This window comes from Shewanella marina JCM 15074 (genome assembly GCF_000614975.1).
Lineage (GTDB): Bacteria > Pseudomonadota > Gammaproteobacteria > Enterobacterales > Shewanellaceae > Shewanella > Shewanella marina.
In genome coordinates this window covers 1-115,343 of record NZ_BALM01000014.1, presented here as the reverse complement: position 1 = coordinate 115,343, position 115,343 = coordinate 1, and the positions used below count along the sequence as shown (strand labels likewise).

Sequence of the window (115,343 nt, the reverse complement as noted above, 5' to 3'; positions counted from 1 at the left end):
TCTGAAGCTGTAACACTCGCATGAATATTGTCATTTTTTGCAGAAACTAAGGTCGCACCATCCACTAATGTCGACCAAGTCAGATCTGAATTGACGGTTGCTTTACCTAGATAATTATCGTCCACTGTCAGATGAACAATATCGCCGACTTTAACATCTTTACCAACCGTACCAGAAACGGCTACTTGGCCTTTGGCTTCGGCCGCGTTAATTACATCATCTTCAGCGATATTGGTAATGGTTATAGCGGCATTGATATCAGTATCAATACTATAGGTATGATTAGTTTCAGCAGTGGCTGAGTTACCCGCTTTATCGGTGGCGGTTACCGACGCATGTACACTATCTTTAGCTGCATTTTCTAAGGTCGAACCATCCACTAGTGTCGACCAAGTAAGATCTGATTTGACGGTTGCTTTACCTAGATAATTACCGTCCACTGTCAGATGAACAATATCACCCGCTTTTACATCAGCGCCGACGGTACCTGAAACGGCTACTTGGCCTTTGGCTTCGGTTGCATTAATCACATCGTCTTCGGCAATCTTGGTAATGGTGATAGCGGCATTGATGTCAGTATCAATGCTATAGATATGATCGGTTTCAGCAGTGGCTGCGTTACCCGCCTTATCTGTCGTAGTTACCGACGCATGAACACTATCTTTAGTTGCACTCTCTAAAGTTGCACCATCAACTTGAGCTGTCCAAGTCAAATCAGCATTAACTATAGCCGTACCTAAGACTTTGCCATCTACTGTCAGGTGAACAATATCACCTGCTTTAACATCAGCACCAACCATTCCAGATACAGCAACTTTCCCTTTGGCTTCGGTTGCATTGATTACATCATCATCAGCGATATTGGTAATCGTGATAGCAGCATTGATGTCAGTATCAACCTTATAAGCGTGATCGGCATCTGCAGTTATAGAGTGGCCATATTGATTCGACGTTGTGACACTTGCATGGACACTAAGCGAAGGGTTATCAACTAAGATATGACCCGCAACATTAACGCTCCAAATTAATCCTTGTTCAACATGTGTTTTATATTGATGGTTATCGATTGTTACCGTAACAATATCACCAACTTTAACATCAGCACCTACAAGGCCATGTACAGCAATATCCGTTTTAGCTTCTACAGCATTAATCACATCATCAGATGTTATATTATTAATGGTTATTACTGCGTTGATTTTAAAACTGTTTGGATTAACCTCTTGATAAGGTTCATCATCACTCCCTACAAACTGATGATAAACGGTTTTCCAAATCTCAGGTTGATATTCAGTATCATGACCCGCATTAGCAATTACTTGATCAAAAACATGATTAAAATCATTAGTTATACTTGTATTATCATGTTTTAAAACAATTGGCTCAATATTCAAGTCATTATGTGTAAGTTGAAATATTCCATTATCATTATCTATATTTATACTAGGGTACTCAGATAATAATTTTACTACATTAGGATTATTTAATTCTTGTTCATTAATTACACTAGCATCACTACTAACAATACTGTATAACTTATCACCCAAAAGGTATGTTAACTTACTATGTTCATTAACAATTAAAAGTTGGCCTTTAGTTATTAGCTCGCCTTGTTTTAATTGTTGTAATCTACCATCATCAGACAATACAAATGCATTTCCATTGATAGACTGAATAGAAAAAGAATAATTTACTTGAATAACTTTCATGACAAGCCTTTTTGAAAGGGGGTAAAGAGGCCTTAGACTTAAAATTCTAATACGCTAATTAAATTTTACTAATAATTTGATAATAGTCAATTTTAAGTCGGAGTATGATTAAAATTTAAGGTTAATTATGATTAATTTTACAAACCAAAAACAAACAACATCAAAAGCACATCCACTTACCACCCAGTTATTTAACCATTATCACAGTTAAATAAACTCCACAGTAATAGTGGCCAAAGAGAAATATAAACATTCATTTTAAATAAACCATTTAATAACGAAATTTCATAAAAGGCTACTTAAAAATATATTAGTAGCCTTAAGTTAAATATATATTTAAGAATGTTAATCTATATTAAATACATTATGTTCGAATAGACTTGTAACAATATCACTTGTTGAATTACCTAAATTACTATAAATATCAACAACGTTTTTCAGTTCTACTTGATGAGTCACATTATTATCATTTATTGTCAATATAACATCTTTATCATCAATGGTGGCTAAACTAATATGCTTTAAAATATTATCTATGGATTTATCATCATCCAAAATAGAAGATAAATCTATTTTATCTTGACTCCCTAAATCATTTATTATTGTAACTGACTTTTCTTCAACATTTAGTACATCAAGTTTAAATATATCTATACCATCTCCTCCCCACAAGATGTCTGATCCAACATCTGAGACGAGAATATCATCACCATTTAAACCAAATAATAGATCATTTCCAAATCCCCCTGTCAAAGTATCATTCCCACCAGAGCCGAAAATGACATCATTGCCACCATCTCCAAATAATTTATCAACACCACTATTAATATCATTAGTGGCATCAATCACTAAATGTTGTTGATTATCCTGCATATACTGATACACATTCTCAGTCGTTAACTGCTTGACTTCAACTCCATTAGCTTTTGCAACTACATCATAAAGAATATCTTTTATGCTGGTACCACTATCAATTTTATCTTGAAGGTGTGAAATATCTGAACCATATTGTTGCATTAACCACTCATTATTAAGAGTATCACCAACAATAATATCGTTACCGTTACTACCATGAATAGTATCGTTTCCAGATATTATATTATCGAAAGAATTATTTAGCTCTCCACCTAATTTCGTAATATCTTTCACAATAATGACTTTGCTATCCCCATCATTATTTGAAGTATAACCATCTCCCAAAGAAGCTAGATCTTTAACTTCTTGTGGAATAATATCACTTACATCAGAACCAATAAGTGTTGGAATAATAATAGGATCGAATTTTGTTAAATTATCTCCAACAAGATGTTTAATGGTATTAAGATTAGTACTACCATCAAGTCCATCAGATACAAAGTAAATAACATTTTGGCTATGACTATCACTGAAACTATTAATACCCGCGGCTAATGCCGTATTAAAATCATTAGTTGCTCCCCATGCTATAACTTTATCAAGAACAGTATCTAATGAATTTCCAGAGTTATTAATAAAAGCTTTTCTATCAAAATCCCAGTGAAATTGGACATTATTATCAACTTTAACTGCAAATGTAATTAACGAAAACTTCATGTCTGATAACTGCTGATGATCAAGCACTTCACCATAATGATGAGCGATTTCTAAAATTGATTGTTTAGCTTGTTCAATCCTAGATGATGTATGTAAATCATCGTATGTTAATTGTTGCAGCGAGCCATCGGGTAATCTTATCAATCCATAATATTGTATAACTTTCTTTAAAAAAGTTGTTGAACCAGTCCCCTCATAATAATGAGCCAACTGTTCCATATTGCTAAATTGTAAATAGCTTTCATATTGACCTGAAGCATTTAAAGTAACAATTTCACCTGATGTAAAGCCTTTATTTAAATGGATCATATTGCATCAATAACAGGATTTGCCATAGACCCAGACGTATCTAGAACCAAATTGACATCAATTTTAGGCTGAACAACTAATGAATCACCAACGAGAACATCGTTATAGCCACTACCATAGATAATATTCGAACTCGGTGTATCGACAATGACAACCCCATCTGCACTATAATTTTTGTCAGCATGAGCAGATGCAATATTTTGATATTCATCATGAATAGTAATACTTGCTTCAACATTACCTGTAAAACCATTATTACTATTTGGCACAAAATAACCCGCAGGAACTTTTGCAGAATATCCTAATTGATTACCTGCAATTTCAATCACTTTTGTCTCAAACGTTTTATTGCCAAAATGTAAAGTAACGACATCACCAATTTTAGCATTACCAGAAACATGTCCATTAACATCAATAACTGTATTATTGTCATGTTCAATACCAGTTATTGGTTTACCATTATTAATCGCATCTATGGTCACAACCACATCTAAAACGGCTACCTTATAAACATGCTCTGAATGGGCTGTTATACTATTACCAACTTTATCTGTAGCTGTGACTAAAGCAGTAATATTATCAATAGCGGCATGTGCTAATAAACTTCCTGCAACTGTCAGTTCCCAACTAAGCTTACCCGCTTTATCAATCACTTTAGTCGTTAAGTTTTGCCCAGCAACATTTACAGTAACAATATCACCTAACTTAACATCCCCACCAACCGAACCAGATAATTGAATTTGTTGTGTCGCTTCAGACTCATTAATCACGTTATCTGATGTTACATTATCAATAGTAATACTAGCTGCAATAGTGGTATCGACCGTATAAGCATGATCGGCATTGGCCGTAGCTGAGTTACCAGCGTTGTCAGTTGTCGATACACTTGCATGCACATTGTGTGAACCATTATCGACTAACACTTGACCCGGAACGTCTACGGTCCAGGTATTACCAGCTTGTACTGTCGTGGTATAAGACTTATCACCCACATTAACAGTCACCGTATCACCGACTTTTGCATCGTCACCAACGGTGCCATGTACGGGAATATTGGTTTTAGCTTCAACGGCGTTAATCACATCATCACTGGTGATATTATCAATGGTAATACTTGCCGCAATGGTGGTATCAACGGTGTAAGCATGATCGGCATTAGCCGTAGCTGAGTTACCAGCGTTGTCAGTTGTCGATACACTTGCATGCACATTGTGTGAACCATTATCGACTAACACTTGACCCGGAACGTCTACGGTCCATGTATTACCTGCTTGCACTGTCGTGGTATAAGTTTTATCTCCAACATGGACAGTCACCGTATCACCGTCTTTTACATCGTCACCAACGCTGCCATGTAGGGGAATATTGATTTTAGCTTCAGCAGCATTAATCACATCATCGCTGGTGATATTATCAATAACAATACTGGCTGCAATGCTGGTATCGACAGTATAAGCATGATCGGCATTGGCCATAGCTGAGTTACCAGCGGTGTCAGTTGTCGATACACTTGCATGCACATTATGCGAACCATTATCGACTAACACTTGACCCGGTACTGCTATGGACCAGGTATTACCAGCTTGTACTGTCGTGGTATAAGAGTTATCACCCACATTGACGGTCACCGTATCACCGACTGTTGCATCGTCACCAACGGTGCCATGTACGGGAATATTAGTTTTAGCTTCTGCGGCGTTAATCACATCATCACTGGTGATATTATCAATGGTAATACTTGCCGCAATGCTGGTATCAACGGTGTAAGCATGATCGGCATTGGCCGTAGCTGAGTTACCAGCGGTGTCAGTTGTCGATACACTTGCATGCACATTGTGTGAACCATTATCGACTAACACTTGACCCGGAACATCTACGGTCCATGTATTACCAGCTTGTACTGCCGTGGTATAAGACTTATCACCCACATTAACAGTCACCGTATCACCGACTTTTGCATCGTCACCAACGGTGCCATTTACGGGAATATTGGTTTTAGCTTCTGCGGCGTTAATCACATCATCGCTGGTAATACTTTCTATCGTGATACTTGCCGCAATGGTGGTATCAACGGTGTAAGCATGATCGGCATTGGCCGTAGCTGAGTTACCCGCAATATCTGTTGCAGTAACACTTGCATGCACATTGTGTGAACCATTATCGACTAACACTTTACCCGGTACATCCACAGTCCATGTCTTACCTATCTGCACTGTCGTGGTATAAGTTTTATCTCCAACATGGACAGTCACCGTATCACCGACTTTTACATCGTCACCAACGCTGCCATGTACGGGAATATTGGTTTTAGCTTCAGCAGCATTAATCACATCATCGCTGGTGATATGATCAATGGTAATACTTGCCGCAATGGTGGTATCAACCATGTAAGCATGTTCAGCATTAGCTGTCGCACTATGACCAAAACTGTCTTTTGTTACTACACTTGCTTTAATTTTATGATCTACATTATCAACGAGCAGTTGACCTGCAACATCTATTGACCAACGATCCCCCTCAGCAACCTTGGTCACATATTGAATTGAATCTATTGTAATAATGACAGTGTCACCAAGTTTAACATCATCACCAACAGTACCTTGTACCGTTATGTTTCCTTTAGCTTCATTCGCATTAATAATATTATCAGCAGTTATATTATCTATGTTGATACAGGCATTAATGCTTGAAGATGGATCATTATTGACGGTTGTCGTAAATAGATATTCATAAACTTGTTTCCATGCCGTAGTTTGATATTCAGTATCGTGACCAGCACTTGCAATAACTTGTGAAAATACATTAACAAACTCAGTATTTACTTGAGTTTGATCTTGCTTTACAGCAGTACTCCCATCATTTTCACTATTTAATGCATCAATAATATCAAAGTGATTAGTATGACTAACCTGTAACTCCAAGTTTGGTTGTTCTAATAGAAGATGAATTATTCTGGGTTGTGACAATTGTTCATCAAAATTTAATGATTGGTTAGAGCTAAGCAGTTGATGATTATGACCGTTGAAATCAACAGTAATCTGACAATTATTGTCTGTGATGAGTATTTGACCAAGCTTAACAGTATCCCCTTTAGTGAGCTGTTGTTGTCCATCAGTAGTCAATGCAAAAGCATTGCCGTCTATGGCGTTAATTATAAATGGAGCTTTTACTTGGATTACTTTCATTTTGAGCCTTTTTTAAAATAATTGTTGGCCCAGATTTATATTTAATTTGCTAGCGTAATCTAAACAAATCGAGATTTAGAGTCAATTTATTGACTACAAATGTTTACTCTATTTATCATTAATTTTAATTAATACCACAAAAAGAACATTTACACACATTTATTAACTTTTCCGTCAGATATAGCGTGTTTGCGGATACGATTAGGATAATCGATGGTATTTAATTTATTTAATTTGATCATTTTAAAATTAAATAATAGGATACTCGACCTTAGCACCAGATTGATTAATTTGCCCATTTGTCAACGCAGCAAACATTATTTAAACAAATTAAATACATTAACAAAAACAACGCATAACAATATCGCGTTTCGTATTAAGGCGTGTCATGAAATTAAGTTATAACTTATTGGCCTCTAGTATTTTTCTTTCAATGTTCAATTATGCCCAAGCACAATCATTAGAAGATGCTGTAGCGCAAACCATTAGTTCTAATCCTAATATTAGATCTGAATATCATAATTTTATGATAAAAAAATCTGAAATAGGTGTTAGCCAAGGTCAGTACTTACCCTCTTTGAACTTAGATGGTAAATTTGGTCATAACTTTACTAAAGTTCCAGATTCAAATAACTATGAAGCAAAACAAATAGGATTAACACTTACTCAGTTAATTTGGGATGGCAATAATAGTTATAATAATATTCAAAGAACGAAACAAGAAGCTGAAGCAGAACGTTATCAACTTGGTGTTAAAGTTAACGATATGGCATTAGCAACTGCCGACCAATATTTAAAAGTTATTCGTGCTCAACAAAAAGTTAAATTAAGTGAAAAGAATTATCAAATTCACAAACAATTACAGAGCGATATCGAGAAAAGAACTAATGCAGGTTTAGGTTCGACTTCAGATTTATATCAAGCAAATGCTAGATTAGCCAAATCGCAGAGTTTGTTATTAAGTAGTGAGCAACAATTAGCAGATGTGAAATCTCTGTTTATTCAGCAAGTTGGTTATGCTCCATTAAACTTAGTGATGCCTGAAGTCGACCAACGATTTATGCCTTTGACGCTTAAGGACGCACAACAAACTGCGTTAGAATTTAATCCCGTGATGAAGCTAGCCCTGCACGACGTTCAAGCAGCTGAGTATCGAAAAGATCAAACCCATGGAAATTACTTGCCTAAATTTACAGTTGAAGCAAAACAAACATGGGGTGATGACGTATATGGGCCACAAACAACCGAGAATGATGCAAGTATTTCATTAAATATGCATTACAACTTATTCAATGGTGGTCAGGATTACGCGACAAATAAAAAAGCTGCCTATGATCTTTTGAAAACAAAAGACATAAAAAATAACGCACAATTACAATTAAAGACAGGTACTGATTTAGCTTGGACAGCATTAAACGCCAATCAATCACAATTAAGCTTTATTCAACAACACGTTGAAGCTTCAAGCAAAACGGTATACGCCTATCGCGAACAGTTTAAATTGGGTCAACGTTCATTATTAGATGTTTTAAATACTGAAAATGAATTATACCAAGCAAAAGTTGACTATATTGATACTGAATATCAACGCACGCTTGCTGAATATAGATTGTTAAATGCAACAGGTAAATTATTGCCTGAATTACGAATTACATTAGCTCCAGATTGGCAAAAAGCGATCGATTAAGGATTTTAAATAACAATGAAAAAACTACTTATTATTTCATTACTGCCAATTGTTTTATCTGGATGTGTGTCTTATTCAGAATCAGGACCAGTTAAGCAACAATTTAATTTACAAGATGATGATAGTGATGGCGTGATTAACGCGAGAGATTTATGCCCAGATACAGGCAGTGTTGCGGTAGTAAACAATGATGGCTGCCCATTGCAATTAACCACTCAAGCCAAAGGTGAACTGCATATTCTGTTTGCCAATGATTCGACATATATTAATCCGAGCTATAATAAACAAATTGAAACTATGGTTATGCTGATGCAAAAGCATCCACAGTTAACTCTCATTATTAATGGTTATGCAAGTAAAATTGGTCAATCAGCATATAACCAAAACTTATCATTAAGACGAGCAAAACAAGTCGAACAACTTTTTGAAGTACATAATATTGCAGCATCTCGCTTAAAAATTGTTGGTTTTGGTGACACTAAACCCATACTCGCTCAGGATGTTGACGAAAGTTATAAACTCAGTCGACGTGTAACCGCCAAGCTAGTAACTAACGAACACATTCAGATAGATAAATGGAATGTATTTAGTAAATAATAGCAAGGGCTCCTAGGAGCCCTTTTTGATCGAGTCTACAAATGAACAAAAAATCCGGTATCTCATCTGCTCATATCGATTATATCGATAACAGAACAGCGGCTCTATTAATCAAAACGCCAAAATATACTCGTATCACCATCTATTTGATTATGGCATTAATGCTTATACTCGTTATTTGGGCGAGTTTTGCCAAAATTGACAAAACAACTTCTGGCACCGGCCAAGTCATCCCCTCAACCCAGCGCCAAATTGTACAAAACCTTGAAGGCGGTATTATCAAGCAAATGTATGTGCATGAGGGTGAAAAAGTTAAAAAATCTCAAAAATTAGTCTTAATTGATGATACCCGTTTTCTGTCTGACTTCAGAGGCAGACAACAGCAAGTGCTGTCCTTAAAAGCAGATATTCTTCGTTTAGAAAGCTTATTGACTACCATCACGATTAATCAAGATGATATTGGTGAACACTGGCAACAAAGCGTTATTGTTTCTGAAAAACCACTTAATTTCGATGATAACCAATGGTTACAAGACACAGATCTAATCACTAGACAACAAGCACAATACCATGATGCGTTAGCGAATATTGAAAACCAATTAAGCTTAGTCGCCAAACAAGTTAAGCAAAAAAACCAACAGTTAGCAGAAGCTAAAGAACGATTAAAAACACTAGCATCCAACTTACATTTAAGTAAAAAACAATATCAAATGTCTAAGCCATTGGCTAAGCAAGGTATTGTATCTGAAGTTGAATTAATCAAACTTCAAAGACAGATTAATGATAATCAAAAAGATTACACCACTACTGAGCTACAGTTGCCGCAGTTAAAAGAATCAATTCAAGAGAACATATTAAAACGAATCGATATCGCCTTAAAATTTAGAGACAGTGTTCAAGAAAAACTTAACACTAATAACGATAAACTCGCCGATCTTAGTGAGCAACAAGTATCTATAAAAGATAAGGTTAATCGTACTATGGTTACCTCACCGGTGAATGGTATTGTCCAAAAAATCTATGTCAGCACTATCGGTGGTGTTATACAACCTGGAATGCCACTTATTGAAATTGTACCATCAGGCGACTCACTTGAAATTGAGGTTAAAATTAGTCCGAGTAATATTGCATTTCTACGGCCAGGCTCGATGCGATGGTCAAATTAACGGCATATGATTTTGCAACATTTGGCGGCTTACACGGCAAGGTTACAAGCATTAGTGCCGACACGACGCAAGACAAAAAAGGCAACGATTTTTATCTCGTCAGAATAAAAACTGACACAAATTATATCTTAAGCCAAACCGGAGCTAAATTACCCATCATTCCGGGTATGACAGCTAACGTAGATATTATTACAGGTAAAAGAACGATATTAAGTTACCTACTCAATCCACTACTAAGACTTCAACAAACTGCATTAACAGAATAAGGGATAGTGATGAAAGATCAGTTATTGGCTTCTTTAATATATATTTGTCGTCACTATAATAATCATCTGCCAGCGCAGGCATTGGTATATGACTTACCCCTAATAAATGGGCAACTTACGCCTCATTTACTCGCTACAGCTGCAGAGAAGGCAAAGTTAGTATGTGAACCAGCTTCACTCGATTTAGGTAATTTAGATAATTTACTATTACCTGTAATCGCTAGATTAACCAATGGTGGCTATGCCGTCATTACCGAAATATCTGTGCAACAAAGAAAGGTACTGGTACATAGCGCCGCAACCGAATTAACCCAATGGCAAAACTTTGAACACTTTAACGAAATTTATTCAGGCGAGTGCTATTTATTTAAACCAGAATATCAATTTGATCAAAGAACCCCGCCTGTGCTTGAAAATGAAAAACAGCGCTGGTTTTGGGATACATTACGAAAATCATCTGCAATTTATAAAGATGTATTATTAGTCTCTATTTTTATTAACTTGTTTGCCATTGCTAGCCCGCTATTTTCTCGAATAGTTTATGACAAAGTCGTACCTAACCTCGCTTTTGATACCTTATGGGTACTATCTTCTGGGGTGCTCATTGTTATCTTATTTGATTTTATTTTTAAATCAGTAAGAAGCTATTTTATTGATATTGCAGGTAAAAAATCAGACCTACTCATTTCATCAGCCATATTTTCAAAAGTATTATCGCTAAAAATGGCCTCTAGGCCCAACTCTATCGGCGTGCTTGCCAAACACATGCAGGAATTTGAGTCTATAAGAGAGTTTTTTACTTCAGCCTCAATCGCATCACTGATTGATCTCCCCTTTGCGCTATTTTTTCTACTGATCATTTGGATTATTGGTGGGCCAATTGCTATCGTGCCGGTCGTAGGCATGCTGCTTTTACTTGCTTATAGTCTGCTAAAGCAGAAAAAACTAAAGCAATCCATTGAAGCGGGTTCACGTTTATCATCACAAAAAAACGCGACCCTAATTGATGCCCTGATTGGTTTAGAGTCAATCAAATTATTCAATCTGCAAAATCGGTTTCAATATCGATGGGAAGAATCCGTTGCTAATGCGGGTAATTGGAGTATTAAAACTCGAAAAATAACTGACTCAATAAGCCATGTAGCATCATTTATACAGCAGTCAGTCAATGTGGTGATGATTATTGTCGGTGTTTACCTTATCTCCAAAGGTCAACTCACCATGGGTACGTTAATTGCGTCAACCATGTTATGTAGCCGCGCTATTGGACCATTAGTTCAGATTTCAATGCTATTAACTCGTTATAGTCAGGCTAAATCCTCGCTTACTATTCTAGAAAACTTAATGCAACTAACCTCCGAGGTAACCCCAGACAAACAGTACCTCAACCGCAGTCACTTAGCAGGAAATGTAACACTTGATAAGGTGAGTTTTAGTTACCCAGAAGCTGAGGCCGTAACGTTAGATAATCTAAGCCTTTCAATTAAAGCAGGGGAAAAAGTGGCTATATTAGGCCGAGTGGGCTCGGGCAAAACAAGCTTATTAAGATTAATGAGTGGATTGTATCAACCGCAATCAGGTGCGGTCTTAATCGACGGCACAGATATCAATCAGATCCATCCGGCTAACTTACGTCAGCAAATGGCATGTGTACCACAAGAAACTAATCTCTTTTTCGGTAGCGTTAAAGATAATATTACCTTAGGCCGTAATGTCTCTGATGAACAGATTATTGCCATCAGTCAAGCAGTAGGCATAGATCAATTTACTGCTCGACACCCGAGTGGACTCGATCGCCAAGTTGGTGAAAATGGTCATAATTTGTCTGGGGGTCAAAGGCAGGCAATCGCTATTGCACGCGCCTTGATTACACCAACTAATTTAGTCGTACTTGATGAACCTACCAGCCATCAAGATAACCGCAGCGAAGCTATAATTAAACAACATCTTGCCAGCCTGCCAGCCTCAACAACCTTGATACTCATCACCCATAAGTCGAGCATGCTAGACCTCTGTGATCGGATAATTATTTTAGAGCAAGGTAAAGTAGTTGCTGATGGCAACAAACAAGAAATTTTAAGTAAATTCAATAAATAACCTTCCTTAGCCATCATTTTGAAACTCATTCAGAGCAAAATGATGGCTAAAAAATCTTGCAAACTTCCCATTTTTCTTGTGAATATAAGACAAACATCTAGAAATCCATTACACTAGCGCCCTTTTGTTTTAAGCAACTAGCCTTTTGCGCTACGTGTTAGCATCAAATTAAAATAGGAGCGCCTATTTAAATGCGCCTTAAACTTTGTGTTATTTTGGGAAGTGTTGCTTTACTTTCTGGTTGTCAAAATTTTACCGCAGCTGAAAAAACAGTTGTAAAACCGGCTCCAGCAGTGATTAACCAACCAAAAGTTGAGCCTAAAATTGTCATTGAGCAGCCTGTTGTCATCACAGATGTATGGCAACGTATTCGTGATCAGCTTTCTTTTAATGTACCGGATGAAAAACTCGTTAACCAATATCGAGACTGGTATATCAAACACCCGCAACATCTAGAGCAAATTTCAGAACGCGCGCAACCTTTTATGTTCCTTATCGTAGAGGAAATAGAAAAGCGTAACCTGCCTATCGAGTTAGCATTACTGCCAATTATTGAAAGCGCATTTGATCCATTTGCCTATTCACACGGTGCAGCATCTGGGCTATGGCAATTTACATCGCCAATGGCAACCCATTTTGGCTTAAAGATGAACTGGTGGTATGACGGCCGTCGTGATGTACCAGCAGCTACAGTTGCCGCCTTAGATATGCTTGAATATCTATATAACAAAACAGGTCACAACTGGTTATATGCTATCGCCGCTTATAATACTGGTGAAGGTCGAGTCATCAATGCTGTAAAGCGCAATAAAGCAAGAGGCATCAGTACTGACTTCTTTAGCTTAAAACTGCCGACAGAAACCCAGCGTTATGTTCCGCAATTATTAGCCTTATCAGAAGTACTCAGTGACCCTAAAAAGTACGGCATAGATTTAAAGCCAATACCCAATAAGCCGCAAATTAAGGTCATCGATTTAGATAGCCAAATTGACCTTGCCTTAGCGGCTAAATTGGCAGGGTTAACCACCAATGAATTACATCGCTTAAACCCAGGCTATAATCGTTGGGCAACCTCGCCTGATGGCCCATATAATTTAGTCTTACCCGTAGATAAAGTTGCCCATTTTGAAACTATGTTGGCTCAAACCCCAGCAAATAAACGTTTAAATTGGTTACGCTACAAAATTAAATCAGGTGATAATTTAGGCCAGCTAGCCATCAACTACCACACCAGTATTGATGTGATCCGCAAGGTCAACAAAATCAAAAACAATAATATTGTCGTTGGCAAATATCTACTGATCCCGGTTGCTGCACAAGATTCCGATCTTTATGCACTATCAATGGATCAACGCCATGCCAATAACAGTAATAAAAAACGTTCAGACTACAAATTAACCCATACGGTTATAACTGGCGATTCACTTTGGAAAATTGCCAAAAACTATAAAGTTAAAATTAGCCAGCTAGCAAGTTGGAACAATATGGCTCCAAAAACGCCATTACAACTTGGTCAAAAGTTAGTGATTTGGTCACAAAATAATGATGGTAACGCGATTATGCGAACCATTAGCTATAAGGTCAGGAGTGGTGACTCATTAGCGCGTATCGCTAATAAATTTGATGTAAAACTTGCTGACTTAATTAAGTGGAACGACTTAAACAGTAAAAAGTATTTGCAGCCAGGACAAACACTTAAGCTACATATTGATGTAACCAAAGCATCATAATCAAAAAATCTCATAAAAAACGCCTCCTAATTTGGAGGCGTTTTTATATCTATCAATATAATGATTAAAACTTATATTTAACAGGTGTCATCATGTCAGCTTTTTCACCTACGATTGGCATACTATTTAAGGTAGCAACTAAATAGTCTCCCTGACTGATGTGCTGATAAATATCATCAGGTATGGTGAATTTAATAGTGGTAGAATGCCCCACATTTAACTCAACTTCAGCTAAAGCTTGAGTAAACATTTTACCCGTAGACCAGCGCCATATTTGCTGACCTTGGCTATTAAACAACGCGATATCACCACGTTTCCCCGAACGGAAAATTAAGTTGATATCTTCAACTGACGCATTAGTTGCCGTCAGTGTAAAGTCATGACCATCTTGTATTAAAGCCCCTTGTAAAAGTGACTTTTGCAACACTAACTCTGGTTTAACTGACTTGTCAGACATAATGGTAAACTTCGGTTTTTGATTGACAGGTTTAGTCGTCTCTGGCGTCTGAGCCACCGAATTTTGGCTACAACCAGAAACAACCGCTAACATCGAAATCACTATATATGTCTTCATCATAATCACCAGTTACCAAGTCCTTTCAGTAATTTATCTTTAAGTTTGTCTTTCGCTTTATCAAGCTCTTGATCAATCTTACCTTTAAACATTGCTTCTGTATCTAATGCATATTTAGGTTCAGAGAACGTACCAGAGATGACCAATGGAATTTTAATTCCTTTAAGATCTTCATCACCGCCCTGACCTTTAAATGAGCCAACGATTACAGTCGTTAATTTGTAATTCAAACTTTGATCAATAATATTGGCGTCACCTGCGCCATCGAGGCGAATAAGCGGTGATTGCATGGCAAGATCTGGATTATTAACCACACCTTTAGCCATATTAAAGCTACCAGTTAAACTGGTAAAATCAGTTTTCTTCTCTTCTGACTTAGCAGCTTCAAAATTACCTTTTAATTTCTCTTTTGCTTCACGGATCATCTGTGGAATATTAACGCCATATAACGAACCATCCGTTACCGCAAAATCACCTTTCGCGATTAGATTTTGCTTTAGCTTAGATGGAATTAAGCTACGGCCATTACCAGAGACATCAAATTCAACTGCACCAGATAATATGTCAATATCAGCTGCGTCTTTTAATAGCTGACGCACCTGAACACCTGATAGTTTTTCATTAAAACGATAACTAGCGACTTTATTACGGCCATCTAAACTTGCTGAAGCAACAAGCTTACCTTGGTATAAATCAGCAGTTAACGATTTCATATCTAACACGCCATTATGCAGATTTAGCTGCATTGCCCAGTTTTCGGTTTTTAACTTATCTATATTGATTGATTTAACGGTAAGGTTAAACTTGGCATTTACTGCTTTCATACCTGAAAGATCAGGCTCAACTTCAGGTGCATTGCTTGCCGTATTTTGTGGTGTTGTAGTTGCAGATTCTGTAGTTGAAGCTTTAGGCATAAACTCATTTAAATTGATATCACCTAATGCCAACTTGGCGTTAATCGAAGGTACTTTTGCACCATAATCAATATCAACATTACCATCACCAGTAATAGATCCAACGGCCAATGAAGCTAAGTTCATCGATAGCTGCTGCTTCTTTAAGTTAATAGCAATATTGGTTGTTATTGAAGTAGCCAGTTGTTGGTTAGGAATCGATGCACCAGCAACATCATTGTTTAATACAATATCCTTTAATGTCAGTAAGCCAAAATCAGCAGCTAATTTAACTTGGCCTTTACCATTACCACTAATTTTCATGTCTGGTAAGGTTGCAGTATATTGATATTGTAAATCAGCGAACTTACCTAAACTAAAACGGCCTAATGTCAGACTGTTTAAATCGAACTCTTGTTTCGTATTAGTCTGTTGGTTGATCACATTGACCTGAGCATTGGTCACCGAAATACCACCAATATCTAACTGATCTAATGCAGGCTGAGTTGAAACATCAGAACTGTTAGCTGCAGGCTCTGTTGTTGTAGGTTTTGAATCGGTTTTAGAAAGGCCTGTGAAACTCGTTTGTCCCTGCTTATCGGTTACTAAATTAACCGTCAAACCATCTAGACTGAGTTTTTCAATTTTAACTTGTTTGCTAAACAATGGCATTAAGGCAACTTCAGCCACCACATCTTTTACCATTAGCATTTGCGCAGGTTTCATACCGGCAGGGTTAGAGAAACTAACATCAGCAATATTAATTCCTAACGTAGGGAAAAAGCTCCAACTTAAATCTTTATTAATTTGTAACTCTCGTCCTGTTTGCTCTTTTACTACTTTAACAATCTCTGGTTTAAAATCATTAGGGTTAAATATTAAAGTGATATAAACAACCACACCTATAATTGTTAGCAAAACTGCAGCTAATAGCCACTTAATTATTTTCATGTTATATCCTTGTTTAAATAAACAGTATAAAAGTCATAATTTCAGAATTGGAGCTTGTGATATTGCTATACCGTTAGCATCTGCATAAATAATACTACCAGGTATAATCTTAACGCCAGCGATAGTAACAACTTGATTGATTTCACCTTGTCCAAGCTTAACTGTTTTTAATGGATGTGCACCAAGAGCCATGACCCCAAGGTCAATGGTTGCTAAAGTTCCCACATCACGAACACAGCCATTTATAATGACGCCTTGCCAACCATTGGTTTGAGCACTATCAGCAATCAGGTCTCCAAGTAACGCATGGTCCAATAATCCACCACCATCAACCACTAACACCTTGCCTTGACCACTTTGTGCCAGTGTTTGCTTCACCATAGAGTTATCTCGATGACACCTAACGGTTATCACTTCACCATAAAAAATTTGGCGACCACCAAAATGCTTGGCAGGCAAAGGAATAAAGGTGAGTTTATCTTGATGTAAGTCAAATAAATCTGGCAACAAATCAAGCATGTTAATTCCTTAGACAAAATATTGTATTAAGAGTAACTGCTCATACATCAAGTCTCAAGCAGTGCTATTTCGATTTATTTAATTATGACCTGAACTAATCTGCATATAAGCAGTCAATATTAGCGATTATTTTAGGATATATTCTGTTATCTTTTAAATTATCAAGCTATACTACGTAAGAAATCTGCCATTTTTAATGTCAGCAAAGATCCATTTCATTTTGACTTCATTTATATTAAGTCTCTCAACTGCGGTAATGACTATGAATAGTAATTTAGATCTACAGAGCGCTATCGATGCGTTGGACCTGTATGGCTATGAAAAGAAACACTCAACAGATTTAGAACAAGCCCGTAATAAACAGCAAATGGCTAAATACATTGGTTCTTTAGATTATAGCCTGCGTCGTTTACAAATTTTACAAGAAACGGTGAATGAATTAGTAGAAGAAAAGAAGTACGAATTAACCCGCCAAGAAAACATCCAAACGTTTAAAACTAAAATAATTAATATTTCACGTGAATTTAATATGTCATATGCTGACGTATTAGATGTTATGGCTGTGCTTGAACAAAAATAATTTATTGAAGGTGCCATCGCACCTCCAATAAACTTTGCTTACAATTGCATACGGCGTAATGCTACAAATTTATGCAGTTTATTACTTCGCTCCACTAATAACATGAGTAAAAGTAAACTATATATAATGGCAGCGATTGAAACCGTTTTCTCAGACCATATGTAGTGCAAAGGTACGAGTAACATAACGGCGTATATCCAATTATGGATTTTTTGCCAATAGCGCCCTATTCTTCTTTTTATACGATTTATTGATGTTATGGCTAAAACACTTAATATCAAATAAGCTGTCGCACCTACGTATATATAAGGGCGCTTTAATAGTTCATTAATAAATAGTTGTGTATCAAACAACAAATCTAAACCAAAATAACTCAAAATATGTAATGTTGCATATAAATAGCAATAAAGACCTAATGTCTTTCTTAATTGCACTAATTGTCCTAACTTAAAACGTGTCGCTATGGGTGAGATCAACATAGTCAGAATCAGTAAAATTACAGCAACTTCACCATTAAAGTGAATAATATACTGCACAGGATCACCGCCCAAAGTACCTAGCAGCAGACATGCTAAAAGCCACAACATGGGTATAACTGCACCAATGTGCAACAAATACTTCACCCACTTAAACTGCTTTGCACTCAATCGCATTAAAAGTTCCTCGTAAGATCGATATTCTGATAAAGATCTGCCACCCACTCCCCATAACCATTAAACATTTGAGTTGGGATCCGCTTAGTTGAAAATAGTCCTCCAGGACCAATTCGACGCTCACTTGCCTGCGACCAACGAGGATGATCAACTTGCGGATTTACATTGGCATAAAAACCGTACTCATGCGGCGCTAATTGATTCCAACTTGTTGGCGGTTGCTTATCAACAAGACGAATATGTGCGATCGACTTAATACTTTTAAAGCCATACTTCCAAGGCACAACTAATCTAATTGGGGCGCCATTTTGACCGAGTAATTTATTACCATACAAACCAACAGCCATAAAAGTTAGGGGATTCATCGCCTCTTCAATCGTTAGGCCTTCCACATAAGGGTAATGAATCCCTCCACCCAATAATTTATTTTTTTGGCCGGGAAAAATTTCAGGATCATAGCGAGTTTCAAATGCAACATATTTGGCTTTATTATTTACGCCAACATAACTCAGTAAAGTTGCTAAGCTAAAGCCATCCCATGGAATCACCATCGACCATGCTTCTACGCAACGTAGTCGATAATTACGTTGCTCAAGGGCGAATATTTTATATAGATCGTCATAGCCAAGTGTTATAGGTTTATCCACTAGACCAGAAACGGTCAGCGTCCAAGGATCACCATTAAAGTTTTTAGCATTTTCACTGGGATCTGTTTTAGCCGTACCAAACTCATAAAAATTATTATGTGTCGTCACTTTAGCTAACGGAGTTAAGACGTCCTTGCCATTAAATTGAGTATTAATTGAAGTGTTCAAATTAGCCACGACAGGCACTTTCTCATCATCAAATAAATCAAATATTCCAGCTTGAACCGCACCGGGTAAACTCGTACTAACCGCAGTAAGGCCTAATAAAGAGAGTATATTACGACGCTGTTTAAATACAGCTTCCGAGGTCAATTGCTTATCCGCTTCATTCCAAGACTGAGGAATAACGACTTGTTTACTTTTTTTATTCATTTAACCATCCCCACTCAATCTTAATACCCAACAACTAACAAATCGTGACACTTCATGGCTTAATTTTTAGCAAAAAATAGCTAAATTAAACAGCTTTATCATTGGCATACATATAAGACAGGCTAAGCTCATAATTTATTACAAAATATTGCAAATTGAATAAGGAATAATCAGTTAAATAAGAATACCTTGCTCGGTTTGGCTGCGCATGAGAATCTTAGTTATTACTCCATTATGACTGTTAAATATGCCTCACGAACTTACTTTTTCTGTCGCCCATTTCGTTGTTGTGTGTGCTGTTGGTTTCCTTTGCCTACTGATAGGTGCTTTGCTCAATCAAAAATTAACTAAGCAACGCTGGCAACATATTCATGACCACCTGAGTAATGAATATGATGCGCGTATCCAAATGTTACAAGCCCAATTAGAAGATCGTGATGAACAGCTAGGGCAAAGCCACGAGAAAGTGGAATTTTATGTCAACCAAATGGGTAAATTCCAAGCAGAAGCTGAACGGGTAAAATACCTACTCCAGCAAGTCGAAATATTACAAGCACAGCATGCTGAAGATGCAGCCAGCTTAGCAACCTTGCGCGAACAATATGTCACACTCGAACTAAAACGTTAACTGAACAAACCGCCTTACAAGATAAAATCACGCTTTTAGAATCAACAGAAAGTCGCTTAAATCAGCAGTTTGAAAACCTCGCCAATAAGATTTTTGATGACAGAAGTAGCAAACTTAATCAACAAAATAACCAACAAATTTCAGGTATTCTTGCCCCACTTCAACAACAACTAGATGGTTTTAGAAAACAGATTGCAGAAACATATCGTCATGAACAAGATGAACGTGGCGCGTTGAAACATCAACTCAGTCAATTAAATGCACTCAATATACAGATGAGCCAAGATGCGATTAACCTGACTAAAGCCCTTAAAGGTGACAATAAACAGGCAGGCAATTGGGGTGAGGTTATTTTAGACCGCGTACTACAAGAAAGTGGCTTACGTGAAGGCCATGAATATGACACCCAAACTGATTTGAAGAATGACCAAGGTCAACGCTTTAAACCTGATGTCATCGTACATTTACCTGATAATAAAGATGTGGTCATTGATGCAAAATTGTCGCTCGTCGCTTATGAGCGCTATTTTAATAGCGAAGATGAATTAATTCAGGCTCAAGCAGTCAAACAACACATACAATCGTTAAAACAACATATTAAAGGCTTGAGCCAAAAAGATTATCAGCGCTTACATGGCATCACTAGCCTAGACTATATATTAATGTTTATCCCAATTGAGCCTGCATTTATGCTCGCAGTTGAACATGAGCCAAGCTTAATTGATTATGCACTTGAACATAATATTATGCTGGTAAGCCCGACTAACCTGCTGGTTGCACTCAGAACCATTAACAATATTTGGCGTTATGAATATCAACACCAGAATGCACAGGTTATCGCCAAACATGCTAGCAAGATATATGACAAACTGTGTGGTTATCTTGAGGATATGGATAAGCTTGGTCGGGCCATTGAAAATGCCGAACGCAGCTATAATAATGCAATGAACAAATTAACATCTGGTAAAGGTAACCTGATTCGACAGGCTCACCAAATGCAGCAACTAGGTGTCGAAACAAGTAAAAAGATAGATAAACAACTAATCTCTCAAGCCCTATCTGAGCATGATACTGAATAACAACAGTATTAGTTAATCACAAGAGTCAGGGACGACTAATGAAGTATTGTAACCATTCTATGATGAATAAATTAACTTTTGCACTAATTGGCACCTTAATTTCTGGCCCAGCATTAGCGCTAACAACACAACAGCAGAATTACTTAGATGCGCGCCAAGCACTTAAAGATAATGATCTTAAGGTCTACCAACAGTTAAGACCTAAACTAGATCATTACCCTTTAACTGTGTATCTAGACTACCATGCGAATAAAGATGCCATCCTTGCTATGTCAGGCACACAAGCAAAAAAGGCCATGTTAGCTTATAAGGGGACTCCCCTTTATCAAAGTGCTCGTCATCAATATTTGAGTTACACAGGTAAAAATAAGCAGTGGCAAGATTTTCTAGCCAATACCCCTAAAGCGCCTAAAAGCCCTGCACTACAGTGCTACTACTATCGAGCTAAACTTGCTCAAGGTTACAAAGTTGCGGCCTATAAAGGTGCTGATTTACTTTGGAACTATGGTAAATCAAGACCTAAAGCCTGTGACCCACTATTTAAAGCATGGCAAGATGCAGGCCAAATGACCCAATCTAAAATTTGGTCACGTACATGGTTAGCTTTTAGCCGTAATCAATTTGGCTTAGTCAAATACCTGACTAAACAGCTAAAAGAGCAATCTAAACAAGGACAATTGGTCCTTGATGTTTATCGTAACCCCAGCCTGCTATCTGACATCAAAAAATTTGATGGCAAATCTAGTTTTTACTCAAAATTAGTCCAGCACGGTTTGATACGCCTCAGTAAAAAAGAGTTAAACCAAGCAATCAAATTATTTGCCAAATATCAGGCTGCAGATAGATTTAGTGATCAACAAGGGCGTGAAATTAACCATTATCTTGTCAGAAGAGCACTTATCAAACGAGAACAAGGGTTAACCTCCTATATCGATAAGATGTTACCTATATTAAAAGATGACCAGCTTTATGAATTACGTATCCGCTGGGCACTTGCTGAGAATGATAAACAAACAATTAATCACTATTTAACCTTGTTGAGTCCAGAAGCTGCAGAGGATCCTCGTTGGCAATATTGGTTAGCAGAATCATTATTAACATCTGCCCCTAAACGCGCTGATGCTATCTTACTCAATCTAAGTAAAGAGCGTAATTTTTATGGCTTTGCCGCAGCAGAAGCAATGAATGTCGCCCCCAATTTAAAACATAAAGCGACACCACTAACAGCTGAAGATGTAAAATACCTCAAAAAAGATCCTGGTTTAGCGCGAGTACAGCAACTAATCGAACTGGATAAACTGATCGATGCTCGTGCAGAGTGGCATATGCTGTTAGGGCGACATGATAAAAATATCAGAGCGCAATATGGCGCTTATGCGTTATCAAAAGATTGGTTTGATCTTGCTGTGGCAGCAAGTATTAAAGCCAAATTGTGGAATGACATGAATATGCGCTTTCCCTACCCTGCGACAACCGATTTACAAGCAGCAAGCCAGCATTACAATGTTAATATTAATGAAATAAGAGCCATTGCGAGGCGTGAAAGTGCCTTTTATCCATATGCTCGTTCAGGTGTAGGTGCAAGAGGCTTAATGCAGATTATGCCAGCCACCGCGAAGCACACCGCAAAAATTGCTAAAATACCATACAAACACCGCAAGCAACTTTATGACCCGCAAGTTAATATTGAGCTAGGCAGTGCCTATTATTCTATGTTAATGAAGCAGTTTGACCAAAATCGAATTTTAGCTACTGCAGCCTATAATGCAGGTCCTCATAGGGTAAAACGCTGGTTAGACAAATCAGATCAACAATTGGACTATATGGCGTTTATTGAGACCATTCCATTTACAGAAACGAGAGAATACGTGCAAGCAGTATTCAGCTATCGATTAATCTATGAAATTAAGCAGAAACAACAACCAGAGCTGTTTAATAAACAAGAATTAACATTTAAATATTAAGTTTAGCTGCCCAAACATGGGCAGTTAGTTTTACCCGCATGGATGCAGTATAAAATAGCCTAATCACAGCACCAGATTAGGCTTCGTAATAATAGGTTACTAATGAGTCTTTTAGCAGAACTACAACTAAGCTGTGAATATCAACCATTAATTGATGCTCAGCACTTTACTATCTTTGGTTATGAAGCCCTAAGCAGATTTAAACAATGCTCAACGCCAATCTCAACCAGTGAATTATTTAAGGTCTTACACGACCAGCCAGCACAGTTACAACAGCTTGAATATTGCACTAAACAATTTCAAATAAATCATGCACCCAAAGAACAACGATTGTTCGTTAATATTGATCCACATGCGATTCCAACCGAACATTTAACAGTTTGGGCAGATTTATTGCAAAGTCATCCTAAGCTAACCATAGAGATCATTGAAAACGATTCCAGCGAAGATGCTACGCTAGCGATTGAACTAGTAAAGTACTTTAGCCCATTAGGCATTGATATCGCGCTAGATGATGTTGGCGCACCAGACTCAATGTTATCAACACTGTTACTGACACAGGTTAATTTACTTAAGTTTGATCGACATTGGCTGAGCTTATCAAATGATCTTCATTCGATGAATTTACTACGCCATTTAATCCAATTTGCCCATGCAACAGGCAAAAAAACCGTATTAGAGGGAATTGAGACTCAAGCACATTTATTGCTCGCTCAATCAATGGGAATCGACTTAGTGCAAGGATTTCTATTTAAACCCCAATTTATTCATGCCTCAGAATACCAAGCATTTAAACAAGTCAATTTTGATGCGCTTAATACTTGTTGCGGGTGTTATATCTAATCAATTTATAGGCTGTTAACTTGATGGGTTAACAGCCGCCCCGCTATCATACCGTCATGCTTATTCAGACCGAGTATATAGCTCATCATCTTCATAAATATCTATAGATTTGAGATACAAAAAAAATCGTCTAATGTCGAGGCTTTCTTATCATATAAGAATATATGGTACCCGAGGCCAGACTTGTGTCTTGTCATACCGACACGCTTATTCAGATATAATCATAATTTTCGGATACAATAAAGCCCCAACTAATGTCGAGGCTTTCTCATCATATAAGAATATATGGTACCCGAGGCCAGACTTGTGTCTTGTCATACCGACACGCTTATTCAGATATAACCTTAATTTTCGGATACAAAAAAGCCCCAACTAATGTTGAGGCTTTCTTATCATATAAATATATATGGTACCCGAGGCCAGACTTGAACTGGCACGCTTATTCAGCGAGGGATTTTAAATCCCTTGTGTCTACCGATTCCACCACTCGGGCAAATGAGTGCGTTTCACTGAAAAAATCAATCAAACTAAATGTGGAGCGACATATCGGGTTCGAACCGATGACCTATACCTTGGCAAGGTATCGCTCTACCAACTGAGCTAATGTCGCATATCTTTGTTACTTGCAAAGTCACTCGTTGCATATATAAAGGTATCGTCTATTCAACCTTTCAACTGAGCTAATGTCGCATATCTTTGTTACTTGCGAAGTTCTCGTTGTATAAATAAAGGTATCGTCTATTCAACCTTCCAACTGAGCTAATGTCGCATTTTTTGTTTCAATATCACTACCATTTTAATAAATGGTACCCGAGGCCAGACTTGAACTGGCACGCTTATTCAGCGAGGGATTTTAAATCCCTTGTGTCTACCGATTCCACCACTCGGGCATAGTGTGCTTAACGTATTGTTAAACATATAGTGGAGGCGCGACCCGGAGTCGAACCGAGATCGGCGGATTTGCAATCCGCAGCATAGCCATTCTGCCATCGCGCCACTTTGTTGCTTAATCTCACTTAAAGAGAGATTGGAGCGACATATCGGGTTCGAACCGATGACCTATACCTTGGCAAGGTATCGCTCTACCAACTGAGCTAATGTCGCATATTGTGTTGCCTATTTTGTTGTATTTGATACAACTTAACTTCACTACCATTTTAAGAAATGGTACCCGAGGCCAGACTTGAACTGGCACGCTTATTCAGCGAGGGATTTTAAATCCCTTGTGTCTACCGATTCCACCACTCGGGCATAGTGTGCTTAACTATTGTTAAACATATAGTGGAGGCGCGACCCGGAGTCGAACCGAGATCGGCGGATTTGCAATCCGCAGCATAGCCATTCTGCCATCGCGCCACTTTGTTGCTATTCCACTTAAACTTCTAAGTGAAATTGGAGCGACATATCGGGTTCGAACCGATGACCTATACCTTGGCAAGGTATCGCTCTACCAACTGAGCTAATGTCGCCTTCTTCTTAAGATTTACTACAAGTTTGAATCCTATTGCTAGAACTCATTCATCAAAACTTATTACTCATAAGAGCGACTTCGTCCTGACTACGAGACGCATTCTACCGATTTGCTTGTTGGAGTCAATCAAGTTTTTCGTAAAATAACGTTATTCGCGATCAACCGACCGTTTTTAAAACAATTTCTTTAATATTGCTGACGAAATAGCCTAAGTCACAGATTATAAAACAATTTATTGTTTGAAATATAGGCATCGAAAACTCATCAACATTTCTTATATACTCAAACTATTTGAAGTTACAAAATTAACCAGCTTTAGATAAGATATCGGTTGCCGTTAGTTAATAGTGATTCCCCTACCAATATTAATACGCAATATAAAGCACGTTAAAACCTATCAAAGAAAACCTTAAACAAGTTCAAACCGTTTTTGAGCTAACTTAAAGTGCTTTTGAAAATAGCAACTTCAAATTGTTTGGGTATCTGCACAACAAAAACGCCCCTTCTAATGAAGAGGCGTTAATTTAATCAATCATCACCGTTTAGCTAACAGGCAAGCTTAAATAGTTAAGGCCTAGCATCTTTTGCATTACGCCAACAACCTGACAGCTATAACCAAACTCATTGTCATACCACACATATAAAATAGCGCGGTTACCATCAGCAATCGTAGCTTGTGAATCTAAGATACCCGCAAAACGAGAACCTACTAAATCACTCGATACCATTTCAGTTGATTCACTAAAATCAATTTGATTTTGTAACTCTGAATGTAATGAAATAAAACGAAGATGCTCGTTAATATCATCCTTAGAGGTTTCAGCTTTAAGGTTAAGGCTAATAATCGCCATTGATACGTTTGGTGTAGGAACACGAATCGCATTACCTGTTAATTTACCCGCAAGTACTGGTAATGCTTTAGCTACTGCTTTAGCTGCACCGGTTTCAGTAATAACCATGTTTAACGGTGCACTACGACCACGGCGATCGGCTTTATGATAGTTATCAATTAAGTTCTGATCATTGGTGTATGAATGAATGGTTTCAACATGACCATTCTCAATACCATATTTATCATTGACCGCTTTTAACACAGGTGTAATTGCATTAGTCGTACAGCTCGCTGCAGAAACAATCATATCAGTTGCTAAAATATCATCTTCGTTAACGCCGTAAACGATGTTTTTAATCTCACCTTTAGCTGGTGCAGTTAACAATACTTTTGCAGCACCTGGACATGCTAGATGTTGGCCAAGACCAGCTTCATCTTTCCAAATACCCGTGTTATCAACAACTAATGCGTTGTTGATACCATACTTGGTGTAATCAACTTCAGCAGGTGAGTTAGCGTAAATGACTTGAATATAAGTACCATTTGCAATAATGGCATTATTCTCTTCATCAATAGACACAGAACCATTGAACGGGCCGTGCACAGAATCACGACGTAATAAACTAGCGCGCTTCTCTAAATCGCCTGGGCGACCACCACGTAAAACAATGGCTTTTAAGCGAAGCTTATTACTCTGGCCAGTCTTTTCAATCAATAAACGAGCAAGTAGACGACCGATACGACCAAAGCCGTACAATACAACATCTCTTGGTTCAATCTCATCAGCACGGTCTATAGCACTTGCTAACTCTTGTGCCATATAAGCTTCAATTGAATCAGCATTATCATGTTCAGCCCAGTATTTTACTGCAAGCTTGCCGATATCAACGCGGCACTGCTTAACGTTTAGATTACTCAGTGCTTTAATAAATGGGAAACTTTCACGTAAACGTAATTTCTCACCCACGTGACGACGTACGATACGATGCGCTTTAATAATATCGATAGTCGGCGTATTAATTAACGGACGACCATAAACTAATACCTCAACTCCTTGATTACGGTATAGCTTACCTAATAATGGCTGCATCGCTTCAGCCATTTCAAAACGTTCTTGCCAACTTCGTAGGTGTTTATCAGCGCTCATGTACAAATCCTTTATTCCACTTTTACATTTGATAAAAGGGTTTATGTCGAAATATGGAGGTGTTATTCGCTAAACATTAACGAGTCACCTTTCTTAGTCGGCGCTATTGTAATGAATCGCAGGCAGGGTTTCCAGTAACAAAATTTCGCTAACCATGTAATTTTATTATAAAAAATAGATGATTTTGGTTATAGTTTTCTGCGGTTTTGTAATTATTACATCATTTGCTGTTATATGAGCCGATTTCAAATCGTTAATCATTGATTCTCAAGAAATGACTAAAACTTTTGTAAGAATAATCCTTAAAAATATTTTAATTTTTATCACAACTCGCGATATACCATGTTTATGCTATACCTAGCCATGTAATTACGCTTATTTCATAAGCTCGGCAAAAAACCTGCCATGTTGTAAATTAATGACACAAAATTTCACAATAAAATTGTAAAAGGCGATCTACCTAACTAATTTGGGCTAATTCAAGCCAAATTCACACATTTTTGATAGATATAGCTTGACGATAGATGTCAATTTGGTAATTTTACTACCAGAAGATTTAATTATCATTGAGGGATAAGAAATGACTATCCGTGTTGCAATTAACGGCTATGGCCGTATCGGCCGTAACATTCTTCGTGCGCTTTATGAAAGCGAAAAGAATTACCCAATCGAAATCGTTGCGATTAACGATTTAGGTGACTCTTCAATTAATGCCCACCTAACCAAATACGATACAGTTCACGGCCGCTTTAACGCTAAAGTTGAAAACGACAACGAAGCAATTTATGTAAACGGCGACAAAATTCTAACCTTCCAAGAGCGTAACCCAGCTAACTTGCCTTGGGCAGAGTTAAATGTTGATGTGGTTTACGAATGTACTGGTATCTTCACTTCTAAAGAAGCTGTACAGCCGCATTTAGATGCTGGCGCTAAGAAAGTTATTATTTCTGCACCAGGTAAAAATGTAGATGCAACAGTAGTTTACGGTGTTAACAACGACATCTTAACCGCTGATATGACAGTGATCTCAAACGCTTCTTGTACTACTAACTGTTTAGCGCCTTTTGCTAAGCCGTTAAATGACAAGTTAGGCATTGAGTCTGGTTTAATGACCACTATTCACTCATACACTAACGATCAACGTCTATCTGATGTTTACCACACAGATTTACACCGTGCTCGTGCAGCAGCACTTAACATGATCCCGACTAAGACTGGTGCAGCTGCTGCTGTAGGTCTAGTTGTTCCAGAACTTCAAGGTAAGTTTGACGGTCTAGCGGTTCGTGTTCCTACTGCAAACGTATCATTAGTTGACTTATCGTTTATCGCATCACGTGATACTACAATCGAAGAAGTTAACCAAATTATTGAAGAAGCAGCTAAATTAGCACCAATGAGCGAAGTACTTCATGTTAACCATGAACCTTTAGTTTCTATGGACTTCAACCATAACGCATTCTCTTCAAACTTTGATGCAACTCAAACTCGCGTAAGCGGCCGTTTGGTTAAAGTGATGTCTTGGTATGATAACGAATGGGGCTTCAGCAACCGTATGCTAGACAATACCGTTGCCCTAATGAACGCTAAGTAATCGACTCGATTATCTATTTGAAAGCCTGCAGCGATGCGGGCTTTTTTGTGTTTATTCATTTGCCTCTGCTCACCGTTTCTGCAAACAATCACATATTACAATGTTAACGTCGTAAATCCCCTCTTCAATATTGCTACCCTTTAGAAAAAACCTTTAGAATGTTGCATCTTGCTCATTAGCTTATAGCAGAAGGTTGCATGCTTTATCTTATTCAATCGAATCAAATGGAACGCTTAAGTTCGGTATTAGCAGGACTATTATCATCACCTCTTGAAAATATGAGTATGTTGGAAAATGAACATATCTTGGTACAAAGCCCTGGTATGTCAACTTGGTTAAGGCTTGAGATAGCCAAACATAATCAAGTGGCGGCAGCACTGTCATTTCCACTACCATCCAGCTTTACTTGGCAACTGTGCCATACCTTATTAGCTAATGTGCCGAAAGAGAACGCATTTACCAAACCATTAATGACTTGGAAGTTAATGGGACTGCTGCCCTCTTTACTTGAACAAACAGAATTTAGTTCGCTTAAAAATTATCTAGCAGATAGCCAGCCACTCAAGCTGTATCAGCTATGTGGCCGTATTGCCGATATTTTTGACCAATATTTAGTGTACCGTCCAGATTGGATAACAGCTTGGGAACATAATGAAAATCCCATTAGCCTAAATGAAGAACAAGCATGGCAACCGATTCTTTGGCGCGCGTTAATCAACTATAACGCCAATGAGCTTCATCAAAGCCATTATCACCGTGCTAATTTGCACCAAGCACTAGCAGATGCCCTAGCCGATCCTAATACTGATATCAGCAAACTGCCGAAACGCTTATTTGTATTCGGAATATCATCAATGGCACCGCAAACTCTGCAAATCTTGCATTACTTATCTAGCCGTATCGATGTCTATATGCTTAATCTCAGCCCTTGCCAGCATTATTGGGGCGATATTATTGATCCCAAACAACGGGCAAGAATGGCGCTAGCTTACGGCGAACGTAAACAGCTTACAGAAGACTGGCAAGACAAGCTCGAAGTCGGAAACCCCATTTTAGCCAACAATGGAAAAATGGGACGTGAGTTATTAGATCTATTATTAGAACTGCCAGAAAACAGCTGTCAATTAGGCTTTGATAGCTATCACGACTTAGCTGCTGATAACCTATTACACGGGGTGCAGTATGACATTTTGCAACTCGAAACCCGTGGCCGCAGCTTAGGGCCAGACGCCGCCCTTTATTTATCTACTGATGATCGCCGCATACTCAAAGCTGATGATAGCTCGATTACCCTGCGCAGTTGTCATAGCCCATTACGTGAAATTGAAACCCTGCATGATCACCTTTTAAATTTATTAAGTGAGCAACCGCAGCTACAGGCAAAAGATATTGTTGTGATGCTGCCAGATGTTGCCAGTTATGCGCCCTACATTGATGCCGTATTTAGCAGTAAACAAGGTCAACACTATATCCCTTATGCCATTGCAGACCGCGGCGCGGCGCAAGAATCACCTTTAATCAATAGTTTTTTAAGTCTATTAAATCTTAATCAAAGCCGTTTTGCTCTCACTGAAATCCTCAGCATTTTGGAGGTGCCAGCAGTATTAAGACGTTTTGATTTAATTGATGAAGATCTCGCTCAAATTAGACGTTGGCTTGAGCAAGCCGCTGTGCGTTGGGGCCGTGATGAGCAAAGCCGTATAAAACAAGATGTGCCCGCATTTAGTCAAAACTCATGGGCATTTGGTATTAAACGCTTAATTTTAGGTTATGCGCTTACAGATAACTCACCACTTTATCATGATGTATTAGCCGTTGATGGTATTGAAGGACAATCAGCGCAAGCTTTAGGAAAGCTACTCGACTTTATTAGCAGCCTTGATCAACTCATGGCCCAATTGAGCCAAGAAGCCAATATCGGTGAGCGTATTGAACAGTTACAACAATTGCTCAACGACTTTTATGATACTGATGACGATGAACGGCAACAGTTACAAGAGATCCGCGATGCTCAACTTAAACTGAGCCAAGAGTTTACCCATGCAGGTATCGCTTATCCTGTCGCCAGCGATATTATTCAAAACTGGTTTAAACAAGCGTTATCAGAGTCAAGAGTGGGTCAACGTTATCTCGCAGGTAGCGTTAACTTTTGTACGCTCATGCCGATGCGTTCTATCCCATTTAAAGTGGTTTGCTTACTGGGGATGAATGATGGTGTGTATCCACGTGTTCAACATCCAATTGGCTTTGATTTAGTGGCACATATGGGGCCACGTAAAGGAGATCGTTCTCGTCGTTTAGACGATAGATATCTATTTTTAGAAGCCTTGTTATCTGCCCGTGACCAGCTATATATCAGCTATATCGGTCACAGTGAACGCGATAATAGTGAAAGAATTCCATCAATGTTAGTCTCTGAATTAGTTGAATATTGTCAACTGAGCTATCAGCCAGAAACACTAATGGATAGTGATGACATCGAAAAAATTGAAAACAATATTGCCGAGCAAATGATTGTTGAAATGCCACTGCAACCCTTTGATGGCAAACTCTATGACTCCACAAAACCTGAGCAGCAGAGCTATGCTAATCAGTGGTGTCCGAGCAGTCATATTGAGCAAGCCAAGTTTGTTGACCCGCAAACCAGCCTTGAGCAATTTGTGGAACTTGAACAGCAGATTGAACTATCGGCATTAATTCGTTTTTATCGTAATCCGAGTCAGTACTTTTTTAACCGTACTCTCAAGCTTGATCTGGCTTTAGATATTCAAGCAGATGATAATGATGAGCCCTTTTCTCTCAATGCATTAGCGCGTTATAAACTGCAATTTGAGATGGTTAATGATGGCATTGAACATCAATCAGAAATCGTATCGCATGATCTGATTGGTAAGTATAAAGCCAGTGGTAATTTACCTATGGCACCATTTGATCAACTGTTAATCAACCAATATCAACACGATATAAAACCCTTGATTGGTCGCACCCTTTATTTAACCGGTGAGTCACTTAAACAGGTCAATGTTGAACTCAGCTTTGCTCATCCACTACATGAATTACAAACCATTCAATTAGTGGGTCGTATTGATGATGTTGGCACTAAAGGTCTAGTCAACTACCGCCCAGGCGGTGCAAATGGTAACGATTTGGTGAGAGTCTATTTACGTCATCTGTGCTTAAATGCCATGGGTTATAACAAACCAAGTTATCTGCTTGATATTGGCCATTTCCACAGCTTTGCGCCGCTCACGCCAATGCAAGCCAAAAATCAATTGAGTGTCTGGTTAGCCTATTTCTTACAAGGGCAAGCACGGCCGTTACCTTTTATGGCAAAAACCTCACTTGCTTATACAGAAGCGGATGGAGAACACTCAGAAAAGCTATTACAAGCAAGAGCAGTCTGGCTTGACGAAAACACCGATATTGGTGAAGGTCAAAACCCACATTATCGCCGTCTATTTAGTTTCCCTGATGATTTTGATAAAGATAGCTTTGGCGCCGTCGCTGGCAACTTATTACACCCCTTACTCAGTCTGTACCATAAAGATAAACTGAGTCAGCTCAGTACCTATGTCGAATCAGCCCAGTTTGAGGAACAGCATTAATGACCACTCAAGCATTAGCACCACTTTCACTTGAATTTACCGGTAATCGCTTAATTGAAGCCAGTGCAGGAACGGGCAAAACATACACTATTTCTGGTCTTTACCTTAGGTTACTACTAGGTCATCAACACGCAACGCCTCTCACCTGTGAGCAAATATTGGTGGTGACCTTTACCAATGCAGCCACCGAAGAGTTACGCGATCGTATCCGTAAGCGGGTGCAGCTTGCCTATAAGCGCTTTATTGGTATTGAATCAATCAATGATGATTTTATTGAACAGTTATACCAACAAATTGATGCCAGTGAGCGCGACAATGCCCTGCGCCGTTTAGACCTTGCCTTAAAGTCGTTAGATGAAGGGGCAATTTTTACTATTCATGGTTTTTGTCAGCGTATTTTGTCTGATATGGCATTTGAATCATCAATTTTATTTGAATCTGAATTCACCCTTGATGACAGCGAATATCTGCATCATGCCGTGCGCGATTTTTGGCGTGAAGCCTGTTACCCACTGCCAGTCAATTTAGCCCAATCCATTGCAGCAAAATATTCAGATCCCGATCAGCTCGCTCGTGATTTACGGCCATTACTCGGCGCAACGGTGGCTAAGGCTCAGCCAACACCACAGGCTTTTGATAAACATGCTGAGCAATTAGCAGATTCAGTTAATCGCTTAATGAAACGTTGGCCAACTGAACGTGCCGCAACTGAAGAGCTACTACACAGTTTGCCACTCAATGGTGTGCGCTTTGGTAAAAAAACGGATGGTTACCCTAAATTAGCGGTATTTTTAGATGCTATGGATAACTGGTGTAACAGCGGTGACGGTTTACCACCAGCAAAAGCACTTGAAGTGCTGGCGCTTTCAGAGTTAAAGCTCAATAAAGGCGGCCAAATTCCAACGCCACAACAAGCGCCCGTATTAGATCATATCGAGCAGCTTAATCAGTTGATGTCAGGGTTTATTAGCGCATTTGTTTATTTTGCCCAGCAAGGGATTAAAAGGCGTTTTAATTTACAAAAACACCAAAAAAACTTATTAACACCCGATGATCTACTGCAAACCTTAAGCGATGCACTCGAAGTGAACCCAGTATTAGCGGAGCGCATTGCTGAGCGTTTTCCCGTCGCGCTAATCGATGAGTTCCAAGATACTGACCCGCTGCAATTTAATATTTTCTCGTCAATTTATCCGGTTGATAAACCCGAAAATGGTTTATTGATGATTGGTGATCCGAAACAGGCTATTTACGCTTTCCGTGGTGCGGATATTTATACCTATATTAATGCCCGTAAACGCACCGAACATCATTACAACCTCACCACCAACTATCGCTCCAGTCAAGCTATGGTGCATGGTGTTAATGAGCTATTTAGTCATAGTAATGATCCCTTTATCAGCGATGCGATTCCCTTTGACTCAGTGCTTGCAGCCGATGAAGGTAAAGCGCCACGCTTTATTGATAAGAACAATGACAGTGCAGCGCTTAGATTAAGACTGGTGGCTGAAGATCCTGAAAAAGGCCTTAACAAAACCAGCGCCCGTCAATATTTGGCTGATGACGTCGCCAACGAAATTGCGATGTTACTCAACCAAGCAGCTAATGGTGAATGTAGCTATAAAAACAAGCCACTCAAAGCGCAAGATATTGCGGTGTTAGTGCGTGATAGAAACGAAGCCAGTTTTATCAAAAAAGCGCTAACAAAGCGTGATATTGGCGCAGTATTTTTAAGTCGAGACAATGTATTTTCGACCATTGAAGCGACAGAAATGGCATTAATCTTAACCGCCATTTTAAAAGCGAAAGATGAACGCGCCATCCGCAGTGCCATGGCGACTTCACTACTCGGCTACAGTGCATTTGATATTATGCAATTTAACCAAGATGAAGAGCACCGCCAGCAGCAATTGACACTGTTTTTCCAGCTTAACCAACTTTGGCAACAGCGCGGTATCATGCCCGCATTAATGATGTTAGCGCAGCAAACCTCGCTCATAGAACGCTTGCTTAGTCATGATAACGGTGAACGTAAGCTGACCGATTTTAGGCATCTAGCAGAGCTGCTACAACAGCAAGCCACAGAATTAGACGGCCCAAGTGCATTGGTTAACTGGTTTGAACAAAGCTTGATTAATCCAAGTCAAAATGAAGCACAGCAACTGCGTTTAGAAAGTGAACAGAATCTAGTGAAGATCGTCACTATCCACAAGAGTAAAGGCTTGGAATACCCAGTCTGTTTTGCGCCATTCACCTCATTAGCCCGTGATGATAGACGTAAGCCCTCGCCTATGCTCTACCATACCGATGAAGAGTTAATCTGGGATATTGACCAATCAGAGCAAGGTTGGGATAAACACAAACAAGAAGTACTCGCTGAAGATTTACGCTTGCTATATGTAGCATTAACACGTGCTGCGGGGATCTGTTATCTCTATATTGCTAACCATAGCCGCTTTACTAAATCTAAAGGTATCAGCAGCTTGTTACCTAATACGGCGATTGGTTATCTATTAGGTATTACAACGCCTGCTTGTGAGTTTGAGCAACTGTCACAAGCTGCAGCAACACTCGCTTCAGCGGCAATTAGTGTTAATCAAGTTGATATCGAACAACAACTTATCAGCCTTGAAGCTGAGCAAAATATTTGTGCAGAGTATCAAGTTAAGCCTCTATTACGTCAATTAGGGACGCCGTGGCGTGTCGGTAGCTATTCTGGTCTAGTAAAACACCTACCTCATGAACGCATATTGCCCGGTGATGGCGATGAAGTAGAAGATGAAACCGTGCTGATTGAGCAGGAGGTCGAACTCGCGCCAAGCCGCTTCACCTTTGAACGTGGCGCTAACGCGGGTAGCTTTATGCATGAAGTGCTCGAAGTGATTGAGTTTAATAATGCCGAAGCAACGTTAATCGAACAACTGCCCTTCGTCATGGACAAGTTCGCTATCGATAATGACTGGCAACAAGTGCTACTTGATTGGTATCAGCAAATTTTAGCGGCGCCGCTGACTACAGAATTTAGCCTAAATCAACTTCATGCCTCACAAATGCTGGTTGAAATGGAATTTTACCTGCCTATAGGTAAGTTAACAGACAGCGCGCTAACCGCACTATTACAACAGTATGGTTATCACGGCCAATTCAGTTTTGATGCACTGCAAGGCATGTTAAAGCTTTATCGATTTAACCTTTGAATACAATGGTCAATTCTATATTGCTGACTACAAGTCTAATCACCTTGGCAATGACTATGATGATTATCATCAAGATGCGCTGCAAGCGGCCATCAGTGATCACCGTTATGATCTGCAATATATTATCTACACCTTGGCGCTACATCGTTATCTATCAAAACGTTTAAGCATTATGATTATGATCAACACATTGGTGGCTGCTATTACTTGTTCTTGCGTGGGATGAATAGCCAAGGCCAACAAGGCATATTTTTTGATAAACCTGCCAAAGCGCTTATTGAAGCTTTAGATACGCTGGTTTCTGTTAAGGAGCAACAAGATGCTTAGCCTAAGCGTACCACTAGATGTGCTATTAAAAAATTTAACAGAAGAAAGGCTTATTACCCCATTAGATCGCCATTTTGCATTAGAGCTTGCCGCATTAGAGCAAGAAAACAGCGAGATTTTTGTGATTATTGCGGCCTTATTAAGCCATCAACTTTCTTCACAACATACCTGTTTACCATTAGCACAAATCGATTTTAACAATCCATTTAAGCAGCAAGTCAGTCAAATAAAGATGACTCTTGATGCCGAACAACTAACGGCACAGCTACAACAATTTAATGCCATTGGCAGTGCTGATGAACACAAACCATTAATCTTGGATAATGGCCGTCTGTACCTGCAACGCTATTTTCACTTTGAGCGCAGTATTGCCGATAAGTTAAATCGCCTTAGTCAGCAAAAAAACAGTATCGATAACACTGAGCTAAGCACCATGCTAGCCGAGCTATACCCACAGCAACAAGGGACTATTGATTGGCAAAAAGTAGCAACAGCGACGGCGGCTTGTCAAAATCTAGCGGTGATTACTGGCGGACCGGGTACAGGTAAAACCACTACGGTAACTAAGCTGCTATTGTTGTTATGCCAGCAGCAAACACCTGTAATTAAATTAGTCGCACCAACAGGTAAAGCGGCAGCCCGCTTAAGTGAATCCATTAAAGCCTCTAAACAACGGCTACAACAAGATCTTGTCGGTCAGGTGAGTAGTTTAGATCTCAATGCGCTAAAACTGGTGCCAGAAGAAGCTTCTACCCTGCATCGCTTGTTAGGTGTTATTCCTAATTCACATAAATTTAGGCATGACAGTCACAACCCGCTGCGCTTAGATCTATTAGTCGTTGATGAAGCGTCAATGGTCGACTTGCCTATGATGTATAAACTGCTCGATGCACTGCCGCCTCATGCCAAACTGATTTTATTAGGTGACCAAGATCAGCTGGCCTCAGTAGAAGCTGGCGCAGTATTGGCCGATATCTGTCAGGGTTTATACCATCCACAAAATAAGTCATGGCAGATGCGCTATAGCCCTCAACAATCACAGCAGTTAAGCCAATTAAGCGGTTATGACCTCAGCCAATACGCACAAAGTCATTCAGGTTTGGGTGACAGTCTCTGCATGTTAATGCACAGTCATCGATTCCAAGGCGATGCAGGTATTGGTCAGCTGGCTAATGCGGTTAATAAAGCTTCAGCCAGTGATATTAAACAGGTCTGGCAACAGGGGTATCAAGAACTGAGTTGGTTTAACCACCATGGTAAAGGGTTACAAAATCGAGGCTTAAAGAGTCTACTTAATCAGGCAGTTGAGCAATACAGTCTTTATTTAACTCAAATTCATAACGATGATATTGAGCCACAAACCATTATTAATAGTTATAACCAATATCGTATTTTAGCGGCAATGCGCGCTGGTGATTATGGTGTTGATGGTATAAACCAAAGTGTGACTAACGCCTTAAAACAAGCCAAGCTGATCCAACCAAATCAAGAGTTTTACTTAGGTAGACCCATTATTATTCAAAGTAATGACTATAATCTTGGCCTATTTAACGGTGACATTGGCATTATTTTGGCTGATAAAGCCGCCAATAATCGCCTTATGGCTTATTTTATTCAGGCTGATGGCCAGATTTTAAAGGTGCTGCCGGCGCGTTTGCCAAGTCATGAAACTTGCTATGCCATGACGGTACATAAAAGCCAAGGCAGTGAATTTGCGACTGTTGCCTTAGTCTTGCCGCCATTCCCAAGTTTGTCGCAATGGCAACTGTTAACTAAAGAGTTGATATACACTGCAATTACTCGTGCAAAAAGTCACTTTAGCTGCCTCGGTAACAAGAAAGTATTTGAAACTGCTAGCCTACAAATCACCAAGCGGGCATCAGGCTTGGCCAAAGATTATGGCAAACAACTGATGTTGAATAGTAAGTAATCATTTGAATAAGCAACGCTTGAGTAATCCAGCGTTGCTCTTTAACATATCCAATTAATGTCGACATTCGCTCTTTAAGGAAACCCAATGAGCCAAATTAACCTGCTTTTGCTGTGCGGTGGTGGTGGTGCTGAACATGATATTTCACTTTTATCAGCCAACTATTTTGAAACATCATTGGCAAAAGATAGCCGTTTTAATGTGCTGCGTGTCGAATTAGATGCTCAAGGTCAATACCGCACGGCTAATGGACAAGCTTGTGAATTAACCAACCAAAAGCAAATTCGCTTTACTGATCGCACAGAAACTGATTGGTCAGTGGATTATGTGATCCCTTGTATACATGGCTATCCGGGTGAAACAGGCGATATTCAAAGCTATTTCAATTTAATTAACCTACCTTTCTTTGGGTGTAATGCCGAAGCAAGTATCAACTGCTTTAACAAAATTACAGCCAAAATGTGGTTTAGTGCGCTAGGTATCCCCAATACGCCATACATTATTTTGGCTGAACTAAATGATGATGCAATTGCACAAGCAACAGCAGCATTAGCTGACTGGGGGTCAATTTTTATCAAAGCCGCCAGCCAAGGTTCATCTGTGGGCTGCTACAAAGTAGATAATGTTGAAGAATTGCCAGCAAAATTAACCGAAGCCTTTAGTTACGCACCTTATGTCATTATTGAAAAAACCATTAAAGCACGTGAGTTAGAAGTTGCCGTGTATCAATATAATGACCAAATTATCGCCACTAAACCCGGTGAAATTGTATGTGCTTCAGATAAGTTCTATACCTTTGAAGAAAAGTACGACACCAATAGTCAAGCGGTGACTCATGTAGAGGCTAAAAACCTTTCAGATGAGTTATCAGATAAAATTCGCCAATATGCAATTACGGCGTTTAAAGGCATGAAGCTCAGCCACCTATCGCGCATTGATTTCTTTTTAACTGAAGACGGTGAAATCTTACTCAATGAAATTAATACCTTCCCAGGATTAACGCCTATTTCAATGTTCCCTAAGATGCTTAGCCATCATGGTGAAGACTTTACCGAGTTTTTAACTCAGAACATTTTAAAACAGTTAGCTTAACTGTTACTGTAAATTATAAAACGCGCTTTATGCGCGTTTTTTTGTTATCCATCACAACATCACACTTCATTCTAATAACCGCTTACGCTACCATCATTAACATTGAGTTTTAATAAATGGCATTAATAAAGGGAAATTATAATGAGAATGACGCTCGCACTGCATCAAGAGTTGTTTTGCATTCATAGTCTTGAACGGCAAGCTGCTATCCCCTCTCAAGTGTTCGAACAAGCCATCTACTTTATAAGTAAAACGAAAGAAGAGTTATCGATTGTTGTGCCTTCTACACTGAAATTCGATAGCTTAGAAAGCGAAGATAATTGGCGTTGTCTAGAAGTATTGGGCCCGCTTGGCTTTTCAATGACAGGTATAATGGCACGTATTTCAACCACTCTAGCACAAGCAGATATCAGTATTTTTGCTATATCAACCTTTGATACTGATTATATTCTCGTTAAAAACGACAAAATAGATGCCGCAATAAATGCCTTAAAATCCCAGTCTTATATGGTAATAAATTATCAGCAAGGATTAGCTTAATAATGACCAATAGCCATCAGCAACAAGTGACCATCCACAGTGAATATGGTTTGCATACTCGCCCTGCCGCCCAATTTGTTAAGCTTGCCAAACAATTTACCGCAGACATTAATATTAGTGCAGAACAACAAACTGTAAATGCGAAAAGCCTATTTAAACTGCAAACATTAGGACTTGCCAAAGAGAGTCAAATTACCATAAGTGCCCAAGGCGATGACGCCCTCAAGGCGGTTGAATCATTGGTTAATTTCATCAACCAACTCGAGGATTAAATTAACCATGAATATTGACGGGGTCGCAGTTTCACAGGGCATTGCCATGGGCCATGCTCATCTACTCAATAAACAGATAATCAAAGCCGATTATCTGTCCATATGTACAGACGTCACAGCCGAAGTCGCCATATTTCACCAAACACGTCTTAAACTTATTAGCCATCTACAACAACTGAGAGACTCAAGTGATATAAATGATACAGCCACTGAACTGATAGAAGCAGATATCTTATTGTTAGAAGACGATGAGTTTATTAGCGAAGTTGAACAACTCATCAGCCAATGGCAATTTTCAACTACCGCAGCCGTTGAACGCTGTTTACGTCTACATGCTTATCAAATCAGTCAACTCGCAAATCAATACCTTGCCAGTAGAGCCAATGATATTGAATCCCTTAGCCAACGACTTATTGCGCTATTTTTAAATATTGAAACAGCTTTCGGTCAACAAATTAGCCATGAGGTAGTGTTATTTGCAGATGACATCACCCCTGCCGAATTTAGCCAACTACCACTGCAGCATATAAAGGCATTAGTATTAAAAAGTACGGGAGTCACTAGTCACACCGCCATTTTAGCGCGTGCTCACGGTATTCCAGCACTGTTTTTATGTGATTACCATCATCAAGTCATTGAAGCGATGCCGTCGTAGTTGATGCTTTAGCAGGTAAGCTCTATATCAATCCTGATAATAATCGCCAACAACAATTAGCAGACAGCGGCAAAGCCGCCCAATTAGCTCAACAAAAACTGAGACAATTTATCAATCTGCCCGCGCAAACATTGGATGGACATTCCGTCAAACTGCTGAGCAATATTGGTCAACTCAACCAACTCGACCAAATTGAGCAGTTAGGTATTGATGGCATAGGTTTATTACGTACAGAATTGCTATTTATGGGACTAAAACAAGCCCCAACCGAAGAACAGCAATATCAGATGTACAAGCAAACAGTAGAAGCTGTCACGCCAAAGGTCGTCACCATCCGCACACTCGATGTAGGTGCAGATAAACAACTTGATTATATCCATTTAGATAAACAAGAAAATCCAGCCTTAGGTGAGCGCGGCGTGCGTTATAGCCTACATAACCCTGAACAGTTTATGGTGCAATTACGTGCCATATTACGTGCCAGTACATTGGGTTGTATCAGAGTCATGTTTCCCATGATCAACCAAGTTGAAGAACTGATTGATATTTTGGATCTATTAGCACAATCGAAAAAACAGCTTAAACAGCAACAACTAGACTATGGCAAAATTGAACTCGGAATCGTAGTTGAAACACCAGCTGCAATCATTAACTTACCGAGTATGTTGCCCTATTTAGATTTTATCAGTATAGGCAGTAATGACCTAAGCCAGTACACATTAGCCGTTGATCGAACTAATCCCGTGTTAAGCCAACAATTTAGTGCCTTTTCGCCTGCGATTATTCAATCCATAGCAACAGTGATTAACTTAGCAAAACAGCAGCAGATATCTGTTTCACTTTGTGGCGAGTTAGCCAGCGATCCACGTATCGCCCCCATACTCATCGGACTAGGTTTAGACGAATTAAGTATTAATATTGGTACGTTTCTGCCCGTAAAAGCGGCTATTTGTTCGGGTCAATATAATCACTTTACTCAACAAGCAGCTGCATGCTTAAAAAGTACAAAAATCTCTCAGTTGGCTCAGTATTTATGAGAATAGAATATTGTGACTTTACTCTGATAGGTAATAACCAATATGATGAGCCAACAAATTGATAAGGGGCTAACAATTATGGATTTTTTTAGTCGAATAAGACGTATGATTTCGGGTCAGGAACGCGTTGTTGGTGCCATTGATATCTTAGCACCTGTGTCAGGTAAAATTGTCGATTTAGAACAAGTACCGGATGCCGTATTTGCCGATAAAATTGTCGGTGATGGCATCGCCATTCAACCAGAAGGTCGTTATCTGGTTGCGCCTATCTCAGGCAAAATTGGCAAAATGTTTGATACTCACCATGCATTTAGTATTGAATCACCACAGGGCGTGGAATTATTTGTTCACTTTGGTATCGGTACCATTGAGCTCAGAGGCAATGGTTTTACCGGTCTAGTTAACAGCGGTGATACCGTTGAAGCGGGCCAGCCAATCATTGAATTCGATCTTGATTACCTCAAGCAGCAACAATTATGTTTATTAACGCCTGTGGTCGTTGCCAATATGGAAGACTTTAAAGGCATCAATAAATATTCAGGCCGAGTTAAAGCCAATAAAGATGTAATTTTCAGTATCAATACCCAAGCAAAATAAAAGGAAATATTGTGGAAGTTTACGGCATCAAAAATTGCGATACAGTCAAAAAAGCACTTAAATGGTTAGCAAGCCAAAATATCACAGTACAATTTCATGACTTTAAACAACAAAGCCCTAGCGAACAACAGATTACAACATGGGCAGATGCTGTAGGCTGGCAACAGCTACTGAATAAAAGAAGTACCACCTTTCGTAATTTAGCTGACACAGACAAAACCGATCTTGATCAAGCTAAAGCAATCCAGCTCATGCTAGCCCAGCCAACATTAATCAAACGACCAGTGGTTGAATATCAAACACAAGTCAAAGTGGGTTTTAAGGCCGATGATTACCAAGCGTGGTTGCAACAATGAAGCGTGAAGTTGTTGAGCTTGCCAAAGATTTAATATCGCGCCCTTCTGTCACTCCCCTTGATGAAGGCTGCCAGACCATGATGGCAGAATATCTCGCCCCATTAGGCTTTGATATTGAACCCATGGTCTTTGAGGACACCACCAATTTGTGGGCGCGCAAAGGTACAGAGTCCCCCCTATTTTGTTTTGCAGGGCACACTGACGTAGTACCAGCAGGTAACCTTAATCACTGGCATACACCTCCATTTGCACCAACGGAAGTTGATGGCTATTTATATGGCCGCGGCGCTGCCGATATGAAAGGTTCACTAGCCGCTATGCTGGTTGCAGCCAAACGTTTTGTTAATACACATCCCTATCATAAAGGCTCGATTGCTTTTTTAATTACCAGTGATGAAGAAGGTCCATTTATTAATGGCACTACGCGCGTGATCGATACATTAGAAGCACGCAACGAAAAAATCACTTGGGCATTAGTGGGCGAACCATCATCAACAGATAAGCTCGGTGATGTGGTTAAAAATGGCCGCAGAGGTAGTTTAACAGGCAACCTAGTCGTACATGGCGTTCAAGGGCATGTTGCCTACCCTCATCTTGCTGATAATCCAGTGCATAAAGCTTCTGCGGCATTAGCAGAATTAGCAGCAACGACATGGGATCAAGGCAATCAATATTTTCCACCGACCAGTTTTCAAATTGCCAATATCAATGCCGGTACTGGTGCCTCAAATGTGATACCCGGTCATCTAGATGTCATGTTTAACTTTAGATACTCAACAGAGGTCACCGCAGAGCAGTTAATTGAGCGTGTTGTCACAATCCTTGATCAGCATCAACTGAACTATGATATAAACTGGATATTTAATGGTTTACCCTTCTTAACAGATGAGGGAGACTTACTTGCGGCCACCAAAGATGCCATTCAATCAGTGACAGGCCTTGCCACTGCAGCATTAACCACAGGTGGCACATCAGATGGACGTTTTATTGCACCAACAGGTGCACAAGTAATCGAATTAGGGCCCGTTAATGCCACCATTCATAAGGTGAATGAGTGTGTCAAAATGGATGATTTAGAGCAATTAGCACTTTGCTATGAAGCCATGCTGGAACGGCTATTATGTTAAAAGAAATTGTAAATCCGCACCTTTATGGCCTTAGCCGCGAACATTTAGTCACAGTCGATAAGTTTTTATTAGAAACAGAAACTTCAATCGCCTTTGACCAGATGCGCCAAGCAGCCGCTAAAGATGGTATAGATATCACCCTCTGCTCAGGCTTTCGTGATTTTCAACGTCAACTGGGTATATGGAACAATAAAGCACAAGGAAATCGCATTTTACTTGATAAAAATAATCATGAAATAAATGCAAAGGAACTCAGTCACGACGACCTGATTGATACCATTTTATTATGGTCCGCACTACCGGGAGCCTCTAGACATCACTGGGGTACTGATATCGATATTTTTGATGCCAATCAAGTCAATGTCAGTCAATTAAAACTCATTGATACTGAATATGCCATTGGTGGGCCTTGCTACGATCTTAGCTGTTGGCTTGACAAACACAGTGCTGAATTTGGTTTCTTCCGCCCTTATATTGCTAACCAGAGCGGTGTTAGTCCAGAACCATGGCATTTGAGCTACTATCCAGTATCTAATGAATACCTTGCACAATTTTCATTAAAAGATTTTACTCGCTTAATTAAAAGCAGTGATATTCAACCTAAAAACAATATTGTCGCTAGACTGAACGATCTGGTACAACGATATGTCTTATACGTTGCACCAGCACCTGAGGCATTGCTATCTCGCCTCCAACATTCTGTCACGGAGTGACAATAAGCATCTATAACAGAAGCTTACTGAAAAAGGATAACTGAGTATTATGAAATTGCTAAAAGACCTTTTTGAAAACAATCGCCGTTGGGCAGATCGAATTACCCAAGAGCAACCAGATTTTTTTGAACAACTGGCCAAACAACAGCATCCAGAATACCTATGGATTGGTTGTTCAGACAGTCGCGTTCCATCCAATCAAATTATTGATTTGATGCCGGGCGAAGTGTTTGTACATCGTAATATTGCCAACATGGTTATCCATACCGACCTAAATTGTTTATCTGTGCTGCAATATGCCGTTGAAGTACTTAAAGTTAAACATATTATGGTGGTAGGTCACTATGGTTGTGGTGGTATTAAGGCTGCAATGGGCCAACAACGTCTCGGCCTAATTGATAACTGGCTTGGTCATCTACGTGATATTCATCGTATTTATCAAGCAGAACTAGCAGAACTAGATGAAGATAAACGCTTTGATCGCCTTTGCGAATTAAACGTTATTGAACAGGTCGCTAACGTCGTTAATACATCGATTGTTCAAGATGCATGGCAATCAGGCCAAGATGTAGCCGTTCATGGCTGGATTTATGGCATTAATAATGGTTTGGTTACCGATCTCAACGTCACTATTAACCGTGAAATGGCATTAACCGATAAATAACAACCTTATTAATCGTCTACAGAAGTAGAATTGTGTTATTAGCCACCGCTAATAACACAATTTTTAACTGATCAGCTATCTTCTATCGATCACTAAACTTCAATACAATCTAACAACCCCTATCACAGTGCAGTCAAAATAAGCATTAGCACCACTATTTTTGCGAAAAAGATCAATCCGTACCATGCATGCTCGTGCATTCACTATAATTGCTGGTATGATAACTAAAAGCAGAACAAGACTTTAAGCAGCAATTAATCTGGCACGATCAATATCCCTGTGTCAGGCTTTATAGGACGAATCAATGAAAGTTACACTATTAATCCCAGCTAGATATGGATCTAGCCGTTTCCCAGGTAAACCATTAGCACAAATCAACGGTGTGCCTATGATCCAACGCGTTTATGAGCGCGCATCATTGGCGAAAGGGGTTGATAATGTTTACGTTGCTACCGATGACGAACGCATTAAAGCAACAGTAGAAGGTTTTGGTGGCAAAGTTGTTATGACTTCACCTGACGCGCCATCAGGTACAGATCGTATTGATGAAGCATCACGCAAGTTAGGTTTAGCGGATGATGATTTAATTATTAACATTCAAGGCGACCAACCATTAATTGACCCTATTACGATTGAGCAGCTTATTGAGCTATTCAAACGCTTCCCAGGTGAATTTGAGATGGCTACCCTTGCTCACCAAATCACTAATCAGGCTGAAATTGACAGTCCAATGCATGTTAAAGTGGTATTTGATAACAACTTTAATGCCCTGTACTTCTCTCGCGCCTGTATTCCATTTGGTCGTGACAGCAAAGAGCACCCAATTTACAAACACTTAGGTATCTATGGTTATACCCGCAAATTTATTCATGATTTTGCGCGTCTACCTGTTGGCCGTTTAGAAGATATTGAGAAGCTAGAGCAACTACGTGCACTAGAAAATGGATATCGTATCAAACTCGCTATTAGTGCCGTCGATTCAACAGAAGTTGATACCCCTGAAGATATTCGCAAGTGCGAACTACGTTTGGCGGTAGATCAACTATAAGGAGATTGCATGTCAACATTTGAAGTCTGGCTTATTATTATTCTCGTGGTCGGTGTGGTATTCAGTAATCTTGCAGTACTGAAATACAGCAGTAAATTTAAGATGACTCAATTTGGTCAAAAAAAACCAAATAACAGCATTAAAAAGCCAACAGAATCTCAAACAAAACAGAATAAACCAGCAGATGATGACGATGAAAGCTCAGGCTTTTTCTAATAGTTAGAGTTCTAATATTTAGAAAAGCTTAAATAAAAAGCAAAGGTCTAGCCTTTGCTTTTTTGCATTATAAATTAGTAAAACATGATTTAGCTCAATATTCACACAGAGAAATATCTGTACAATCGCGCTCCTTTGCTCAGGAGCCATTATGACAACCAGCTATTTAATCATTCAAAGTCTTGGCGTCATCTCAATGATTATCGGTTGGTGGGCAGCAAAGCAAACTAAAGATCAATATTTTATTAGCGGTAATTTAAGCGCCGCAGTGATCACTGCCATTCATTTTGGTTTATTGGGTAGCCATTACGCCATGTTAAACCAACTGCTTAATGCCTTCAGGTTTTATGGCGCCAGCCGTTTTAAATGCCGTGCGGTGTTCGTGTTAATCATTGCAATGTGTCTATTGCAAGGTTATTTGATGATTGATTGTTGGCAGCAACTGGCGATGATGATCGCAACCTTAATCAGCACTTATGCACTATTTTATTGCCACACTAATAAACTCAGAGCCCTATTCCTACTCAGTACACTACTAAATTTAGCCATGTCAGTGCAGATGGGATCATGGTCAAGTATCATTTATCAAGTGATTACAGTGAGCTTACTGGCTAAACAACTCATTAATCACCACCAAAACAGCACCAACACCAGATTAAATAAAGCGATAGCGAACTAACCGTATCGTTACGCTTTATCAGAAATCAACGTTAACAGAACGAGTTAACTCGAACCTGCCCCGGTGGAAACCCCATCACTTGTTTATAAGCTTTACGAAATGCCGCTTCACTGCCATAGCCACATTTTTCACTGATCACCGCCACAGAATAAGTGCTTTGCTGCAATAGTTGGGTCGCATAACGCATCCGAAAGCGACTGATATACGCCATAACTGCGATTCCAACCAAATCGTTAAATTTTTTAGCAAAGGCTGAGCGCCCCATAAAACATAATTCAGCTAACGATTGCACACTAAAGTGATATTCAGGATGTTGATGAATCGTCATTATCGCGGTTTGCAGTTGTGGATCAAACAGCGCGGCCAATACTCCTTGTTCAATAGAATCTGAATCAATTTGCCGTCTTAACACGCCAATAAATAACATATTGGCAAGATGATCTAATATTGCATTTTGACCTAAAGAGTTTGTTTTAGCTTCAGTAAGCAAGAGCGATAATATAGGTTTAAAGTATTCGTTATCGGTGTCTATGATTAACACTTGATCAATACACCCTAAAAGGGGCCATATAGCATGTTCTAATGCTTCAAAATAACCACAAAGCAGTTGAATTTGTTGCTCAGTATTGGGCCGACAACTGGTCTCATTCTGGTTGGGTTCAGGGTTATTGGAAATAAGATGACAGGTATTATGCGGGAGAATCACTAGCTCACCGGCTTTAATCATTTGAGAACGTCTATCAGGAATATGTAACCAAGCGTTACCTTCAACAATATAGTGAAAAGGAGTACGCCCCATCACAGACGTATCAACACTCCATTGACCACAATAATTCTGATAAGCATAAACTTGAGCCGAAACATTTAACGAGCGTAACAACAGACTTAGTTTATCAGTATCTTCAAAATACATTGCCACCACTCTACGCTCGATTACGCTAACGATTAAGTAAGGTTATAACTCTTTTGCAGCGATATTTTTAACCTTAGGCCATTGTTGGTTAGCTTGTTTAATGTGTAGCGGAATATCCTTGCTCCATGCCTGATACACCTCTAAATTTTTATTGACGTATAACTTGCCATCTACAATTTTAAACGCTTTACCATCAACATTAAACTTCTTACCAAAAGTCATTCCATAAGCACAAAAGCCGCCAAACTGAGGTGCATATTTAGCAGGATTTTGTTTAAACATATCACGGTGTTTATGATGACTAAAGCGATAAATAGCACCATCATAAACTGCAGTTATGTTGGCTTTACCTAGAACAGCTTTATCTAACGTGAAATAAGCTACAGCATCATAACCCGCTAAAATTACATCGTTATCATTAATGTCTTTATCAACCGCAAACACTTGAGAACTCGTGAACAGAAATAATGCCGCTAGAAGGGATTTAATTGATGTCATATTGATATCTCCTTGTTTTAGAAGACACCATATTAATTTGTATGGAAGTTAAAAAATGTAGCTAATAAAGGATAGTTTATGTCTAATCGTCCACCAATTATTTTTGTAAAATGCCATTACGAACTAAACCACGTTTAACATTCTTACATAACTTACCGAAACGGTTAAGCTCATCAAATGTAGGCACCTCACCTTTCTCTAATTGGAATTGCCAGTAATCAATCTCAGTTTCAACGAGTTCAAGTAATTTTTTAGGGCAACCCACACAAGTGTCACCACAAATACGACTCTGCGGCGCATCAAAGGGAAACACTTGCTTAACCTCAATAATGATATTACGCATTGCATCACTGGTATTGGGTTTCATCGTAACCTCTTAGCGAAATAACTTAAACTTCAATAGATGTTGCTTATTATAGTGCTTTCAACCTTAGCAGTTACTAATATGAAATAAGATTAATCAAAATCTCTGATCTCATTAGATTTCCAATTGCCGGCATTTAAGACTGTATGTAGTAAAAATTTAGTTGTTCAATTTCCCACAACCTTAAGTCAAAAAAATTTGCAATATTTAGCATGAAAATACATCAAAATATTTCATACAACTAACCAACCTATTGTATAAAACAAGAGCAAACCCTATACATACATATGTTTTGGAATGATATATCTCGTCATATAGATAGTTAGAATCACATTATCATCTAATAAACCTGCTTTAGTTCAAATATTTTTGCAAAATAATTTGCAAGTTTAAACTGCAAGTCGTTAAACTAAATTTGAATTCAGTAAATCTAGTATTGCCGTAACTGAAATAAAGTTTATTCAATTAATGACTATTAACTGAGTAAGTTTGAGCCAATTGACTGCACATAGCAGAGGCCGTAACAAGGCGTATTAATAATGAATTCAGCTAAACGAGTAAATCGAAGCTTAACTATTTTAATTATGTTTTAGTACATGCAAACATATGGATATATCACTGCTATTGACGGCACTGCATGCATCATAAAAGGGCTCTGTAATGAAAAAACAATGGCAAGATTACATCAACATCATCCAAACAGTGGTTAAGCCTGCGCTAGGTTGTACCGAGCCAATTGCAGCAGCTTATGCCGCCGCAGTAGCAGCTGAAATGTTAACAGCTCCAGTAGAAAAAATTGAAGTCAGCGTATCTGACAACCTGTACAAAAATGCGATGGGTGTATTTGTACCAGGTACTGGCAAAATTGGTCTTGCTATTGCTGCGGCAGTGGGTGCCATTGGCGGCGATGCTAGCGCAAATTTAGAAGTGTTGGCCAAAATTAACCAACAAGATGTAGATGCAGCGCAAGCCTTAATTGATGCTGGCAGTGTTATTGTAAAACGCGCACCAGATGCAGAAGAATTTATTTATTGCTACGTCAAATTACAATCAGCAACAGACACAGCAGAAGTCACCATTAGTGGCGGTCACACTTTAATTGTTGATAAGACCCTTAATGGCCAATCGATTTTTAAACAAGAGCAATCTAACTGCACCGCAACAGGTAATATTTGCGACAACATCGATATTGATATCGAGAAGATCTATCAATTTGCCACTGAAGTACCCTATTCTGAAATCAAGTTCATTCTAAAAGCTGCTGAACTTAACAAAAAGCTTGCAGAAGAAGGCATGCAAACGGCTTATGGTTTAGAGATTGGTCGTACTATTGAGCACAGCATTAATAGCGGTATGCTAGCTGATGGCGTAATGAATAAAATTGTAATGCTAACCAGTGCTGCATCAGATGCTCGTATGGGCGGCGCAACGCTACCAGCAATGAGTAACTTTGGTAGTGGTAACCAAGGTATTGCAGCAACATTACCCGTTTGTATTATCGCTGAACATTATCAAGCAGATGATGAAAAACTTGCTCGCGCCCTTATTATGAGCCACCTTAGCGCAATCTATATGAAATCATATTACCCACCATTATCGGCATTCTGTGGTAACTCTGTGACCAGTGGTGCTGCAGCAATGGCAATGGTATACCTTGCAGATGGCACACTAGAACAATGCAATCATGCAATCGTAAACGTATTAAGCGATTGTTCAGGCATGGTATGTGATGGTGCAAAATCAACATGTGCAATGAAAGTTAAAACGTCAACTAATAGTGCAGTAAGTGCATTCTTAATGGCAATGCACAGTCAACATGTTGAAAATCAAGGTATTGTTGGTCGTAACGTAGAGCAAACGATCAGTAACGTAGGTAAATTAGTTTCAATTGGTATGCAACGCACTGATGCAGCCATTATCGATATTATGTCGGCATAACCATTCAATAGAAATAAAGGCAGTTTACGCTAACCGTTAAACTGCCTTTATCTTGTTATCATAAGCAGCCAACACAATACCTCAGTAAAACTTACCGCCCAACAATAATTGCGACTGATGACGGTTTAATCTGAATGACCTACAGTTCAATTTAAATTGTTATACTCACAAAGAAGACTGTATGTAGTAAAAAATCGAGCTACAACCTTTTATCGATAATGCTCAATTGAACGATGATTTTTAGTGGTTAATCTCTTAGAATACCTGCTTTTTATCATTGAGAATTCCTTTGCATACTCTAGCGCAACTTAAAGCAGGTCAATTAGGCCATATCACTCGCTTGCAACTCTCAGAAAACTTAACCGAGTTTCCAGTCGAGATTTTAACTTTAGCCGACTCATTAGAGATCTTAGATCTTTCTAACAACCAGCTTAGTCATTTGCCAGATAGCATTACTCAACTGCATAAACTCAAAATTATTTTTGCTTCAAATAACCTCTTTACTGAATTACCCGCCATATTAGGTCAGTGCCCTAACCTTGAAATGATTGGTTTTAAGTCGAACCAAATCAAACACGTACCAAATGAGTCATTACCGCCTAAATTGCGTTGGCTGATCTTGACCGATAACCAAATAACAGCAATGCCTAGCAGTTTGGGGGAACGGCCACGTTTACAAAAACTTGCCTTAGCAGGTAACCGCTTAACCTCATTACCAGCAAGCTTAGCCAATGCAAATAACCTAGAGCTGATTCGTCTTTCTGCTAACCAATTGACTGAGTTTCCAACTCAACTATTAAACTTGCCAAAACTGGCTTGGCTGGCTTTTGCAGGTAATCCATTTGGCGTGCAAACTATTGACGCTAGCGTGCCTAAAATCAATGCAAGCGACTATCAATTGGAGCAGGTATTAGGCCAAGGCGCTTCAGGTATTATTTCTAAAGCGAAATGGCTCAATAACCCGCACCAATTTACTGACCAGATTGCGGTTAAAGTATTTAAAGGTGAAATTACCAGTGATGGTTATCCACAAGATGAGTTAAATGCTTGCCTAAAAACAGGCAGTCACCCTAACCTTGTAAAATCATTAGCACAAGTTGACGATAACCAACAATTGGCCTTAGTGATGGAGCTTATTCCTGCGCACTACGCAAACCTTGGTTTACCGCCAAGTTTAGCATCATGCACACGAGACACTTTTGAGCAAGGCTTTGCATTAACTATCAAGCAAATCCATAAGATAGTGATGCAAATGGCTGACTTGGTACAGCACTTACAACAACAGCAAGTTTGTCATGGTGATTTATATGCTCATAATGTGCTGTTCGATGAGCAAGCTAATATTATCTTTGGTGACTTTGGTGCCGCTTCTATTTATGGCAATCTAACGCTTGAGCAGCAACAGGCAATAGTGCAAATAGAACGACGTGCATTTAGCTATTTTATTGAAGATCTATTAAGCATCAGTGAACCTGCTAACACAGAGGCCGAGCAACAACTGTTAGTAGAAATCAAACAGCTTCAATAAGTGTATCGCTGCCTAGTGATACTGGGCAGCAACTTTAATTACTATCATATTTCCCTTAAATCATAGACAAATTACAACAATTGCGCGCATGATGACGCTCTAGCGTCACCAATAATTGGAGTATTGTTCATTTATGAATTCGACTATTCAGACCCTATTGGCTCACCGTTCTATTCGCAAGTTTACTACCCAGCCTATCAGTAAAAATCAACTCGACCAGATCATTAAAGCGGGTATTGCCGCATCATCTTCAAGCATGTTACAAGCAGTCTCTGTAATACGTATTACAGATATCACGATCCGCCAACAACTAGCGCAACTAGCTGGCGATCAATCGTATGTGGCAACTGCTGCTGAATTTTTAGTATTTTGCATAGACTATCAACGCCACAATGAAATCAATCCACAGGTACAGACAGATTTTACCGAATTAACTATTATAGGCGCTATTGATGCGGGAATTATGGCGCAAAATTGTTTGATTGCGGCAGAATCTATGGGGCTTGGTGGTGTTTATATTGGTGGCTTGCGTAATAATCCGCAGCAAATAGATCAATTACTGGGTCTACCGCAACATTGCGCGATCTTATTTGGCATGTGTCTTGGTCATCCAGATCAAACCCCTGAAGTAAAACCACGCTTACCAGTACAAGCTATATTGCATGAAAATCGCTACCACTCATTAGATCCGGCCAATATTGAGCAATACGACCAAACCATGCTTCAATATTATGCCCAACGTTCAAGCAACCAAAAGCAAAGTGCTTGGTCGACCGAAACCACGGACAAATTAGCAGGCGAATCCAGACCATATATTTTGCCGTATCTCAACAGTAAAGCATTAGCCAAACGATAAAAAAACGGGCCATTTAGGCCCGTTTAAATTTAAGTGTTACAACATTAATTAGCTAACTCTTGTTCCAGTTTTTTGGCTATCGTTTGTGGTGAATGGGTATTGCGAGCTAACAAACCATAGGCGATGGGTACCACCAGCAAGGTAAATAGCGTGGCAATTAAAATACCTGACAACACCACAACCCCAATAACAAAACGCGTTTCGCTACCCGCACCACTGGACATCACCAACGGAATCGCGCCTGCAGCGGTAGTAATGCCTGTCATTAAAATTGGGCGCAAGCGTTGAATAGATGCATCAACGACTGCTTGCTCGAACGCCATGCCTTTATCACGTAATTGATTGGCAAATTCAACAATTAAAATGCCATTTTTAGCGGCAAGACCCACCAGCATAATCATGCCAATTTGACTATAAATATTAATGCTTTGCTCGGTAAAATAGAGACCAATTAATGCCCCGGTTACCGCTAAAGGTACTGTTAGCATGATGACAAAGGGATGCACATAACTTTCAAATTGAGCAGCCAATACCAAAAATACAATACCGAGCGCTAATACAAAGACAAAGTTCATGGAATTGCCAGACTCAAAATAATCCAACGATTGTCCTTTATAGTTAACGCTAGCCTCTGCTGGCAGTTGTTCGGCTACAATTCCATTTAGATAGGTTAGCGCTTCTCCTAGGCTATAACCATCGGCTAAATTTGCAGTAATGGTTATCGCCCGTAATCGTTTATAACGATTTAATGAACTGGCATCGGCAAACTCTTCAACTTTGACTAAGTTAGTTAATGGAATTAACTGATTGGTTCGATTAGAACGAACATAAATATTGGCTAAGTCATCGGCGGTATTTTGCAGGCTTCTATCACCTTCAACCACCACATCATACTCCTCCCCTTGACGCATAAAGGTGGTCACTAAACGCGAACCTAACATCGACTCCAATGTACGGCCAATGTGTGCGATTGATACCCCTAAATCAGCGGCGCGATCTTTATCAATAACCACTCTTAGCTGTGGCTTAGTTTCCTTATAATCATGATCAAGACCAATCAAATTAGGATTATTAGCCGCCTCTTCTAACACGATATCACGCCAATTCGCTAACACCTCATAACTTGGACCACCTAATACAAATTGCACCGGCTTACCAACACCGCGCCCAAAAGCCTGACGTATGATAGGAAAAGTTCGCACCCCGGCTAAGTCCGATAATCGCTTGCGTATATCCCCCATAATCACAGTTGCAGGACGGCGTGTTGACCAATCTTCTAATACGATAATCGCCATGCCCCCAGAAAAATCAGCACTTGAGCCCCAACCTCTTGGCGCACGAATTAATAACCGTTTTATATCGCCAGACTCCACCAACGGCATTAATCTGTCTTCAATTTCATTCATGTAATCTTTGATATATTCGTAACTCGCCCCTTGTGGACCGTTAACGAATAAGAACATTGATCCTCTATCTTCGCGCGGTGCAAATGCCTGTGGCAGTTTTTGGAAGAGATATCCACTCAATAAGATTGCTGCGACCACTACAAGCGATACCGTTAACGGCTTATGGAGGGTATTTTTAAGGTGATTACCATAGGCATTGGCAAGCTTATTCATGCCTTTATCGACCTGTTTAACTAACCACGGATCTTGCCCTGCGGGCTTTAAGACCTTAGAACACATCATCGGACTGAGGGTTAATGCCACGAGACTTGAAAACAACACCGCAGCGCTCATGGTCACGGCAAACTCTTTAAATAACTTACCTAAATCGCCCTCAATAAAGGTAATAGGTAAAAATACCGCGACTAACACGAGCGTGGTAGCCACAATAGCAAAACCCACTTCGCGCGCGCCTAAATAAGCGGCTTTAAGCGGGCTTTCGCCTAACTCGATTCTTCTGTGAATATTTTCGAGCATAACAATGGCATCATCCACTACCATACCGATGGCAAGAATCATCGCCAACAAGGTCAATAGATTGATGGTGTAACCTAATGCGTAGAGCACAATAAAGGTTGCCAGCAGTGATACAGGTACGGTTAATGCGGGGATCAACATGGCGCGTACACTGCCTAAAAATAGATAAATGACGATGATGACTAAAATCATCGCGATAAATAATGTTTGGTAAACTTCTTTAATGGACGCTTCAATAAATACCGAGCTATCGTATGAGCGTTTGATCTCCATCCCATCAGGTAGCGTTAAGTTAACTTGATCAACTAACTTATTAATTGCACGTGCGACTTCCAGCGTATTAGCTGTCGATTGTTTTGATACACCAAGCCCAATCATAGACTCACGGTTACCACGAAACATAATGCGCGATTCTTCAGAGCCTAGCTCCACCTTAGCCACATCACCAAGACGAATTAAATAACCATCTTTGCCCTGCTTTAACACTAAATTGGCAAAGTCTTCAGCGGTTTCAAAACTGCGTTCAACACGAACGGTAAAATGGCGCTCTTTTGATTCTACAGAACCTGCCGGCAGCTCCACGTTTTCACTGCGTAATGCCATTTCAATATCGGTCACGGTTAGCTCACGTGCCGCTAATGCCTGCCTGTCAATCCACACTCGCATGGCGTAAACCTTGCCACCGCCTAAACGAATATTAGAGACCCCATCAACCACTGAGAGTTGATCAACTATATAGCGCCGCGCATAATCAGTGAGCTCCAATGTATTCATATGGCTCGACACTAAATTAAGCCACATAATCACTTGATCGCCACCATTGGCTTTACGCACTTCGGGTGGGTCAGCTTCTTCAGGTAAATTGTTTAATACCCGAGAAATACGATCTCGAATATCATTAGCCGCATCTTCAATATCACGGCTGATATCAAATTCGAGGGTAACGGACGAACGACCATCACGGCTTGATGAACTAATATGCCTAATGCCCTCAACACCACTGACTCTATCTTCAATCATCTGAGTAATGCGGCTTTCAACCACTGCCGCGCTTGCGCCGCGGTAATTAGTATCAATTGAGACAATGGGGGGATCAATATCAGGATATTCACGTAACGGCAGTTTATCGAAACTCACTAAGCCAAATACGATCAGCAAAATGCTTATAACCGAAGCAAATACCGGACGTTTAACAGAGATGTCAGTAATAATCATCAGTTAACCACCTTAGTCGCCGATGATTGACCGAAGTTTTCAGATAAAGCAGCTGCAACTTGTTGACCCGCTCGTACCTTCATAATGCCGCGAGTCACCACTTTATCACCAACGTTAATACCAGCAACAATTTCAACAAATCCGCGTTTTCTACTGCCAATTTTAATTAATTGCTCAACGACTTTATTCTCGCCATCAAGCAGATAAACGAAATGCTGTTGTTGCTTGGGAATAATGGCAGACTCAGGTAATACCAATGCTTGACGTTGATTTTGAATTAACTGCACTTTCATCAACATGCCGGGCAGTAATTCAAGCTGAGGATTATCAAAAGTAGCACGCATAATAATCGCACGAGTCGTTGGATTAATACGACTATCAATTGAAGTTAACTTACCTAAAAAAATGCGCTCAGGATAACTAGCAGAATAAGCGTTAACGGTATCGCCTATTGTGATTCTTTGTAAAAAACGTTCAGGAACTGAGAAATCTAATTTAACCGTCGCAATATCATCGAGCGTAGTAATCACTGTGCCAGGGGTAACCAAACTGCCAGGACTCACCTGCCGTAAGCCTAAACGGCCTGCAAATGGCGCCATAATAATGCGATCATTTAATGCAGCTTGTGCCTCTGCAAGATCTGCTTTAGCGATTTCAATTAGGGTATGCAGTCTATCACGCTCAAGCTCCGCCACAGACTGGTTGCTGACTAAATTTTTGATTCTTGCCGACTCGCGCTGATGTTCTTTTAATTTAACTTCTGCCGCACTTAACTGTGCTAATTGTTGTGCATTTTGCTGTGTGACTAACACTTGGTGCTGACCGACCATCTCACCGTCTTGAAAGCGGATAGCGGTAATTTTATCAGTCACTTTGGGGGTAATAACCACAGACTCATTGGCTTTAATCGTCCCTAAGGCTTCAACATCATCAGCAATTTGTTGCTGCGTGACTTCAACGTAAACCACATTAGCCATGGGTCTAGCTTGCTTTGGGGCGGATTTGGTTTCCTGCGCGACATAATAGAAATAACTCGCTGCTATAGCCGCAGCAATAATGATTAAGCCAATTAGTTTTTTCATGCTTCATCCATAAGCTAAATTACCCTCCTTATTTTACTGTTAGCAATTTGTTAAACAATAGTAATTACTTTTATTTACAATTTGATAGCCATACAAAAAAGCCACTACCTTAAGTAGTGGCTTAATCATAAGACTCATATTAATGATCTAATATTATTTACCTAACTCGGTCGGGAAAGCAGGTGCAGTTTGATGAACCACTGGTTTGAAGTCTTTTAGTTGTTGTTTAACCTCAGCAATTGACCGATCAAGCTGTGGATCTTTACCTTGGTTAACAGCAACAGGATCAAGCTCGACCTCAATATCAGGTGTCACACCTTCGTTCTCAACTCGCCATTCGAAATCAGGAGTAAAGAAACGGAAGTTAGGCACAGTCACCACACCACCATCAACAAACTGACGATTAGCGAAAATACCAATTAATCCACCCCAAGTTGTTTTACCAATTAAGGTACCTAACTCTAGTCGCTTAAATGCATACGGTAAAAAGTCACCGCCAGAGCCAGCATCTTGGTCAATCAGCATCACTTTCGGGCCATACATGCCACCAGCAGGCGTATTAAACATCATTTCATCTGAACGATATTTCCAACCAGACAAATACTGACGGCTTAATACATCAGTAATATAGTTAGCCGCTTGACCACCACCATTACTGCGCTCATCTAAAATCATACCTTGCTTATCAATTTGACCAAAGTACATACGATTAAATGAGGTATAGCCCGCAGTTGTGGTATTGGGTAAATAGACATAACCAATCATACCGTCAGATACTTTATCAACATACTTGCGGTTTGATTCAACCCAATGCCAGTGTCTTAAACCTGTTTCAGAACTAATCGGCTCAATGACCACGGTACGCGCATCTTTTAGCTTGCCATTTTTACTGACACTTAAGCGCACTTGTTTATCTGCTTTACCGACTAATAAAGAGAAGATGTTGGTTTGTCCATCAAGCGGTTTACCGTCAATAGCAACAATATAATCGCCCTCATTCACATTAATGCCCGGTACCGCTAATGGCGCTTTTAAATGCGGATTCCATAATTCACCAGTATAGATTTTACTGATTTGGTATAAGCCTTTATTAATTTTGACATCAGCGCCCAATAAACCCACATTTACTGTCGGCTCTTGGTGCAAATCGCCACCAACAATATAGTTGTGACCCACTTCCATCTCTGAAATCATTTCACGCATTAAGGTGTTTAAATCTTCACGACGGCCAACATGTTTAACCAATGGTTGATACTTATCGTACACCGCTTGCCAATCTAAACCATGCATATTGGCATCGTAAAAATAATCACGTTCATTACGCCATGCTTCATTAAAAATTTGCTGCCACTCTAAAGCAGGATCAATCAATGCTTTAACATCACTGGTATTCAGTGGTTCAGCAGTAATTGATTCACCTACCGCAGCAGTTGAAATAGCATTACCCTTGCCGATTAACAGTAAGTTTTTGCCATCAGCACTTAATTCAACTTTTTCAATATCAGCAGCCACATCTTCAACTTTACGTTCAGCTAAGTTGTAACGCTTTAAATCAGAAGCCATTAACGGCTGGCCATTAATCTCAACACTCGCACCTATTTGCACGCCCTCGATAAAATACAAGTTATTATCGTCAGCAACGGTTAGGTTCCAATAATTTCGCTGCGGCACGGGTAAAGCAACAATGCGTTGTTGCATATTGTTGGTATCAATGACTGTTTCAACTGTCTCTTGCTCTTCATCATCAGCATCTTTATTTTGTGCCTGTTCATCAGCCAATTTAGGCATTAATGGCGATTGGCCATCTTGTTGCAACACTAACGCATATAAACCATAACGGCGTGGCTGCTCTTGTGTTGAAAGGTCAAGCCCAAATGCTGAAGGCCCCTGATTAGTTGATGACGCAAAATACAAATATTGACCATCATTACTAAATACAGGCTCAGCATTATCACTCATACCATCAGTGACTTTGTAATGCTTTTCTGAATCGATGTTGTACAGATAAAGATCGCTAAAATAGTTAGGGTTCACCTTGGTATAAGCTAACCAAGTACCATCAGGCGACGCTGCAACCTTTGCCGCTTCAATACCAAAACTATTGGTCACTAATTGGCTCTTGCCAGACTTAATATTAACTAACCAAAGTCCAGTAGCTGAGTCGCCATAAACAATATGTTTACCGTCTTTTAGCCAATCAAACAGCATATAGTCGGCATTGCCGTTACCCAATTTAATGGTGCGTTGTTGCTGCCCAAATTGGTCGGCAATCACTAGCTGATAGTGATTATTTTTATCAGTAATATAAGCAACTTGCTCACCTTTTGGCGACCATAAACCATCACGCTCGTTGGCAGCAGCATTATCTGTCAAATTTAAGGTACTACCATCTTTAACTGGCACGCTATAAATATCACCACGCGCACCAATTAGCACACGTTTACCAGTAGCCGACATTTTGGCACTGGTTAATGCGGGCATAGCATCTTTCCATTGTGCGCGACGTTGCGGTAAGTCAGCATCAATCGTCATAGGCAATGCTTGAGTCTTGCCAGATAAAGTATCTAAAATAAATAGAGCGCCGCCTTTCTCAAACACAATGTTAGTGCCGTCTGCATCCGCATTAGCGATATCCCAATCAGTAAAATGGGTCACTTGAGTGACTTTGCCATCAATATAACGATAAATATTTTTATGCTTATCACGATCTGAAATGAAGTAGATATTGTCACCTACCCACATAGGTGAACTATCAGTAAAGTTACCGTGTGGCACTTCAACATAAGAGTTTTGCTTTAAATCGTAAATCCACACCGGTGGAGTCGTGCCACCGCGGTGATTACGCCAACCATTTTTACCACCGTGCGCTAACCGTTCAGGATTATAAGCAAGCTTGCTGCCATCACTATTGAGTTCACCATCAAACACTACAGCTTCCATCACCTTAGTCGGTAATCCACCTGTCGTTGCCACACTAAATAACTGACCGGTACGGTTATGAGCAATATCGCGATAAGAGGTAAACAACACACTTTTGCCGTCAGCAGACCAACCTTTAACTTCATCAATACCAGGATGCCAAGTTAATCGCTGCGGTTGTCCGCCTGTGCTTGGAATAATGTAAACATCGTAATTACCTTCATACCCCGCAGTAAAAGCAATGGTTTTACCATCAGGAGATAGATGTGGACTGTACTCATTAGCAGCATGTGAGGTGATCCGCTTAACTTGCTGACCTTGCTTATTCGATAAATAGATATCACCCGCGTACACAAATGCCAGTTTGTCACCAGCAATACTTGGCTCATGTAACATCAATGTTTGCGCTTGCACACCACCAGCAAGCATACATGCCGCAGCAATCGCCGTTCTAAAAAAACGATTCTTATTCATTATATTGTCATCCTAAAGCAGCCTTGAAACCGCCACTTATTGATTAATCCTGAGCTATTTATCGCAAATGTTACGTATAGCTTCTGTATGATTGACGCGGCCATAAAGCCTGCATTTCTTCCTTCAAATCACCTCTATTGACTGAGAGCAGCCATCTAAGTCATAAAGGTGACAGTTAATATAAATCAACAAATGATAATCAAACAGTGCAAATACACGTTAAAAGTGGAATATTTGTAACTTTTTGTAGAAAGTGAGAGCAGGCAATATTGCGTTAGACCTAAATTGGATGACTAATTTATGATTAGATAAGCACAGATGTATCAATAAATGAGATAATGACAACTTCGTTTCAGTCATTAGAGTCTCTATAAATGCGCCTAGATAAATTTTTGTGTAAAAGTACCCACTTAACACGCGCAGATGCGACGGCAGTGATAGAGAGCGGTGACGTAAGCGTAAATGGTCAAGTTGAAATGTCAGTCTCAACTCAGGTGCATGAAAACAACATCATTATATTAGACGGCCAACGACTCGTTCCTCGCCCGTCACGCTATTTGATGTTCAATAAACCTGCCAACACCCTTTGTTCAAATGTTGATGGTGATTACCCAAGTGTATTTAATTATCTAACATTGCCAGACATTTGTGATATGCATATCGCAGGACGTTTAGATGCCGATACCACAGGCTTATTACTGATCACAGATGATGGTCGCTGGTCGTTTAATCTATTTAATCCACAATACCATTGCGCCAAAGTGTATAAGGTCACCCTGCGCAATAGTATTGTTGATGACGCTAGCACAGAAATAAAACCCGCAATCAAAGCCCTATTTACCCAAGGCATGTTACTGCCCGGTGAAAAAGTGCCAACCAAACCTGCAAAGTTGCAACTGCTTAGCTCAAATGAAGTATTACTCACGATTACTGAAGGTCGTTATCATCAAGTCAAACGTATGTTTGCCTATGTAGGCAATAAAGTCAGAAAGCTGCATCGACAACAAGTGGGTGAAATCACCTTAGATATCCCCGAAGGCCAATGGCGATTTTTAACAGAACAAGAAGTTGCAAGTGCCAATATTGTCAGCTCAAACTAGCGTTTCGCTTTAAGTGCTTACTGCTTTTTAATAAGACAGCCACAATAATTTTTATCGACTCTTTAATAGAAATGCGAACTCCACACTCAGATAATTAAGTAATCACTGTTATTATTACAACAGGTTACCTTCACTTTAATGATATATGTCTTTATTTGAATATTTTAAGAATGATGAAACATCACCAAGCGCACAAATGGCTAAAGAGCGCTTAAAAATCGTTGTTGCTCATCAACGCAATGGTGGTAATGAACTCGCAGATAAGCTGCCATTAATTAAAGATGACATTATTGCCATCGTCAGTAAGTACGCCAAAATCAGCCAACAAAACGTGATAGTTAAACTGGACGAAACCACAGACAATATGAGTGTGCTAGATATCGACATTGTGATCCCTGAATCTAACTAAACACGTATAAATAGTCATGCAAGAAAAAGGAGCCGCAGCTCCTTTTTAAGTCTTAATACTCACCTTGTTAATCAGTCAAGTCAGCCAATAGAGTTTTCACCGCTAATTTACCGAGTTCATTTGACGCTGCGGGGCTTGCACCAGTGATGAGCTTTCTATCTATGCACACGGTTTTATCCGCTTTCTTATTAATGATATTGGCGCCAACACTGACAAGCTGCTTATTAAGCGCCCAAGGCATAGCGCCGGGTAAATAGCCTAATTTAGGTGTCATCTCATCAACCGAATCAGGAAATACCGCCATATCGTATCCTGCATAAAGGAATGGCTGTTCATCAAGCGTGGTGGCTAATAATGCACTCGGGCCATGGCAAATCGAGATAGTAAATAAGCCGTTTCCATGAGCCCAGTTTAATACCTTGCTCACATGAGTATCAAATGGCAGCCCCAGCATTGCGCCGTGACCACCGGCAATAAATACGGCTGCATAGTTAGCAGCCATTGCTGCTGGGGTAGCTGCAATGTCATTTGCTATCTGTTGTAAACTTTTAGGTTGCTCGAAATCAGCTTGATGCTTGTGATAAATAGCCTTTACATGCTCATCTTGATGAGGAAAGGCCCACATTTCAAATACCACAGGCTTACCTGTCGCGGTTGCAATATCAAATTCAAAGCCTGCATTTTGCAGATGCAGCATAGGCACTAAAGCCTCTACTGGATGATTCCCAGTAGAGAACAATTTGCCATTTTTCATTTCCATATTTTTCTGTTCAGTCAAGATCACTAAAATTTTAGACTTGTTGCCCAGATATTGATCATAGGCAATATTTTCAAAATCAGTGGTGGCTGAAGTCGCCAGCTTTAATGCCAATTTAGACGGAGAATAAGAGCCGTCTTGTTCTAATTTAGGTGCAAGACCAAATAATTTTTTAAACATAACCCGCTCCCCTGCCTGTAATAAACGCTAAATAATCATTAAGTGACTGAATTGTACCCAATAAAGCTATACTTGATTAATAAGCAAACAAGCATTACATTATTTCCAAAATGGAATTAATAGGCAGAAATATGGCATTAGAAGATGAATATACGCAGGGATTAATTCTATTTTTGCATATTAATAGACAAGGCAGTTTAGCCGCTACTGCGCAATTACTGGGCATGAGTAGCTCATCCGTCAGTAAACAACTCACCGCACTTGAACGCAAAATAGGCTCAAAATTATTTAATCGCACCACCCGCAAAATTGTACTCACCAAAGTCGGTCATCAAGTACTGAAAGAAGCCCATAAAGTTGAATTAGCACTGCAAACTATCGCGCAAATAAGTGAAGATTCTCAATCAGTTATTGCAGGCGATATCAATATCTCTTGTGCCAGCGCACAAGGTAGAGTTCATCTGGTGCCATTACTCACAGCATTTATTGAACGCTACCCGCAAATTAATCTGAACTTGCAGTTAGAAGATCGCTTTATTGATATGGTAGCTGAAAAGGTTGATATATCGATCCGCGTCGGTTATTTACCCGACTCAACAGTGATAGCCCGTAAGCTTGGCGACATAACAGGCGTACTTTGTGCCAGTCCTGAGTATTTACGCAAAGCGCCGCCACTAACCAGCCCAAGCGATCTACTCCAGCATCGCTGTTTATTTTACCGAAACCCGACTATTGCCATGAACTCATGGTCATTTACCAGCGACCACGGAGAACAAACCATCATAGTAAATGGCCCATTAAGCATTAACGATCCCAGCGCATTAGTGACAGCAGCATTGGCTCATAGCGGTGTGATATTGATGGATAAAAGCTTATTAGGTGACACCCTCAAAAATGGCCAACTCGTGCCAGTATTAACGGATTATCAACTGGTCGGCAATTTACCCATGTATTTAGTTTACCCCAGCAGAGAGCTCGTCCCCGCCAGAACCAAAGCCCTTGTCGATTTTTTAGTTGCAGAAATGCCAGCAGTATTAACTTAATAAACAAAATACTTTGCTGCATTGGTAAGCCCCTATCGATATAGACCGCTTAATTAACCAAGGTAAGCGGATCACCAGTCCTGACGGTTTTGAATGGTGGCTTGAAGACGGTGAACTTCGATATATCAGCTGCAGATACGCTGAAATTATAGATAGGCCATTGGCCTCATTGGTGGCTGAAATGGAGACTAGGCATTAATGAACGCCCTCATTACAGGCGGAGAAAGCTTTGAGCGAATCGCACTCTTACTGTCATTAACCAAAATCACCTCAGAATCTATAAGGGGTGCGTTAACTGACTATTTTGTTATCGGTCATTCAAGAACGGTCGCCGCGGCGCTCAATGGTGTTGATGATAAAAATCTGGCAAAGGCAATCAAGCGACTGCAGCGCATTGCTCATATCATCGAACAAATTAAACAATTAGATTTAGGTAAAATTCAGGGGTAATTATGCGGATCACTTGTAACGTATGCAGCAGCAAATCAATCATCCAAAGCACTAAAGATGCCATGCCAGGTTATGCAAAATTTTATTGTATTTGCACCAACCCAATGTGCAGCCATTCGTTTGTGGCATCTTGGTCTTATCAAAAGACACTTAACCCAAGCCTACAACAAACAAATGACTTACTTATTGATATGGTGCAACGGATGGAGCCGACTCAAAAGCAGAAATTAATTAAGCAGTTGAGTCTGATTTGAAAGAAAATAACTGTTTAATTATTACCACATTCTTTACTACAAAGTAATGTATTCAGTGTTTTCCGTACTATAAAATAAATTGTAGATATGAGTAGTCTACTAGTACGCCTATAAATATATATCACCTATAATATTTTAAAGAAGAAAATAAAACAAAAAAACATCCGCTATATTTTAAATTAATTCTTAATAATCAATATTAACACTAACTATAAACTGTCGCATACAACGCTGCCTATGACCATTTATGACTTCATGACCATTACAAATTTGTTTTTGAGATTCCTGCTTAATATTTCCTTTAAACATATCATTAATCATGCCATATATATAAAACCCTCCCGACCTGCAATTAACATCCCCACAATGAATTATTCTATCTACATTATCTTTTGAAAGATTAACTTCTTCAACTAGTTCTATCCCATATTTTTTTACTTTACAATTTATACTTATAAATTTTATTTCATGATGTAATAAATTAGAATCTGAACTCATATTTTATCCTTAAAAATATTTTCCATAAACGTAGCCTGACTACTTTATCTATTTTATTCACATTATAGGTGTTATGTTTATTTTTATACAGTCACCTATCTTTATAACTTCCTCGTCAACAATAGAGGTATAACTTGTAATTTATGTGACTTAAAATCGGCTAATCTCCACATAGAGAAACTGTTGACTCTAATATTTAGATCAGTTTTACCGTGCTTCAAAAATCTGCTCAATTTGACTTGAAGTTAATACTCTTGATGAATGTTGTTCTCTAATTCTTTTCCATACAGATAACATTCTTCTGTATTTTGGAAGCATAGGACAATGGCTATTAAAATCTGGATAATCTCGATTACTGACTAATTCTCGGTACCTATCCAACTTAACGATAAAGTAATAACAATAAGATAATTGCTCTGATTCTTCATTTCCGTCAAAACCAAGGAATCTATATTTAGTGTCAATTGAATTATTATCAAGACTGCTCAATGTAATTGTGTTGTACATTTCGAGAATATCTAAAACCTCTTTAGTTTGCTCTACAGGCATCTCATTACTAAAATCCTCAAATATCATCCGATAATGTGCTTGATATCCTTGCTTCAAAGCAATTCTATTTATTTCATAGTATTTAGCGTCTTCAGGATATAATTTTTCTAAAATTAAAAATTGATTTACCAATGTTAATCTTTCTACTTCAGAGATTTCAATATTTTTAGTAGACATATAATCACCTTATCATTGTTTTATCATCTATGGCGCAAACGACAAAACCTAATTTATATTATTAATTAATATTAGCGCCATTAACACATACGTTAGTTATATTTTGAAGTTGTTTACTGAACATTATCGAACTCGTTCATGTAACGAACCATCTTTACTCAACCAAATGCCATCGCTAAGATATACATCACCACCATGATCATCAACTGTAAGTTCATTATATAAAACAAGCATTTCGCCATTACTCCTTAACTCAATAGTTTTGTAATTATCATAAATTTCAAAAAAACGATTAATAAGATTCTTTAGCTCTTTATTTAACAAACCATCATCTTCATTTAAATCGCCCTTAATCGTACAAATTTTTACGTATTCCCTACCTTTCCAATCAACGTCGATTTTTAGTGCTGTATTATTCTCAGCCCCCAACAACAACGAGGTTTCAATTAAACGAAGCTGATCAGTACAGACGCGAATCGGTGTACAATCTTCGCTAGCTGTAGCAGTCATAAGCTCCAATTCTGGTTGTGAGCCTAATATGCGTAAAAAACTTATATCATCACGCGTGACTACATAGCCCTCTTTACTATTTAGCCCAACTTTATTGGATTCTAGTATTTTAAATTTACTCACAATTTCCCCATCAATAACTATATTTGACAATTCAGTAAGCAATCTTCGTTTCTAAAAAGTTGATAAAGAAAGCTTTCCAAACTTTACAATCTCTCTATCCGCGCAAACATACTCAATGATTTCTAACGCCTTGGGCAATACTTCATTTTGTTGATAAACCTCGTTGGTTTTAATTGGGTCGCCAAATGATGCTGTTCCTTGTGGGATGATACCCGCCATGCCTGCTGGGAATCGGTTACGGTGAGAATGTCCTGTGCTGAAATATTCTCGGCACTGGCAAACTGGTCCTTACTAGAAAAATCCCCAATAGGTATGACCTGAATGCCTTTCTCTTTAACATCAGGAATATTGATAAACATGTTTCTGAAGTTGCCCGCACCTTTACTTTGTGCCAATGCATCTTCAATACTCTTTTTATCAGGGTCGCTAAGCTTTGGGTCTGGGTGTAAAGAATGTAACCCATGTGGGCGCCGTTCTTGTAATAGCGGCGTTTGAACATGGTGGCATCGGTATTGAGCATCGCTGATTGCAAGCCGCCTATCCAATCAACCATGCCATAGACTTGCTGGGCTGGATCATATTGAGGTAAAAACAAAATATCTTCTGCGTGGTAATTTTTCGTCATGATATCCCCATCAAGGGTTTGCTGCAGATACTGAAAGTCACCATTTGGATTTCTTCTTAGATACTGGGTAGATAGCGGATATATGCTAGTAATTTGTCTAGCTCGGTTACGCACTTTAAGCAGCGCCATATCTCCAAACAAAAAGTAATTGTAAATCGCTGCCCCAAGCGTAAACCGATTTAATATGCCGGTGGTCTTAATCGCATTCAGTACCATATTGCGGCGACCATTTAACACAGCCCCTAAATAGGCATTGGTATTGGCGGCGCGGTAAAGCAGCTGCCGATCAATGGGTGGTTCGTAAAGCCAAATTCATCATTTAATGTCCCCCTGCCATATCGGTTAACCATGTATCCTTAAGCAGTAATTGTTCATCCAACTCTAAAACAGATATTGGATAACATCAGTGCTAAAACAGGCTTAATGTTAGCTTGTCCAACCCAATACCTTAGTTGAGTTGGGCTTTGCTTTTGGTCATACCGATAAGCCATTTATTCGCACCATACTTGGCCAACATATTTCCATGCCAGGATTAAACAATGGTGACTACATTTGCCAGTTTAATGAGGCTTCACACGCGATTGATTCAGGCGGTAATCAAACATGACACACCGAACAACTGCAGACGTTAACCAGTCAAAGCCAAGTCATTAACACCAATAAACAAGAGGAACATTTAGGCCAACACACAAGGCTTGTTGATGGTCACGATAATGAAACCGCATTAGGTCAACGCACCATTCAAAGCAACTGGCTAACCCTGCTCAGTTTGGCAGGTACTCAAATGGGAACCGAACAAAACCATGAAGTACATGTGGGCGAAAACCTATTAGAAACCATCGGTAAGCTACGTCAATCAATCGCGGCCACTCATTGGGCAGGCAGTACGGATACCAACATCTATCAACTGCTAGCGGAGTTGATGACCGTAGTTGAAGCCTTGGCCAAGACGACGAGCAGCCACACCCATACTGCGCCGCATGGTGGTACCACACCACCTAATCAAAGCGGTGCGATCACAGCCCATGGCAATCAAGCTAAGCAACTGCACGACAAGTTAACCCCACTGATTTAACCCACGCTTAAACGCCACTAAAGCACGCGACTCAAATACAAAGAGTAGCGTGCTTTCTTTTGCCTGCAATTTATCACCGAGCCCACGTAAACGCCGCACAATTAAGCCTCGGAATTTCTCACCTAAAATTTTTTATCACGTAAAACCTACGAATTCCGCACAACTCCCCCCCCAAAACTACGGGCTTTAGTACGTAAAAATTGCAGAAATATTTTGGCATGCAAAAAGCCGCTAAGCCTTGCCCTGTATGGGCTGCGCTAGAGCTAAATAGATTGTATAAAATTGCACAACTGTGCAAGAAATTGCAGTTTTGTGCAGAAATGGACGATCAAACTACCACCAAGATCAAATGTTAACTTATTGAATAATAACAATAAAGCGATACTTTACGTGGGGTATTTTTGAAAAACAGATTTTAAAAAATGATCGGTGATGATCGCAAAGATCTAGATGGGATAAGGGTTACAACTAATAACTAATTATAATAAAATTGCATCAAATCTCATTTTTGATAAATCAACTTATATATAATTTAATAAATGTAAATTCTACATTAGCTGCTATTGTAGATAACCTAAGCACGTAAAATTCTAATAGCCTCGCTAAATTTCGCATATTTAAAATGGAAATCACTATGCATTTAACTCCTTCCGATCCAGATATCACAACTCTTATCAGAAAAATAAACAAACAAAGACTGGATTTACAACCTAACTTTCAACGTGGTGAAGTATGGGGGCTACAAAAAAAACAACGTCTGATAGATTCTATATTGAGAGGTTGGCATATCCCCCCTATACATGTGATCGATGTTCCTAATTCGAATAAACAGGAAGTATTAGATGGACAACAACGTCTTGCAGCTATACGTGATTTTGTAAACAACAAATTTGAATTTAATGGTACTTTTGAACCTAAACAGTCAAATTTAGAAAAACTAGACGGTCTAAAATATGATGATTTTGATGATGAAACACAAATTATAATTGATGATTTCACTATCCGGATCCTAACAATTTCAGATTATTTAGCAGGTGAACCAGGCGAATTATTCTATAGATTAAATCAACCAACAAATTTAACCGCAGCAGAACAAAGAAATGCGTACTTTGGAGAAGCTAGACAGCAAGTCAAAGATTTATCCGACTATATGGATGAACTCGGATTTTCAAATAGTACTATTGGCTTTACTAATTCTAGGATGGCCTATGATGACACACTAGCAAAGATATTATTATCTTTAGAACTTAATACGTTAAATGTTAAAGTTACTGCAAATTTGGTAACACAACGTTATAGAGATTCACAAGGTTTTTCAGATAAAAACATACATATAATTAAAGAATCACTTTCTATATTGATAGACGCTATTGAAAACGAAAAAGGTAAAGTTAAATTAAATAAATCAACTTTATTCTCATGGATATACTTTTTATGCGTAGGACTAACTAACAATACATTTAGTAAAGATAATTTCTATGAATATTTCAATTATTTTGAATCTGTCAAGTCTGGTGAGAAAGATATACTAGTACCATCAAAAATGACAAAAAAATGCATAATGAAAATGTTCGATGTTTATACAGATAGAGCGAGCTCTAGAGTTGCTGATACCTCAAGCGTAAAGCTAAGAGATTTAATCTTATGGTCAATCTATTCTACAACAATAAACTCTTTTAATATAAATAAAAAAAATATAGTTTCATTGAGGGATAGTATTTACTATCTATCATCAAAAAATCCAATAGAAATAGAAAATGAATTACTTCAAATATCTAAAACCATGAACTGGGGAAGTAATAATGAGCAGTTTTAGATTAGCTACAATTAGTGACTATTGGAGAGCAGCAAATAAAAAGAATTTTTCAGTTCAAATAGAAGAAATTCAGATTAATAATTGCCCTGTACTAAAAGATTTAAAAATAATCTTAGGTTCTGGAATACATGCTATTTGCGGAACAAATGGTATTGGTAAAAGTTCGCTAATAAAACTTATATTTAATTTATTAGCAAAGAGTGAAGACAATGTAAGCGGAAGAAAAAAATTTATATCTGATCATTTAAATGCTAATCACATTACTATAAATATTCTACATAACACAGCTGTTGAAACTATAACAGTAGCGACTGAACATGATCTTGATATATGTATTTTTGATCCTTGTTACATCGTTCCATATTTACAGAATTTTATTAAAAGCCTGAACGACTTGGATGATATTACAAATGCTCATGGTTTTTATTCCTATGATCAAGATAGATTGCGAAGACTCGGATATCTTTCAGGTCATACCTATCAATCAGTAGAATGTTGTGATATTGAGGAAGACTTTTCAACATTTCCACTGTCAAAATTTCCCTATTTAAAAGTAGTGAATAAACATGGTGCATCTTATGATTGCCGTACTATGGGACTTGGTGAGTTTTCATTATTTTATTTTGACTGGTTAATTGAAATATTAATCAAGAGTAACTGTAAGCTACTACTGCTTGAAGAGCCTGAAAGCTTCCTTCCTCCAAACTGTCAACATAGAGTATCTGATATAGTCGCATTTTTGGCTAGAGAATATGATATACAAAGTATAATTTGTAGTCATTCCAATTATATTTTAGAGAAAATAAATAGAAATAATATCTATTCAGTAAGACAAGTTGAAGATAAATTAGAGGCATTAAAAGCAAACTCTCATTTCGATTCAATCAAAGTTTTAGGGTTAACAGCGAGTAAAAAAGGAATTATTTTCTGTGAAGATGACGCAGCAGTTGCATTCGCAAAAAACTTAGTATCAATATCAAACAACTATGTTGAAGATAATTTTTATTACCATGTATCAGGTTCAAATGGTAATATCGAAAATATTTTAAAAGCTCTTCCAAAAGAAATATCCCATTTTAAATTATTTGGACTATTTGACGGTGATTGTCGACAAAGAAATACTGCTAATTTTTCAACAAAATCATTTGGATATTTACCAACCAATGACTCCCCTGAAAAAATACTTATTCCTTATTTCAACAACTTAAGTCTTAAAGAAAAATCAACCTTATTTTCTAAACCAAAATTAACTATATCAATTGCATTAGAGGCGATTGATGGTTTTGAAGAGCATGATTATTTAAATGAGTTTTTTAAACAAATACAAATAGATAAATCAACAGGATTTTATATTCTTACGGATGCTTATTTAAAACTTAATCAATCATTAAGAACAGTAAAAGAAAGTATTAAATCTATTGATGATTTATATTAAATGACTTATTCCTATCTCTAAGTAGATTTTAAAGAGTTAAAAAGCCCACACCAAAGTGGGCTTTCACTTTTCTAACGTTTTTTGCAGTCAATCGGTTAACACTCAATATATCAGAGTAACAATGAATTTACCCCACCTCCTGCTTCTGCAAGTGGTTATGCGTGGACAACCAAAACTATAGAATAGTAAGACTCTGGGTCAATATGTGGTCTAAAAATAATTAAAATCATATAAATCAGTAAGTTAAGCATGCAAAAAAGGAGCCAACTGGCTCCTTTTCAATATCTAGCAACTTATACTCGATTAACGTGTTTTACGCTTCTCTTGCATCAGTTTTGATAAAGTCTGATAGACATTAACCACGGTTTCGTTAGCTAATGGCTCATTGTCTTTATCACGGATAGTGATCTTAGTCTTGTCAGCGCTGATGTCATCTAACTGTAGACGATAGCTGCCCTCTTTAAGCGCGCCAGTATCATCGCCCCATAGTGAGCTCCAGAATCCTGAATCGTCAGTAGCATTAACGAACATTAAGCCACGGCTGCTGTCCATATCTACAATCTCAAGTCCCATTTCAGGAAGCACTAGACGCATACGCTGCCACACTTTATTAAATGGTGCGTCAGCAACCCAATATGCTTGCTGATCTTTCTCATTTACTAATGCGATATCAATGCCTAAGCTATCTTTAATACGTTGTGCTTTCATCGCTTTATTACGTTCAATACTTAAATAAGCAATCGCGTCGTTTAACATATCTACGGTATAACGGCGCTTATCTTCATTGCTTAATGCGATATCTTGCTTGTCGCCATCAAAATCTTCTTTATGGTCAATCAACTGAATTTCAACATCACCGGTGCGGCCATGAGGTTGAATGTTGACGATAAACTTATAACGTTGACTGACTTTGTAAATTTCATCGCTACCAAATAGGTTACTATCAATCACTTGGCTATCGGTAATCCAACCTGTTTCAATTACACCTGTATTGAAATCTGCTGATTCAATTGGGTAACCTTTACTTTTTAGGAATTGCTCAAGCGCACCATAAACTTCTTGTTTAAGGTTGGTTTCGTTATCAATAGTTTCAATAACGATTTTAACGCCGTTATTGCTATCTTCTACGCGGGTACCATCAGCCATTGGTAATACTTGTAATGGCGGACGAATATCTAATTTATCGCCAATGTAATGGTTTTCTGCACCTTGAGGTAAAGCAGGGATTTCATATTCTTGGCTATAATTTGGCGTTAATAACCCTTGTGGGATCACTAGCGGCGGCGTTTCTTTATAATGATTTGAGTATTTTTCGCTGTCGTTAGCGATTCTTTTGTCTATCTGAGAACTACATGCGCTCACGGCAACAACAAGAATAAGTGGTGTCACTTGCTTTAGCATTTATTATTTGACCTCTATTTGGGCGTTTTTCATTGCTTGAGTTAGTTGACCATGAAACTCTTCAGAAAGTTCAGTCAATGGTAATCTAAGTGTACCATTTTCTATCAAGCCCATTTGATGCACAGCCCATTTAACAGGGATTGGATTTGCTTCGCAAAATAAGTCGCTATAAAGCGGTACTATTGATGCTTCAGCCTGAATAGCTGCTTGCTCATCACCCGCCATTGCAGCATCACACATCTGCTTAAATTGACGCGGTACAATGTTATTAGCCACTGATATCACGCCGTTACCGCCGAGTAATAAAAACTCACGCGCACTGGCATCATCACCGCTATACAATTGAAACTCTGCGCCACATAACTGGCGCAACACTGGCACACGGCTTAAATCGCCCGTTGCCTCTTTTACACCAATAATATTACTGACCTTGCTTAATTCAGCAACCGTCTCTGGTAATAAATCTACCCCTGTACGACCGGTACATTATATAAAATTTGTGGAATATCAGTTGCTTCAGCAACCGCTTTATAATGTGCAATCAACCCTTTTTGAGTTGGCTTGTTGTAATATGGGGTTACACCAAGCATTGCATCAACACCGACTTCTGCAAGTGCTTTGGTTAAACTAACTGCGGCAGCTGTCGCATTTGCGCCATTACCTGCAATCACTGGAATTCGACCATCAACCATTTTTACTATCTGTGCTACGACTTCAACATGCTCCGCGTGGGGTAATGTTGCTGATTCCCCTGTGGTGCCCGCAGCTACTATTGAGTCAGTACCAGAATTGATATGAAATTCTACTAAGTTTTTTAGGCTGGCGTAGTCAACGCTGCCATCTTTATGCATTGGTGTAACAATCGCTACAATGCTTCCGTTAATCATCTGACTTCCCCTAGGTTTCAGGACAAGCTATGTTACTGGTGCAACAAGATAATGACAAGTAATTCGTCGTATCTGCAATTGTTTTTACGTATGCTAGTATCGCAAAACAAAAAAATGCGCTATTAATGCATTATCAATAATAATTATGCAAATTGAAGGAGTAATCATGTCACACAATTTAGTCGTCACAGCGATGGGGGTTGATCGCCCTGGTATCGTTAGTACTCTTGCACGACTAGCCACTGAATGTGATTGCGATATTGTTGATAGCCGGATGGCAATTTTTGGTAATGAATTTACATTAATTCTGATGTTATCTGGCTCATGGGCTGCAATAACTAAAATCGAAAATAATTTGCCGGCACTCAGCGTTGAACTTGAATTACTGACTATTATGAAACGGACTTCAACTCATACCCCACAAAACTATGTTTCTCGGGTTGAGGTAGTATTTAAAGGTTTGGACAAACGCGGCACTATCAACAAAATTACCAGTTTTCTAGCACAACGTTCGCTTGATCTTGCTGCTGTGCGTTCGCACAGTGGTTTAGATGAAAACCAACAGCCTTTCCAACGTATTTTTCTAGCCATCAATGTACCAGATATGGTTGATCTGGATTCATTAGAAAATACCATTAATGAGCTTGCTGCAGAGCTTGAATTAACCAGTACCATTAAACGCATGCAAAGCATGACGACGCTTTAACGATAAGGGAATAACTATGCAAACATTGCAAGTGGGTATGTCTGCCCCATTGTTTACATTACATAACCAAGATGACCAAGCTATTTCACTTGAAGCTTGTTTAGCCAAAGGCCGAGTTCTAGTTTATTTTTATCCTAAAGCCGCTACACCAGGTTGTACAGTACAAGCCTGTGGCCTAAGAGACACTCGTCCAGCATTAGATGAGCTAAATATTACCGTGCTTGGTATTAGCCCTGATCCTGTGGCTAAATTAAAACGCTTTGAAGATAAACAATCGCTTAATTTTGATCTATTAAGTGATGAAGACCACGCCATTGCCGATGCTTTCGGCGTGTGGGGTGAAAAGAAATTTATGGGTAAGATTTATGATGGTATCCACCGTCTTAGCTTCTTGATCAATCAAGACGGTTCAATTGCTCATGTGTTTGACAAGTTTAAAACCAAAGATCACCATCAAGTGGTATTAGATTTTATCAAACAACAAGACCAATAATAGTAAAGGGGCCTAAGCCCCTTTTTTTATTCTTTTACCTGTTCTGCTAACTGTTGTTGCTGAGGCCAAGCGTTGATAACCGCTTTTATTAATGAAGCTAACGGAATGGCAAAAAATACCCCCCCATACACCCCATAATCCACCAAAAACCAATACTGCGGCAATAATCACTACAGGATGTAAATCAACCGCATCTGAAAATAAAATAGGCACTAAGACATTGCCATCAATAGCCTGAATAATGCCATAACCTAACATTAAATAACCAAACTCAGCCGTTAAGCCCCATTGGAAGAACGCTACTAGTGCAATCGGTAGTGTGACTAAGGTTGCGCCCACATAAGGAATAAGTACCGACAACCCCGTCAAAAAACCGAGTAAGGCTGCATAACGAAGATCCATAAAGGCAAAGAACACATAACTGCTACGCCAATAATCACGATTTCAATAATCTTACCGCGAATATAGTTAAATATTTGCTGATCCATTTCTAACCAGACTTTACGTGCTAAATCGCGGTTTTTAGGAATAAATCGCTTACTCCCTTGTAACAGTTGGTCTTTGTCTTTTAGAAAAAAGAACACTAATAATGGCACTAAAATCACATACACCATTAACACTAACAATGAGGCTGAAAAACCTAATAACTGTTTACCAAAATCGAGTAAATGTTGGGTATCGGTGAGCTTTTTAAGCTCATTGACCATGGTATTAAGCTGCTCACTGCTAATAAACTGCGGATATTGGCTGACAAACTCTTGTGCCATTTTTAAGCCTTTATCTAACATATTCGGCACTTCTGCTGCGAATGCGATGCCTTGATTCCAAATGCTCGGCACTAGCACAAGGCTCACGAGTAACATTACCCCAACAAAAGCAAACAGCACGATTGATGCTCCAGTTGTCCTATTAATGCCGATACGTAGCATCTGAGCCACCGGCCACTCTAATAAAAAAGCGAGCACTAATGCCACAAATAAAGGCGCTAATAACCCACTAGCAAAGTAAATTAATGCGGTGATACCCGCCAGAATAAAAACAAGGGTGACAGCTTGTGGATCACTGAAACGCGATTGGTACCATTTACGTATATAGCTATACATTAACCATCCTGTAGTAAGCTCTTATTATGTAGAATATTCTAAAGCTTTAATTTTAGTCTTAAAGTATCAATTTGTTACATTATTTGTCACATGTTATTTGTAAGCGTAAATACTGGGGTTGTGCATCTATTTGCGTTACGTGATAGCCACTCTTTTTTAAAAACGCGGGAACATCTCGCCTTGAGCCACTGTCTGATAAAACGATTTCGATTGATTGTCCATGCTCAAGTTGTTTGAGCGCTAACTTAGTTTGCACAAGCGGGATCGGACATCTTTGTCCTGAAAAGTCGATAATTGTCATAATGCACTTGTCATCCATAAACTTAAACCATTATCCTTAGTTAGAACTCAAGCATACACAACTACGGCCCAAATTAGTTCCAATTTAAGTAGGTTTCTATTGAGTAAATTCAATTTAACAAAATTATCTAAATCACTGATAGCAGGTTCATTATCTGTAGTGATTGCCAGTATGCCAATTAGCCAAGCATTTGCTAATAACAATTTGCCAGACCTAGCACCGCTGCCGTAAATACATTCAGTTTAGAGAAAGAAGCAGAGTATGGCGACGCTTATATGCGTGTCATTCGCTCATCTGCCCCGGTATTAAATGATCCGGTATTAGAACAATACCTGACCGAACTTGGTAATCGATTAGTTGCCCACGCCCATGACGTAAAAACCCCTTTTTACTTCTTCTTATTGCGTAATGATGAAATTAACGCATTTGCATTTTTTGGTGGTCATGTTGGCGTACACACAGGTTTATTTTTAAATGCTGATAATGAAAGTCAGCTCGCCTCTGTACTGAGTCACGAAATCACTCACGTCACTCAACGTCACTTAGCACGTAGTGCAGAAGCTCAAGCTAAAACAGGCCCCGCTGCGATTGCGGGCCTACTGGGCGCCATTTTATTAACGATTGCTGCGCCACAAGCGGGTATGGCAGCCATTGCCACCACTCAAGCGTTAGCAACTCAAACGCGAATTAACTATACCCGTTTGCATGAGAAAGAAGCCGACCGCATCGGTATGCAGGTACTGGTAGATGCAGGTTTTGATCCTTATGCCTCGGGCGACTTTTTTGCCAAATTAGCCAACCGTTATCGTTATACCTCTAAGCCGCCACAAATGCTGTTGACTCACCCATTACCTGAGTCACGTATTTCAGAAGCGCGTATTAGAGCGCAGCAATATCCACATCGTCATATTCCTGATGATCTTAGCTATCAACTAGCTAAAGCACGTATTCAAGTGCGTTATTCCAGTTTAAGTGCAGGTGCGGCATTACAGCTATTTGAAGATCAACTGAAAAATCGCAGTTATACCTTCAAAGATGCCGCGCTTTACGGCAAAGCGTTATCCTTAATGCGCAGTGAAGATAATAAACAAGCTGAACAGATTATTGATCAGTTGCTGAAAAAAGATCCGCATAACTTGTTTTATTTGGATACCCAGAGCGACTTACTGTTAGGCCGTGATGACTATAAAAAAGCCATTGCAGTGCTTTCTAAAGAACGCGACTTAAAGCCGACCTCAGAGGTCATTAACATCAATTTGGCTAATGCCTATATTGAAGCGAAACAAGCTAATAAAGCGATCCCAATACTTGAAGAAGCACTGTTTTTAAATAAACAGAGTCCAGTGCCCTACTTGCTTATGGCTGATGCATACAAACAGCTTGGTAATCGCTCGATGCAGTACTTTGTTAGCGCAGAAAACTATGCGCTTGCAGCTAACTATAACAAAGCGATTGATCAGCTTAATTATGCTTATCAATATGCGCAAAATGATCCATTGCAACGGGCTCGAATTGAAGCTCGTATCTCGCAATTTAAACAGGCTGAAAAACAGCTAGATACACTTAAAAATTAATTTAATCAAGGAATGACAACCATGAGTTCAGTGACCATTTGGCACAACCCAAGATGTTCAAAAAGTAGACAAACATTAGCGCTGCTTACCGAGCAACAGATACAACCGACGATTGTTGAATATTTAAAAGTCGCACCAAGTGAAGCTGAGATCCGCCATACGCTTGAGTTATTAGGGGTTAGCGCCAAACAGATGATGCGTACCAAAGAAACTGAATTTAAAGAGCAAAACCTAAATGATGCTGATGAGATGAGTTTAATTAGCGCAATGCACAATACCCCAAAATTAATTGAGCGCCCTATCGTATTTGCCAATGGCAAAGCTGCGATAGGTCGACCTCCAGAAGCGGTACTTGAGATTTTATAATGAGCAGTGAAAAACTAAGGAAGTTATGCCAACTGGGCTATGGTGCATTAACACTATTATTGGCAGGTTGGTTTATTGGCCAAGGAATACATGGCAGCTATTCATGGTTATTTTTAGGCTTACTTTTTATCCCGTTATTATTGCCTCTAAAAGGCATATTCACGGGAAATCCATATACCTATGCGTGGGCGAGTTTTATTCTCTGTTTATACCTAATCCACGGATTAAGTTTGTTTTACGTTAGCCCTGCAGATCGACTATTTGCCAGTATAGAGGTGCTGTTAATCAGTATGCTGCTGATTGGCTTGCCATTCTACGCCAGAAAACGTGGCCGCGAATTAGGCTTAGGATTAAAGAAAAAGTCTAAAAGCTAATCGTGAAAATAATAATCTTACCCATAAAAAACCTGCATTAAGCAGGTTTTTTTGAATCTAAATTAATTAGAACCTAGGCTAACTACAGTCTCAACATCTCTTTGACAAACGGGATGGTTAATTTACGTTGATGAATCATTGACGCCTTATCAAGTCTGTCTAATACATCAAATAAAGTTCGTAAATCACGAGCTAACCGATTAAGTAAGAAACGGCCCACGTCTTCAGGCAATTGTAAGCCGCGCATCGCTGCACGTCGTTGCAAAGCTGCGAGCTTTTCATCATCAGCCATAGGTTGTAATTGATAATTTAATCCCCAAGTTAAACGCGAAACTAAATCAGGTAATACAAATCCTGCGTCTTTAGGGGCTTTGGTGCCGCTGACCACCAGCGAACAACGCTTTTGCTCTGCCACACGGTTATAAAAATCAAAAATAGCTTCTTCCCACAATGGGTGCCCTGCAATCGCATTGATGTCGTCGATACAAACCAAGTCAACATGCTCTAATCCTTCTAATAATGCAGGAGAAATGCTGGCATGAATACCTAACGGAATATAGAAACTACTACGATTTAACTCTTTAGCATGGGCACAGGCAGCATGCAAAAGGTGCGTACGGCCAGATTTCTCTGGTCCCCATAAGAAGATTGCTTGTGGTTGATAGCTTTCAGCACTTAGCCGAAGTTTTTGGATCAACTCATCATTGCCTGATGCCGGATAATAACTCTTAAAAGTTTCATCATCAGGCAAATGAACAGGTAAAGATAATTGTAAAGGTGAGTTTTGGGTCACTCCGATAGATCTCAAATCGCTAATAAATAATGCGGCAGCCAGTGTAGCATGGACTGCCAATCTCGGGAAACTTTACTGAGCCTGCCATAAATAAGTCGGGATAGGCTTCACAGTTGTCTCATTCATTTGGTCAAAACCTGAACCATCAACAGTAGGCTGAGGCATATCTGTATAAGTATGGTCTACTTTTTCGATATGTGAACCTAAAGTCAAGGCTTGATAAAATTCTTCCGGTGTTGCATAAAGCGATAAATTAAAGATCGCCTCGTTACCGCTTAAGTTAGCTAAATAAACTGTTTTAATTGACGACAACTGACTCAAGTGGCGTTCAATACTCACCAACTGTTGTAGGTTATTGACCTGTTCAAAACGAATTTGCACCGCGCTCGCATCATCAGATGCAACCACAGCATAGCGACTAACGTAGTAATGGGCTAATTCCGTCATCATATCGGCAATGGCTTCTTGCTCAGTCGGCGCGCTGCCCTGCTTTTGTAACAAGGCTTTCCAAAAACCGTCAGTATCTGTTTTTGGAAATAAAGCTAATTGGTAATTAATGGTACCTGCAGCGGTATGACTTATATTGGCTAAGGCGAAAAAGTCAGATTGATAACGCTCAGACGCTGCGCCTACGGTATCTGCAAACATGCCATGCACATCATTAACACTCACTGCGTGAATATCGTCAAGATCCATAATCGGCAACAGTAATGGAATGCCTAGTTCTAAACTTTGTTGACTTAACTGGCTACGTTCAGGCTGCGTAGATGCGTCACTTAATAACTCGCGAGTACCGCTGTCATCTTGCGTTAACCATAATAAAGTTAATGGGCGCTGAGTTCCCCAAACGGGCAACTGCGCTTGACGCAACATAGACACAATAGCCTTACGGTCAAAACTTGCATCTAAATAAAGTTGATTATCAACGGTTTGATAACTCACAGAGCTTAATAATGATTGCGGTCTAGCCAAAGCTCGCTTAATCAAATCATTTTGTAAAACCTGTGTTGAACCTGAGTTTTTAACGATCACATCTGCTAACGCTTGTTTTAAGCCAGCATTTTTGTCTGCAGTAGAGCGAGATGCCACTGGTGAAGAAGCCTGATTTAAATTGGTCATTTCCATGGCTGAAACAGAACTAGAAAGCCCTGCTGCCAATAACAATGAGGAAGCGATGAATAATTTAGATAGAGACATGAAAGTAAAATATATAAGTCATTGTGATTTAAGTTTATCACAACTTATATACCCGCACTACTTGAAGATATTGCCAGTAGATTGAGAGATGAATAAACACCTAAAACAGATGATTTGGGAGCACTTAAATACATAGGACTAAAATATAACCACTGCTCATCAATAATATAAATCCGACTGACCTCATTCAATGGCTGTTTTTTATAGTATGTGATCTGGCGCACTTTAATTAAGCTTTCAAATAAGTAACATGATAAGGTTTGGCCTATAACTAGAGAGAAATATGAAAAGTTTATCGCTGCCTATTCAAGGCGCACAAATGCTATTCGTAGCATTCGGGGCATTAGTATTAATGCCCTTAATAACGGGACTGGATACCAGTGTTGCCCTATTTACCGCTGGTATCGGTACCCTGCTTTTTCAATTAGTCACAAAACGTCAAGTCCCTATCTTCCTCGCTTCATCTTTCGCTTTCATCGCTCCAACCCTCTACGGTGTACAACAATGGGGTATTCCCGCCACAATGGGTGGCTTAATGGCCGCTGGTGTTATGTATGTATTACTGGGTGGATTAGTGAAAGTAAAAGGGACAGGTTTTATCGACCGTCTATTGCCACCTGTAGTCGTTGGCCCAGTCATTATTGTGATCGGTCTAGGTTTAGCACCAATGGCTGTCAACATGGCACTTGGCAAAACAGGAGATGGTTCCGCTGTATTAGTTGAGCATAATGTTGCGCTAATTATCTCAATCGCATCACTGTTAACCACCATCGCTGTGGCGACTTTTGCCAAGGGCGTACTTAAGCTAATGCCTATTCTAGCGGGTATTACGGTTGGTTATGGATTAAGTCTAGCCTTTGGTGTAATTGATTTTACTCCAGTTGCACAAGCAAGCTGGATTTCAATGCCAAACTTTGTCGCACCAGAATTCCACTGGCAAGCCATTCTATTTATGATCCCAGTCGCAATAGCACCTGCTGTTGAACATATTGGTGACATTCTTGCTATTTCAAACGTAACCGGTAAAAACTACTTTAAAAAGCCTGGTCTACATCGCACCTTAGCTGGCGACGGCATTGCAACCATTGCTGCAACTGCATTCGGTGGCCCACCAAATACAACCTATTCAGAAGTTACAGGCGCAGTTACCCTAACCCGCAACTTCAATCCAGTTGTGATGACATGGACTGCAATTACTGCGATTACCCTTGCGTTCGTAGGTAAGCTAGGCGCATTTATGCAAACCATCCCAGTACCAGTAATGGGCGGCATTATGTGCTTATTATTTGGTTCAATTGCTGCAGTAGGCTTAAATACACTGATTAAGCATCACGTTAATCTTAACGAACCACGCAATCTATGTATTGTTGGCGTAACCCTAGTATTCGGTATCGGCGGCATGGCATTTGGCATTGGTGAGTTCAGTCTAAGTGGTATTAGCTTATGCGGTATTGTTGCAATTCTAATGAACTTGTTACTGCCAAAAACACGTCCAGACCATTTAGGTGAAGAAGTACAAACAGAAAAATAAAACCTAAATCTAAACCATAAAAAAAGCCGCATAATGCGGCTTTTTTTATGACTAGCAAGTTATTCTGCAGTTTTGTACTTAGCAGCAACTTCTTTAATCATTGGTTGTAACTCGCCCTTTTGGAACATTTCCATCACGATATCACAGCCACCAATTAGTTCACCTTCAATCCACAATTGTGGGAATGTTGGCCAATTTGCAAATTTTGGTAATTCAGCACGAATATCTGGGTGTTGAAGGATATCAACAAATGCAAATTGTTCACCGCAGTTGATCATCACTTGAGCAACCTGTGAAGAGAAACCACAGCTAGGTAGCTTAGGTGAACCTTTCATATAAACGATAATTGGGTTTTCAGCGATTTGTTGTTTAATTTTATCAACAGTTTCCATGATAATTCCTACAGCTAAGGATAGATATTGAGGTTATTGTACGACAGCAATCGAAATAACTAAAACCTATTTTTTATAGGGTTATTTTAATCTGTTAAACCGATTGTATATATCGAATAAATATGAAAAAACAATGATTCACATCATCAAATTTATGAGTACAATAGCAAAAGTACATTGTGAGCAATTCAATGTTTTAATAATGATAACTATGTCATGGAGAGTTACTAATGGCTTTTGAATTACCAGCATTACCTTATGCTAAAGATGCACTGGAACCGCACATTTCTCAAGAAACTATTGAGTATCATTATGGCAAGCACCACAACACTTATGTGGTTAAGCTTAATGGCCTAGTCGAAGGAACTGAACTTGAAGGTAAATCATTAGAAGATATTATTAAAACTTCTACTGGTGGTGTGTTTAACAACGCAGCACAAATCTGGAACCACACTTTCTACTGGAATTGCCTATCACCAAATGGCGGTGGCGAGCCTACAGGCCCAATCGCAGAAGCAATCAACGCTGCATTTGGCTCTTTTGAAGCATTTAAAGCACAGTTCACTGATGCAGCAGTAAACAACTTCGGTAGCGCATGGACTTGGTTAGTTAAGAACGCAGACGGTACTGTTGCGATTGTTAATACCAGCAATGCTGCAACACCGCTTACTGACGAAAGCGTAACTTGCCTACTAACCGTAGACGTATGGGAACACGCTTACTACATCGATTATCGTAACGTTCGCCCTGACTACCTAGCTCACTTCTGGCAGCTAGTTAACTGGGACTTTGTGAATCAAAACTTCACAGCTTAATTGATGTAAGCAACATATTGAAAAGGAGCCGATGTGCTCCTTTTTTTGCATTTAAGTGACTAACCGAACTAATAGCTTAAACTTATGTCAACCCAGCTAGATATATATTTATAACCCACTAGCACTCCTCAAAAATATTAAAAACGATATTTAAGAATTAAACTATCGACTTAACCGACTAATTTGATATGCAATACTAGAGATGCATTGTTTAGCTGAATCACTCACACCAGCTAATTGAAAGAAACCATGAATGACACCTAAATAGCGTTGGCAATAAGCCTCTACACCATGCGTACGCAATAATTTATAAAGTTGTTCACCTTCATCGCAAAGCGGGTCAAATTCAGCGGTAATAATAGTTGTGGATGGCAAACCTGATAAGTCAGCATCAAGTAAATTAAGCTCTGCAATATCTAACGCGGATTGAGGCCCTGCCACATACATCTCAAATCCTGACAACAACATCTTCGCCGTAATAATATAATCAGTACCATTACTTTTATAGCTAGCAGATCTACCTTTAGGATCTAACATTGGATAAATTAAAATTTGCTGACAAGGTAACCATTGCTTAGCATGTTTGAGTCTTAATGATGTGGCTAATGCAAGTTGTCCACCAGCACTATCTCCCACAAAAACGATTTTATCGGTATCAGCACCATATTTATCTGCTTCAGTTTTTATCGCCAACACGGCGTTATATACATCATCATGAGCAGCTGGATAAACAAATTCCGGCGCTAGTCGGTATTTAATGCAAATGACTATAGTGTTGGATAATGCGGCAATTTGCCTTATTTGTGCATCGTGAGTTTCATAACCACCACTAACGAAACAGCCTCCATGAAAATATACCGTCACAGGCAAATTAGGCTCATTAGTCGGTTTATAAACCTTAACTTGAATACCATTTAGCTCGTCAACAAACTCACTATGCATTGCAGGGCTTTTACCAGCGAGCACCGTACTACTAACATAACCTGTACGTCTAGCCGCTATCGTTTGGGTAGTTGCACAAGGTTTACCGTTCGCTTGAAATTCTTCAACTAACTCTTTAATACCAAGCTCTAAAAAAATGGTCATTTTCGACTCTTTTAATGAATATTATCAACGAATGATATAACTAAATATTTTTATGTATATATATACAGTATGAATGTTTGACTACTATCAAATTTATCACGATAAGCGTAATAAATTTACTTTCCTTATTAAGCCACCCATTTTAATTTGCTGATATTCAATCAGTCATGCTTAACAGAGTGAAAAAGTAAGTTTAAATGGAGAAATCAATATGCTGGAGCGGTAGTGAATACAGGTACATGCTAATGTGTTGATTTAAACGTTAATTGTGAAATTCTAGACGCGTAAAGTTTCGAATGTAAATTCGATATTAACTTAGTGGAATCAAGATTTTATTGAACGACTATCCCAACATTTTTTGGCACATTTGCGCGCCATATCGCCGTCGTTTTTCTAGATGTTCGCATAGCTTTGTAAGCTCTTGTAGTGTCCCTACCGGACCTTTAAATAAATCATGGAATTCAGAGGTAATTTTAAGCCAGTTCTCTAATGAAATATTTAATCTTGTAAGGATATCTAAGCTGGTTTGGGTGATTGAGCCACGTTTATCATCTCGTAGTTGCCTCCCAGTATCATCAACTAACTTTAGGTAGTCATTTATTCTGAACATCAAACCATTCACCATGTTGGCGCGTTCATTACCAATAAAGGGTAATAATTCTGACGGTTGCTCACCTTTCATCGCAGCTTTAATGCGACGCTTAATACTGGTGTAATCTGATGTTTCTGGTGTTTTAGCAATCTTGGCTCTTACTGGGTTTAAATCGACATAAGCCATACAAGCAATTACAGCAGCTTCATCAAGTAATGCTTGAGATTTAAATCTCCCCTCCCAAAATCTGCCAGTGCATTTGTCTTCTTTGTTTGCTTTACGGGCAATAGGCTCATTAAGAGCACGCATAAACCAGCTTATATTAATCAAACGGTTACGATATTCAGTAATGGTTTTAGCAAAAGATTCAAGCTCATAAGGCTCTATTTTATCGCCTTTCAGTAACTTCTGTGTCAGTAATGTTCCTTTAAACAACTTTTGCCATTGCAGTATGACCTCTTCATCTGACCAAGCTTGCATTCGTTCAATATCTACTTTTAAGACCACATGCAGATGATTATGCATTACCGCATAAGAACAAATATCAATGCTAAACACCTGAACGAGCGACAATAATCTCTCTTCAATCCAATCTCGGCGATGTTCATAGGATTGGCCTGTATAACTATCAACACCACATAAATAGGCTCGACGTACACAGCGGCTCACGCAATGATAATAAGATGTATCTGCTAAACTCACTAACCTTTCTCTTGGTGTTGCCATAACTGCCTCCCTCAATGTTGATTATTTAAGTTTAGTCCAACATCGATAATCCACATTTATTATGGGTGGCTGATTAAAAGAAGCTACAATTTATTACATCTTAGCTGGCACTTTATGTAGCAATATCTCAATAACAGATTCAACTTCGGGCAATCCCCCATTGCGTGGTCTTATGCTCAAATGGGCTTATATCAGCACTCATTAAACTATAAAACTAACGACTGATTACACTTATGCAACTGTTGCAAATGCAACTGTTTGTTATTGTTTTTATTAAACTTTTCTTTGACATAGGCACCATTGCTGATCATATTATATATACATGCAGGTAACTTTTTTATTGCATATCAGCATCATAGTTTAAGGTTGGTCCTAGGAGGTTAGCATGGGAATATTCGAGCATTATCAACAGCGCTACGAACAAAAATTAGAAGAAGAGTACACGTTACAAGAATTTCTTGATATCTGTAAGCAAGACAGAAATGCATACGTTTCTGCGTCTGAACGTTTATTAAATGCTATTGGCGAGCCTGAAGTTATCGACACTTCTAAAGATCCGATATTAAGCCGCATTTTCTCAAATCGTTTGATCTCCCGTTACCCCGCTTTTAAAGATTTTTACGGTATGGAAGATGCGATTGAGCAGATCGTCTCTTATTTAAAGCATTCAGCACAAGGCTTGGAAGAATCTAAACAGATTTTATATTTATTAGGTCCTGTGGGTGGTGGTAAATCATCACTAGCTGAAAAATTAAAAGCATTAATGCAACAAATGCCTATCTACATTTTAAGTGCTGATGGCGTTCGTAGTCCGGTTAACGATCATCCATTCTGTCTATTTGACCTTGAAGAAGATGGCAAAATCTTAACTCAAGAGTATAAGGTGCCAGAGCGCTACCTGAAAACCATCATGTCGCCTTGGGCGTTAAAGCGTTTACATGATTTTGGTGGCGATATCACTAAATTTAAAGTCGTCAAGGTCTTCCCATCAGTACTGGATCAAATTGCTGTCGCAAAAACTGAACCAGGCGATGAAAATAACCAAGATATTTCATCACTTGTGGGTAAAGTTGATATCCGTCAGCTTGAACATTTTTCACAAGACGATGCTGATGCTTACGCTTACTCAGGTGCATTATGTCGTGCCAACCAAGGTTTAATGGAATTCGTTGAGATGTTTAAGGCGCCAATTAAGGTGCTACATCCACTACTAACAGCAACTCAAGAAGGTAACTTCAACGGTACAGAAGGTTTATCAGCTATTCCATATAACGGTATTATTTTGGCTCACTCGAACGAATCTGAGTGGTCCACTTTCCGTAATAACAAGAATAATGAAGCATTCTTAGACCGTGTTTACATTGTTAAGGTGCCATATTGCCTACGTGTTTCTGAAGAAATTGAGATTTATAAGAAGCTGCTACAGCATTCTGAATTGACCAATACACCATGTGCCCCAGGTACACTAGAAACCCTAGCGCAATTTAGTATTCTATCGCGTATTAAAGAGCCAGAGAATTCATCACTCTACTCTAAAATGCGGGTATATGACGGTGAAAGCCTAAAAGATACTGATCCAAAGGCGAAGTCGTACCAAGAGTATCGTGACTACGCAGGTGTTGATGAAGGTATGCAGGGTCTATCAACCCGTTTTGCCTTTAAGATCTTATCTCGTGTATTCAACTTCGACCATGAAGAGATTGCGGCTAACCCAGTGCATTTATTCTATGTACTTGAGCGCCAAATCGAGCAAGAGCAATTCCCACAAGAAACCGCTGAACGTTATCTTGAATTCTTAAAAGGTTACTTAATTCCTAAGTACATTGAGTTCATTGGTAAAGAGATTCAAACCGCATATTTAGAGTCTTATTCTGAATATGGCCAGAACATCTTTGACCGTTACGTGACTTATGCTGACTTCTGGATCCAAGACCAAGAATACCGTGATCCTGAGACAGGCCAGCTGTTCGACCGCGCCGCATTGAATGATGAGCTAGAAAAGATTGAGAAGCCTGCTGGTATCAGTAATCCAAAAGATTTCCGTAATGAAATCGTTAACTTTGTATTACGTGCTCGTGCTAACCATGATGGCAATAACCCATTATGGACAAGTTATGAGAAGCTTCGCACCGTGATTGAGAAGAAAATGTTCTCAAATACAGAAGATCTACTACCAGTAATTTCGTTTAATGCGAAAACCTCTACAGATGATCAGCGTAAACACGACGATTTCGTCAACCGTATGATGGAAAAAGGCTATACCCAAAAGCAAGTTCGCCTACTTTCTGAGTGGTACCTACGCGTGCGTAAATCTTCATAACATCGCCTAAGCCGAAGCCTTTGGGCTTCGGCATTGCTAGGAGGTCACTATGGCAAATTTTATTGATAGACGCCTCAACGCTAAAGGTAAAAGCACAGTTAATCGTCAGCGTTTTATTAATCGTTACAAAAAGCAGATTAAACAATCTGTGAGTGATGCAGTAACAAAGCGAAGCGTAACTGATGTCGATAGCGGTGAACAAATTAGTATTCCGACCCGTGATATTAGCGAGCCGGCATTTCATCAAGGCCAAGGCGGCGTACGTGAGCGTGTGCACCCAGGTAATGATCAATTTCAACGAGATGACAGAATCCAACGCCCACCGGGTGGCGCTGGCCAAGGCTCAGGTGAAGGTAAAGCTTCTGATTCTGGTGAAGGCGAAGATGATTTTGTATTTAACGTCTCTAAAGATGAATATTTGGAGCTGCTATTTGAAGATCTAGAGCTGCCAAATCTTGAAAAAAATAATCTAAACAAATTAGTTGAATACCAGACTTATCGTGCTGGATTCACTAATGACGGCGTCCCCGCCAATATTAATATTGTGCGATCGCTGCGTAATTCTTTAGGTCGCCGTACTGCGATGTCGGCCAGTAAAAAGCGTCAGTTACATGAGTTAGAACAGGCGTTAGCTGATTTAGAAGATATGCCGGGTGCAAATGCTGAGCATATTTTGGCGCTAAAAGAACAGTTGCAACAGGTTAAAGATCGCATTAAAAAAGTGCCCTTTATTGATACCTTTGACCTAAGGTTCAACAACTATGCACGCCGTGAAATTCCATCAAGCCAAGCAGTTATGTTCTGCTTAATGGATGTATCTGGCTCAATGGACCAAGCAACAAAAGATATGGCAAAACGTTTCTATATTTTGCTGTACCTGTTTTTAACACGCACGTATAAAAACTTGGATGTGGTTTATATTCGCCACCACACACAGGCTAAAGAAGTCGATGAACAAGAGTTTTTCTATTCGCAAGAAACGGGTGGCACCATAGTATCGAGTGCGCTCAAGATGATGCATGAGATCCAACGTAAGCGTTACCCTGAAAATGAATGGAACGTCTATGTTGCGCAGGCGTCAGATGGTGATAACTGGGCAGATGACTCACCTTTATGTCGTAAGTTAATGCAAGAAAATATCTTACCAACGGTGCGTTACTACAGTTACATCGAGATCACTAACCGTGCTCATCAAAGCCTGTGGCATGAATATGATCAATTAAAGCAACAGTTTGACAATATGGCTGTGCAACATATTAAAGATTCATCCGATATTTACCCCGTGTTTAGAGAATTATTTAAAAAACAGGCAGTTTAAGGGGACATTATGGCTAAACAACAACCGCTTAGTGATGGTCCTGACTGGACATTCGAGCTATTAGAGCAATATGACAAAGAGATTGAACGGGTAGCCGATATTTATCGCCTAAGCTACTACCCTAATCAAATTGAAGTCATTACTGCAGAACAGATGATGGACGCTTATGCGGGCATAGGTATGCCAATTGGTTATACCCATTGGTCATTTGGTAAAAAGTTTATTGAAACCGAGCAAAATTATAAGCGTGGTCAAATGGGCCTAGCTTATGAAATTGTGATTAACTCAGATCCTTGTATTGCTTATTTAATGGAAGAAAACACCATGACCATGCAAGCGCTGGTGATAGCGCATGCCTGTTATGGTCATAATAGCTTCTTTAAGAACAACTATTTATTTAAGACATGGACTGATGCCAGTTCAATTATTGATTATCTAGTATTTGCCAAAAACTATATTCATGAATGTGAGCTTAAATACGGTGTACAGGCGGTCGAAGATGTTATCGACTCATGCCATGCACTGATGAATTATGGTGTAGATCGTTATAAGCGCCCTTCTGAAATCTCTTTTAGTGAAGAAAAACATCGCCAAAAAGAACGTGAAGAGTATCTGCAAAGTCAGGTAAATGATTTATGGCGCACCGTGCCTAAACGTGAAGCTGAAAGTACCGAGCAAGTCCAAAAACGTTTCCCTGAAGAACCGCAGGAAAATATTCTATATTTTATAGAGAAACATGCACCGTTACTTGAGTCATGGCAACGTGAGTTAGTTCGTATTGTGCGCAAGATGGGCCAATACTTCTACCCACAAAAGCAAACTCAGGTGATGAACGAAGGTTGGGCAACATTCTGGCATTATACGATTCTGAACCATCTTTACGATGAAGGAAAAGTAACTGATAGCTTTATGATGGAGTTTTTGCAAAGCCATACCAACGTGGTGGCGCAGCCAGCGTATAACAGTCCGTATTACGGCGGGATTAACCCCTATGCACTGGGCTTTAATATGTTTGTTGATATTCGCCGTATTTGTGAAAATCCAACCGATGAAGATAGAGAATGGTTCCCTGATATGGCGGGCAGTGACTGGTTAACTACCCTGCACTTCGCCATGGAAAACTTCAAAGATGAGAGCTTTATTAGCCAGTATCTGTCACCTAAATTGATCCGTGACTTTAAGTTATTCAGCATTTTAGATGATGATCGTCAAAGCTATCTGAATGTATCGGCAATTCATGATGAAATGGGTTATCGCGATATCCGTCAAAAGCTATCTGCGCAATATAATTTGTCTAACCTTGAGCCAAACATTCAAGTTTATAATGTTGAGGTGAGCGGTGATCGTTCGCTCACACTGAGATATGTGCCATCAAATCGTATCCCACTGGCGAGCAGTCAACATGAGGTGATGAAACATTTACATCGATTATGGGGCTTTAACGTACGTTTAGAGCAGGAAAATGACAATGGCGATATTCAAACCATTGCCCGTTGCCCTGAGCCAGAAAACGATCGTTAATCAACACAATCGTTAAACACAAAATAAAAAACCGCAATTAATGCTAATGCCATTCACTTAAGGTGAGCGGCATTTTTATTTTTGGCATATCGTTGAGGCCTAGGTTTTACTGTTCTGGGGAAAGTTTTTTCTCTCCGCTCCTCTAAAATTAGGCTTTATGCCATATTGTGAAACCCTTTTAACTGGCGGGGAATGCGCCTGGAGTGGAGTATGTAAGCCCAACTAGTAGTGCTGTTACTCGTGCAAGTGTTCCCTTAAAACTGAGTTAATATGGCAAATAATTTTCCTTCAAGCTAAAGCTTAATTCAACCATTTGGTAACGGATTAAATAATATTTCAGTAAGATGCCCCATAACTCTTGCTTAACTAATTCAGGTAAGCAACTACGTAAGGTAAGACGGTCCCTAACATATATTGTTTTTGCTCTCGATAGTCTAAGCGATGCTCGTACAGCTCAGTTATATCGGCTTTTGGAAATCGTATAGCATCAAGCATTGAGATTAAAACTTCATAGGTTTTACTTTTTATTTAACGTATAACAAAGCGTGCTTGAATCGTTTCAGGCAACTCAGGCCAGAGTTTTCTCATTTGTGGATTACTACGTAGTAGCACCAATTTATCATTACGCCCTCGCGATTGGATAATTTCATATTAGACGTTCTTATTTAACGGAATAAGCCTGTGCCTTTCAGTACCACTTTGCTGCTATTTATACAGAAGACCTAGCGAATAAAACCCTTTATCGAACATAGTGACTGGTAAGCCCCTAGAACAGTAGACACTATGATTAGGTGTATTTTCTATCAATTGCTCTGCAAGTCTCATTTCATTGACATTATAGTCATCAAAGCACTCCCAGTAATCAAGTGACGGTTCATTCCATCTGAAAAACCATTCTTAATTGCGGATATTGCGTATTTTTTAACGTGAAAATGCTTCATTATTCTTTGGGCTATCAGGGGCTCGCCAAACCACACCATCAACACCCAAAAGCGTAAATGAGCGCTGGCGAGCCAAGACGAAGTCATTCCTTGAAATACGGCCTTCATTGCTGCCTGACCAAGTGTTTGCGGCGTTGAGTTAATGCTCTTGGTGCGACAAATGCTTTCCCTGTTCTATCAACAATATCAAGTTGATTAACCATGTCTTTCATATAAATAGCCATACCAACGAGTAACCATACCACGGGCTCTAAGGTTAACTTGCGTTTACGCATGGTCACAGTGTCAGTCAGAGAATAAGTTTCATCAATAAGCTCGAGGGGAAGGAAGTAAGTCAGCCAACGTTTCAATATTATTCGGCTTCCAATCATTGATGATGTTAAGAGCTTGAGATACGTCCATAAAAAATCCGAGTGTTTAAAAACACTCGGATTGTGCCATCTTATAAAGATCGGTCAACCGATCAATAAACAGTTAAATGATCGGCATTAGCAATTAATGCGTTTTTATTGACAATTATTAATTTGTTATCTCTTTATATAGGTTATACTTACGTCCCAAAAATCTAGAACCTTCATATGATAAGTGCTCATTATCTCTATATATAAACTTATTACCAATATGAGTTATACATATATTGCGTTCACAAATTAATTTATCTGTTCTAATAACTTTATAATCATTAGCTAATGATAATAGCCATTGATAGATTTCTAATTGTTTTAAAGGAATATTTTTTTTTGTAAAATCACAAACATTTAAATCCTGTTCAAAGAAAGTTGCTCGGTCCAAACATTTTCCAATATTTACCCCATTGACAGGTGGAGGTAATATAATAACAGGATCAATACCAAGATCTTTAAAGTATTTTAAAGTTGAATAAAACTTATCAACTACAACTTGACGATTAACAATATCAGTTCCATCTCGTAATCTTATTTTTTTATTTTCATTAAAAAGACTATTAAATGGTGAAGATATAACTACATATTTAACAGATTTATTATCCTTTACCCAGTTTTTAACATCGTCATTAAATTTAATGCAATCAGCTGAAAAAGATCCATTTTTGCTTGGTGCAATATCAAAAATTGGACTACATGAACTTTTTGTTAATTGAATTAATTTTACATTTTTATTTGAAGATATAATACCTTGTACAATATGCATTGCAAATGAATCTCCCCAAACTAAAATTTCTGGTTCATCGCTTGTTCGACATCGACTATCTAAAGTAAAAGCATTCTCGCAAACATTACTTAAACCATGGTTAGGAGCCAATTTTTTTACAATCACATCCATATTATAATTGTTATTTTTTGATCTTTTATCAAAACCATTTTCAATAACAACTATCCATGAAATGCCACTAATCATAATTACTAATAATAATGGTTTAAAGTACAAAATTGATTTCAATGATAAGTTTAAATCCTTAGAAAGCCTTAATCTCTCAACATATCTATAACTTAAATACCCCAAAACAATAGATAAAGGAATACCAATTAAAAACCAGTTATTGAAACCATAATACAATCCAAACACTACAATCGGCCAATGCCACAAATATAATGAGTAAGACCATTTACCAATGTTTCTCATGATAATGTTATCTGTAATGATACTAGCATTACGATCAGCAATAATAACAAAGTAAGTTCCAATTACTGGTATTAATGCTAAATATCCAGGCCATGGGGTATCATTTGAAATAACAATATAAGAAGAAAATATTAATAAAATACCAAACCACTCAATATACTTCTTATTTTTTTCTTTAAATTTAAATGGGTAAATAAATGCCAACCCACCCAGCATCATTTCCCAAGCTCTAGTTGGTAATAAAAAATATGATGCGTTTGGAAAACGATATGTAGCATAAATACTAAATAAAAAAATCATAATCGTTGAAAGAAGTAATAATTTTTTCAAACTAGACATAGTAAGCATTTTTTTTAATAATACTAAAACTATTGGATATATGATATAAAATTGCCATTCAACAGACAATGACCAAGTATGCAGTAACCATTTCTCATATGAAGCAGAATCAAAGTAACCAGACTCCAGCCAGTAAGTTAAATTTGATATAAATAACATACTAGATATAACATGCTTACCTAAAACTGTATAATCTAAAGGTGTGAGGTAAAACCAACCAAATAACAATAAAACAGCACAAACAACCGATAACGCAGGAATAATCCGATTAGCTCTAGCAACATAAAAATTGATAATTGAAAAATTGTTATTTTCTAATCCCTTAAAAATTATCCCTGTCATCAAAAAGCCTGATATAACAAAAAAGACATCAACTCCTGCAAACCCTCCTGGAAGCCATGAAGAATTGAAATGAAACAGCATCACGGCAATAACAGCGATAGCCCTTAACCCATTAATATCACTTCGAAATGTCACAATACACCAATAATTAATTTTAAAATTTTTTATATTGTCCCATTTCTAAATTATTAATACCATGATTATACTCATAAATATTTATATTTTTGAATCAATTTATTAAAATAAAAAAACCGCAATGAATGCGGTTTTTTTATATCTTGGCTGAATTACTTCTTAGTCCACTGATCCATCCAACCTAATACATTGGCATACCACTGCTCTAGGTTTTCAGGAGTTAAGATCCAATGATTTTCATCAGGATAAACCAATAATTTAGATGGAATATCATTACGCTGCATATAGGTAAACGCCGCTAAACCTTGGCCATAAGGGACGCGGAAGTCTTTTTCACCATGGATCACTAACATCGGTGTTTGCCAATTTTCAACATAATTGACGGGGTTAAACTTCTCGTATAATTCTTTGTTATCTTTGTACTGACACCGAATTCAAATTCAGGGAACCATAACTCTTCAGTCACATAGTACATTGAACGCATATCGAATAAACCAGCATGGTTAACTAAACACTTAAAGCCGTCATTCCAGTTACCTTGGATCCAGTTCATCATATAACCGCCATATGAGCCACCGAGCGCACAGGCGTTATCTTCATCTAACCATTTTTGTTGCTCTGTTACCGCTGCTAGACCTTTCTGTAAGTCTTCTAACGGCTTACCACCCCAATCTTGAGTAATTGAATCTGTAAAGGCTTGACCATAGCCAGTCGAACCATGGAAGTCGACCATCACTACGCCATAACCGGCACCCGCCCATAACTGTGGGTTCCAACGTGTACTAAAGCCGTTACCAAATGAACCTTGAGGGCCTCCGTGAACTAAGAATGCAATCGGGTACTTTTCACCTTTTTTGAAATTAGCAGGCTTAATCCAATATCCAAACACTTCTTCGTTATTCCAGCCTTTAAAGCTGAACTGCTGGTATTCACCAAATTTAACTTGCGCTAACTTCTCTTTGTTAACGTCAGTTAAGCGAGTTAAGTTTTCACCCTCAAAGCTGATTTTATGCAGATCACCTGGTTCAACTAAACTCTTATGACTAATAATTAAATTGTCTTGGTTAAAGCCAACAATACTGTTACTGCCTAAACCATAGATGCGCTTAACATCACCAAACTGAGTGTTAATTTCATACACAGACACTTGGCCCACATCCTGCGCGGTAGCTAACAGGGTTTTATTATCACGACCAAAGCTTAATGAGTGCGGGCTTCTATCCCATAGCGGCGCGACTTCTTTCTCTTTACCGGTAACGGTATCACGCAACATAATACGGAATCGATCTGCTTCAAATCCTGGACGTGACATGGCTAAATAGGCCATATAACGGCCATCTTTCGAGAAAGTAGCATGGGCATCCCATGCTTTATTATCTTCTGTTAAATTTTCAGCCTTACCACCAGCAACAGGGACTTTCCATAAGTCATAGTTGGTGATCCAAGCTTGATCTTTACTCGGTGCTTTCGCGGTATATACCACATATTTACCATCTGGCGTAAAAGTCACCTCCTCCATACCAGAAAACGGCTTTGGCGGTGTTTCAGTGTCTAAACCTTGAGTAATATCAACTGCAGTTTTAACGGGCTTATCACCCAATTGCGCCACAAACAAATGATTACGGGCATGGTCATGCCATGTATCCCAATGACGTACCATTAACTGAGTATATTCTCGGCCAGTAGTTTGTTTTTCTGCCTGTTGCGCTTTTTTATCGGCGCTACACTGCAAGGTTTCACATTGTGGTGATACCCGCATATTCACTACAACTTGTTTACCGTCATTAGCCAGCTTATAACCGGCTACGTCTAGTGGAAAGTCAGTGACTTGCTTAGCTTCACCGCCAGATAATGGCATTTGATAAATTTGGTTTGAACCATCACGGCTAGCAACAAAGAAGATTGATTGATCATCTGGTGCAAACTGTACTTGGCTTTCAGTACCTTTAACCTGAGTCAACTGCACTGGTTTGGCGTTTTGTTTAGTCAGATCAAGGGAGTAAAGATCAGAAGTAGATTCACCATCAGCGTCAATCAATTTAACCCCATAAACTAATTGCTTACCGTTATGACTTACGGCAGCAGAATGCAGCTTATTTAAATTAACCAGTTGTTGTACAGTGAAAGGCGTTGGCTCGGCGCTTTGTACGGCAAAGCTTAAACCACCCAGCATTAATGCTGAAATAAGGGCTGTAGTTTTCATTGTTATTTTAATGTCCTTGTTCACTTTATCGGCATTAGCAGAAAAACTGCTGATGAAAACACCGTAAAAGATAATTAACTACACCAATCAAGCCATCTCTAGCGGATGAAATCCTTGATTCGCTTCAATTTGTTAATTTAGGACACTATCGAAATAATAAGGCTCAAGCAAGCAGGATTTACTCACTTGAGCCACATTTTTATGACATTGTGACAACTTTTATTGTATTAATGCCAAAACTACGAGTTTAAGTTAACTTTCCAGATAGCGGGGCCAGTATCATGGGCGTTAACACCTTGCGAGTCGACCGCCACGGTAACAGGCATATCTTTAACGTCAAACTCGTAAATGGCTTCCATACCTAAGTCATCAAACGCAACAACACGCGCATGCTTAATTGCTTTAGAAACCAAATAAGCCGCGCCGCCGACTGCCATCAAATACACGGCTTTATGCTGTTTAATCGACTCCACGGTTGCTGGACCACGCTCGGCTTTACCAATCATGCCCATTAAGCCTGTTTTATCGAGCATTAAATCGGTGAATTTATCCATACGGGTTGCGGTTGTCGGACCTGCAGGGCCAACCACTTCATCACCAACAGGATCGACTGGGCCCACGTAATAAATAAACTTACCAGTAAAATCAACGCCTTCAGGTAAACCTTCACCTGACTCAATTAAGCTTTGAATACGCTTATGCGCCGCATCGCGACCCGTTAGCATTTTACCGCTTAATAATAAGGTATCCCCGCTTTGCCAAGTTTCGACTTCCTCTTGGCTCACGGTATCAAGATTCACACGGCGCACGCTATCACCGACTTCCCATGTGATTTCTGGCCAATCTTCAAGTAATGGCGGCGTTAAATTTGCCGGGCCAGAACCATCTAGGTGGAAATGCACATGACGCGTTGCAGCGCAGTTTGGGATCATAACAACTGGCTTAGATGCCGCATGTGTTGGCGCAGATTTAATCTTAATATCTAATACCGTAGTCACGCCGCCAAGGCCTTGCGCACCGATACCTAACTTATTGCAACGCTCAAAAATATCTAAACGCAACTTTTCATCTGTCGTTTCAGCGCCGCGCGCTTGTAACTCATGGATATCAATAGGATCCATTAAAGACTCTTTTGCCAGTACGGCAGCCTTTTCAGCTGTGCCGCCAATACCAATACCAAGCATCCCCGGAGGACACCAACCAGCTCCCATAGTCGGCAATGTTTTCTCAACCCAAGCAGCAATATCATCAGATGGATTTAACATCGCCATCTTTGCTTTGTTTTCACTGCCGCCGCCTTTTGCTGCAATCATCACTTCAACTTGATTACCCGCAACCAAATCGATATGAACTACTGAAGGGGTATTGTCGCGGGTGTTTTTACGCACACCAGCAGGATCTGCCACAATTGACGCACGTAATGGATTATCTGGATTGGTATACGCACGGCGTACGCCTTCATCAACCATTTGCTGCACAGTTAAATCTGTTTTATCCCACTTAACATCCATGCCCACTTTAACAAAACAGGTAACAATGCCCGTATCTTGACATAATGGACGCTTACCTTCGGCCGACATACGCGAGTTAATTAAAATCTGCGCAATGGCATCCTTTGCCGCAGCACTTTGCTCACGCTCATAGGCATCAGCCATGGCATCGATAAAATCTTTAGGATGGTAATACGAGATATACTGCAAAGCATCATTAATGCTATCAATAAAGTCCTGTTGCTTAATAACTGACATGCGGGGCACACTCCTAATTTATTGTTATATTTCCTTTGCGGCTCATTATGATATTCTTTCGCAAAAATTTGAACCCACAAAATCGAATAAGGTAAATAAATGGTTAATCAGGGCCAAGCTCCACTGGCAAGCCTCAAATTAGATTGGCAACTCACCACCGAACAAGTCTTTAGCCATTTCGCCGATATGCCATGGGCTGTATTGCTCGATTCAGCCAATGCTAACCATATAGATGCCCACTACGACATCATCAGTTTTGACCCCATTGCGACTATTGTCAGTCATAATCAACAGGTGACTATTACCGAAAACCCATTTACGGACGTCAAAATAAGTCATAGCAATGATGACCCATTTACTGTGATTAATCGTTGTCTACAACAATACTTCCCTACAGCAAAACAAACTGATTTACCTTTTAGTGGCGGCGCATTAGGCGCATTTAGTTATGATTTAGGCCGCAGTATTGAGCAATGGCAACATACAGCAAAACAAGATATCGATTTACCAGAATTGAATTTAGGCCTTTATACATGGGCACTGATTTTTGATTATAAAGAGCAGCAATGGCTATTAGTGGATTACCAAGGCGAACAAGCACTTGAAGCTCGATTAGCTATTTTGAATTATTTGCTAATGCAAGCGCCATGGGGCAATGAACCATTTAAGCTTACATCTGACTGGCAGCATCAAATGAGCCAAGCTGAATATCAACAAAAGTTTGATCAAATTCAGCAGTATTTATTAGCGGGTGATTGTTATCAAATCAATTTAACCCAGCGTTTTAGCGCAGGTTATCAAGGCGATGAGTGGCAGGCCTATTTGAAATTACGTGCGAGTAACCAAGCACCTTTCTCAGCATTTATTCGCTTAGACGATGCCGCTATTCTATCGATTTCACCGGAGCGATTTATCTCGCTTAATGGTGACCAAATAGAAACAAAGCCAATTAAAGGCACTCTGCCCCGTAGCCAAGAGTCTGAACAAGATCTATTGCTAGCACAGCAGTTACAGCAATCTGAAAAAGATCGAGCTGAAAATGTCATGATTGTCGATCTGCTACGTAATGATATTGGCAAAGTAGCGCAAGCGGGCAGCGTGGCCGTACCGAAACTATTTGAGATTGAATCATTCCCAGCTGTGCACCATTTAGTCAGTACTATTACCGCTAAACTAGCACCACAATATCAAGCAGCAGATCTGCTACGGGCAGCGTTTCCCGGTGGTTCAATCACAGGCGCACCTAAAATTCGCGCCATGCAAATTATTGAGGAATTAGAACCCTCACGCCGCAGTATTTATTGTGGTGCAATAGGATATATTAGCCAAGATGGCAAAATGGATACTAATATTACTATTAGAACCTTAATCGCCATCGATGACACACTCTATTGTTGGGCAGGCGGTGGGATTGTAGCAGACTCAAATTGTGCTGCTGAATATCAGGAAACATATGATAAGGTAAGTAAAATATTGCCCATCTTGGCAGCAGAAGAATAGTCAAATTAATAAGAGAGGACTAAATGCAGCGTAGTGAGTTTATGACCAAGTTTCAGCTTAATAACCTCCCTGCACAGCGACAAATCTTTCCAAACGATAAAATGCATCGTCAAGCGGCAGTACTGCTGCCGCTATTGCCAGTCAATAATAACTTGCAGCTGCTTTTTACTAAACGGCCAATGCATATGAAATCACACCCTGGACAAGTAAGCTTCCCCGGTGGTAAAAGTGAAAATGAAGACAAAAGCCTAATTGCAACCGCATTGCGCGAAGCACATGAGGAGATTGGACTCGCTCCCAACAATGTTGACGTCATTGGCCAGTTCCCTACCATGAACACCATTTCAGGTTTCAAAGTTACCCCAGTTATTGGCTTTATAAAGCAACCATTTGAAATCATACTGGATCCCAATGAAGTCGATAGTTACTTTTTAGTGCCACTACACTACTTAATGCAACGCCACAACCGCCAACAAATCGATTTTAAATTTAGAAAATACCCACAAACACTCACTTTCATCCCCTATCAAGACCACCTGATTTGGGGCATCACCGGTGAACTTGTCGAACGCTTATGCCAACAACTTAAATAACATCAGCACATAAGTGTTAGCCTTATCATTTTCTTTATCATGCCACCCATCATTTTCTTTATCATGCCACCCATTATTTATTCCTCTTAAGTTAAGCCACCCATTTTAAGTGTAAACCAACAGCTGAATTAACCATCCTGTTGTAGATATAATTTTAATTATTTTATTTCCTATAACTTTGACAATAATTGCGTTTAATTACTTAATGTTGATAAATAAAATCAGAAAGGTATAAATTTGTGACATGCTAAATCTCGAATAATCAATTCGATATGATGTATCTAGTTTGGATTGAGATTATTATGATTTATCCAAACATTTGCTGGCACATTTGAGCACCATGACGTCGTCGTTTGTTTAAATGTTCACAATATTGGGTAAGTTCTTGCAGCGAACCTACAGGACCTTTAAATAGATCATGAAACTCTGAAGTCACTTTAGTCCAATTTTCTAATGGGATATTGAGTCTTGATAGAATTGCCATAGTGCTAGCTGAAATAGCGCCTTTTTTATCCGATCTAAGATGTCTGCCCGTATCATCCACTAATTGCAAATAATCTCTAACAGAAAACATTAAACCATTGGGCATATTTGAATGTTCATTACCAATAAAAGGTAATAATTCTATTGGTTGTTCCCCCCTAATTGCGGCTTTTATACGACGCTTAATACTTGTGTAATCAGAACATTCTGGGCTATCTGCAATCTTAGAGCGAACAGGATTTAAATCAACATACGCCATACAAGCAAGTACTGCAGCTTCATCGAGCAAAGCCTGTGATTTAAAGCGCCCTTCCCAAAATCTGCCAGTACATTTATCTTCTTTATTTGCTTTACGAGCAATAGGTTCATTAAGTGCACGCATAAACCAACTAATATCCATTAATCGATTGCGGTATGCTGTAATCGTTTTATTTAAAGTATCAAGTTCATAATCTTCTAACTTGTCACCATTCAATAGTTTTTGAGTCAAAATAGTGCCTTTGAATAGCTTTTGCCACTGCACAACCACTTCTTTAACAGTCCATGCTTGTGCTCGTTCAACATCAACTCTTAACACTACATGTAGATGATTGTGCATCACCGCATAGGCACAAATATCGATGCTAAACACTTGAGCTAACAGTAATAATCTATCTTCTATCCAATCTCGCCTATGTTCATAAGATTGGCCCGTATAGGAATCAACACCACATAAAAATGCTTTACGAACACAGCGACTTACACAATGATAATAAGGAGTATCTTCTAGACTCACTAGCTTTTCTCTTGGTACAGCCATAATATGCCTCCAAAATTCAGATCAATTAAGTCTAGTTCAGTTTGAAGTGAACACCACTATTATGGGTGGCTTGAATTTAAAGTGAACGCCACTATTATGGGTGGCTTGAATTTAGCTCTATTATGGGTGGCTTGAATTTACTGGCTTGAATTTACTTGAATTTAGTTTCTAGATGAGTCATACCAATTATTTAGCAATAATTAATTCAATCACCTTTAAACAATAATTCGGATTCAAAAATGATTTAAAGAAACAAATAAATGCTTTTCATCTAACCAAATACAATGAATAAAACTGAACAAATATACCTCTATTAGTAAAAAAGGTAAGAACACAAACTTCAATATATTTAACCATAAATAAACCAACAACCAGCTATTTATGTCAAATATTTGATATAACCCAACATCAAACGCTAGCAGTTAACTTACACATCAAGTAATTCATTAAAAACGCAATAAAATCAAGTTCACAGATATTACAATTTGATACTAAAACCACAGTAAATGTATGTTATAAAACAATAAATTTCAGAAGAAATTAAATATTCAGGTACAAGCGCAATCTTAGTACCACGGGATTCATTATTTTATAGGGGAAGATTGTGAAATATAAATTATTAGCAGCAATGATCGCTGGTGCATTAGTATCAGGCTGTGGCAGCAGTGATGATGATGTAGCACCAACACCAACATTAAAAGTACAAGCATACGATGGTGCAATTTGGGGCATCATTGGTAGTTACCAATGTGGTGAAAGTAAAGCTGTCACTGTAGGTGATACTGACTTTGATGGATTTATCGCAATTACGGACTCAGCATTCGTAAATAACCCAGAAAACTGCACAGTCACATTCGCACCAGATGCAAATGATGCAAACTACACAGCACTTGATACGTCTAACAATAAGAACATGTCAAATGTAACTTATGTTATTCCTAAAGGTATGTTAGAAGCGAACAAACCTGCTACAGCATCACCTTTCTCTACACTAGTTGCAAAGCAATTAGACGGAGCGGAATACTCAGTAGAAGCAGCTCAAGCAGCACTTAAATCTCTAGGCTTAGAAGACATTACTAACACAGGTGGTGTTGACATTACTATGCTAATGCAAAACACCTCTGCGGCAATGGAAACATTGAAGAAGTCGCCAGAGCTATACAGCAAAACTATGGCAACCACGGTGGCACTTTCTGATATTCAAGCACTTTATCCAAACGAAACTGCGGATAAAATTGCAGCAGTAACCAAAAACCAAGCTGCGGTTATTATTAATCAATATCCAACCTATCCAAAAGCAAGTGCTGACAGTCAAAAAGATATCTTTGTGGTCGTAACAGATAAAACCTTACCACAAGAAACTTTTGACGATTACGCTTCTGGCGATTTAACCCAAGAAGAAATCAATCAGCAGAAGCCACTGCCTCCAACAGACTCATTACCACCAGTACGTCCAACAGATCCAGACACCAAACCAACAGGTGGCACTGGCGGCGGTGACGGTGGTACAGGCATCTAATTTACTCATCTGAGTAAACATATTTACCTTTTTAGAAGGCACCACTTTAGGTGCCTTTTATCGTATTTATTCTGTAGGACTATATGGATTATCAGTCAAAAAAATCGTTAGCATATTACGGTGTCAGTTTAGCTGTATGTTTAACACCACTTACCGTAACCGCATCAAGTATTGCTCACCAGCCCTCAACCCAAAGTTATACTGGTTTAATGTTTGTGCCTAACGCACAAGTCATTAATAAGGGCGATGCCAGCATTTCATATCATCAAGGCGTTCCATTTAGAGGCAAAATTGATGACAGAGATGATTGGTTTTTTGCCACGGGTATTATGCCAGGGTTAGAAATTGGTGGACGAATTGTCGTTAAAAACTACACCTGTAATGAATATTTTACCGATGAAGATTGCAACCGTGATCTATCAGCATCAGCCAAATGGCAACTGCCATATATTTATGATTGGACGGGGTTTAACCTTGCCGTAGGGATACAAGATATTGGCGGCGCAGCAATAACTTTGATGCAAAATATATTGTGGCAGATAAAGAATTTGAATCACTTAATCTTCGTGTCAGCGCAGGTTATGGTAAATCAAGTCAAAGTCTAAATGTGCTCAATGGCGCTTTTGCTGGTATTGAATGGCAGCCTTTACCCTTTATGCAATTAGTCGGTGAATATGACGCCAGCGCTGTAAATGCCGGTGTAAAACTGTTTACACCGCAAGGTCTGTTACCCTATGGTGCGCAGTTAAGTATGGACTACATGGTGCAGACTGAACACGACAGTAAAAAAGATAATGTATGGGGTGTGAATGCAAGCATTCCATTAATGGGATATAACCAACTCACTTACGCCAAGCCAGATTATCAAACCGCTGAATACCAACAAACAGCCCTTGCCCAAGCACTAGATAACCAACTAGCCGAACACAAAGGCGCTAATTTAACCTCATTAATTAGTGCGCTTAAGAATGAAGGCTTTATCAATATTAATGTCGGTTATCGTAATAACAAAATAGTGGTTGCTTTAGAAAACCGCCGTTATAACCATAACCAAATTGATGGCGTGGGTGTCGCCTTAGCAATGATAGCCGCAAAAGCGGGGCAAGATGCCTTTGCAGATATGAATGCAATGGTAGATAGACGAACTAATGCACAGCAAGCAACTCATGCCAAGCAACTGCCACAAGAGATAGAGTTAATTTTATTAGTTAACGATATCCCAATGCTAAGCGTCAATACAGAAGTCCAGTGTTACCGAGACTTTTTAGCAACAGGTAATAAGTGCAATTCACTCAACTTTAATACACTAAATGCTAAAAAAGATTATCAAGCCACCCAATGGATATTTGAAACCATCAATAATGGTTTTGGCCGCAGTCAGTTAATTTTGTCACCTACACTTTCACATCGCACTGCCACAGAATATGGATTTTTTGATTATTCGTTAGCACTCGCAACCAATCTATATACTCCACTATGGCAAGGTGCGGCTATTGATGTGCGCTACCTGCTACCGATTGCTAATAGCGATGATTATGAAGAAGGTCGTTTATGGCACAGTAGTGCCTATGAAAACGAAGTAGACCGCGCCCTATTCCACCAAGCCTTTAAATTACCACAAAATATCATGAGCCAATTTAGTGCAGGTTACATTATGGGTAATTACTGGGGCGCAGCTAACGAGACCCAATGGAGTTCTCCAGAAGGTAGACACAACGTCGGGGTAGAACTCAGTAAGTTCACACCAATAGATGAATTGACTAATACGGGTTACCGCATTAAAGACCAACAAAGCTTACTTGCCAGCTACCGTTATTCATTACCTGAATACGATTGGCAAATAAGCTTGCAAGGTGGTGAATATATGCAAGGTGACCGCGGCTTTAAAGTCACTTCGAGTCACTGGTTAGGCAATACTCGTGTAGATGCGAGTTATTTAAGTGCCAAGCCTAAAAATGGTCAAGGATTTGAAAACTTTATCGGTTTAAGTTTCTCAATCCCGCTGACACCGTGGCGAGATATGAAACCAGGTTACCTACAAGTACGAGGTATTGATCAATTTAGTTATACAATCCAAACTCGGGTAGGCAACAATGCTAACCATATTAATACAGGCTTAGGGCAATCATTCAAACTGCAACACAGTATTGAACGTCAGTACGATAACCAAGGCAGAATGTCAGTGGCGTACTTTAATGCCAACGTTCAAGGCTTACGTAATGCCTATTTACGCTATATAAAGCAAACTAAGCTTTAGTCATATAATCATCGCTAGCGGTATAACAACTAAGCGATTAAGGTAATATTTCGCAAAATTCGCTAACCTAAAACGAAAAAAAGCGGTCAAGTGTAAACTTGACCGCTTTTTTATGAGTATCACATATCTATTTATAACTAATTTAACTATCCAATTAGTGGCTTATATGGTTATTAGTTGCTTTTACTTCCGCAGAAGTCACAGTATTAGCATCAGTTGCAACTGGGTAACCTAATAGTCGCTTCAATAATAAGATGACTTTACTAATATTATTCATAATTAAAAAATAACAGATAAACATAGCAACAAAACTAATAAACATCACCGACTCAGGTACATTACCTAAATCACTTAAAATGCCAATAGCTGCGCAAATAGTGGCTAAACTGCAAATAAACAATAAAGAAATATGCGGCGACATACCAAATCGCTGACAAATATGATGCAAATGTTCACGATCCGGTCTAAAAGGTGAATGCCCTTTGCGTACACGGCGGATCATAATGGTCGCCATATCCATTAACGGAATCGCAATTAGCCATAATGCAGTTACCGGTTTAAATGAAATAACTGCTGGGTCTTGGGTACCACGCACCAGCATCCACACCACAGAGAAACCAATAAACATACTGCCAGCATCGCCCATAAATACCTTAAAGCGTTTACCTAACGGGCAACCTAAATTAAGCATAATATAAGGAATAGTGGCAGCAACAATCAATAAACAGATATGAGCAAGGTAAAAATTACCACTGGCATAAAATACAATACCTAAAGAGCCAAAGGTAACAGATGACAAACCACCTAATAAGCCATCAATACCATCCACCATATTAAAGGCATTAATCGCACCAATCACAGCCAAAATAGTCACAATTGCGCCACTAACCACAGATAGCGATATGGTCTCACTGCCCATTAAAAACCCAAATTATGCAAACTGTGTTTACCCAATAGCATCATCGCTAATGAGATACCCGCTTGTACAAATAATCGGACCTTAAAACTCACATCGTAGTAATCATCTAATACACCCACAATAATTAATACAGCAGAACAACCTAAATAAATGGTTAAGTTGTTGCTCATTGGCATAAAGATAAGAAAAGTGACCACTAATGTGGAGAAAATAGAAATACCGCCCACCAAAGGAATTGCCCCATGGTGTAATTTTCTCGCATTAGGTTGATCAACAAGGCCGATTCGCTTCGCTATTTTTCTCATTATAAATAATGAAATAAACGAAGCCACAAACACAAATAGATATGCGTTTAACATAATAATAGACTTATATATAGGACGTTGAAGATGTATTTTTTAATATAAATAGTTCAACGTATACTAATTATATTTATAAAGATAATTCAGCGTTTATATCGCTTAATCTGAGCCAAATAAATCGCGTGTGTAAACTTTGTCGATAACATCAGATAATTCATCAGTCATTCGATTAGAGACAATCACATCACAACTTTGCTTAAACTCATGTAAATCATTGATAACAGCCGAGTGGAAAAATTCTTTTTCCTCTAATACTGGCTCATACACAACCACTTCAATACCCTTGGCTTTAATGCGCTTCATGATGCCTTGGATACTAGAGGCTCTAAAGTTATCAGAACCAGATTTCATAATTAACCGATAAATCCCTACACGCTGAGGGTTACGCTTTAAAATCGCATCCGCAATAAAATCTTTTCGAGTGGTATTAGCATCTACAATCGCCCCTATAATACTATTAGGCACTTGATCATAATTAGCTCGAAGTTGTTTGGTGTCTTTTGGTAAACAGTAACCACCATACCCAAATGAAGGGTTATTGTAGTGGTTGCCAATACGAGGATCTAAACAAACACCTTCAATAATTTGTTGGCTATTTAACCCATTAACTTCAGCATAGGTATCTAATTCATTAAAGTAGGCAACTCGCATGGCTAAATAAGTATTAGAAAATAATTTAACCGCTTCAGCTTCAGTAGAGTCTAAGAACAGTAATGGGATCTCTGGCTTAAATGCAGCTTCGGCGAATAGTTTACCCAGTTTTTCAGCACGTTCACTGCGTTCACCAATAATGATACGAGAAGGATAAAGATTATCGTATAACGCTCTGCCCTCGCGTAAAAACTCAGGAGAAAAGATAATATTTTCAGTATTAAACTTTTCTTTAATATCCTTAGTATAACCAACGGGTACCGTCGATTTTATCACCATCAAGGCATTAGGATTAACAGATAAAACATTATCAATCACAGCTTCAACAGATTTGGTATTAAAGTAATTATTAACCGTATCATAATCGGTTGGCGTCGCAATAATGACCACATCAGCATCTTTATAAGCTGCATGATAATCTAAAGTCGCAGTTAAATTTAATGGCTTTTCTTTTAAAAATAACTCAATCTCAGTATCTTTAATCGGAGATTGTTTATTATTAATTAACTCAATTTTTTCAGCAATAATATCGACAGCAACAACTTGATTATGCTGTGCCAATAACACAGCATTAGACAGACCAACATAGCCTGTACCTGCAATAGCAATTTTCACTTTAATATCCTATATTAATTGACTAATAGCATCCAAATACTTATTAATCACCAGCTTTTCATCAAATTCTTTTTCAATTTTATGACGACTAGCAAGCCCCATTGTTAATCGCTGTTCATGTGTTTGATTTATCATTTTATCTAATGACTCAACAAGGCTAGTGGTTGATTTAGGCTCACATAAAAAACCATTAATACCATCATCAACCGTTTCCCTACAACCGACGTTATCAGTAGTAACAATAGGTTTGCCCATCGCTCCAGCCTCAAGCAGAGACTTAGGTACTCCTTCACGATAAAAAGACGGTAAAACCATACAATCAACTTTAGCTATCTCTAGCTCAACCGTATCTGACACACCAAGGTAATTAACAATACCTTCATTGACCCATGACTGCATTTCTTCTTCAGTGACTGCTGAAGGATTATTAACAGCTAAAAAACCAAGTAAATTAAACTCAACAGCTTCACCATACTTAGCTTTTAGTATACGAGCAGCTTCAACATAGTGACCAATCCCCTTGTCGTACAGCATACGAGCAATAAGCAAAAACCGAACAACACCATCATTGGTAGCAGGCTGAATAGTAAAACGGCTTAAATCAGCACCTGAACCAGGTAATCTGTCAGTTAACTCAGCACTTGCTAATTTGTGAGTTAAAAACAGGTATCGATCGTCTTCATTTTGAAAGAAAATCTTATCAGCACGACGTTGACTAATTTTATATAATGCTCTTGCAATTTTTGAAATAATACTTTCATTAATAAATAAGATACCAAGACCTGCTATGTTATTTATTACCTTTATATTATTTCGCTTTGCAGCCAACGTACTGTAAATATTATTTTTAGGCGTAAAATTAAGTACAACATCATACTGATTGGATGAATAGATTTTATTAAAAGCAATAAATGATTTGATATCATTTACAGGATTAGTTCCACCTTGATCAATATTAATATCGATATAATTAGCACCAAGAGATAATAATTTTTCAGAATATTCATCTTTAGGCGAGATAGCCGTAACCGCATGGCCTGCTTGTATAAGCGCTAAGATAGTATTCTTTCTAAAATTATATAAATACCAACTTGTGTTTGAGGTGATTACAATATTTGCCATAATTACACTTTATAAAAATTTTTGTACCAATGTACTAAATTAGCTACACCCTCTTTGACACCCACTTTAGGCTGATAACCTGTCGCAGCAAATAGATCTTGGGTGTCAGCATAGGTCTGGTAAACATCGCCAGCTTGCATTCCCCTAAAGTGCTTTTTAGCTTCAATACCAAGCTCATCTTCAATCGCTTTAATGAATTCCATCAAATTGATCGGGCTACCATGGCCAATGTTATAAATACTATAAGGTGCAGAACTATTAGCTGGACTACCAGATTCAACCGTCCATTGACTATCAACAGTAGGGATCACATCAGCGATACGAGTCACACCTTCAACAATATCGTCAATGTAGGTGAAATCACGCCACATATCACCATTATTATTAATATCGATAGTCTCACCATTTAATATTTTTTTAGTAAAAATAAAAGGTGCCATATCTGGTCTACCCCAAGGGCCATATACAGTAAAAAATCGCAAGCCTGTAGTCGGAATGCCGTAAAGATGCGAATAGGCATGCGCCATTAACTCATTAGATTTTTTAGTTGCCGCATATAGCGATACAGGATGATCAACACTATCTGATGTAGCAAAAGGAACTTTGCTATTTAAGCCATAAACTGAACTAGAAGAAGCGTAAATTAAATGTTCAATATTATTATGACGACAAGCTTCTAAGATATTTAAATGACCAACTAAATTTGAGTCAGCATAAGCCATTGGGTTTTCAATAGAATAGCGAACACCTGCTTGTGCCGCTAAATGAATCACACGATCAAACTGTTCATTTTTGAATAATTCTAATACATCTATTGAATCAGCAATATCAATTTTTACTAATAAAAAGTTATCATTTACCAACAAAGGTGATAATCGTGCTTGTTTCAAATCTACATCATAATAATCATTGATGATATCAAGACCAACAACACTATGACCTTTATTTAATAATACTTCACTTACTTTTGCACCAATAAAACCAGCAGCGCCTGTTACTAAATACTTCATTCAAACTCATTCCAATAATCACCAAATAAAAAGTCAAATTTTTTGTTATTAAATTTATCCCACCCACTCGCTGGACAAAAAGTTATTTCTCCAAAATAAATAATCCCTTCAACATTATATAAATCAATCCTAGAATATTTAAAAGGCTCTGATAATATTAATGCAACTTCGAGCATTTTATTGAAATTACTTGGAAGCTTAATGCTATCACTCCCATAAGAATACCCATCAAATTGAATGTGAGAAATATTTCCAGATAAATTATATAATGTTTTCGTACAATTTTTTGTATTATATTCAGAGTTAATTTGTAAAAATATTTTTAACTTATTACGTCCTTTGAATATGTGAAATTTATAATCTAATAGTGGACTTTGATCTTTATTAGATAAAAGTGTTTCAAACATAATTTTAGGGTTTTCTATATCATAAAACAACTCGTCAACTCTAGCCCCAAACTTACAGCCAACATACTCATTAAATAAGTTGCAAATACTTTTATGATCAACACTATTTACATCAGTGATAACTGAGACATTATTTCCACCACCACCATTACTTGTTTTAATCACAAAACTTTGTGGAAGTGAATTGAAATCTTCTATAGATATTTTATCCTTTACTAGTAATAAAGGGATTAAATATCGCTCACCAATTTTCTCTTTCACATAATCTCGAACTGTATACTTATCTACATATTTAGATAACTCATTCGGATCAACATTAAACTTTCTGTATATAATTTTCTCAGAAAAAGAACGTGGTTTTTTTAAATTCGGTAGATATTTGTGAGTAATGATAAAACGGAAGTAAGTATAACCTTTAGCACCAAAACATATTCTTAATAGATCTCTTACACTATTTTTCACTTTTTTAATCAACTAACACTCCTTAATATTAGACTATAAGTAATCGGTTATATTCTTTAAGATGATTGGAAGCGCAAGTTTCAATCGAGAGTTCTTCCATTTTGGAAACTACATCGCTTTTACTATTACATGATGTTTTATTGATTAAACAATTAACTAAAGCCTCATGCAAACCATTAATATCATTTGGCGATATTAATACACCTAATTTTCCATTATTTAATATTTCACTATTACCACCTACATTAGAAGCTATAATCCTAATTCCACTAGCTAATGCCTCTATTAGAGCAATAGAGAACCCTTCTTTTTTAGAAGGTAATAAATATAGATCATTATTTAATAAAATCTCATTAATATTTGATTTTGAACCATGAAAAATTACATGCTCTGTTAATTTCAATTCTGTTACTTTAGCTATAAGTTTATTAAATAAAGGACCATCACCAATTATATTTAATCTAAACTTATTGTTAGGATAATAAGATTTTATATCATTAACTACATCTATTATAATATGATGATTTTTATACTCTGTTAATCTAGATATTGTAACTAAGTTTAATACATTATCATTTTCTCTATTTTTGTAAGTAAATTCACCAGTAACAACACCATTAACTATCTTACAAACCTTTTTTGTGGAAAATAAGTTTAATGCATCATCAAATGCTTCATCACAAATAGTAACGTACTTATCTATAAAATGTTTCAAAAAAAATATATGTATTTTTTTCCTTGTTATAATATTTGTGTGCTGAGTAAACAAGTGAACGAAATCTTTATTAATACAAGATACAAAAATAGACCACCAAATTAAATGAGAATGTACTACCTCAGGTTTGAATTCAGTAATCAAACTCTTTAATTTGAAATAAATCTTAATTGGATTTCTTCTAGCTTTGTGCCCCATATAAACTACTTTAATATTATTATCAGATAATTTTTTTTCTAAGTTACTTGCATAAATGGGATCTTTACCTACATCTTCCGCATTATCTAACACAACAACTATGATTTTATGACCTAATTTAGATTGTGCTATAGACAAATCAACAACAAATTTTTCAGCACCACCAATTCCTAGAGATGAGACTAATTGTATTATTCTCATAAATAATCCTTATCTAATAAGTTTTTCTGCAAATATACGACTATCAAAACACTTAGCAATATTTATTGATTCTAATATGTATTTCTTTTTTATATTTTGATCGTTAAGTTCTAAAATAAAATTATGCATATTTTCGACTGTAGAATAAAACTCTCCATTTCCACCTGATTTAATGGCTTCTTTTATACCATATTTATTAACTGTTAATGATGGAATACCTCTTGCGGAAGCCTCAATAAAAACAAGTCCAAAAGCTTCTGGTAAATTCGGCATAAGCCAAAACAAATCAAAGTTATACTTATTAAATTCAATAATAAAAATAGAATCCCTGTTAGTTTCATCCATAAAAAACACATGTTTTTCCAAATTAAGATTAAATACTAATTTTTTTAATTCTAATAAGTATGGACCATTTCCATATATATACCATTCGATATTAGAATTAAGTTTTATTAATTCATAAAAAATCTTAATCATATATTCGTATCCTTTCCTTTTGTTTATTCTGGACACTGATACTATTCTAAATTTATCATTTATAACCAAGGGTAAGCATTTAGAAATAACAAAAGAAGATGGAATACCCGCATAAATTACTGATATTTTATTTTTCACGAAATCAGGAGCAAAATTTATAAAATTATTCATAGTATAAGAACTAACTGAAACCACTTTATTACAATACTTTAATAAATTATTGTATTTAGATTTAAATAAAATAAGTTTATTCTTAACGCTAATAGATTGATATACAATATCATACTCAGTACCATGAACTATGTATATACATTTATTCATAATACATTTTGGCATGAATGATGAAATAAAATACGCCGACCTAATATCATTTACAATTACCTTATCACTCTTAATAATATTAACTAAAAGCTTTAATGAAAAATAATAGAAAAACCAAAAATATCTATATAAATTCTTATTCATCCCATCTCTATAGGATACAAATAAATATACTTCATTATGTTTCTTTAAGTCGTTATAAACTTGTGATGCTACAGTTCCTGCACCACCGATAGTCGGAGGATATTCATCTGTCAGTATGACAACTTTCATTAACTATACTTCCTTATATATTTCGTTATTCTTTTTTCAATATATTGATGAACAAACATACTAACAAATAAAGAAGATATCAACATAACAATAATAAGACCTATGTCGCTAAGAATATAGTGCTTTTGAAACAGCTTATATACTAATACAAGAATAAATGGATGTAATAGGTATAACACATATGAACAGTTACCAAGAGCATCTACTATATTTTTAATATTGGATTTTAAAATATAACCTTCTAAACTCACAACAATATAAAATATTATAAATGATGGTATTCCATAATAAAATAAACGATGAGTTTCACTTAAGCTATAAATGTATATATAAAAAAAAGATAAAACCAATGCTAATACTGTGAACACCCATTTATTTATATTTAGTGTGACATAAAAATAAGCAAACATAACACCAAATAAAAACTCCAATAAAATATAATCAGAATAAAAATAAAAGTATAAATTTGAACTTAGATTTGGAAAAAAATATCTAACACTTAATAAAAGTACAATTACAATAGAAGTTCCTATCACCCTATATTTATTCTTTAATGTTATAAATAACGAAAAAATAAAATAAAAAAACATTTCATAAACTAAAGTCCATGCATTATTAATTAAGTAAGGTTTATCACTTGGAAGTAAAAATATTGAATTTAATATTGAAGTTTCACGCCCAGAGTTGACTAATGACGGATAAATAATATATGCAATAAATGCAATAAATGTGAATAACCAATATATAGGATATATCCTAAAAAACCTGTTCCTTAAGAATTTAATTGGTGAGTACACCTTCTTACATGAAGATATATATATAACAAACCCTGATATTATAAAAAATATATCAACGCCCATTTGTCCAAACTTAAAAACACCTTCTAACCCAACTTTATTGCAAGCATGGTAAATAACAACTAATAATGCTGACAATATACGCAATAACTGTATTGAATAAAACACAATAAAACCTTACTATTTTATTTAATCAAGCAAAAATCAGGTGCCACCTTAGATATTTCCATGCAACGCTTATATTGATAATCGTCGTAATTCAACTCTTTATTTAAATTAAAATAATATATACTATTCGCTAAATACCCTCTAGAAAAAACACCAAACATGCATGAATAATATATATAGACAACATATATCATTACGGAGCTTACATAAGCCAACTTTTTCTAATTCCACCCTCCCCTTTACAATATTAACTGTTAACAATATTTGCGCAAAAAATAGATATGAAAATAGCCTTTGCAGTGGTGGGAATGAGTAAAATATTATATGAAAAAAACAGCTAACAATTGATATTTTAATTAAAAAATCTACTTTAGTGTCAAAGATATTTTTTGCATTTATTAGATATAACATGTAAATCCAAAAAATATCAAATACAACAAAAAACCCAACCCCAGGAGAAGCGTTTGCCAAATCACTATATGTATTTAACTTTATTGAAACAGTAGATTCAGGACTTAAAGCACTAATTATTAAACCATAAATAATGGGGAGTAATAAATTAAAAGAAATAGCAGCAATTAGATATAATATAAGATGTTTAATCGTTATCCGAATATGATTATAGAACATAATTATTATGCCAAATACTGCACTTACATGAAATAAGCTTGCCATTCCAATTAGTGATAAAAATTTTAATCTACTACCTACCAATATATACTTAACAGAATAAAGAACAATTACAAATGAGATTGCTTGTCTTAGTTGTTCTGAAAACATTAAAAGTGACAAATATAAATAGAATAATAAAATTGCAAAGGAACGCCTCTTAGTAAAATAACAGATTCCTTTATACATAAA

91 protein-coding genes, 8 tRNA genes and 7 pseudogenes (1 of these 106 running past the window's edge) are annotated in these 115,343 nt (G+C 38.4%); 53 read left to right on the top strand and 53 right to left on the bottom strand.

Annotation, left to right across the window (positions count from 1 at the left end; genetic code table 11):
• The 3 genes from JCM15074_RS12195 to JCM15074_RS23630 form a co-directional block, all read right to left on the bottom strand.
• Window positions 1–1,709 carry part of the coding region annotated (locus JCM15074_RS12195) for an Ig-like domain-containing protein (RefSeq protein ID WP_025821454.1) on the bottom strand (this coding region is incomplete at its 3' end). Its footprint begins 1,663 nt before the window's first position, so 1,709 of the 3,372 annotated nt are shown.
• 345 nt (window positions 1,710–2,054) lie between these two features.
• The gene (locus tag JCM15074_RS12190; protein ID WP_025821453.1) at window positions 2,055–3,590 is read right to left on the bottom strand and encodes a calcium-binding protein; all 1,536 of its coding nucleotides are present in this window, start codon (window positions 3,588–3,590) and stop codon (window positions 2,055–2,057) included.
• Window positions 3,587–6,775, bottom strand: coding sequence for an Ig-like domain-containing protein (locus JCM15074_RS23630; protein WP_025821452.1), 3,189 nt, complete (start codon window positions 6,773–6,775; stop codon window positions 3,587–3,589). Before JCM15074_RS23630 ends, JCM15074_RS12190 begins: the two co-directional genes overlap by 4 nt.
• A gap of 388 nt (window positions 6,776–7,163) precedes the next feature.
• Here JCM15074_RS23630 and JCM15074_RS12175 point away from each other — a divergent pair, with 388 nt between their 5' ends.
• The 6 genes from JCM15074_RS12175 (at window position 7,164) to JCM15074_RS12155 (ending at window position 14,318) form a co-directional block, all read left to right on the top strand.
• The gene (locus tag JCM15074_RS12175) at window positions 7,164–8,462 is read left to right on the top strand and encodes a TolC family outer membrane protein (protein ID WP_025821450.1); all 1,299 of its coding nucleotides are present in this window, start codon (window positions 7,164–7,166) and stop codon (window positions 8,460–8,462) included.
• A 15-nt stretch (window positions 8,463–8,477) separates the two neighbouring features.
• Window positions 8,478–9,059, top strand: a complete 582-nt coding sequence (locus JCM15074_RS12170) for an OmpA family protein (RefSeq protein WP_025821449.1) — start codon at window positions 8,478–8,480, stop codon at window positions 9,057–9,059.
• A 41-nt stretch (window positions 9,060–9,100) separates the two neighbouring features.
• A complete protein-coding gene (locus tag JCM15074_RS22010; RefSeq protein WP_199899803.1) occupies window positions 9,101–10,225 on the top strand; it encodes an HlyD family type I secretion periplasmic adaptor subunit in 1,125 nt (374 codons plus the stop codon).
• Window positions 10,213–10,491 carry a beta-barrel domain-containing protein gene (locus JCM15074_RS24590; RefSeq protein ID WP_199899802.1) on the top strand — a complete coding sequence of 93 codons (279 nt, stop codon included), beginning with the start codon at window positions 10,213–10,215 and terminating at the stop codon, window positions 10,489–10,491. The genes JCM15074_RS22010 and JCM15074_RS24590 overlap by 13 nt, the downstream gene beginning before the upstream one ends.
• A 9-nt stretch (window positions 10,492–10,500) precedes the next feature.
• The gene (locus JCM15074_RS12160; protein ID WP_025821448.1) at window positions 10,501–12,588 is read left to right on the top strand and encodes a type I secretion system permease/ATPase; all 2,088 of its coding nucleotides are present in this window, start codon (window positions 10,501–10,503) and stop codon (window positions 12,586–12,588) included.
• A 191-nt stretch (window positions 12,589–12,779) separates the two neighbouring features.
• Complete coding sequence (locus JCM15074_RS12155) at window positions 12,780–14,318, top strand: lytic transglycosylase (RefSeq protein ID WP_025821447.1); 1,539 nt, start codon at window positions 12,780–12,782, stop codon at window positions 14,316–14,318.
• 64 nt (window positions 14,319–14,382) lie between these two features.
• Here the strand turns inward: JCM15074_RS12155 and JCM15074_RS23625 are convergent, their stop codons facing one another.
• The 3 genes from JCM15074_RS23625 to JCM15074_RS12140 are packed head-to-tail and all read right to left on the bottom strand — an operon-like array spanning window position 14,383 to window position 17,255.
• Entirely contained in the window at window positions 14,383–14,892 is a 510-nt protein-coding gene (locus JCM15074_RS23625) for a BsuPI-related putative proteinase inhibitor (protein ID WP_159105288.1), read from the bottom strand.
• Between the two features lie 5 nt (window positions 14,893–14,897).
• Window positions 14,898–16,736, bottom strand: coding sequence for an AsmA family protein (locus JCM15074_RS12145; RefSeq protein WP_025821445.1), 1,839 nt, complete (start codon window positions 16,734–16,736; stop codon window positions 14,898–14,900).
• A 33-nt stretch (window positions 16,737–16,769) separates the two neighbouring features.
• Window positions 16,770–17,255, bottom strand: a complete 486-nt coding sequence (locus JCM15074_RS12140) for a putative 4-hydroxy-4-methyl-2-oxoglutarate aldolase (protein ID WP_025821444.1) — start codon at window positions 17,253–17,255, stop codon at window positions 16,770–16,772.
• Window positions 17,256–17,517: 262 nt separating this feature from the next.
• Here JCM15074_RS12140 and JCM15074_RS12135 point away from each other — a divergent pair, with 262 nt between their 5' ends.
• Entirely contained in the window at window positions 17,518–17,835 is a 318-nt protein-coding gene (locus JCM15074_RS12135) for a hypothetical protein (protein ID WP_025821443.1), read from the top strand.
• Window positions 17,836–17,873: 38 nt separating this feature from the next.
• Here JCM15074_RS12135 and msrQ read toward each other — a convergent pair whose 3' ends face one another.
• Together msrQ and msrP are read right to left on the bottom strand one after the other, a co-directional pair.
• A complete protein-coding gene (gene msrQ / locus JCM15074_RS12130; RefSeq protein ID WP_025821442.1) occupies window positions 17,874–18,488 on the bottom strand; it encodes a protein-methionine-sulfoxide reductase heme-binding subunit MsrQ in 615 nt (204 codons plus the stop codon).
• Window positions 18,488–19,507: a protein-methionine-sulfoxide reductase catalytic subunit MsrP gene (gene msrP, locus JCM15074_RS12125; RefSeq protein WP_025821441.1), complete on the bottom strand. Its 1,020-nt coding sequence runs from the start codon at window positions 19,505–19,507 to the stop codon at window positions 18,488–18,490. The genes msrQ and msrP overlap by 1 nt, the downstream gene beginning before the upstream one ends.
• 247 nt (window positions 19,508–19,754) lie before the next feature.
• On the opposite strand from msrP, the pseudogene rmuC reads away from it, so the two are divergent.
• The 3 genes and pseudogenes from rmuC to JCM15074_RS12110 all read left to right on the top strand — a co-directional run bounded on the left by rmuC (window position 19,755) and on the right by JCM15074_RS12110 (window position 24,021).
• Window positions 19,755–21,214 (top strand): annotated as a pseudogene (gene rmuC, locus JCM15074_RS22000) (DNA recombination protein RmuC).
• A gap of 38 nt (window positions 21,215–21,252) precedes the next feature.
• On the top strand, window positions 21,253–23,178 hold the full coding sequence (locus JCM15074_RS12115) for a transglycosylase SLT domain-containing protein (RefSeq protein ID WP_234400217.1): 1,926 nt from the start codon (window positions 21,253–21,255) through the stop codon (window positions 23,176–23,178).
• 102 nt (window positions 23,179–23,280) lie between these two features.
• The gene (locus JCM15074_RS12110) at window positions 23,281–24,021 is read left to right on the top strand and encodes an EAL domain-containing protein (protein ID WP_025821439.1); all 741 of its coding nucleotides are present in this window, start codon (window positions 23,281–23,283) and stop codon (window positions 24,019–24,021) included.
• A gap of 407 nt (window positions 24,022–24,428) precedes the next feature.
• Here the strand turns inward: JCM15074_RS12110 and JCM15074_RS12105 are convergent.
• The 9 genes from JCM15074_RS12105 to JCM15074_RS12065 all read right to left on the bottom strand — a co-directional run bounded on the left by JCM15074_RS12105 (window position 24,429) and on the right by JCM15074_RS12065 (window position 27,471).
• A tRNA-Leu gene (locus tag JCM15074_RS12105) sits at window positions 24,429–24,514 on the bottom strand.
• A gap of 41 nt (window positions 24,515–24,555) precedes the next feature.
• Window positions 24,556–24,631, bottom strand: a tRNA-Gly gene (locus JCM15074_RS12100).
• A 194-nt stretch (window positions 24,632–24,825) separates the two neighbouring features.
• Window positions 24,826–24,911, bottom strand: a tRNA-Leu gene (locus tag JCM15074_RS12095).
• 32 nt (window positions 24,912–24,943) lie between these two features.
• Window positions 24,944–25,017: transfer RNA gene (locus tag JCM15074_RS12090), tRNA-Cys, on the bottom strand.
• A gap of 32 nt (window positions 25,018–25,049) precedes the next feature.
• Window positions 25,050–25,125: transfer RNA gene (locus JCM15074_RS12085), tRNA-Gly, on the bottom strand.
• A 61-nt stretch (window positions 25,126–25,186) separates the two neighbouring features.
• A tRNA-Leu gene (locus JCM15074_RS12080) sits at window positions 25,187–25,272 on the bottom strand.
• A 31-nt stretch (window positions 25,273–25,303) separates the two neighbouring features.
• Window positions 25,304–25,377: transfer RNA gene (locus JCM15074_RS12075), tRNA-Cys, on the bottom strand.
• A 37-nt stretch (window positions 25,378–25,414) separates the two neighbouring features.
• Window positions 25,415–25,490 (bottom strand) — tRNA-Gly (locus tag JCM15074_RS12070).
• A gap of 544 nt (window positions 25,491–26,034) precedes the next feature.
• Window positions 26,035–27,471 (bottom strand): glyceraldehyde-3-phosphate dehydrogenase, encoded by a 1,437-nt coding sequence (locus JCM15074_RS12065; RefSeq protein WP_025821438.1) that lies wholly within the window; start codon window positions 27,469–27,471, stop codon window positions 26,035–26,037.
• A gap of 580 nt (window positions 27,472–28,051) precedes the next feature.
• On the opposite strand from JCM15074_RS12065, the gene gap reads away from it, so the two are divergent.
• The 17 genes and pseudogenes from gap (at window position 28,052) to JCM15074_RS11985 (ending at window position 47,117) form a co-directional block, all read left to right on the top strand.
• A complete protein-coding gene (gene gap, locus JCM15074_RS12060; protein WP_025821437.1) occupies window positions 28,052–29,062 on the top strand; it encodes a type I glyceraldehyde-3-phosphate dehydrogenase in 1,011 nt (336 codons plus the stop codon).
• 197 nt (window positions 29,063–29,259) lie between these two features.
• Window positions 29,260–32,667, top strand: a complete 3,408-nt coding sequence (gene recC / locus JCM15074_RS12055; RefSeq protein ID WP_025821436.1) for an exodeoxyribonuclease V subunit gamma — start codon at window positions 29,260–29,262, stop codon at window positions 32,665–32,667.
• Window positions 32,667–36,191: pseudogene (recB, locus tag JCM15074_RS21995) on the top strand (exodeoxyribonuclease V subunit beta). The gene recC and the pseudogene recB overlap by 1 nt, the downstream one beginning before the upstream one ends.
• Window positions 36,184–38,121, top strand: coding sequence for an exodeoxyribonuclease V subunit alpha (recD, locus tag JCM15074_RS12045; RefSeq protein WP_025821435.1), 1,938 nt, complete (start codon window positions 36,184–36,186; stop codon window positions 38,119–38,121). Before recB ends, recD begins: the two are co-directional and overlap by 8 nt.
• Before the next feature lie 87 nt (window positions 38,122–38,208).
• Window positions 38,209–39,213 carry a D-alanine--D-alanine ligase gene (locus tag JCM15074_RS12040; RefSeq protein ID WP_025821434.1) on the top strand — a complete coding sequence of 335 codons (1,005 nt, stop codon included), beginning with the start codon at window positions 38,209–38,211 and terminating at the stop codon, window positions 39,211–39,213.
• Window positions 39,214–39,354: 141 nt separating this feature from the next.
• Window positions 39,355–39,753, top strand: a complete 399-nt coding sequence (locus JCM15074_RS12035) for an ACT domain-containing protein (protein WP_025821433.1) — start codon at window positions 39,355–39,357, stop codon at window positions 39,751–39,753.
• A 2-nt stretch (window positions 39,754–39,755) separates the two neighbouring features.
• Window positions 39,756–40,025: an HPr family phosphocarrier protein gene (locus JCM15074_RS12030; protein WP_025821432.1), complete on the top strand. Its 270-nt coding sequence runs from the start codon at window positions 39,756–39,758 to the stop codon at window positions 40,023–40,025.
• A gap of 7 nt (window positions 40,026–40,032) precedes the next feature.
• On the top strand, window positions 40,033–40,680 hold the full coding sequence (locus JCM15074_RS23620) for a phosphoenolpyruvate-utilizing N-terminal domain-containing protein (protein ID WP_051536889.1): 648 nt from the start codon (window positions 40,033–40,035) through the stop codon (window positions 40,678–40,680).
• A gap of 26 nt (window positions 40,681–40,706) precedes the next feature.
• Window positions 40,707–41,717 carry a putative PEP-binding protein gene (locus JCM15074_RS23615; protein ID WP_084266997.1) on the top strand — a complete coding sequence of 337 codons (1,011 nt, stop codon included), beginning with the start codon at window positions 40,707–40,709 and terminating at the stop codon, window positions 41,715–41,717.
• 78 nt (window positions 41,718–41,795) lie between these two features.
• Window positions 41,796–42,314, top strand: coding sequence for a PTS glucose transporter subunit IIA (crr, locus tag JCM15074_RS12020; protein ID WP_025821431.1), 519 nt, complete (start codon window positions 41,796–41,798; stop codon window positions 42,312–42,314).
• Window positions 42,315–42,325: 11 nt separating this feature from the next.
• A complete protein-coding gene (locus JCM15074_RS12015) occupies window positions 42,326–42,670 on the top strand; it encodes an arsenate reductase (protein ID WP_025821430.1) in 345 nt (114 codons plus the stop codon).
• Window positions 42,667–43,797 (top strand): succinyl-diaminopimelate desuccinylase, encoded by a 1,131-nt coding sequence (gene dapE, locus JCM15074_RS12010; RefSeq protein ID WP_025821429.1) that lies wholly within the window; start codon window positions 42,667–42,669, stop codon window positions 43,795–43,797. The genes JCM15074_RS12015 and dapE overlap by 4 nt, the downstream gene beginning before the upstream one ends.
• Window positions 43,791–44,510: a M15 family metallopeptidase gene (locus JCM15074_RS12005; protein ID WP_025821428.1), complete on the top strand. Its 720-nt coding sequence runs from the start codon at window positions 43,791–43,793 to the stop codon at window positions 44,508–44,510. The genes dapE and JCM15074_RS12005 overlap by 7 nt, the downstream gene beginning before the upstream one ends.
• A gap of 49 nt (window positions 44,511–44,559) precedes the next feature.
• Window positions 44,560–45,174 (top strand): carbonate dehydratase, encoded by a 615-nt coding sequence (gene can, locus JCM15074_RS12000; RefSeq protein ID WP_025821427.1) that lies wholly within the window; start codon window positions 44,560–44,562, stop codon window positions 45,172–45,174.
• 304 nt (window positions 45,175–45,478) lie between these two features.
• Window positions 45,479–46,222 carry a 3-deoxy-manno-octulosonate cytidylyltransferase gene (gene kdsB, locus JCM15074_RS11995; protein WP_025821426.1) on the top strand — a complete coding sequence of 248 codons (744 nt, stop codon included), beginning with the start codon at window positions 45,479–45,481 and terminating at the stop codon, window positions 46,220–46,222.
• 9 nt (window positions 46,223–46,231) lie between these two features.
• The gene (locus JCM15074_RS11990) at window positions 46,232–46,438 is read left to right on the top strand and encodes a DUF2897 family protein (protein WP_025821425.1); all 207 of its coding nucleotides are present in this window, start codon (window positions 46,232–46,234) and stop codon (window positions 46,436–46,438) included.
• Between the two features lie 151 nt (window positions 46,439–46,589).
• A complete protein-coding gene (locus tag JCM15074_RS11985; RefSeq protein WP_025821424.1) occupies window positions 46,590–47,117 on the top strand; it encodes a YgjV family protein in 528 nt (175 codons plus the stop codon).
• A gap of 31 nt (window positions 47,118–47,148) precedes the next feature.
• Here the strand turns inward: JCM15074_RS11985 and JCM15074_RS11980 are convergent, their stop codons facing one another.
• The 3 genes from JCM15074_RS11980 to JCM15074_RS11970 form a co-directional block, all read right to left on the bottom strand.
• Window positions 47,149–48,030, bottom strand: a complete 882-nt coding sequence (locus JCM15074_RS11980) for an AraC family transcriptional regulator (RefSeq protein ID WP_025821423.1) — start codon at window positions 48,028–48,030, stop codon at window positions 47,149–47,151.
• Between the two features lie 42 nt (window positions 48,031–48,072).
• Window positions 48,073–48,528, bottom strand: a complete 456-nt coding sequence (locus JCM15074_RS11975) for a YHS domain-containing (seleno)protein (RefSeq protein ID WP_025821422.1) — start codon at window positions 48,526–48,528, stop codon at window positions 48,073–48,075.
• A gap of 97 nt (window positions 48,529–48,625) precedes the next feature.
• On the bottom strand, window positions 48,626–48,895 hold the full coding sequence (locus JCM15074_RS11970) for a hypothetical protein (protein WP_025821421.1): 270 nt from the start codon (window positions 48,893–48,895) through the stop codon (window positions 48,626–48,628).
• A 657-nt stretch (window positions 48,896–49,552) separates the two neighbouring features.
• Here JCM15074_RS11970 and JCM15074_RS11965 point away from each other — a divergent pair.
• The 3 genes from JCM15074_RS11965 to nfsA all read left to right on the top strand — a co-directional run bounded on the left by JCM15074_RS11965 (window position 49,553) and on the right by nfsA (window position 53,214).
• Window positions 49,553–50,830, top strand: a complete 1,278-nt coding sequence (locus JCM15074_RS11965) for an L-cysteine desulfidase family protein (protein ID WP_025821420.1) — start codon at window positions 49,553–49,555, stop codon at window positions 50,828–50,830.
• A 289-nt stretch (window positions 50,831–51,119) separates the two neighbouring features.
• A complete protein-coding gene (locus tag JCM15074_RS11960) occupies window positions 51,120–52,358 on the top strand; it encodes a protein kinase (RefSeq protein ID WP_025821419.1) in 1,239 nt (412 codons plus the stop codon).
• Window positions 52,359–52,491: 133 nt separating this feature from the next.
• Entirely contained in the window at window positions 52,492–53,214 is a 723-nt protein-coding gene (nfsA, locus tag JCM15074_RS11955) for an oxygen-insensitive NADPH nitroreductase (RefSeq protein ID WP_025821418.1), read from the top strand.
• 44 nt (window positions 53,215–53,258) lie between these two features.
• Here the strand turns inward: nfsA and JCM15074_RS11950 are convergent, their stop codons facing one another.
• From JCM15074_RS11950 to JCM15074_RS11940, 3 genes are all read right to left on the bottom strand, one after another.
• Window positions 53,259–56,351: an efflux RND transporter permease subunit gene (locus JCM15074_RS11950; protein WP_025821417.1), complete on the bottom strand. Its 3,093-nt coding sequence runs from the start codon at window positions 56,349–56,351 to the stop codon at window positions 53,259–53,261.
• Window positions 56,351–57,433 (bottom strand): efflux RND transporter periplasmic adaptor subunit, encoded by a 1,083-nt coding sequence (locus JCM15074_RS11945; RefSeq protein WP_025821416.1) that lies wholly within the window; start codon window positions 57,431–57,433, stop codon window positions 56,351–56,353. Before JCM15074_RS11945 ends, JCM15074_RS11950 begins: the two co-directional genes overlap by 1 nt.
• Window positions 57,434–57,586: 153 nt before the next feature.
• Entirely contained in the window at window positions 57,587–60,826 is a 3,240-nt protein-coding gene (locus JCM15074_RS11940) for a S41 family peptidase (protein ID WP_025821415.1), read from the bottom strand.
• Between the two features lie 374 nt (window positions 60,827–61,200).
• On the opposite strand from JCM15074_RS11940, the gene JCM15074_RS11935 reads away from it, so the two are divergent.
• Together JCM15074_RS11935 and minE are read left to right on the top strand one after the other, a co-directional pair.
• Window positions 61,201–61,926 (top strand): pseudouridine synthase, encoded by a 726-nt coding sequence (locus JCM15074_RS11935; protein WP_025821414.1) that lies wholly within the window; start codon window positions 61,201–61,203, stop codon window positions 61,924–61,926.
• Between the two features lie 145 nt (window positions 61,927–62,071).
• On the top strand, window positions 62,072–62,335 hold the full coding sequence (gene minE / locus JCM15074_RS11930) for a cell division topological specificity factor MinE (RefSeq protein WP_025821413.1): 264 nt from the start codon (window positions 62,072–62,074) through the stop codon (window positions 62,333–62,335).
• 67 nt (window positions 62,336–62,402) lie between these two features.
• Here the strand turns inward: minE and hchA are convergent, their stop codons facing one another.
• Window positions 62,403–63,272, bottom strand: a complete 870-nt coding sequence (hchA, locus tag JCM15074_RS11925; RefSeq protein WP_025821412.1) for a glyoxalase III HchA — start codon at window positions 63,270–63,272, stop codon at window positions 62,403–62,405.
• A gap of 131 nt (window positions 63,273–63,403) precedes the next feature.
• On the opposite strand from hchA, the gene JCM15074_RS11920 reads away from it, so the two are divergent.
• The 3 genes from JCM15074_RS11920 to JCM15074_RS11910 all read left to right on the top strand — a co-directional run bounded on the left by JCM15074_RS11920 (window position 63,404) and on the right by JCM15074_RS11910 (window position 65,019).
• Window positions 63,404–64,315 carry a LysR family transcriptional regulator gene (locus JCM15074_RS11920; protein ID WP_025821411.1) on the top strand — a complete coding sequence of 304 codons (912 nt, stop codon included), beginning with the start codon at window positions 63,404–63,406 and terminating at the stop codon, window positions 64,313–64,315.
• Window positions 64,316–64,513: 198 nt separating this feature from the next.
• Window positions 64,514–64,765, top strand: a complete 252-nt coding sequence (locus JCM15074_RS11915) for a PapB/FocB family fimbrial expression transcriptional regulator (protein ID WP_025821410.1) — start codon at window positions 64,514–64,516, stop codon at window positions 64,763–64,765.
• A gap of 2 nt (window positions 64,766–64,767) precedes the next feature.
• Window positions 64,768–65,019: an ogr/Delta-like zinc finger family protein gene (locus JCM15074_RS11910; protein WP_025821409.1), complete on the top strand. Its 252-nt coding sequence runs from the start codon at window positions 64,768–64,770 to the stop codon at window positions 65,017–65,019.
• A 186-nt stretch (window positions 65,020–65,205) separates the two neighbouring features.
• Here JCM15074_RS11910 and JCM15074_RS11905 read toward each other — a convergent pair whose 3' ends face one another.
• The 5 genes from JCM15074_RS11905 to JCM15074_RS21985 form a co-directional block, all read right to left on the bottom strand.
• Window positions 65,206–65,517: a hypothetical protein gene (locus JCM15074_RS11905; protein WP_025821408.1), complete on the bottom strand. Its 312-nt coding sequence runs from the start codon at window positions 65,515–65,517 to the stop codon at window positions 65,206–65,208.
• A gap of 207 nt (window positions 65,518–65,724) precedes the next feature.
• Window positions 65,725–66,243 (bottom strand): YfbU family protein, encoded by a 519-nt coding sequence (locus tag JCM15074_RS11900; RefSeq protein WP_025821407.1) that lies wholly within the window; start codon window positions 66,241–66,243, stop codon window positions 65,725–65,727.
• Window positions 66,244–66,366: 123 nt separating this feature from the next.
• Window positions 66,367–66,876: a hypothetical protein gene (locus tag JCM15074_RS11895; RefSeq protein WP_037469642.1), complete on the bottom strand. Its 510-nt coding sequence runs from the start codon at window positions 66,874–66,876 to the stop codon at window positions 66,367–66,369.
• Window positions 66,877–66,927: 51 nt separating this feature from the next.
• Complete coding sequence (locus tag JCM15074_RS24350) at window positions 66,928–67,095, bottom strand: hypothetical protein (RefSeq protein WP_159105286.1); 168 nt, start codon at window positions 67,093–67,095, stop codon at window positions 66,928–66,930.
• Window positions 67,096–67,111: 16 nt separating this feature from the next.
• On the bottom strand, window positions 67,112–67,738 hold the full coding sequence (locus JCM15074_RS21985; protein ID WP_148300786.1) for a phage portal family protein: 627 nt from the start codon (window positions 67,736–67,738) through the stop codon (window positions 67,112–67,114).
• Between the two features lie 547 nt (window positions 67,739–68,285).
• Here JCM15074_RS21985 and JCM15074_RS11880 point away from each other — a divergent pair.
• From JCM15074_RS11880 to JCM15074_RS11865, 3 genes are all read left to right on the top strand, one after another.
• Window positions 68,286–68,576: a hypothetical protein gene (locus tag JCM15074_RS11880; protein ID WP_025821405.1), complete on the top strand. Its 291-nt coding sequence runs from the start codon at window positions 68,286–68,288 to the stop codon at window positions 68,574–68,576.
• A 634-nt stretch (window positions 68,577–69,210) separates the two neighbouring features.
• Window positions 69,211–70,392 carry a DUF262 domain-containing protein gene (locus JCM15074_RS11870; RefSeq protein ID WP_025821404.1) on the top strand — a complete coding sequence of 394 codons (1,182 nt, stop codon included), beginning with the start codon at window positions 69,211–69,213 and terminating at the stop codon, window positions 70,390–70,392.
• Window positions 70,379–71,827, top strand: coding sequence for an ATP-dependent nuclease (locus tag JCM15074_RS11865; protein WP_025821403.1), 1,449 nt, complete (start codon window positions 70,379–70,381; stop codon window positions 71,825–71,827). Before JCM15074_RS11870 ends, JCM15074_RS11865 begins: the two co-directional genes overlap by 14 nt.
• Window positions 71,828–72,130: 303 nt before the next feature.
• Here the strand turns inward: JCM15074_RS11865 and bamC are convergent, their stop codons facing one another.
• Together bamC and dapA are read right to left on the bottom strand one after the other, a co-directional pair.
• Window positions 72,131–73,228 carry an NlpB/DapX family lipoprotein gene (gene bamC / locus JCM15074_RS11860; protein ID WP_025821402.1) on the bottom strand — a complete coding sequence of 366 codons (1,098 nt, stop codon included), beginning with the start codon at window positions 73,226–73,228 and terminating at the stop codon, window positions 72,131–72,133.
• Between the two features lie 3 nt (window positions 73,229–73,231).
• Window positions 73,232–74,115: pseudogene (gene dapA, locus JCM15074_RS21980) on the bottom strand (4-hydroxy-tetrahydrodipicolinate synthase).
• A 166-nt stretch (window positions 74,116–74,281) separates the two neighbouring features.
• Between dapA and JCM15074_RS11850 the strand changes: the two are divergent.
• On the top strand, window positions 74,282–74,821 hold the full coding sequence (locus tag JCM15074_RS11850) for a glycine cleavage system transcriptional repressor (RefSeq protein WP_025821401.1): 540 nt from the start codon (window positions 74,282–74,284) through the stop codon (window positions 74,819–74,821).
• Between the two features lie 16 nt (window positions 74,822–74,837).
• A complete protein-coding gene (gene bcp / locus JCM15074_RS11845) occupies window positions 74,838–75,314 on the top strand; it encodes a thioredoxin-dependent thiol peroxidase (RefSeq protein ID WP_025821400.1) in 477 nt (158 codons plus the stop codon).
• A gap of 26 nt (window positions 75,315–75,340) precedes the next feature.
• Here bcp and JCM15074_RS21975 read toward each other — a convergent pair.
• Window positions 75,341–76,417: pseudogene (locus JCM15074_RS21975) on the bottom strand (AI-2E family transporter).
• Window positions 76,418–76,496: 79 nt separating this feature from the next.
• A complete protein-coding gene (locus tag JCM15074_RS11835; RefSeq protein WP_025821399.1) occupies window positions 76,497–76,718 on the bottom strand; it encodes a sulfurtransferase TusA family protein in 222 nt (73 codons plus the stop codon).
• 171 nt (window positions 76,719–76,889) lie between these two features.
• Here JCM15074_RS11835 and bepA point away from each other — a divergent pair.
• The 3 genes and pseudogenes from bepA (at window position 76,890) to JCM15074_RS11820 (ending at window position 79,032) form a co-directional block, all read left to right on the top strand.
• Window positions 76,890–78,292: pseudogene (bepA, locus tag JCM15074_RS21970) on the top strand (beta-barrel assembly-enhancing protease).
• Between the two features lie 21 nt (window positions 78,293–78,313).
• Window positions 78,314–78,658 carry an arsenate reductase (glutaredoxin) gene (gene arsC / locus JCM15074_RS11825; protein WP_025821398.1) on the top strand — a complete coding sequence of 115 codons (345 nt, stop codon included), beginning with the start codon at window positions 78,314–78,316 and terminating at the stop codon, window positions 78,656–78,658.
• Window positions 78,658–79,032, top strand: a complete 375-nt coding sequence (locus JCM15074_RS11820; protein ID WP_025821397.1) for a DUF2069 domain-containing protein — start codon at window positions 78,658–78,660, stop codon at window positions 79,030–79,032. Before arsC ends, JCM15074_RS11820 begins: the two co-directional genes overlap by 1 nt.
• Before the next feature lie 82 nt (window positions 79,033–79,114).
• Here JCM15074_RS11820 and hda read toward each other — a convergent pair whose 3' ends face one another.
• Together hda and JCM15074_RS21965 are read right to left on the bottom strand one after the other, a co-directional pair.
• Complete coding sequence (hda, locus tag JCM15074_RS11815) at window positions 79,115–79,825, bottom strand: DnaA inactivator Hda (protein WP_025821396.1); 711 nt, start codon at window positions 79,823–79,825, stop codon at window positions 79,115–79,117.
• A 72-nt stretch (window positions 79,826–79,897) separates the two neighbouring features.
• On the bottom strand, window positions 79,898–81,022 hold the full coding sequence (locus tag JCM15074_RS21965; protein ID WP_025821395.1) for a DUF2066 domain-containing protein: 1,125 nt from the start codon (window positions 81,020–81,022) through the stop codon (window positions 79,898–79,900).
• Window positions 81,023–81,305: 283 nt separating this feature from the next.
• Here JCM15074_RS21965 and JCM15074_RS11805 point away from each other — a divergent pair, with 283 nt between their 5' ends.
• Complete coding sequence (locus JCM15074_RS11805) at window positions 81,306–82,553, top strand: uracil-xanthine permease family protein (RefSeq protein WP_025821394.1); 1,248 nt, start codon at window positions 81,306–81,308, stop codon at window positions 82,551–82,553.
• Window positions 82,554–82,612: 59 nt separating this feature from the next.
• Here JCM15074_RS11805 and JCM15074_RS11800 read toward each other — a convergent pair whose 3' ends face one another.
• Complete coding sequence (locus tag JCM15074_RS11800; RefSeq protein ID WP_025821393.1) at window positions 82,613–82,945, bottom strand: Grx4 family monothiol glutaredoxin; 333 nt, start codon at window positions 82,943–82,945, stop codon at window positions 82,613–82,615.
• A gap of 230 nt (window positions 82,946–83,175) precedes the next feature.
• Between JCM15074_RS11800 and sodB the strand changes: the two genes are divergently transcribed.
• A complete protein-coding gene (gene sodB, locus JCM15074_RS11795; protein WP_025821392.1) occupies window positions 83,176–83,760 on the top strand; it encodes a superoxide dismutase [Fe] in 585 nt (194 codons plus the stop codon).
• Window positions 83,761–83,922: 162 nt separating this feature from the next.
• Here the strand turns inward: sodB and JCM15074_RS11790 are convergent, their stop codons facing one another.
• Window positions 83,923–84,846 (bottom strand): alpha/beta hydrolase, encoded by a 924-nt coding sequence (locus tag JCM15074_RS11790; RefSeq protein WP_025821391.1) that lies wholly within the window; start codon window positions 84,844–84,846, stop codon window positions 83,923–83,925.
• Window positions 84,847–85,189: 343 nt separating this feature from the next.
• Window positions 85,190–86,164 carry a transposase gene (locus JCM15074_RS11785; protein ID WP_025821390.1) on the bottom strand — a complete coding sequence of 325 codons (975 nt, stop codon included), beginning with the start codon at window positions 86,162–86,164 and terminating at the stop codon, window positions 85,190–85,192.
• A gap of 385 nt (window positions 86,165–86,549) precedes the next feature.
• Between JCM15074_RS11785 and JCM15074_RS11780 the strand changes: the two genes are divergently transcribed.
• Genes JCM15074_RS11780 through JCM15074_RS11770 form a run of 3 tightly spaced genes read left to right on the top strand, consistent with a single transcriptional unit; the run spans window position 86,550 to window position 91,323 of the window.
• A complete protein-coding gene (locus tag JCM15074_RS11780) occupies window positions 86,550–88,484 on the top strand; it encodes a PrkA family serine protein kinase (RefSeq protein WP_025821389.1) in 1,935 nt (644 codons plus the stop codon).
• 49 nt (window positions 88,485–88,533) lie between these two features.
• A complete protein-coding gene (locus tag JCM15074_RS11775) occupies window positions 88,534–89,802 on the top strand; it encodes a YeaH/YhbH family protein (RefSeq protein ID WP_025821388.1) in 1,269 nt (422 codons plus the stop codon).
• A 9-nt stretch (window positions 89,803–89,811) separates the two neighbouring features.
• Window positions 89,812–91,323, top strand: coding sequence for a SpoVR family protein (locus tag JCM15074_RS11770; RefSeq protein ID WP_025821387.1), 1,512 nt, complete (start codon window positions 89,812–89,814; stop codon window positions 91,321–91,323).
• Between the two features lie 53 nt (window positions 91,324–91,376).
• On the opposite strand, the pseudogene JCM15074_RS21960 reads toward JCM15074_RS11770, so the two are convergent.
• The 4 genes and pseudogenes from JCM15074_RS21960 to JCM15074_RS11745 form a co-directional block, all read right to left on the bottom strand.
• A pseudogene (locus JCM15074_RS21960) lies at window positions 91,377–92,666 on the bottom strand (IS4 family transposase).
• Window positions 92,667–92,783: 117 nt separating this feature from the next.
• A complete protein-coding gene (locus JCM15074_RS11755) occupies window positions 92,784–94,682 on the bottom strand; it encodes an acyltransferase family protein (RefSeq protein WP_025821384.1) in 1,899 nt (632 codons plus the stop codon).
• A gap of 152 nt (window positions 94,683–94,834) precedes the next feature.
• Window positions 94,835–96,885 (bottom strand): annotated as a pseudogene (locus JCM15074_RS21955) (S9 family peptidase).
• 239 nt (window positions 96,886–97,124) lie between these two features.
• A complete protein-coding gene (locus tag JCM15074_RS11745; protein WP_025821383.1) occupies window positions 97,125–98,651 on the bottom strand; it encodes a fumarate hydratase in 1,527 nt (508 codons plus the stop codon).
• A gap of 81 nt (window positions 98,652–98,732) precedes the next feature.
• On the opposite strand from JCM15074_RS11745, the gene pabB reads away from it, so the two are divergent.
• Window positions 98,733–100,133 (top strand): aminodeoxychorismate synthase component I, encoded by a 1,401-nt coding sequence (gene pabB, locus JCM15074_RS11740; protein WP_025821382.1) that lies wholly within the window; start codon window positions 98,733–98,735, stop codon window positions 100,131–100,133.
• Window positions 100,134–100,156: 23 nt separating this feature from the next.
• Window positions 100,157–100,726, top strand: a complete 570-nt coding sequence (locus tag JCM15074_RS11735) for a CoA pyrophosphatase (protein ID WP_025821381.1) — start codon at window positions 100,157–100,159, stop codon at window positions 100,724–100,726.
• Between the two features lie 307 nt (window positions 100,727–101,033).
• Here JCM15074_RS11735 and JCM15074_RS11730 read toward each other — a convergent pair whose 3' ends face one another.
• Window positions 101,034–102,008 carry a hypothetical protein gene (locus JCM15074_RS11730; RefSeq protein WP_025821380.1) on the bottom strand — a complete coding sequence of 325 codons (975 nt, stop codon included), beginning with the start codon at window positions 102,006–102,008 and terminating at the stop codon, window positions 101,034–101,036.
• A 604-nt stretch (window positions 102,009–102,612) separates the two neighbouring features.
• Here JCM15074_RS11730 and JCM15074_RS11725 point away from each other — a divergent pair.
• From JCM15074_RS11725 to JCM15074_RS21950, 3 genes are all read left to right on the top strand, one after another.
• Complete coding sequence (locus tag JCM15074_RS11725) at window positions 102,613–103,527, top strand: hypothetical protein (RefSeq protein ID WP_025821379.1); 915 nt, start codon at window positions 102,613–102,615, stop codon at window positions 103,525–103,527.
• Between the two features lie 83 nt (window positions 103,528–103,610).
• On the top strand, window positions 103,611–104,132 hold the full coding sequence (locus JCM15074_RS24585) for a hypothetical protein (protein ID WP_199899801.1): 522 nt from the start codon (window positions 103,611–103,613) through the stop codon (window positions 104,130–104,132).
• On the top strand, window positions 104,060–105,784 hold the full coding sequence (locus JCM15074_RS21950; RefSeq protein WP_199899800.1) for a YjbH domain-containing protein: 1,725 nt from the start codon (window positions 104,060–104,062) through the stop codon (window positions 105,782–105,784). Before JCM15074_RS24585 ends, JCM15074_RS21950 begins: the two co-directional genes overlap by 73 nt.
• A 154-nt stretch (window positions 105,785–105,938) precedes the next feature.
• Here JCM15074_RS21950 and wecA read toward each other — a convergent pair whose 3' ends face one another.
• The 10 genes from wecA to JCM15074_RS11675 form a co-directional block, all read right to left on the bottom strand.
• The gene (wecA, locus tag JCM15074_RS21945) at window positions 105,939–106,703 is read right to left on the bottom strand and encodes a UDP-N-acetylglucosamine--undecaprenyl-phosphate N-acetylglucosaminephosphotransferase (RefSeq protein WP_306302227.1); all 765 of its coding nucleotides are present in this window, start codon (window positions 106,701–106,703) and stop codon (window positions 105,939–105,941) included.
• The gene (locus JCM15074_RS25775) at window positions 106,703–107,008 is read right to left on the bottom strand and encodes an MraY family glycosyltransferase (protein WP_306302226.1); all 306 of its coding nucleotides are present in this window, start codon (window positions 107,006–107,008) and stop codon (window positions 106,703–106,705) included. The genes wecA and JCM15074_RS25775 overlap by 1 nt, the downstream gene beginning before the upstream one ends.
• A gap of 156 nt (window positions 107,009–107,164) precedes the next feature.
• A complete protein-coding gene (locus JCM15074_RS11710; protein WP_025821378.1) occupies window positions 107,165–108,331 on the bottom strand; it encodes a nucleotide sugar dehydrogenase in 1,167 nt (388 codons plus the stop codon).
• A gap of 9 nt (window positions 108,332–108,340) precedes the next feature.
• Window positions 108,341–109,453 (bottom strand): glycosyltransferase family 4 protein, encoded by a 1,113-nt coding sequence (locus JCM15074_RS11705; RefSeq protein ID WP_025821377.1) that lies wholly within the window; start codon window positions 109,451–109,453, stop codon window positions 108,341–108,343.
• Window positions 109,454–109,455: 2 nt separating this feature from the next.
• The gene (locus tag JCM15074_RS11700; protein ID WP_025821376.1) at window positions 109,456–110,463 is read right to left on the bottom strand and encodes an NAD-dependent epimerase; all 1,008 of its coding nucleotides are present in this window, start codon (window positions 110,461–110,463) and stop codon (window positions 109,456–109,458) included.
• Window positions 110,460–111,344 carry an ATP-grasp fold amidoligase family protein gene (locus JCM15074_RS11695; protein WP_025821375.1) on the bottom strand — a complete coding sequence of 295 codons (885 nt, stop codon included), beginning with the start codon at window positions 111,342–111,344 and terminating at the stop codon, window positions 110,460–110,462. The genes JCM15074_RS11700 and JCM15074_RS11695 overlap by 4 nt, the downstream gene beginning before the upstream one ends.
• Window positions 111,345–111,360: 16 nt before the next feature.
• Complete coding sequence (locus JCM15074_RS11690; RefSeq protein ID WP_025821374.1) at window positions 111,361–112,446, bottom strand: glycosyltransferase; 1,086 nt, start codon at window positions 112,444–112,446, stop codon at window positions 111,361–111,363.
• A gap of 9 nt (window positions 112,447–112,455) precedes the next feature.
• Window positions 112,456–113,517, bottom strand: coding sequence for a glycosyltransferase family 4 protein (locus tag JCM15074_RS11685; protein WP_025821373.1), 1,062 nt, complete (start codon window positions 113,515–113,517; stop codon window positions 112,456–112,458).
• Window positions 113,517–114,482 carry an acyltransferase family protein gene (locus JCM15074_RS25630; protein ID WP_025821372.1) on the bottom strand — a complete coding sequence of 322 codons (966 nt, stop codon included), beginning with the start codon at window positions 114,480–114,482 and terminating at the stop codon, window positions 113,517–113,519. Before JCM15074_RS25630 ends, JCM15074_RS11685 begins: the two co-directional genes overlap by 1 nt.
• Window positions 114,483–114,623: 141 nt before the next feature.
• Window positions 114,624–115,343: EpsG family protein (locus JCM15074_RS11675; protein WP_025821371.1), on the bottom strand; the 720-nt coding region annotated here is incomplete at its 5' end.

Excerpts from the sequence above, each read along its gene's own strand:
- JCM15074_RS12115 (WP_234400217.1), top strand. The coding sequence starts at position 21,253 with ATGAAGTATTGTAACCATTCTATGATGAATAAATTAACTTTTGCACTA.
- JCM15074_RS12160 (WP_025821448.1), top strand. The coding sequence starts at position 10,501 with ATGAAAGATCAGTTATTGGCTTCTTTAATATATATTTGTCGTCACTAT.
- JCM15074_RS12170 (WP_025821449.1), top strand. The coding sequence starts at position 8,478 with ATGAAAAAACTACTTATTATTTCATTACTGCCAATTGTTTTATCTGGA.
- JCM15074_RS11985 (WP_025821424.1), top strand. The coding sequence starts at position 46,590 with ATGACAACCAGCTATTTAATCATTCAAAGTCTTGGCGTCATCTCAATG.
- JCM15074_RS11770 (WP_025821387.1), top strand. The coding sequence starts at position 89,812 with ATGGCTAAACAACAACCGCTTAGTGATGGTCCTGACTGGACATTCGAG.
- JCM15074_RS12005 (WP_025821428.1), top strand. The coding sequence starts at position 43,791 with ATGTTAAAAGAAATTGTAAATCCGCACCTTTATGGCCTTAGCCGCGAA.
- JCM15074_RS23630 (WP_025821452.1), bottom strand. The coding sequence starts at position 6,775 with ATGAAAGTAATCCAAGTAAAAGCTCCATTTATAATTAACGCCATAGAC.
- JCM15074_RS23625 (WP_159105288.1), bottom strand. The coding sequence starts at position 14,892 with ATGAAGACATATATAGTGATTTCGATGTTAGCGGTTGTTTCTGGTTGT.
- JCM15074_RS11735 (WP_025821381.1), top strand. The coding sequence starts at position 100,157 with ATGCAGCGTAGTGAGTTTATGACCAAGTTTCAGCTTAATAACCTCCCT.
- JCM15074_RS11910 (WP_025821409.1), top strand. The coding sequence starts at position 64,768 with ATGCGGATCACTTGTAACGTATGCAGCAGCAAATCAATCATCCAAAGC.
- JCM15074_RS11990 (WP_025821425.1), top strand. The coding sequence starts at position 46,232 with ATGTCAACATTTGAAGTCTGGCTTATTATTATTCTCGTGGTCGGTGTG.
- JCM15074_RS12155 (WP_025821447.1), top strand. The coding sequence starts at position 12,780 with ATGCGCCTTAAACTTTGTGTTATTTTGGGAAGTGTTGCTTTACTTTCT.
- JCM15074_RS12135 (WP_025821443.1), top strand. The coding sequence starts at position 17,518 with ATGAATAGTAATTTAGATCTACAGAGCGCTATCGATGCGTTGGACCTG.
- JCM15074_RS11900 (WP_025821407.1), bottom strand. The coding sequence starts at position 66,243 with ATGTCTACTAAAAATATTGAAATCTCTGAAGTAGAAAGATTAACATTG.
- JCM15074_RS24590 (WP_199899802.1), top strand. The coding sequence starts at position 10,213 with ATGGTCAAATTAACGGCATATGATTTTGCAACATTTGGCGGCTTACAC.
- JCM15074_RS11700 (WP_025821376.1), bottom strand. The coding sequence starts at position 110,463 with ATGAAGTATTTAGTAACAGGCGCTGCTGGTTTTATTGGTGCAAAAGTA.
- JCM15074_RS11950 (WP_025821417.1), bottom strand. The coding sequence starts at position 56,351 with ATGATTATTACTGACATCTCTGTTAAACGTCCGGTATTTGCTTCGGTT.
- JCM15074_RS11790 (WP_025821391.1), bottom strand. The coding sequence starts at position 84,846 with ATGACCATTTTTTTAGAGCTTGGTATTAAAGAGTTAGTTGAAGAATTT.
- JCM15074_RS12175 (WP_025821450.1), top strand. The coding sequence starts at position 7,164 with ATGAAATTAAGTTATAACTTATTGGCCTCTAGTATTTTTCTTTCAATG.
- JCM15074_RS11850 (WP_025821401.1), top strand. The coding sequence starts at position 74,282 with ATGTCACACAATTTAGTCGTCACAGCGATGGGGGTTGATCGCCCTGGT.
- JCM15074_RS11800 (WP_025821393.1), bottom strand. The coding sequence starts at position 82,945 with ATGGAAACTGTTGATAAAATTAAACAACAAATCGCTGAAAACCCAATT.
- JCM15074_RS11980 (WP_025821423.1), bottom strand. The coding sequence starts at position 48,030 with ATGTATTTTGAAGATACTGATAAACTAAGTCTGTTGTTACGCTCGTTA.
- arsC (WP_025821398.1), top strand. The coding sequence starts at position 78,314 with ATGAGTTCAGTGACCATTTGGCACAACCCAAGATGTTCAAAAAGTAGA.
- JCM15074_RS11835 (WP_025821399.1), bottom strand. The coding sequence starts at position 76,718 with ATGACAATTATCGACTTTTCAGGACAAAGATGTCCGATCCCGCTTGTG.
- JCM15074_RS22010 (WP_199899803.1), top strand. The coding sequence starts at position 9,101 with ATGAACAAAAAATCCGGTATCTCATCTGCTCATATCGATTATATCGAT.
- JCM15074_RS12030 (WP_025821432.1), top strand. The coding sequence starts at position 39,756 with ATGACCAATAGCCATCAGCAACAAGTGACCATCCACAGTGAATATGGT.
- JCM15074_RS11975 (WP_025821422.1), bottom strand. The coding sequence starts at position 48,528 with ATGACATCAATTAAATCCCTTCTAGCGGCATTATTTCTGTTCACGAGT.
- JCM15074_RS11970 (WP_025821421.1), bottom strand. The coding sequence starts at position 48,895 with ATGAAACCCAATACCAGTGATGCAATGCGTAATATCATTATTGAGGTT.
- JCM15074_RS11690 (WP_025821374.1), bottom strand. The coding sequence starts at position 112,446 with ATGAGAATAATACAATTAGTCTCATCTCTAGGAATTGGTGGTGCTGAA.
- JCM15074_RS11870 (WP_025821404.1), top strand. The coding sequence starts at position 69,211 with ATGCATTTAACTCCTTCCGATCCAGATATCACAACTCTTATCAGAAAA.
- JCM15074_RS12190 (WP_025821453.1), bottom strand. The coding sequence starts at position 3,590 with ATGATCCATTTAAATAAAGGCTTTACATCAGGTGAAATTGTTACTTTA.
- JCM15074_RS11915 (WP_025821410.1), top strand. The coding sequence starts at position 64,514 with ATGAACGCCCTCATTACAGGCGGAGAAAGCTTTGAGCGAATCGCACTC.
- bamC (WP_025821402.1), bottom strand. The coding sequence starts at position 73,228 with ATGCTAAAGCAAGTGACACCACTTATTCTTGTTGTTGCCGTGAGCGCA.
- JCM15074_RS11880 (WP_025821405.1), top strand. The coding sequence starts at position 68,286 with ATGGGAACCGAACAAAACCATGAAGTACATGTGGGCGAAAACCTATTA.
- JCM15074_RS11805 (WP_025821394.1), top strand. The coding sequence starts at position 81,306 with ATGAAAAGTTTATCGCTGCCTATTCAAGGCGCACAAATGCTATTCGTA.
- JCM15074_RS11920 (WP_025821411.1), top strand. The coding sequence starts at position 63,404 with ATGGCATTAGAAGATGAATATACGCAGGGATTAATTCTATTTTTGCAT.
- JCM15074_RS12065 (WP_025821438.1), bottom strand. The coding sequence starts at position 27,471 with ATGAGCGCTGATAAACACCTACGAAGTTGGCAAGAACGTTTTGAAATG.
- JCM15074_RS11785 (WP_025821390.1), bottom strand. The coding sequence starts at position 86,164 with ATGGCAACACCAAGAGAAAGGTTAGTGAGTTTAGCAGATACATCTTAT.
- JCM15074_RS11730 (WP_025821380.1), bottom strand. The coding sequence starts at position 102,008 with ATGGCTGTACCAAGAGAAAAGCTAGTGAGTCTAGAAGATACTCCTTAT.
- JCM15074_RS12140 (WP_025821444.1), bottom strand. The coding sequence starts at position 17,255 with ATGCTTGATTTGTTGCCAGATTTATTTGACTTACATCAAGATAAACTC.
- JCM15074_RS11865 (WP_025821403.1), top strand. The coding sequence starts at position 70,379 with ATGAGCAGTTTTAGATTAGCTACAATTAGTGACTATTGGAGAGCAGCA.
- hchA (WP_025821412.1), bottom strand. The coding sequence starts at position 63,272 with ATGTTTAAAAAATTATTTGGTCTTGCACCTAAATTAGAACAAGACGGC.
- crr (WP_025821431.1), top strand. The coding sequence starts at position 41,796 with ATGGATTTTTTTAGTCGAATAAGACGTATGATTTCGGGTCAGGAACGC.
- can (WP_025821427.1), top strand. The coding sequence starts at position 44,560 with ATGAAATTGCTAAAAGACCTTTTTGAAAACAATCGCCGTTGGGCAGAT.
- JCM15074_RS12145 (WP_025821445.1), bottom strand. The coding sequence starts at position 16,736 with ATGAAAATAATTAAGTGGCTATTAGCTGCAGTTTTGCTAACAATTATA.
- dapE (WP_025821429.1), top strand. The coding sequence starts at position 42,667 with ATGAAGCGTGAAGTTGTTGAGCTTGCCAAAGATTTAATATCGCGCCCT.
- recC (WP_025821436.1), top strand. The coding sequence starts at position 29,260 with ATGCTTTATCTTATTCAATCGAATCAAATGGAACGCTTAAGTTCGGTA.
- JCM15074_RS11685 (WP_025821373.1), bottom strand. The coding sequence starts at position 113,517 with ATGAAAGTTGTCATACTGACAGATGAATATCCTCCGACTATCGGTGGT.
- JCM15074_RS11775 (WP_025821388.1), top strand. The coding sequence starts at position 88,534 with ATGGCAAATTTTATTGATAGACGCCTCAACGCTAAAGGTAAAAGCACA.
- JCM15074_RS23620 (WP_051536889.1), top strand. The coding sequence starts at position 40,033 with ATGAATATTGACGGGGTCGCAGTTTCACAGGGCATTGCCATGGGCCAT.
- gap (WP_025821437.1), top strand. The coding sequence starts at position 28,052 with ATGACTATCCGTGTTGCAATTAACGGCTATGGCCGTATCGGCCGTAAC.
- JCM15074_RS11935 (WP_025821414.1), top strand. The coding sequence starts at position 61,201 with ATGCGCCTAGATAAATTTTTGTGTAAAAGTACCCACTTAACACGCGCA.
- JCM15074_RS25775 (WP_306302226.1), bottom strand. The coding sequence starts at position 107,008 with ATGAGAAAAATAGCGAAGCGAATCGGCCTTGTTGATCAACCTAATGCG.
- JCM15074_RS24350 (WP_159105286.1), bottom strand. The coding sequence starts at position 67,095 with ATGGCGGGTATCATCCCACAAGGAACAGCATCATTTGGCGACCCAATT.
- kdsB (WP_025821426.1), top strand. The coding sequence starts at position 45,479 with ATGAAAGTTACACTATTAATCCCAGCTAGATATGGATCTAGCCGTTTC.
- JCM15074_RS21965 (WP_025821395.1), bottom strand. The coding sequence starts at position 81,022 with ATGTCTCTATCTAAATTATTCATCGCTTCCTCATTGTTATTGGCAGCA.
- bcp (WP_025821400.1), top strand. The coding sequence starts at position 74,838 with ATGCAAACATTGCAAGTGGGTATGTCTGCCCCATTGTTTACATTACAT.
- JCM15074_RS12110 (WP_025821439.1), top strand. The coding sequence starts at position 23,281 with ATGAGTCTTTTAGCAGAACTACAACTAAGCTGTGAATATCAACCATTA.
- msrP (WP_025821441.1), bottom strand. The coding sequence starts at position 19,507 with ATGAATAAAAAAAGTAAACAAGTCGTTATTCCTCAGTCTTGGAATGAA.
- nfsA (WP_025821418.1), top strand. The coding sequence starts at position 52,492 with ATGAATTCGACTATTCAGACCCTATTGGCTCACCGTTCTATTCGCAAG.
- JCM15074_RS12035 (WP_025821433.1), top strand. The coding sequence starts at position 39,355 with ATGAGAATGACGCTCGCACTGCATCAAGAGTTGTTTTGCATTCATAGT.
- JCM15074_RS11965 (WP_025821420.1), top strand. The coding sequence starts at position 49,553 with ATGAAAAAACAATGGCAAGATTACATCAACATCATCCAAACAGTGGTT.
- sodB (WP_025821392.1), top strand. The coding sequence starts at position 83,176 with ATGGCTTTTGAATTACCAGCATTACCTTATGCTAAAGATGCACTGGAA.
- JCM15074_RS11945 (WP_025821416.1), bottom strand. The coding sequence starts at position 57,433 with ATGAAAAAACTAATTGGCTTAATCATTATTGCTGCGGCTATAGCAGCG.
- pabB (WP_025821382.1), top strand. The coding sequence starts at position 98,733 with ATGGTTAATCAGGGCCAAGCTCCACTGGCAAGCCTCAAATTAGATTGG.
- recD (WP_025821435.1), top strand. The coding sequence starts at position 36,184 with ATGCTTAGCCTAAGCGTACCACTAGATGTGCTATTAAAAAATTTAACA.
- JCM15074_RS11820 (WP_025821397.1), top strand. The coding sequence starts at position 78,658 with ATGAGCAGTGAAAAACTAAGGAAGTTATGCCAACTGGGCTATGGTGCA.
- JCM15074_RS12040 (WP_025821434.1), top strand. The coding sequence starts at position 38,209 with ATGAGCCAAATTAACCTGCTTTTGCTGTGCGGTGGTGGTGGTGCTGAA.
- wecA (WP_306302227.1), bottom strand. The coding sequence starts at position 106,703 with ATGGGCAGTGAGACCATATCGCTATCTGTGGTTAGTGGCGCAATTGTG.
- JCM15074_RS11905 (WP_025821408.1), bottom strand. The coding sequence starts at position 65,517 with ATGAGTTCAGATTCTAATTTATTACATCATGAAATAAAATTTATAAGT.
- JCM15074_RS11780 (WP_025821389.1), top strand. The coding sequence starts at position 86,550 with ATGGGAATATTCGAGCATTATCAACAGCGCTACGAACAAAAATTAGAA.
- JCM15074_RS11940 (WP_025821415.1), bottom strand. The coding sequence starts at position 60,826 with ATGAATAAGAATCGTTTTTTTAGAACGGCGATTGCTGCGGCATGTATG.
- JCM15074_RS24585 (WP_199899801.1), top strand. The coding sequence starts at position 103,611 with ATGGATTATCAGTCAAAAAAATCGTTAGCATATTACGGTGTCAGTTTA.
- minE (WP_025821413.1), top strand. The coding sequence starts at position 62,072 with ATGTCTTTATTTGAATATTTTAAGAATGATGAAACATCACCAAGCGCA.
- JCM15074_RS11705 (WP_025821377.1), bottom strand. The coding sequence starts at position 109,453 with ATGGCAAATATTGTAATCACCTCAAACACAAGTTGGTATTTATATAAT.
- msrQ (WP_025821442.1), bottom strand. The coding sequence starts at position 18,488 with ATGCGATTGAGTGCAAAGCAGTTTAAGTGGGTGAAGTATTTGTTGCAC.